Source organism: Microbacterium hydrothermale (assembly GCF_004854025.1).
GTDB lineage: Bacteria > Actinomycetota > Actinomycetes > Actinomycetales > Microbacteriaceae > Microbacterium > Microbacterium hydrothermale.
On record NZ_STGM01000004.1, the window covers coordinates 1 to 111,784 of the forward strand.

A 111,784-nucleotide genomic window follows, 5' to 3' on the forward strand; every position below is an offset into this window, starting at 1 on the left:
TCGCCGTCAAGAAGTGCCGATTTCCGACAGACACCCCTCCGATCGCGGCGGGGTAGGTGGCCGAAGGGGAGGTCCCCAGCGCAAGAGTCGCCTGGGCCTTCCTGTTGACGGCGGCAGCGGCGCTCGCGGATGCAGCGGATGCGGCTACCGCGGTCAGTGTCACCACACCGCCGGTCGCCGGTGTGACGATGTCGGGAAGCGTCACGACACCGGACCCGTTGGTCACACCGCTGAAGGTCGTCGCCCCCGTCGGGTACACGAAGCCGTTCGGCAGGGTGACGGAAACGCTCACACCCGCAGCTGGTGCGTTGTTCCCCGTCGTCGTCGCCGTGATCTTCGCCCCCTTGATGCTCTGGCAGCCCACCGCCACGTACTGGTTCTGGTCGAACGCCAGGCGCAGTGACTCCGACGCCGCCGCATGAGCCGGAACCGCGGTGGCCATCATCACGACGGGGACGCTCCAAGCGGTCCCCGCGAGGATGGTACGGCGCGGCACCGACCAGTCGGCGCTGACGTCAGAGGCGACTTCGGGCACAGCACGGGAACGGTTTCTTGAGCTCTTAGACATCTCGGTTCTCTCCTCGGTACAACGCAGGGACTCCGAGGAGTAGAACAGCGATGCGTCGGACGGAGCGATGACGATGTCCGAATCCCGTTTCGACGTTCCGATTCCCGTGCGAGGGATTCGCGCAGGCGCAACCTCGCTCGAAGAGCACGGCCGGAGGCTGCGAGGAGGAGGTGATTCCCGCACATGGATTCTCGGGACTACGGGTGAATTGGCCACGCATTTGCGGCTCATCGACGGGCGGCAGCGCCGGGAGAACGAACCGAGAACGGCGATGATGACGCGTCCGGACAAGCAACGAAGGGATGCGCTCTGTGGTGGCTCTCAACAAAGCGACCCCCGACTTCGCGGACCCCCGCCCGTCCTCGATCGACCGTCGGGTGCACAGGCGGGGCACTCACGCGTACTCCTGGCTTCGGGACCATGGATGGCAGGCGGCCGGGTCGCAGCGCAGTGACGCCATGGTGTACGCCGACGAGATTCGAACCACCGGGATAATGGCACGTCGGCTGCATGCGAGCGTATTGACTCTTCGTCCCGTCGTGGAGCGAGGAACGACTCGCATGCTGTTTCTCCTCCAGGCCGAGGGCAGCACGCGAGTGGAGTTCAGCGATGGCAGCGCCACGACGGTCGAACCACTGGGTTACGTCGCCGCTCCCCTCACCGAGGTCGCGCTCGTAACCAGCGAGCGCCCGATAGCGCGCATCGAGATCGTGGCCGACCTCCCTCTCTTCCCCGCCGTCGGGATCCGTGTCGCTCCACCCGCCCACCGGATTGCGGTGGGTGCTCCCGCTTCGGCCGTGAACGCTCGGCCGTCACCGTCATCAGCCGCGTGGCATGTGATCAGCTCCGTCGTGAACGCCGTTCTCAACTCCGACCTGTCACCCGATAGCGCCGCTCTGCCACCGCTCGAGGTGTCTCTGCTGCACGCCCTCGTCTCGCTCGTTCTGGAATCTCGCGGAGCGGATGTTCCCGCCCGGCACGCCAGTCATCTTTCACACGCGCAACAGATCATCCAACGCAACGCCCACCACCCCGACTTCTCCGTGGAGAATCTCGCGGCGGCGATGAACATCTCCACGCGGTACCTGGCGCGGATCTTCCGCGAGGTGGGAACGTCGCCGGGGAAGGCGTTGCGGGCAGCTCGGATTTCTCGAGCTCAACTCGCACTGCAGGGAGGAGGAGCGCAAACCATTGGCGAAGCCGCCCATGCATCGGGCTTCTCCTCCGTCCGGGCGATGAAGGAAGCCTTCCGCCTCAGCGGTCTCTCTCTGGAGAGATGACCGTCGCGACGACCAAGGGAGATCGGCTCAGCCGCACGAGCCGTTCGCCTGCAGAGCAGGGTCGTTGAGCACTCCCCCGGCGATGTCGAAACCGGCCACCAGCGTCTGCCCCTGAACCGTCGCGGAGGTCAGGGTGAGAGCGGCGGGCAGCCGATCGGCGATGCAGAGCGATCGGGTTCCGAGGACGGCATCCGCGACCCCGCCGAACTGGGCACGGAGGGTGTCGGCGTCGATGGTGTTCCCGGCGAGATCGAACGACGCCGGAGTCAGGGTGATGTCGCCCTGACTCGCTCCCGGGGTGACGGCGACGCCCACGGGAACGCCGACGCCGAACAGCGAGAGCTCGCTCTGGAACGTGACCTCGGGGGCGGCGAGACCGACGGTTCCGGACGGGAAGTCGGGGATCTGCGCCAGGAGCGTGCGCAACTGGCCCTCGTCGAGTCGCACGGAAGCCGATCCGCCCGTCGCCGCGGCACCGCCGGACACGGGCACGCCCTGCATCTCGACGAGCACGTCGCCGGTGAGCGGGCCGAGCGTGACGTCGTCCGATCGCACCGACACGTCGTCGAGGCGACCGCTCAACAGCTGGGGCAGCACGATGCCGGCCACCGACACGTCGACCTCTTGACCGTCCGGGATGCCGACGTTCTTCACCACGAGGGATCGCACGGTGTTCGTGACGACCGATCTCGCGATGAACTCAGCCGCCACGACCGCTCCCGCCACCAGGACGACGAGCACGATGAGCACCGCGATCCAGCGACCTGAACGGCGGCGCGGGGCCACGGCCTCCGTCATCCGACTTACATCCGCTCCGGCGCGGAGACGCCCAGCAGGGTGAGACCGTTGCGGAGCACCTGACCCGTCGCGTCATTCAGCCACAGGCGCGTGCGGTGCACCGGCTCGACCGGGGCGTCGCCCTGCGGGATGACGCGGCAGTTGTCGTACCACCGGTGGTACAGCCCGGCGAGCTCCTCGAGGTAGCGGGCGACACGGTGCGGCTCGCGCACCTCGGCCGCGTAGGCCACGATGCGCGGGTACTCCTGAAGGGCGCCCAACAGCGCGGACTCGGTCTCGTGGTCGAGCAGCTCGGGGGCGAACTCCGACCGGTCGACCCCGGAATCAGCGGCGTTGCGGGCCACGTTGTGCGTGCGCGCGTGGGCGTACTGCACGTAGAACACCGGGTTGTCGTTCGTGCGCTTCTGCAGCACGTCGAGGTCGATGTCGAGGTTCGAGTCGGCGGAGCTGCGCGTGAGGGCGTAGCGAGCGGCATCCACCCCCACGATCTCGACGAGGTCCTCGAGGGTCACCACGGTTCCGGCGCGCTTCGACATGCGCATCGGCTGGCCGTCGCGCACGAGGTTGACCATCTGGCCGATGAGCACCTGCAGGTTGACGTTCGGCTCGTCGCCGAAGGCGGCGCACATCGCCATGAGGCGCTGCACATAGCCGTGGTGGTCGGCACCGAGCATGATGATGCAGCGGTTGAAGCCGCGCTCGCGCTTGTCGAGGTAGTACGCCAGGTCGCCCGAGATGTAGGCGGGCTGCCCGTCGGACTTGATGATGACGCGATCCTTGTCGTCGCCGAACTCGGTCGAGCGCAGCCAGGTGGCGCCGTCGGCCTCGAAGATGTGGCCGAGGTCGCGAAGCCGCGTGACGGCACGCTCGACCGCACCGGAGTTGTGTAGGTCGTTCTCGTGGAAGTACACGTCGAAGTCGACGCCGAACTCGTGCAGCGACTGCTTGATCTCGTCGAACATGAAGTTCACGCCGAGCTCGCGGAAGGCCTCCTGCTTCGCCGCCGCGTCGAGCGCGTCGATGTCGCCGTCGTACGCCGCGGCGACGCGCTTCGCGATGTCGCCGATGTAGGCGCCGCCGTAGCCGTCTTCGGGAGTCGGGTCGCCCTGGTGGGCGGCGACGAGGCTGCGGGCGAAGCGGTCGATCTGCGCGCCGTGGTCGTTGAAGTAGTACTCGCGGGTGACCTGGGCGCCCTGCGACGACAGGATGCGCGCGAGGGCGTCGCCGAGCGCCGCCCAGCGCGTGCCGCCGAGGTGGATCGGGCCGGTGGGGTTGGCGCTGACGAACTCGAGGTTGATGACCTCGTCGGCGCGCGAGTCGTTCGTTCCGAACGCCGCTCCCTGCTCGACGATCGTCTTCGCCAGGGCGCCGGCGGCCGCGGCATCCAGCCGGATGTTGATGAAACCGGGCCCGGCGACCTCGACGCTCGCGATGCCGTCGACGGACTCGAGACGCGCGGCGATCTCGCCCGCGAACTCCCGCGGGTTCGCACCGACCACCTTCGACAGCTTCAGCGCGGCGTTCGAGGCCCAGTCGCCGTGGTCGCGGTTTTTCGGACGCTCCAGCGAAAGGTCGGCCGCGGTCAGCCCCGCCGAGGAACCCTCTCGTCGAGCCTCGGCGAGCGGGGCGATGACGGCGAGAAGGGCTTTGGAGAGGGCTGCGGGATCCATAACCCCTCAAGTCTAGGCGGAGCAGGGTCATCCGCCGTCTGCGGGCATGACGCAGGAGAAACGGCGTCATCGACGTGTGTGGGACGCGTGGGCGCCGGGTCAGGGCCGGAACTCCTGCGTCGTGCACGCGTCACGGTGCGCGGGGGCCTTCGCGGCGCACGCCGACGGGCGGCAGCGCGGCGGGGCGAGGACCTCAGCCGATCTGAACCAGGGCTTCGTGATCGTCGGGGGTCGCGGCATCCGGGGCGTCCGCGTCGAGAACCGCGTCGACGTGCATGCGCTCGAGGCCGACGTACCCGCCGTGGTAGCTGAGGAAAGCGCAGTCGGCCGCGTCGCGTCCGGTGGCGATGCGCACGAGCGATCGGCGGTCGGCCAAGCGGGTGGCGTCGACGACGTACCAGGCGCCGTCGATGTACGCCTCGGCGACGGCGTGGAAGTCCATCGGCTCGAGCCCGGGCGCGTAACACGCGGCGTAGCGCGCGGGCATGTCCATCGCACGCAGGAGCGCGATCACGACATGGGCGTAGTCGCGGCAGACGCCCTGACCGGTCATGAGGGTCGTCACCGCACTGTCGGTGCCGAGGCTCAGGCCCGGCGTGTACGTCACCGTCGAGGCGACGAACGACGAGACGGCGGCCAGGAGTTCTTCGCCCGCGAGCCCGCGGAACTGCCGGCGCGCCTGGGCGAACACCTCGTCGGACTGGCAGTAGCGGCTGGGACGCAGATAGGTGATGGTCTCGAGGTCGCTCGTGCGGGGGGTCTGAGCGGCGCCGGACACGACGGCTTCGTAGCGCACCGTGAGCGGCCCGGGCTCACCGGTGACCCGGTGCAGACGCGAGCCGGACTGGTCGACGATCTCGGTCGGCGTGTACACGCGATCGCCCTGCGCGAAGGTCAGATCCTCGCTCAGCAGGGGCACGCCCTGGGCGGCCGTGATCTGGAAGATGAGGTCGACGGACGCCCCCAGGTCGAGGTCGAGTTCGGCGGTCACGCGGCGCGGCACCGGGCAATCCTCGCACGCGCAGAACGCCCTCGGCGCGCACCGCGCGAACCCGTTCCCGACGGATGCCGTCAGCCCGCGCGACACGACCCGAACGGCCCGACGACCGTGAGTGCCGCCGAGCCGCTGCGGCCCCCGACGACGGCGGTCACGGTCACCGTCGACCCCGGCGCAGCGGAGGGCTGCTGCAGGTCGAAGACCGTGGAGAACGACCCGGCCGCATCGGTCGTCCCTCCCACTCCACGCCCGCCGAGCGTCGCGGCGGCGACGTCTCGCCGGGATACCGGTCGCGGACGATGGCGAGATCACCCGCCCCGGCGCTCAGCCGTCTTTCTTGCCCGGACCCTGGCCCGAACCGGGACCGGTTCCGTCCTTGCCGCCGCCCTTGTCCTTCCCGCCACGATCGTCGGGCGCGCCCGGCGCGGGCTGCGACGGACCGCTCTGATCATCGTCGCCGGAGGTGTCGGCCGGCACGGTCGACTCGTCCTGCGGCTCCGGGTCGGTCGTCGGCGTCGGCGTCGGGGTGGGCGTCGGGACGAGGGCGGTGAGGTCCGCGCGGACCGTCGCGACGCGCGTCAGGATGCCGTCGGCCTCCTCCGCCGTGAGCTCACCGGCATCACGCCGCGCGGTGACATCGGCCTCGAGGGTGTCGAGGCCCGCCAGCGCCGAGGCGTAGTCGTCGGCCGCGGCCTGCTCGGCGATGGTCTGCACGTTCTGCTGCCACCCGTTCGGCGTCGCCGCCGGCGGCGTGCAGGCGGCGAACGCGAGCGTCGCGGCCAGGAGCAGCGCCGTCGCGGCACCGGTGCGTCGGATCACGGCCCGACCTCCTTCCACAGGTCTTCGACGTGCTGGTCGAGCGGCTGCGGGAGCGACGGGAGCGCGGGCTCCGCCGCCCCGCCTCCCCTTCCGGCGGCCACCGCCGCGGAGATGCCTCCCACCACCAGAACGGCGGCGACCACGGCGGCTGCGATCACGGCCTTGCGCGAGAAGCGGGGCCGCCGGGACTCCCCCGCGGCGGTGTAGACGCGTGTCGGCCCGGTCGCCTCCGTCCCCTCGGGGACGCGCGCGGAGGGTGCGACGACCTCGACGTGCGAGAGGGTGCGCAGCGCGACGATGACACCCGCGGCATCCGGTCTCTCGGCGGGATCGATCGCGGTCATGTGCGCGAGCACCTCGCGCCACGGCGCCGGGATCGACGCGGGGATGTCGGGGGGTGACACGAGACGAGCGGCGAGCGCCTCGTGCGGGGTGCGGGATCCGAACGGTCGCGACCCGGTGAGGGACTCCAGCAGCACCAGACCGAGGGAGTAGACGTCGCTCGCGGGTGCCGCCGGCATCCCTCGCGCCTGCTCCGGGCTCAGATAGGCGGCGGTTCCGATCACCGTGTCGGCGCGGGTCACCCGCGTCGCGCCGACGAGAGAGGCGATGCCGAAGTCGGCGAGGGTCGCCCGCGGCGTCTCCCCCGTGTGTGCGGCGGGTCGCATGAGGATGTTGGAGGGCTTCACGTCGCGATGCACGATGCCCCGGCCGTGGATCACGGCGAACGCCTCCGCGACCTCCCGGCCGATACGGGCTACCTCGGGACCGCGGAGGGGGCCACGGGCGATGAGGTCGGCGACGGTCGGACCGGCGATGAGCTCCATCGCGAGGTACGCGGGCGTCGCGTTCAGGCGCGCGTCGTAGAGGGTCACGAGCGAGGGATGCGACAGCGAAGCGAGCAGACGGGTCTCGGATCGCACACGCGCCACGTCGGACGGGTCGGCTCCCTCTCCGTCGATGATCTTGATCGCGAGGGTGCGCTCGAGGGCGGTGTCCACCGCCTCGTAGACACGCGCGTAACCACCCCGGCCGAGGAGCCGGCCGAGGCGGTAGCGGTCGTCGAACAGACCGTCGTCGGCCGGGTCGTAAGCGACGGTGGGTGTCGGTTCGGTCATGGATGCACCTCCGGGGTGACGACCCCGGCGGGGTTCAGACGAGGTCGTCGTTGGACGAGCGCGTGGTCGATCGGGTGACCTGAGCGCCCCCCACTCCTTCGGTGCGGGTGACCGTGTCGGTTTGCCGACGGCGCGCGAGCAGCACGACGCCGATCAGGAAGACGACGACGCCGGCTCCCATCATGATGTAGCCGATCATGCTCAAGCTGACATAGTCGTTGGGCAGGTTGACGGCGAAGGCGAGGATGGCGCCGATGACGAACAGCGCGATGCCGGCTCCGATGCTCATGGCAGGTCCTTTCGAAGGGAGGCCTCCAGCATCCCAACCCCGGGTCGGATACCGGCATGGTCTTGACAAGGGCATTCGCACACGCGCGGGACCCCTGCGCGGTCGAACGGACCGCTTTCACCCGCCCGTCGAAGCGATGCACGGAATCGATCGTGTCCCCGAACCGGCAGACTCTCCGCGATGACTCGCGAACGCCCCCCGCTCACGCGCGACCCGGACCACCTCGACCTCGACGCGCTCGGGGCGTCCATACGCGTCGATCTGAGCGCGTCGGCGCCGGGCGACCGCGAACGGATCGCCCGCGCGTGGTCCGGCGCGACGCGCGAGGATGATTCCTCCCCCGTCGCCGTCGTGCGTCCGGACCCCTCTCTCCCCTTCGACGAGGCCGCCGCCGCGCTCTCGACGCGAGTGACGCTCGCGGCTCTCGCCGCCCGGCGCGGGGACCTGTGGATGGTGCACGCGGCCGCCGTCGCGGACGACGAGGGGCGGGTCGTGCTGTTCTCGGGACGCTCGGGGATGGGCAAGACGACCCTCATGTCGCACCTGGCGCGCGACTACGCCTACGTGAGTGACGAGAGCGTCGGCGTCGCCGCGGATGGTCGCGTCCTGCCCTACCGGAAGCCGTTGTCGATCATCGATCGCACCGACAGTGCGAAACGTCAGGCCTCGCCGCGCAGTCTGGGGCTGCGCGACCTGCCGACGACCGCCTCGCTCCGTCTGCACGCGATCGTCGTTCTCGACCGGGATCCGCTGTGCACGGCCCCTCGCGTCGAGGAGCTCGAGATCACGGACGCGATCAGCGCGATCGCACCGCAGTGCAGCTACCTCGCGGAGCTCGCTCACCCGCTCGCGACGTTGACCGGACACGTGAGCGCGGTGGGCGGAGCTCTGCGACTGCGCTACCGCGAGGCCAGCGAGGTCGTTCCGCTCGTCGCCGGCCTGCTGGCGTCGCACCGCCCGCGGTCGCCCCTGCCGGTCGCGGCGCAGCACGTGGGTTCACCCCGCGATCCGGCCGGTTACGTCCGCACTCCGGTCGTGGATGCCGTGACCATCGGGGGCGATCGTCTCGCTCTGCTGCGGCGCGGCCCGCACGACGAGACCGCCATCCACCTGGTCGACGGCATCGGTCCCGCTCTCTGGCGCGCCGCGGACGGCGCGTCGTTCGACGAACTGCTGTCGGCGGTGATCGAGGAGCACGGCCGACCGCCGCACAGCGACGCGCGCGCCGCCGTGCGCACCGCGGTGACAGCCCTCTGCGATGCCGGGCTGATGACGGCGCCCGCGCCTGAGACCCCGTCGCGCGCCGAGCCGTGACGATCGCGGCGTCGATCGTCGCGTCGATGGTCACGTCGACGACGCGCCCGACCGCGGGGTGAACCGGCGGGTGAAGCAATGGGCGCGCCGCCGACGGTCCGGCGCGTCGCCGTGTCAACCCGATGCCTCCTCGGGGGGAGTCGGTGTGTCCTGGTGCCATGAGCCAGAACGACGTGACGACCAGATCGAACCGCGGCCAGTGGGAGAACGCGGTCGAAGGGCGACCGGAGCTGTCCGCCAGCTTCTCGAGCCGTGAGGAGGCGATCGACCAGGGCCGCGCGACCGCCGACGAGCTCGGGTCGCGGCACATCGTCGAGGACGCGGAACCGACCGGGGCGCCGACCGACGAGGGCTGATCGCCGGATCACACGACAGAGGCCGCGGTCACCGACCGCGGCCTCTGTCACACGCGTGCCCCCGACAGGAATCGAACCTGCGACCTTTGGTACCGGAAACCAACGCTCTATCCCCTGAGCTACGGAGGCGGACGGGTCCAGGCTATCACCGCGTCGGAGGCCGACCCGACGGGCCGAGCCGGCGCCGCGGAGCCGATGCCGCGGAGCGATCGGCCCGCGTGGGGGCGCCGGTCCGCGGCATCCGGATCATTCGCCGCCGATGACGCCGATGCCGCTCGCCTGGTGGTCGGCGTTCGGGTCGTCGGCGGACGGTGCCTTCGAGGCCTCGTCGACGTCGTTCTCCTGGCTCGGCTTGACCGTGGGGTCGTCGGCCAGGTCGGAGCCCTCGTCGGGCGAGGTGTTCTGCGGGTCGCTCATGGTGTTCCCTTCGTCGAGGGGTCCAGCCTCGCAACCGCGGGCCGCCGGGCGCACCGGGTTGACCGGTTCCGCGAGCGGCCCTAGGGGCGGAAGATGCCGCGGACGCGTCGCGTGAGAGGCAGGTGCAGCAGAACCTCGCGGCCGTCGACGTCGACGGTGACGACGGAGCCTCCGAGACCCCGCCCCGGCGACGGCCCGACGTCGGAGCGGACGTAGGCCTCGGCGACGTCGACGTAGACCGCGAGCAGGCGAGCACTTTGATCCTTGGACGACGAGGCGTCCACCAGCTGCATCCGGTGCCCCGTGTCGGTCTCGACCGAGAACCACCGGGATCCCGGCGTGGAGACGAGCGCCCACCGCGAGCCCCGCGAGAAGCGCGCCCACGCCGCACCGTCGCGCAGCTCGGTCACGACGTCGAGATCGGCCTGGGCGACCACGAGCACCTCGAGCATCGCGAGGGCCTCGGCCGCCGTGACGTAGTCGGCGCGGTCGGCGCTCAGCCCACCCCACTCGAACCTGCGCTCGCCCATGTCGCCGCCTTCCTGGCACCGAGCGTAACCCCGCCCGCCGCCGGTCCGTACCGCCGCGAACGAACCTGAAAGCGGGCTGGGAGAAGCCCTACGATGAGCGCATGCTGACCTCATCGCCGTCGTCGATCACCGACCAGACCTCGATCTTCGCGCTCAGCGCGTCCAACTCGCTCATCGCCCTCGCGATCTACGTGCTGATGGTCGTCGCGCTCTGGCGCGTCTTCCGAAAGGCCGGGCACGCGGGCTGGCTCGCGATCATCCCGATCGTCAACCTCGTCGTCATGGTGCGCATCGCCGGTTTCTCCGGCTGGCTGACGCTGCTGTACCTCGTGCCGATCGTGAACGTCGTCTTCCACGTGATCGTGCACCTTCGCGTGGGCCGGGCGTTCGGCCACGGCTGGGTGTTCTCGCTGTTCCTGCTCGTGATCTTCTACGTGATCGGCTACCTCGTGCTCGGATTCAGCGACGACAGATACCGCCCCGAGCGCCTGGCCTGACTCCGCAGCGACCCTCAGGCGAGGCGCAGCCGATCGTCGGGGTGCAGGGTGCGCAACGGCACCGACCCGTCGACGATCGCGCGCAGGGCGCGGGGGCTGACCTCGAGCTCCGCCGAGACGCGCTCCACCTCCGCGCCGGAGGAGAGAGCGCCGCGCAACGCCGCCTCCGCGGCATGGGCGGCCTCGGCCACATCGTCGGCGGAGCTGCGTACGAAAGCGGCGAGCTTCGCCTGCGCGTGACGGATGCTCCGGCGCTGGCGCTCACGGCGGTCGGCGAGGTCGAGGGCGGGGGCGTTTCGCGGCTGGTCGGGCGACATGATCTCCACTCCGGGGGAAGCGTCCGGCTCGCGCGGCTGCGAGCTCCCCTCCAGCCTCTCCGACCCGCGGGCGCGGCACATCATCCCTGAGGACGATATTGCGACCGGGGACGACGGATGCCACGACCGCGCGTTCGCGATCGTGGCATCCGTTCTCAGTCGCCCTTCACGTTGACGATCTGCCGCAGCGTGTGCCGCACGGTCACCAGGTCGGCGGCATCCGCCATCACCCGGTCGATCGGCTTGTACGCCTGCGGGATCTCGTCGATGAAGGCGTCGGTGTCGCGGTACTCGATCCCCGCCATGGCCTCACGCAACTGCTCGTGCGTGAAGGTCTTGCGCGCGGCCGACCGCGAGTACTCCCGGCCGGCGCCGTGCGGAGACGAGTTCAAGGCCATCGCGTTGCCCCGCCCCTCGACGACGTACGACGCGGTGCCCATCGACCCCGGGATGAGGCCCGGGCGACCGGCGTCGGCCATGATCGCGCCCTTGCGCGACACCCACACCTGCTTGCCGAAGTGCCTCTCGGACTCGGTGAAGTTGTGGTGGCAGTTGATCCGCTCGCGCTCTTCGACCGGGGCGTCGAGGAAGCGACCGAGCTGGTTCGCGACGCGGTCCATCATCTCCTCGCGATTGAGCAGGGCGAAGTGCTGCGCCCACCGCAGCTCGCGGATGTACCGGGTGAACTCGGGCGTCCCCTCGACCAGGTAAGCCAGGTCGGGGTGCGGAAGCTCGATCCACCACTGCTTCGCGAGGCGCTGCGCGACCTTGATGTGGTGCTGCGCGATGCGGTTGCCGACCCCGCGGGAACCGGAGTGCAGGAACATCCACACGTCGTCGTTCTCGTCGAGCGAGATTTCGATGAAGTGGTTGCCGCTGCCCAACGATCCGAGCTGCTGCCGCCAATGGCCGGCGTACGACGCGGGGTCGAACTCCGCCTTCTCGGCGAGGGCCTCGAGCTCCGCGACGCGCGGCTCGGCGGTCGCGACGATCTTGCGGTTGTCGCGACCGGCCGAGAGCGGGATGGCGCGCTCGATCTGCTGCCGCAGCTCCGCGAGCTCGCGCCCGTCGAGGTCGGAGGCGTGGAACTGCGTCCTGACGGCGATCATGCCGCAGCCGATGTCGACCCCGACGGCGGCCGGCATGATCGCGCCGAGCGTCGGGATAACCGAACCGACCGTCGCGCCCAGGCCCAGGTGGGCGTCGGGCATGAGGGCCAGGTGGGGGTGGATGAACGGCATGGTCGCCGAGGTACGGGCCTGCTCGATGGTCTTGTCATCGATCAGGCTCGCCCACGACACCAGTCGTTCGGTGAGCTTCTGCATGGATCCTTTCCTTCGTGTGGTGCGATGACGCGCGATGAGTGAGCCTCCGTCGGGGCACACTCCCCCACTCGCGTGGAAAGAGGAACGCCCTGACCTGACGGTGCGGGGCGTGAGAAGACGGGTGTCTAGACGACCGGCGCCGGAGGGTACGACGAGAGGAGGAACGGCAGGTACTGCTCCTGCTTCCCCTGCTGCTCAGCGCGGCGATCGCGGTTCGCGGTCATCGTCTCGTCTTTCCTCGGCTCCCGTGCCGATCGGCACAGGCTTGCGAACATAACGGATGCCGCGAGCTCGTCGCAAGAGCCGCGGCATCCGATCACTACCGAAGGACCGGGATTCACCCGGACCGGCGCCTCACGCCTGGGTGGGCTGGTCGAAATCCCAATCGATGGGCTCGTCGTCCTCGTCGTGCGGGTCGGTCTCGACCGCACGGAGGTGCGGGCGGGGGAAGAGCCGGTGGTTCTTGAGGTCATCGGCCGCGTGGGAGAAATCCGGTTCCTCCTCGTTCCACTCCATCGGGGCGGAGAGCACGTCGTTGCCCACTCCGATGACGAGTTCGGCCTGCGCCACCTTCTTGTCGTCCGTGACGATGGGGATGCTGACCGCCTCCGCCTGACCCTCTTTGGCCACGGCCGCCGTCAGCTCGATGAGCGACGCGGCGACGTCGTCGGTGGTCATCACGGTCTCGCCGGCATAGGTCACGCATCGCATGAGTCCACCCTGACGATGATCGGCGCACGCGGGGGGCGGGTTGCCACGGCATCCCCGGTGGGATACGGCTCAGTCCCGCCGCTGGGCGGAGCGGAACATCGCTTCGTCGAGTTCGAACCAGACGGCGCGCACGGTGTCGAACTCCGCGAACCGCTCCGGCTGCGGGTCGGTGAGGGAGAGGCGGTAACCGCGAGGGAGATCATCCACGTGCTGTCCGTCGCGCGGGCCGCCGACGAGCACGTAGATCACGGGGAATCGACCGCCGGCTTGTCGACGGCGACACCGTCGACGGCGTCGCTCATGCGGTGCAGGAACGCGACGACGGCCGCCGATTCTTCGGGCGTCATGTCGATCACCGCCGCCAGCATGCGGTCGTGCATGTTGCCGAGCGTCTGCCGCACTTCGGCGTGGGCGCGCGGCGTGGCACGGATGAAGATGCTGCGGCGGTCGTCGGGGTTCGCGGTGCGCGTGACGTGTCCGGAGCGCTCGAGGCGGTCGAGGATCGCCGTCGTCGACGCGGTGGACAGGCCGAGATACCGGGTCAGCTCCCCCGGCCGCACCTGCCGCGAGGCGTCGCGCAGCAGATAACGCAGCACGAGCAGTTCGTTCTCGCCCATCGACATGGAATCGCGCGTACGACGGCGCATGGCCACCTCGGCCGCGCGGTAGATGCGCAGCGCTTCGAGCACGGCTTTGCTGCGTCGCCGACGGTCGGACGGCTCGTCGCCGTACCAGTAAGTGACCTCTTCGGTGGATCCCGTGGGCGTGAGTCCGCGGGACGTGGTTTCGACGTCTGTCATGACACACTCCTCCCCGCTCTTCCGCCTGACTATACAACGGAAATAATAGTTAGACAAACTAGTTACTAAGCGAGTATGTTCTACACACAGCTAATCGCTAACGAAGGGAGTTCCCATGGGCCAGTTGTTCTACGGCACGTCCACCGAAGCCGTCGTCATCCCCGACCGCCTTCTCTCTCACCTCAAGGTGGTCACGACCACCAAGCTCCGCCGCAGCGAGAGCTTCACCCTCACCTGGACCCACGTCGACGGCACCCCCGGCCGCTCCACCCTCTGGCTGCAGCCGGCGATCCCGCTGCGCTTCGTCTTCGACTCGGCTGAGCCCGAGAGCCTCGACGCGGCGACGCTGAGGAACATGGCCGACATGGCCAACTCCTCGGCCGGCCTGATCGTCGACCTCACCGCCGAGATCCCCACCGCAAGCGCGTCCGCGCCGCGCGTCGCCCCCGCCCGCACCGCGACCTCGTCGCGCCCGCGCTCGCTGTCGGTGGCCGCCTGACATGAGTGCACCCACGCTCCCCCACTCCGCCCCGGTGGTCACCGCCCGCGTCCTGTGGGCGAAGGTCGACACCGGCTTCTGGGTCGCTCACCGCGGCGGCGAGTACGACGGCTGCGTCGACGCGGTCGCGGGAGGATACGTCTCACGCGACGCTCACGGCGTGCCGATCGGCCGGTACGACAGCCTCGACGCCGCCAAGGCGTCGCTGCGCTCGACGACCCACCCCGCCAACGAATCGCGTCGCCGCCGCCTCGAGCGCGCCTCGCTCCTCGCCGCGACCGCCGTCGGCGGGACCGCCCTGGCTTTCGCGCTCACCGCGGGCGCCCTGGCGCCGTACCTGTGAACGACATGCCCGAGCTGGAGCTGCGCGACGACGCGGACGACTTCGAGGATGCCGCGAGCGCGGAGTTCACGGCCCGTTACGGCGTCACCCCGCTCTGATCGTCCACCCCCTGGACGCGCCGCATCCCTCGTGACACGGTCGGCGGACCACAGACGGACGGAGACCCCGATGAGCAACGACCACGACCGCAGCGCCGACGCCCCCGACGAGACGTCGAACGGCGCGGGCAGCGAATCGCCCGACGAAGGCGCCGCGGCCCAGCAGGACGCCGACGAGGCGGCCACGACCGACGACTCGCCCGCGGGCGACATCGGCTGACCAGACGAAGACGAAGGCCGGCGCCGGATCACGGCGCCGGTCTTCTCGGTGGGATCAGAACGCGTACCGCACGCGGCAATAGGGCAGCTTCTGCGCGATCAGGTCGGTGAGGGCCGCCACGCTCTGGGCTTTAAGCGGATGCCGGTACCGGACATTCACCGCACCGTTCTGCGATCGCTTCTCTTCTTGCACCGTCGGCGTCCACAGGAGTTCTTCGCCCCTCGGATGCCAGCCGAGATTCACCTCGTGCAGCGCCTCGTTGTGCGTGAGGAAGATCACCTCGCAGGCCAGTTGCGCCTTGGCCCGGGCGTGCAGTGCCGCGTCGAGCTGCTCGAAGAGCTCGGCCCAGTCCGCGAGCCACGTCGGCGTGAGGATGACCGGGGAGAAGTTGACGTGGACCTCGTAACCCGCGTCGACGAAGTCGTTGATGGCGGCGATGCGCTCCGCCATCGGGGAGGTGCGCAGGTCGGTGACCCGTGCCGTGCCCGCCGGCATGAGCGAGAAGCGGATGCGCGTGCGCCCCGCCGGGTCCCACTCGAGGAGGTCGCGGTTGACGAACTTCGTCGCGAACGAGGCCTTCGCGGTCGGAATCATTCGGAACAGGTCGCACACGTCACGGACGTTGTCGCTCAGCAGTGCGTCGACCGAGCAGTCGCCGTTCTCGCCGATGTCGTACACCCACGCGTCGGGATCGCACTGGTTGGGCTCGGTCTTCGCCCCTCGGGCGGCGACGTGACGCGCCAGGTGGCGACTGATCTGATCGATGTTGGCGAACAGCGTGATGGGGTTGCTGTAGCCCTTGCGCCGCGGCACGTAGCAGTACGCGCACGCCATGGCGCACCCGTTCGACAACGACGGCGCGATGAAGTCGGCGGAGCGCCCGTTGACGCGGGTGACGACGCTCTTCTTCACACCCAGCACGAGGGCTTCGGTCTTGATGCGCACCCACCGGGCGACGTTGGTCTCGTCGCCGTGCACCTCGGGGATCTGCCAGTGCGAGGCGATCGGCACGATGTCGGCCTCGGGCCAGCGCGCCACGATCTCCCGCCCGCGCTCCAGCTCGAGCGCGGCGTCCTCCGCGTAGATGCGCGTGACGCGCAGCAGATTCTCTCGATCGACGGCCATCGTCCCGTTCTACTCCGGGGGTCCGACATCGGCGCCGGCGGGAACCGGCTGACACCGGGGGCACCACCACGTGCGCCGCTGCTCCGGGTCGTTCGCGACCTCGTCGCGCACCCGAACCCGCGTTCCGCAGCGCAGGCAGGCGCGACCCGCGCGACCGACGACCCAGTGCGACGCCCCGCGACGACGATCGCCCGTGGTCACCTGATACATGCCCGGCACGGTCGCCGACACCCGCAGGCACCGCGCGGCGAGCGCCACGAGCGCGTCGAGATCGGTCGCCCCGATCGGCGCGAAGGGATGGATGCCGCGCAGGAACGCGAGTTCGTTCACCCACAGGTTGCCGAGCCCGGCCATGCCGCGCTGATCGAGCAGCGCCGCGACGACGGGTCGGTCGGGCCGGGCGGCGAGCCGGCGCACCGCCTCCGCGGCATCCCAGTCGTCACGCAGCGGGTCGGGACCGAGATGGCCGATGACGTCGCGCTCGTGCGTCGTGGGCACCAGCTCGACGACGGGGAGATCGAGACCCCAGACCTCCCGCCCGTCGTCGAGACGCATCCGGACGCGTGCCTTCTCGCGCGCGGCGGTCGGGAGCGCGCGGCCGGGCATCGTGATCGTCCACGACCCCTGCATGCGGAGGTGCGTGTGCAGGGTTTCGCCGCCGTCCAACCGCGTGAGCAGGTGCTTGCCGTGCGTGTCGTAGCCCAGGATCGTGCGACCGCCCAGCGCACGGCCGGCCGCGTTGCCCGCGCGCAGCTCGCCGTCGCGCACACGGGCGCCCGTCGTCGCGGCATCCAGACGTCGACGGAGGCGGTAGACGCTGTCTCCCTCCGGCACGTCTAGCGCGCCGCGGAGAAGAGCTGATCGTCGCGCGGAGCGAGGTCGGGGCGCAGACGCGTGCCGAACTCGTGCCGCAGCGCGCTCAGCGCCGCCTGCCACCCGGCCAGTCCGTGCACCCCGGGGCCCGGGCTCGTCGACGACGAGCAGAGGTAGACGCCCTTCATCGGCGTCCGCCACGGATCGGGGCGGTAGACCGGGCGACCGAGCAACTGGGTGAAGGTGGGCGCTCCGGCCGAGATGTCGCCCCCGGGGAAGTTGGGGTTCCACGCCGCGATGTCGACCGCCGTGCGCGAGGTCGAGGCGAGGATCGTGTCGCGGAAGCCGGGGGCGAAGCGCTCGATCTGCCGCACGACCGCCTCTTCGCGGTCGGCCGGACTCCCCGACGGCACGTGGGTGTAGGCCCACAGGACGTGCTTGCCGGTCGGCGCGCGGGTGGGATCGAACAGCGTCGGCTGCGCCGCCAGCACGTACGGGGCGTCGGGGAGCTCGTCGCGCGCGACGGCGTTCTCGGCCGCGGCGATCTCGGCGCGCGTCCCGCCCACGTGGATGGTCCCCGTCAGGCCGATCTCGGGGGTGGTCCACGGCACCGGCTCGGACAGCGCGAAGTCGACCTTCGCCACACCCCCGCCGTACCGGAACCGCTGGAGCGCCCGGCGGTAGGCCGCCGGCACCCGCTCCCCCGCGAGGCGGAGGAGCGCGCGCGGAGTGGTGTCGAGCAGCACCGCCCGGGCCGGTGGCAGCTCGGCGAGAGAGGTCACCTCGACGCCGGCGTGCAGAACCCCGCCGTGCGCGCGGATGTCGGCGACCATCGCGTCGGCGATCGCCTGACTGCCCCCGACCGGGATGGGCCACCCGCGCCCGTGCCCGTAGGTCGCCAGCACGAGGCCGGCCCCTCCGGCGGCGAGGCTCGGCTGGTGCAGGATCGTGTGCGCAGAGACGCCCGTGATGAGGCTCGGGACGACCTCCTCGCGGAACCGGGCGTTCCACCACGGGCCGCCCTGCTCGAGCGCCCGGACGCCGAAGAAGAACGCCGCGAGCGGGTCCCCCGGCACCCGCAGCAGCGCGTTGCCCGTGAAGTCGGCGACACCGCGCAGGTGATCGACGAGGGGGCGCATGAGCCGCTCGTACGCGCGGCCGTCGACCCCCAGCCCCTCGGCCGCCCGCGCGAGGTCGCGGAAGGCCAGGCCCGCGCGCCCGCCGTCGAGCGGGTGCGCGTACGAGACCTCGGGGACCACGAACGGCACCCGACGCTCGAGCCCGAACTCGCGGAAGAACCACGACTCGAGCGCGAGGGGGTGCACCGCCGACCCCACGTCGTGGTGGAAGCCCGGCAGGGTCAGTTCCGCGGTGGATGCCGCTCCGCCGAAGGTCGACGACTTCTCGTAGACCGCCACGGACAGACCGGCCCGCGCCAGGGTGACCGCGGCGGCCAGGCCGTTGGGACCGGAACCGACGATCACGGCGTCGTAGTGCTCGCTCATCGCTGGATCGGTTCTCCCTCGGCGGTCGATTCGCGCCCGATCGCCTCGGCGCCGCCGTCGGTGCCGGGGGCGCCGCCCTCGGCGAGGTAGGCGAGGCGGTGCAGGGTCTCGGCGTTGCGCCAGCGGGTGATGGCGTCGAAGACGGTGTCGGGGAGCAGCCGGGTGGGACCGGTGACGGGCTCCTCCTGGATGCGCACGACGCACCCCGCGCCGCGCGCTTTCACGTCGATCGCGACGCGCGCGATCCCGATCGGGCCGCCGTGGGGCTCGAGCACGGCCCGCCGTGGCGGGTCCCACACGCGCATCACCGTGGTGTCGTCGACGACCATCGGCCAGGATCCGAACGAATGGTGCAGCGTCGCCCCCTCCGCGGGCCAGGAGGCGCCCACGTCGCGCATGCGCGAGGTGCCGACGACCCACAGCGGATAGAGCCAGCCGTTCGCGAGGACGCGGAAGACGTCCTCCGGAGGGCAGTGCAGCAGACGGACGTTGCGGGCCACGGGTCGCTCCTCGTCGTCGTCTCGGTACAGGCGGATGCCGGGGCATCACCCCCGACAGCGCTTACGCTACGGTCCACCCCCGACACCGGTCGCGGTGGTTGCGCCCCGGCTCCGCGGCCGGTAACGGCCGGGTCAGGCGGCCGCGGGGAGGACGAACCACGCCCTCGTCCCGCCCGCCGGGGAGTCGTCGAGGCCGATCGTCCCGCCGTGGGCCTCGACGATGCGACGGCAGGTCGCGAGGCCGATGCCGATGCCCTGCACGTCGGCGCCGTGTCCGCGCTGCATGGGCTCGAAGACGCGCTCGCGCAGCTCCGTCGGCACCGCGTCGCCGTTGTCGTCGACGCTGATCCGCCATCCGTCGGGCAGCGTCTCGACGCTCACGCGCACGTCGGGCACCTTCTCGGCCGCGACGGTGAACTTCACGGCGTTGGCGATGAGGTTCTGCAGCAGCACGCGCAGCAGCGTGTCGTCGCCCCGCACGAACGTCGAGGCGTCGACGGTCACCTCGGCCCCCGTGCGCACGAGCGCGCCGTCGAGGTCTTCGAGGACCGCATCCACGGTCTCGGCCACGTCCACCTGCGTCATGTGGGGGCGGGCGCCGCCCATCCGGGCGAAGTCGAGCAGGTCGGTGACCATCGACGTCATCCGGCCGGCCGCCGCCTCGGCGCGGGCGAGGGACTGCGCCGCACGCGGGGCGTCGGCCATCTCGGGGCTGTCGGCGGCGAGCTCGAGGAAGCCCGTCAGCGCGGTGAGCGGATTGCGCAGGTCGTGGCTGACCTGGGTCGCGAAGCTCTCCAGCTGCTGGTTGGACGCCACCAGGTCGCGCTGCACGCGCCGCAGCTCGAGGACGTCGATCACCTGATGAGCGAGCAGGTCGAGCGCTCGGCTGCTGGCATCCGACAACTCCCCGACCTCGTCGTCGAAGACGCAGAGCGTTCCGATCGCGACCCCCGACGGGGTGATGAGCGGGCTCGAGGCGTAGAAGCGCACGTTCGCGATCTCGCCGGTGACGAACGCGTTCGCCGCGAAACGCGCGTCGAGCCGTGCGTCGGAGACGACCACGCGCCCGGGGTTCGAGATGACCGCCGCGCACATCGAATCCTCGCGCTCGCAGGTCGCCGCCTGGATGCCGACGGCGGCGATCTGATGCTGCATCCGGTCGTCGATGATGTTGATGACGGCGGTCGAGACGCCGCAGACGGTCGCCGCGAGTTCCACCAGGCCCTGCAAATCGGGCTCGGACGGCTCACCCACCAGGTGATACTGCGCGATCGCATCTCGTCTGGTCACATCGTGCGCGGTCGACACGGCATCCCCCCTGCTCTCATCCGCCGAAAGCCTATCGGCTGCCGATTACACCGCAACGGCCGGATCGGGAAGGGCCTCGCCCGCGTCGTCCTCTTCGCGCAGAGTCGCGGCATGAGCACTCCCACGCTTCCCCCGACCCCGTCCGAGCCCACCACCCCGACGCCCGCGGAACCCTCCACCCCGGCACCGTCGGAACCGACGGTGCCGCTCCCGCCCGAACCCGGCACCGCTCCGGCCGGCGACGCGGATGCCGGAGTCGACGAGGGTGCCGAGGCGCCGGGCGCGGATGCCGCGGGCGCCTTCGCCGAAGAGGACGACGACACGATCGGCACGGCCGAGACCGTCGCCGACAACGAGGTCGAGGAGGCCGTCGTCGACGCGGTGGACCCCGGCGGGCGCCCCGACTGACCCGGCCGGGAACGCGAGAGGGGACGACGCCGACCGGCATCGTCCCCTCCGTCGTTCAGAACGGGATCAAGGGTTTCCGCGCGTCCAGAGCAGGAGGATCGCGACGGCCTGCAGCACCAGGCATCCCACGAGGATCGCCGTGCGGCGCCGCGGCGTCGACGACCACCGGTCGTCGCCCAGGAGGGGCGCCATGGGCATGAGCAGCCGGAAGGTGCTCTGCTGCGGGAGGAAGACCGCGAAGATGTACACGCCGTAGCTGAAGACGTAGGCGACCACCATGAGACCGAGGCGACGGACGGGTCGCGACCACATCAGCGCCAGGAAGGCGACGATCAGGGCGATCACGAGCACGATGCCCACGACGCCGAGGTGCGTCCCCGCCTGCCGGAACCAGGGCGTGAAGGGCGTGAACTCGTCGTTGCCGACGTAGTCGAGCCACCAGCCGAGCTCCGTGCGGATATAGGCGTTGTGCGTTCCCGTGACGAACTGCGCGATGTGATTCCACGACAGGCCCGCCACGGCGATCACGAGACCGGATGCCATGAGCGAGGCCCACTGACGCACGGGGAACGGATCCACCCGACGGCGGAAGAACCGCACGAGGAAGACGATGCCCAGGGCCAGTCCGAGGGCGAGCACTCCGGGACGCGTGTACGCGGTGATCAGGCCGATCGGCAGGATCCAGAGGTAGCGGCGCTTGATGGCCAGCAGCATGCCGGCGAACATCAGCAGCATGAACAGGCCCTCGCTGTAGCCGATCACGAAGAGGAACGACATCGGCGCGAAGGAGAAGAACACCACCGCCCACCAGGCCGGCTGCGGCTTGGTGACGGTGCGCATCAGCACGAAGAGCAGCCACGTGGCGCCGAGGCTCGCCCCCAGGCTCAGCAGCACCGCGACCGGCTGCCAGCCGAGCCCGGTCGCCCCCGAGACCACGCGCACCATCGTGGGGAACACCGGCAGGAATGCCCAGTTGTTGGGGAGGATGTCGCCCGACACGTTCATCGGCAGCGACATCGGGTAGCCCTGCGCCGCGATCTGGCCGTAACGGTCGGCGTCCCACCCGGTGAGGTAGTCGAAGAACGTGCCGAGGCGCTCGCTGTCGGGACCGAAGCCCCAGCGCGCGGCCTTCGCGATCGAGTAGAAGCCCCAGAGCAGGCCGAAGTTGACGGTGCGGGCGATCGCCCACAGGAGCAGGACGCGGGCGAACGCCCCGCGCTCGACGGGCACGATGCCCTCGGGCGTGCGGAGGACGTCGCGGCCGTACTGGCGCAGGGCGCGGCCCACGCGCGAGTCGCGCAGGCGATCCAGCCGTCGGGACGGACGACCGATGACCCTCGACGGTTGCGTCGGGGTGACAAGCTCGCTCGGCGGTGCGCTCACTCGGAACCTTTCACAGGGGAAGACATGGGCGAGTGACGACGGTGTCTGGCCCGGAGAAGTGCAGTGACGCCAGATGGTACCGGATGAAACTGACCGTTCCCTACGGTTGACTTCCGTCGAAATCCCCTGGTCAGTGGGCGTCGCCCACGAGCTTCAGGCCGATCACGCAGCCCACCAGGCCCAGCACCAGCAGCACTTTCACCACCGAGATCGCCTCGGCGCCGCTGATCATTGCGACCACGACCGTGAGGGCCGCTCCGATCCCCACCCACACGGCGTAGGCCGTGCCGGTCGGGATCTCGCGCATGGCGACGGCGAGTCCCCCCATGGATGCCACCAGGGCCACGCCGAAGATCAGGCTCGGCCAGAGCTTGGTGAAGCCCTCCGACCGACCGAGGGCGGTGGCCCAGACGGCCTCGAAGACACCGGAGACGATGAGGATGACCCACGACATGACAGCACAGCTCCTTGGCCAGTCTTGTCGCAGTCCGGGTACTGATCCCTCGTCCGGGGACGCGGTGGGCGTCCGGTGTCCAGGGTAGCGAGCGCACCTGGGCAGAACCCGGGCACCGCGGCATCCGCGATCCGGGAGCCCGGATCCGGGGTCAGAGGAGGAAGATCGAGGCCGCGCCGGGGTTGTGCGCGTGCACGAGCACGCCGAAGACGACCGCGTCGAAGAGCAGGTGCACCGTCACGACGTACCAGAGCGAGCGCGTCTTGAGGAAGAGGAAGCCCTGCACGATCGCGAACGGCACCGTCAGGAACGGACCCCACGCCTGATAGCCGAGCTCCCACAGGAACGACACGAACACGACCGCCTGCAGCAGGTTGGCGGTGAGGTCGGGGAAGTGCCGGCGGAGCAGCACGAAGACCGTGCAGATGAAGAACAGCTCGTCCCAGATGCCCACCGCACCGACCCCCACGAAGAGGCGGGCGATGAGGTCGGGAGTGGTCACCTCGGGCCAGTTCGTGTAGACGCCGGAGGTGATGAAGTAGAACGGCAGGATCAGGTAGCCGAGCACGATGACGCCGGCCAGCCAGGCCCACTGCCACCAGGTCCAGCGTCCGCCGCCGCGCCAGGGGAACGAGATCGCGCGATCCCGGTAGACGAAGCGCGAGATCACGTACGGCACGACGACCGCCCCGCCGAGGGCGAGTGTGAACCGCACGAAGGCCGCGTTGTCGAGCTCGGCGTGCAGCGGGATGAGACTGACGATGAACTGCCCCGCAGCGACGAGCGAGATGTCGCGGGCGATGCTCGGTTCGTCGGAGCGAGCGAGGGCGACGCCGTTGCGGCGATCGACGAGAACGGCGGATGCCACGGCGAGGGCGAGAAGGACCCACCCGAGCCAGACGATCTGGACGACGAACAGAGCGGGGGCGGCGAGGCACACCGCGAGCGCCGGGATCAGCTTGGGCGTCCACGTGGAACGCTCGCGGACCGGCACCGCGGTGTGGGCGGTCACGGTGAGACCCGGGTGTAGGTCAGGTCGCGGATGTCGCGGCCGACGCGCAGCCCCTTGCGCTCGAACGCGGTGAGCACGCGCCCCTCGAAGCGCTCGGCCCACTCCCCCGCGAACGCCCGCTCGAAGCCGATGGCGGCGTCGAAGACGTCGCGCATCTGATCGGCGTAGTCCTGCCAGTCGGTCGCGAGCCGCAGGGTGCCGCCGGGGCGGAGCGCCTGGGCCGCGATGCGCGCGAAGTCGGGGGCGACGAGACGGCGTTTGGTGTGCTTGTTCTTGTGCCAGGGGTCGGGGAAGAAGACCCAGAGCTCATCGACGGATGCCGCGGGCAGCAGGTGCTCGAGCGCCTCCGGCGCGTTCGCCTCGACCAGGCGCAGGTTCTTCACGCCTTCGCGATCGGCGTCGAGCATCGTGCGGGCCAGACCCGCGGTGAACACCTCGACCGCGAGGAAGTCGGTCTCGGGCGCGGCCTGGGCGGCCGACACGATCTGGTGACCCTGACCGGAGCCGATCTCCACGACGAGCCGGGCCGAGCGGCCGTACACGGCCGCGGGGTCGATCGCGGTTCCGGCCTTCACGCTCGTGGCGGCCGCGGCGCGCTCGACCGGCAGCAGGTAGAACGGCGACAGCTCGGCCCAGGCGCGGTCCTGCGCCTCGGACATGCGGCCGCTGCGCCGGACGAACGACACCGGCTTGTCGCGGAACACGGGGGCGGCGGCATCTTCCAGGCTATCCGCCGCGTGACTCGCCATTTCTTGTCGCTTCGCCGGTGCGGAAGCGACAGATTCTGGCGACTCGCGCGAGAGGGCGCGCTTGCGGCCGCTCACGGGACCGTCACGAAGTCGATGAGCTCCTCGACGCGGCCGAGAAGGGCCGGTTCGAGGTCGCGGAAGGTCGTGACCTTCGACAGGATGTGCTGCCACGCCCGCGCGGTGTCGGCCTGCTCCTCGGCGGGCCAGCCGAGGGCGCGGCAGACGCCGACCTTCCACTCGATGCCGCGGGGCACCTCGGGCCACGCGGCGATGCCGAGGGCGCGAGGGGTGACGCACTGCCACACGTCGACGAAGGGGTGGCCGACGATGCGGACGTGGGCGCCGTGCCGACCGCGCGCGATCTTCTCGGCGATGCGCGACTCCTTGGAGTTCGGCACGAGGTGGTCCACCAGCACGCCGTAGCGTCGCTCGGCGGTGGGGGGCTCGGCATCCAGCTTCTCTTCGAGCAGGTCGACGCCCTCGAGGAACTCTACGACGACGCCCTCGGCGCGCAGGTCGGCGCCCCAGACCTTCTCGACGAGCTCGGCGTCGTGCTTGCCCTCGACGAAGATGCGGCTCGCGCGGGCGGTGCGCGCGCGCTGGTCCTCGGCCGCGAACGAGCCGGACGCCGTGCGCGTACGGCCCTTCGATGCGGCCGCGGGGGCCTTGAGCACCGCGGGCTTCCCCTCGACGAGGAACCCGCCGCCGAGCGGGAACAGCCGGCGCTTGCCGAAGCGGTCCTCGAGCTCGACGTTCATGCCGTCGATGCGGATCACCGCGCCGACGTAGCCGTCGCCCGCGACCTCGACGACGAGATCGGCGGATGCCGCGACCTCGACGGGCGTGATGCGTCCGGCGTCGCGCCAGCCGCGCGCGAGCACGTCGGTGCCGTAACGGTCGTCCATGGTGCTGTACCTCCGAGCGTTCGAGCCTAGGCGGCCCGCGCGGACGCCGAGGGCGGACGCGCCGCTCCTACCCGGGTGTCGGGGGTCGTTTATAGGGTGGATCCGTCGGGCGCCGAAGGAGGATGCATGCGAATGCCGAGGGTGGCACAGGCGATCGGTGTCGTCGCGATCGCGGTCTTCGCGATCCTGGGGATGCCGCTGACCGCGGCCGCCGTTCCTCCGCCGTCGCTCGGCTCGAGCTACGTGGTCGACCGGATCGACGCCCTCACCGACGCCCAGGAGGCGGAGGTGCAGTCGACGCTCTCGGCCCTGTCCGCGCAGACGGGGCTCGACCTGTGGGTCGTCTACGTCGACGCGTTCACCGACCCGTCCGACGCGCAGGACTGGGCCAACGACACGGCCAACCAGAACCAGCTCAACGCGCGGCAGTACGTGCTCGCCATCGCCGTCGACGGCGACGCCTTCTCGTTCTACCTCTCGGGCGACGTCGACAGTGGGGAGCTGTCGGCCGCCCAGCTGTCGTCCATCGAGCAGGACCGCATCCAGCCGGCCCTCGAGGCCGGCGACGACGCGGGAGCGGCGATCGCCGCCGCCGACGGCATCCGCGCGGCGCACGCGCAGGCCGGCGGCAACCTCCCCGTCCCTCCGCCGACGCCCGCGACCGAGAGCGGCCCCGCCCTCGGTCCGATCGTGCTCGTGGCCGTCCTGCTGGTCGCGATCGCGGGCGTGCTGCTGTGGCTCTTCCTCCGCCGCCGTCGCGCGGGCGCGGCCGCGGCCCCCGCCCCGGCCGAGAGCATCGACGAGCTCGCGCGCCGCGCCGGCTCCGCGCTCGTCGCGACCGACGACGCCCTCAAGACCAGCGAGCAGGAGCTCGGTTTCGCCCGCGCCCAGTTCGGCGACGACGCGGCGGCGCCCTTCGCCGCGACCCTGACGCAGGCCAAGGCCGACCTCGACCGGGCCTTCACGCTGCAGCAGCAGCTCGACGACGACACCCCCGAGACGCCCGACCAGCAGCGCGCGGCCTACATCGAGATCCTGCGACTGTGCCAGTCCGCCGATGAGGCCCTGGATGCCAAGGCCGCGGCGTTCGACGAGCTGCGGGCCCTCGAAGCCGATGCGCCGGCGGCGCTTGAGGCGGCGCGCGCGCGTCGCGAGGCGGTCGCCGCCTCCCTCGGCGCGGCCGAGACCGATCTGCAGAGCCTCCGCGCGCGTTTCGCCGACGACGCCCTGAGCCCGATCGCCGACAACCCCGCCCAGGCGCGATCGCGTCTCGACCTCGCCGCGGCGCAGGAGGCGGAGGCCGCGGAGGCGCTCGCGGCCGGGAGGACCGGCGAGGCCGCCGTGGCCATCCGCGCGGCGCAGACCGCCGTCGCCCAGGCCGACACCCTCGAACAGGCCGTCGGCACCCTCGGCGGCGCGCTCGACGACGCCGCCCGGCGGGCGGGCGCCCTCGTCGCCGAGATCGAGGGAGATCTCGTCGCGGCGCAGAGCCTGGCGGATCCCGACGGCAGGGTCGCCGCGGCGTCGGCCTCGACCCGCGCCCAGCTCGAGGCCGCCCGGGCCCTGCTCGCGGCGGATCGGACGAGTCCCCTGCGCGCGGTCGAGCAGCTGCAACAGGCGAACGCGACGATCGACGGCGTCCTCGACGCCGCGCGAGACGAGGCGGAGCGCCGCCGACGCGCCGAGAGCCAGCTCGACACCGTGCTCGCCCAGGCCCACGCCCAGGTGAGCGCGACCGAGGACTTCATCGCGGCGCGACGCGGCGCCGTGGGACCCACCGCGCGCACCCGGCTGGCCGAGGCCGGGGCGGCTCTCGTGCAGGCCGAGCAGCTGCGCTCCACCGACCCCACCGCGGCACTGGCCACCGCCCAGCGCGCCGCGCAGCGCGCCGGAGAGGCCGCCTCGCTCGCTCAGAGCGACGTGGGCTCGTTCGGGGCCGGAGGCGGGGGCGGCGGAGACCTCATGGGCGCGATCCTCGGTGGGATCGCCATCAACGCCCTCTCCGGCGGGAGCCGGCGTCGCGGCGGGTTCGGGGGCGGCGGACTCGGCGGCCTGGGCGGCTTCGGAGGGATCGGCGGCCTCGGCGGCGGATTCGGCGGCGGCGGCGGATTCTCCGGCGGCCGGTCGCGCAGCGGCGGAGGCGGAGGCTTCTCGGGCGGCGGTCGCTCGCGCAGCGGAGGCGGCCGCGGCTTCTCGAGCGGCGGCGGTCGGAGCCGTTCCGGCGGGGGCGGAGGCCGTCGACGCTGACCCCCTCGCGGCGCAGCCCGCCATCACAGAGAATTCGTAGCATCCGACACCAGACTCGACATCGTCGCCCTCAGGAAGGAACACCCCGCATGGCCAAGCAGTCCATCTTCGGTCGCATCTCGACCCTCGTCCGCGCGAACATCAACGCGCTCCTCGATCAGGCCGAGGACCCGCAGAAGATGATCGACCAGCTCGTGCGCGATTACTCGAACTCGATCGCCGACGCCGAGTCGGCCATCGCCGAGACCATCGGCAACCTGCGCCTGCTCGAGCGCGACCACCAGGAAGACGTCCAGGCCGCGGCCGAGTGGGGCAACAAGGCCCTCGCCGCGAGCCGCAAGGGCGACGAGCTGCGCGCGGCGGGCAACGTCGGCGAGGCCGACAAGTTCGACAACCTCGCGAAGATCGCGCTGCAGCGTCAGATCACCGCCGAGGGCGAGGCCAAGGCCGCCGCCCCCACGATCGCCGCCCAGACCGAGGTCGTCGACAAGCTCAAAGACGGCCTCAACGGCATGAAGACCAAGCTCGAGCAGCTCAAGGCCAAGCGCAACGAGCTCACGGCGCGCGCGAAGGTCGCCGAGGCGCAGAACAAGGTGCACGACGCCGTCAAGTCGATCGACGTCCTCGACCCGACCAGCGAGCTCGGCCGCTTCGAAGACAAGATCCGCCGCGAGGAGGCCCTGGCCGCCGGGAAGCAGGAGCTCGCCGCCTCGAGCATCGACGCGCAGTTCAACGCCCTCGAGGACGTCGGAGAGCTCACCGAGGTCGAGGCGCGCCTGGCGGCGCTCAAGGTCGGCGGCCCGCAGCGGGCCGCGATCGACGCCCCCAGCCCCGACCAGGTCTGATCGATCCCCGGAGTGCGCCGTCCGATCCGTCGGGCGGCGCACTCCCCCTCTCGCGGTGAGGACACCCATGGCCCGATTCATCGTCGCCCCGCAGTGGCAGGGATCGTCGTCGTCCCGCGCGATGCAGCTCATCGACGGAGCCGAGGCGATCGCGGGAGACCTCCCCCGCGCCGCCACGACCGTGCTCGAGGCGCCCGCGGAAGCCGGTGACGCGCAGGGCACGCGCGTCCACCGCCTCAGCGCGCTGGTGCGCATGCGCGAACGCATCGAGGAGGCCGTGCGTTCCTCGCCCGAACCGGCCGTCGTCGTCGGCGGCGACTGCGGTGTCGCCCTCGGCGCCGTCTTGGCCGTCGCGGGCGACGATCTCGCGGTGGTCTGGATCGACGCCCACCCCGACCTGAACACCCCGGACTCCTCCCCCAGCGGAGCGTTCACGGGAATGGTGCTGCGCGCCATCGCCGGCGAGGGAGAGGATCTCCTGCGCCTCGAGCCCGGGATCGCCCCCTCGCGACTGGTGCTCGTGGCCACCCGCGCGTGGGACCCCGACGAGGAGGCGTTCGTCGCCGCGCACGGCATCACCGTCCTGCGCACCGAAGAGCTCTCCGCCCCCGAGGCCCTCGCTGACGCCGTCGCCGCCACGGGAGCGACCCGCGTTCACGTGCACGTCGACCTCGACGCCCTCGACCCGGCCGAGATGGGCGGCGTCGCCCACGCCGTGCCCTTCGGAGCGCGCACCGCCGACGTCGTGGCATCCATTCGCGCACTGCGCGCGCGCGTGCCGCTCGCGGGAGCGACCTTGACCGCGTTCTCGCCGTCGAGTCCCGCCGCGGCCGTCGACGACCTGGGCACGATCCTGCGGCTGATCGGCGCCCTCGCGTGAGCCCGATCCCCCGCCCGCCCGCCGACTGGCGGGAGCGCGCCGAGCGCGCCGTGGCGCGCGGTCGCCGTCTCGACCGCTTCATCCCCGGCATCCTCCTCGACTCCCCCGTCAGCCGCGTCGGCTACTGGTACGGCTGCACCGTGGGGTGGGTCTGGGGGTCGATCTGGAGCACCGGTCGCATCGAGAAGCGGCACGGGCTGTGGGTGTTCCGCGGCCTGCCGGCGTGGGCGTTCCCGCGCGGGGGCGTGTGCGTGGGCGGATGCTTCCTCACCGGCGACGACCGCCCCACCGACGTCGTGCTGGGCCACGAGGCCGTGCACAAGCGACAGTGGCAGCGCTACGGGTTCCTCATGCCCCTGCTGTACGCCCTCGCCGGGCGGAACCCCCTGCGCAACCGCTTCGAGATCGAGGCCGGTCTCGTCGAGGGCAATTACGTGCCCCGGGGCAGCTGAGCACTCCCGACGTCTCTCCGAGCGCGTCCGAGCCGCCGTCCGGCCCGGGGCGCGGGGGCCTCAGCCGTCAGCGCGCGGTCGCGAGACCGAAGCGCTCGGGCGTGTGGATCGCGAGCGGGTCGACGCCGTGCCGCGACACGAGCTCGTCGACGATCTCCGCGGTGCCGAGGTAGCCGCCGAGCAGGATGACGCGGGTCGCATCGTCGTCGCAGCAGAGCATCTCTCCGGCCCAGCCCGACACGGCGCGGGCGAGGGCCTGGCCGGGAGCGCAGGCACGGCCGGTGCCGGGGGCGCCGCCGCGGCGCGATCGATCGAGCCAGGCGATCGTCATGCGGGCGGGGGCCGCGACGCGTCCGATCCAGGACTCGTCGGGCACCTCGATGAACACGCGCCCGGTCGAGCAGATCGGCAGGGTCGCCAGCAGCGCCTCGAGCTCGGCGAGAGAGGTCTCGTCGGCGGTCACGAGGTGCTGCACGCGGGTGTGCCGCGACGCGCGGCAGGCGGCGTCGTTGTGCTCGGAGGAGGTGGCCATGATGAAACGAGTATACGCCCGATGAAGGGTTGCCTAACCTGTGTTCGGGCTGATGATCCACGCGTGGATCACTCCACCAGCACCTCGCGGAGACGGTGGATCTCGGCATCCGTCATCCCGTGGGCGCGCAGGTAGCCGGCCGCCGAACCGTAGGTCGCGTCGAGGTGCGCCAGCAGCGCACGCATCGCGCGCTCGGGCGACCGGGTCGCGAGATCCTCGGCGTGGACGTTCTCGGGGTGCAGGGCCCGGATGGCGGCGAGCACCTGGGCGTTGCGCCGCGCGGGCAGGAGGGCCTCGGTGCGCGCGTAGTCCGCCACGACCGCGTCCGGGTCGACGCCGGCGGCGGCGAGCGCGATGCCGATCGTCACACCCGTGCGGTCCTTTCCGATCGTGCAGTGCACGAGCACCGGTCGCTCGATCAGGATGCCGCGGATCGCCGACACCACGCGGTCCGCGGAGGCGTCGGCGATCTCGGCGTACAGCTGCTCGAGGCTCAGGTCCCGCGCGAAGAACGAGGCGACCGAGCCGAGGAAGAGTGGCTCGTGCTGCACCTCGACGGGAAGGTCGTCGAGCCGGCTGGGGTCATGGGCGCGTTCGCTCTGGTCGCGCAGGTCGACGATCCGCCGCAGCCCCATCCCGCGCAGCGCCTCGATGCCGTCGTCGTCCACCGCGGCGAGATTGCCGGAGCGGAACAGCACCCCCGACCGCGTGCGCCCTCCCCCCGCCGGCAGACCGCCGACGTCGCGGAAGTTGCTCGCCCCCGAGACCAGCGACCCGGTCACGCGGTGCCGTCCGCGTGCACGTGCGGCGTACGCGGCGCCGTCGTGGCGAGGGGTGCGGCGTCGGAGGCGACGACCCCGGCGGCACCGCGCGGCGGGACCGGATAGCGGCCGGCGATCGCGACGCGGTTGAAGGCGTTGATCGCCACGAGCACCCAGCTGATCGCGACGTACTCGGCTTCGCTCAGGATGCCGCCCGCCTGGTCGTACACCTCGTCGGAGATCCCGCCGTCCCTGTGGATGAAGGTGAACGACTCCGTCAGCTCCAGGGCCGCGCGCTCGCGCTCGTCGAACACCCCGGACTCCCGCCACGTCGCGATCTGCGCGATGACGTCGGCGTCGAGGCCGGCCTTCACCGCGCCGTCGACGTGGACGCGCACGCAATAGGCGCAGCCGTTGAGCTGGGACGCGTGGATCTGGACGATCTCGCGCAGCCGCGCGTCGATCCCGGCCTCGGCCGCGAGCCGGCCCACCGTCGTCGAGAACGCGCGCAGCGCCGCGTACGCCTCGGGAGCCGACCTCGACAGGTGCACACGCCGTTCCTCGCCCATGGCGACAGCCTAGGACCGCGGCCGGCGACGAGCGTGGGAACGCTCGGCGACGTCTCGGCCTCCCCGCCGCGATCCCCCGCGCGCAGGGCCCACCCGAGACGACCGTCGCGCGTGACGCCGCGCGGCGGCGGGCTGGCGGCATCCGGTCGGCGGGTGACAGGCTGAACCCCATGCCCGAGCTCGACGAGTTTTCGTTCCTCCCCGCCCAGGCGGCCGCCCTCGGCGCCGCCGTCCCCCCGGTCTCGCGCGTCGACCTCCCGCTCGCGGACGGGCGGCATCTGAGCGGGCTGCGATGGGGAGACGCTCCCCCGGCCGTCACGCTCCTGCACGGGGCCGGGCTGAACGCGCACACGTGGGACACGACCCTCCTGCACCTCGGGCTGCCCGCCCTCGCCCTCGACCTGCCGGGCCACGGCGACTCGTCGTGGCGCGACGACGCCGCCTACGTCGCCCGCGTGCTCGCTCCCGACGTCATCAGCGCCCTGGAACAGTGGGCGAGCACCCCCCAGGTGCTCGTGGGCCACTCGCTGGGCGGGCTCACGGCGGCCGCGGTCGCGGCATCCCGACCCGATCTGGTCTCTCGACTCGTGATCGTCGACATCACCCCCGGGGTCGATCCGAGCGCGGGTCCCGCGCAGATCCGCGCGTTCTTCGCCGGTCCGACCGACTGGGCCTCGCGTGACGAGCTCGTGGAGCGCGCGCTGTCGTTCGGACTCGGGGGCTCGCCGGAGGCGGCGGCACGCGGGGTCTTCCTCAACTCCCGCGTGCGCGCGGACGGCCGCGTGGAGTGGAAGCACCACTTCGCCCACCTGGCCGCGGCCGCGGCGAACGCCGGGGCCGATCCGACCACCCCGGATGCCGTTCGCGCGGTGCTCGCGAGCACGGGCTGGGACGATCTGGCCGAGGTCGCCGCTCCCGTCACCCTCGTGCGCGGGGAGCGCGGCTTCGTCACCGCGGCGGACGCCGACGACCTCGCGCGCCGGGTCGCCGGAGCCGACGTGCGAGTGCTCGGCACGGGCCACAACGCGCAGGAGGAGGATCCGGCCGGCCTCGCCGCCCTCATCCGCGAGGTGGCGGTCGACGACCCCGCGCGCTGAGCCGCACCCCCTCCGCGCGGCGCGTCACATACGGTCGCGCTCCGTCACGAACGGCGGTCGGGGAATGCCGGTGAAAGTAGGCTGATTGCACTCCTGCACGGCATCCACAGCACTCGGATGCCCTCGGCCTGCGAAAGGACACCCCCGCAATGCTGCGCCGCACCGCTCTCGCCACGAGCACGCTCCTGATCGGAGCCCTCCTGCTGACCTCGTGCACCGGGACCACCACCTCCCCCGGACCGACGGGCGACCCCGATCCCAACGCCACCCTCACGGTGCGCCTGTCGCTCGAGCCCTCGAACCTCGACATCCGTCACACGAGCGGCGCCGCTCTCGAGCAGGCGCTCATCGACAACGTCTACCAGGGCCTCGTGACGCGGGACGGCGACCAGAACAACGCCATCGTCCCCGCCCTCGCCTCCGCCTGGCAGATCTCCCCAGACGGCCTCACCTACACCTTCACCCTGCGCGACGGCGTCACCTTCCACGACGGCAGCGCCCTCACCGCCGACGACGTCGTGACCTCTCTGCAGACCGCGAAGGACGATGCGACCATCCAGAGCAGCGCGGATCTCGCGGGCGTCACCTCGATCGCCTCCCCCGACGCGACGACCGTGGTCGTCACGCTCGCGCAGCCGAACAGCGACTTCCTGTTCGCCCTCACCGGTCGCGCCGGTCTCGTCTTCAAGAACGGCGACACCACGAACCTTCAGACGGCCGCGAACGGCACCGGCCCGTTCCGCGTCGAGAACTGGAGCACGGGGCAGAGCCTGACCCTCTCGCGCTACGACGGCTACTGGGGCGAGAAGGCCGGGGTCGCCGAGGTCGTGCTCGACTACATCCCCGACCAGAGCGCCGCCACCAACGCCGCGGTCAGCGGCGACATCGACGTCGCGCTCGAGATCGACCCCGAGCTGCAGAGCCAGATCGAGGCGACGAACACCTTCACGATCGAGACCGGGCTGACCACCGACAAGGGCACGCTCGCGTTCAACAACGCCCGGGCACCGCTGAACGACCAGCGCATCCGCGAGGCCCTGCGCCTGGCCATCGACCACAACGCCCTCGCCGAGACGCTCGTCACCGCGCAGCCCCTGAACGGCCCGATCCCCCCTCTCGACCCGGGATACGAAGACCTCACGGGGAGCATCTCGTACAACCCCGACCGCGCGCGCGAACTCCTCGCCGAGGCCGGCGCCGAGAACCTGAACCTGACGCTCACCATCCCCAACGTCTACCCCGGGACGCTCGCGACCTTCCTGGTGTCGTCGTTCGCCGACGTGGGCGTGACCCTCAAGGTCGACCAGGTGGACTTCTCCACCTGGCTGACCGACGTGTACACGAACCACGACTACGACCTGAGCTTCGTGCGGCACGTCGAGGCCCGCGACTTCGGCAACTGGGCGAACCCCTCGTACTACTTCGGCTACGACAACCCCGAGGTGCAGGGTCTGTATGCGCAGGCGCTCGCCAGCACCGACGAGCAGCAGTCGTCCGACCTGCTCGCCGAGGCGGCCCGCATCGTGGACGACGAGGATGCCGCCGACTGGCTGTTCCTGTCGGCACCGCGCACCGCGGTGGCCACCGACGTCGCGAACTTTCCGAAGAACTCCCTCAACGTGCGCCTGCCGCTCGCGGGCGTGACGGTCGCGGCGGAGTGATCCGCTACACGCTGACACGGCTGGGCCTGCTCGTGGTGGGCCTGGCCGTGGCCAGCGTGCTGATCTTCCTCTCCCTGCGGGTGCTCCCCGGCGACGTCGCCCAGTTGGTCGGCGGCACGCAGGCCGGCCCCGAGCAGGTCGCCGCGATCCGCGAGAGCCTCGGACTGAACGTGCCCCTGTGGCAGCAGTACACGGCGTGGATCGGCGGGCTCTTCCGCGGCGACCTCGGCACGTCGCTGCTGACCGGCACCTCGGTGGTGGCGGAGCTCCTCGACAAGGCGCAGGTCAGCGTCCCCCTCGCGGCGATGTCGCTGGCAGTCGCGGTGGTGGTCGGCATCCCGTTCGGGGTGCTCTCCGCCCTCGGTCGGCGACGCGCGTGGGGGACGGCGTTCAGCGTCGGAGCGCAGGCCCTCGCCGCGGTGCCGGTCGTGTGGGCGGGAATGATGCTCGTCGTCGTCTTCGCCGTCTGGCTCGGATGGCTGCCGCCCCAGGGGTTCCCGCGCGCCGGCTGGGGCGATCCCGCGGCGGCGTTCCGCGCCCTGATCCTGCCCGCCGTGACCATCGGCGTGGTCGAGGGCGCGATGCTGCTGCGCTTCGTGCGCAGCGCCACGCTGCAGGCCCTCGGCCAGGACTACGTGCGCACCGCGGCCGCCAAGGGTCTGACCCGCACGCGCGCCCTGCTCAGCCACGGCCTGCCGAACGTGGGCCTCTCGGTCATCACGGTGCTCGGTCTGCAGATCGCCGGCATCATCGTGGGCGCGGTCGTCATCGAGCAGCTGTTCACCCTCCCCGGGGTCGGGCGCATGCTCGTCGCCGACGTCGCCGCGCGCGACCTCCCGAAGGTGCAGGGCGAGTTGCTCGCCCTGACCGGGATCGTGCTCATCGTGGGCTTCGTCGTCGACCTCGTGCACCGCCTCATCGACCCCCGACAGCGGGAGGCCGCGTGAGCACCCTGAGACGTCTGCTCGCGATGGGCACCGGCCGTTTCGGCATCCTGGTGGTGGGGCTGGTCCTGCTCACCGCCCTCGTCTCGCTCGTCTGGACGCCCTTCGACCCGGCCTCGGTCGACGTGCGATCGCGGTGGGCGGACCCCTCGTGGCCGCACGTGCTCGGCACCGACGACAGCGGCCGCGACATCGCGAGCCTGCTCATGGCCGGAGCCCGCACGACCGTCGTCGTGGCGGTGGGCGCCGGGGTGGTCGCCTCGATCCTGGGCATCGCCCTCGCCGCCCTCGGTGCGCTCACCGCCCGGTGGATCCGCGAGAGCGTCGCCGTGCTCGTCGACATCCTGGTGGCGTTCCCGGTGCTGATCATCGCGATGATGATCTCGGCGGTGTGGGGCGGGTCGCTCCTCGTCGTGATCTGGGCGGTGGGCATCGGCTTCGGCGTGAACGTCGCCCGCGTCACGCGTCCCGAGCTGCGTCGAGTGCTGCACAGCGACTTCGTGCTCGCGGGGCGCGCGAGCGGTCTGTCGACGTGGCAGAACCTCACGCGCCACCTGCTGCCCAACGTCGCTCCGGTGTTCATCGTGCAGCTGTCGTGGGGCATGGCCGTCGCCGTCCTGGCGGAGGCGGGACTGTCGTACCTCGGCTTCGGCGCGCCGGTCACCCAACCGTCGTGGGGCGTGCTGCTGAGCGATCTGCAGCGCTACATCGCCGTTCATCCCCTGACGGTCGTGTGGCCGGGGCTCGCGATCACCCTCACCGTGCTCGGACTGAACCTGCTCGGCGACGCGCTGCGCGAGGCCGCCGACCCGACGCTCGCCGAGCGGACCCCGTCCGCGCGCACCCCGGTCCCGGGGGTGGTCGCGTGAGCCTCGTCGTGAGAGACCTCCGTGTCGAGATCGGCGGCCGCACGGTCGTGGACGGGGTGTCGTTCGACGTACCCGACGGCGCCCGCGTGGGTCTGATCGGAGAGTCGGGCTCGGGCAAATCGCTGACCTCCCTGGCGATCCTCGGGCTCCTCCCCGAGGGCGCGCGCACGACGGGCAGCGTGCGGTGGAACGACCGCGAGATCCTCGGCCTGCCCGACGCGCAGCTCGCCGCGCTGCGCGGCGACGACATCGGCATCGTCTTCCAGGAGCCGCGAACGGCGCTGAACCCGATCCGCACCGTGGGCCGCCAGATCGGCGAGTCCGTGCGCATCCACGAGGGCGTCTCACGCCGCGAGGCCCTGCGCCGCGCCGTGGTCGAGGCGGAGCGCGTCGCCCTCCCCGATCCGCAGCGGCTCGTCTCGCGCTACCCGCACCAGCTCTCGGGAGGGCAGCGCCAGCGCGTCGCGATCGCCATGGCGCTCGCGTGCCGCCCGCGCCTTCTCATCGCCGACGAGCCCACGACGGCGCTCGACGTGACCATCCAGGCGGGCATCCTCGCGCTGCTGCGCGACCTCGTCCAGGATGCCGGGATGTCGCTCGTGTTCATCACGCACGATCTCGCCGTGCTGGCCCAGGTGGCGACCCATGCCGTCGTGCTCGAACACGGGCGGGTGGTCGAGCAGGGCGCGGTCGACGACCTGCTGCGCGCTCCGTCGTCGCCGGTCACGCGGGCGCTGCTGCGCGACGCGACCGCGACGCTGTGGCATCCGGAGCGATCGGGGCCGCCCTCCTCGACGCCGCTCCCGGATGCCGCGCCGTCGGCCGAGCCCGACGGGGAGGAGTCACCGTGACAGAGGCGCTGATCCGCGCGCGCGGACTCTCGCGCGACTACCTCGCCCCCCGCACGCGCGGCTTCGGCCGCGCCGAGCGCACCCCCGGACTCGTCGACGTCGACCTGATGGTCACCGCGGGGTCGGCCGTCGGCATCATCGGCGAGTCGGGCTCGGGCAAGTCGACGCTCGTGCGCCTGCTGCTCGGTCTCGACGTGCCTAGCGCCGGCACCGTCGAGGTCGACGGGCGCGCCGTCGACGGTCGCGGTTCGGCCCGCTCGCTGCACTGGCTGCGCCGGGCCACCGGCATCGTCTTCCAGGACCCCTACGCCTCGCTGGACCCGCGCATGAACGTCGAGCGGATCGTGGGCGAGCCGCTGTGGGCGCTCGGCATCGACGGCGACCGGCGGGCGCGCGTGCGCGAGGTGCTCGAACAGGTGGGCCTCGACGCGGACGCGGGGGCGCGGTTCCCGCACGAGTTCTCGGGCGGACAGCGTCAGCGCATCGCCCTCGCGCGGGCGATCGTGCACCGCCCGCGCATCCTCGTCGGGGACGAGCCGCTGTCGGCGCTCGACGTCACCGTCCGGGCGCAGATCCTGCGGCTGATCGCCCGCCTGCGCGCCGAGCAGCAGCTCACGCTCGTGCTCGTCTCGCACGACATCGGCGTGGTGCAGAACGTGTGCGACCAGGTCGTCGTCATGAAGGACGGCCGCATCGTCGAGCAGGGGCCGACCGAGAAGGTGTTGCTGCAGCCCCAGGCGGCGTACACGCGGCAGCTGCTGGCATCCATTCCGACGCTTCCGGGGTGAGGCTCATCCCGGGGAGACTCCCGCGCCCCCGACCTCGGGCTCGGCTCCTCCCCCGGCGCTCGACGACGGATCCCGTCCACCGGCCTCGGGCAAGGGATGCCGCGATGTCGGAGCTCGGCGCTACCCTCGGCGCATGACCCCCGGCATCGTCCCCCCGTTCCTGCTCGACCGTCTCGCGCAGACCGATGACCCCCGCCTCGCTCGGGCGGCCGCGGCGGCGCGGAAGACCCTCGCCCTGCCCCGCCCGCCGCGGCCCACGCGCACGCGACTGCGACTGTCGATCGAGGGCGACGCCCTGGTCGCCGAGACCGGCCCCGCCCCCGACCGCATCATCTCCGATGCGGCGAACACCGAGAACCTGCCCGGCCGACGCGTGCGCAGCGAAGACGACGCCCCCACCGGCGACGGGGCCGTCGACGAGGCGTACGACGGTCTGGGCGAGACGTACGACTTCTTCTGGGACGCCTTCGGTCGCGACGGCATCGACGCCGCGGGCGGATCGCTGCTGGCCACGGTGCACTACGGCGACGACTACGACAACGCGTTCTGGAACGGCGAGCGCATGGTGTTCGGCGACGGCGACGGCGACGTGTTCGTCGGGTTCACCCGGTCGCTGAGCGTCATCGCCCACGAGCTCGGCCACGGGGTGACCGAGGCCTCCGGTGGCCTGGAATACCAGGGGCAGTCAGGGGCGCTCAACGAGTCCCTCTCCGACGTCTTCGGGGCCCTCGCCGAACAGCACCACGGCCGGCAGCGCGCCGACGAGGCGACGTGGCTGATCGGTGCGGGCATCTTCGCTCCCGCCGTGCAGGGTGAGGCGCTGCGGTCCATGAAGGCGCCGGGCACGGCGTACGACGACGACGTGCTGGGTAAAGACCCCCAGCCGGGGCACATGCGCGACTACGTCGAAACCTCCGACGACAACGGGGGCGTGCACATCAACTCCGGTATCCCCAACCGAGCGTTCTACCTCGCGGCGACGGCCCTGGGCGGTTTCGCGTGGGAGCGCGCCGGGCTCATCTGGTACCGCACCCTCACCGCGGGCACGCTCGAGCCGACCGCCGACTTCCGCGCGTTCGCCGCCGCCACCCTGGCCGCGGCGGCCACCGAGTACGGTGAGGAGTCGGAGGAGGTCGCCGCCGTCCGCGCCGCATGGGCCGGGGTCGGCGTCGAGGAGGATGCCGCAGCCTGACAGCCCGTCGCCCGAGCGCTTCGTCGTGATCGTGGTGCGTTCGGGCGGGATCGCGGGCCTGTCGAAGCAGTGGCGGGCCGAGCCCGATCCGGAGCGCGCCCCCCGCTGGCGCGAACTCGTGGAGAGCTGCCCGTGGGATGCCGCTACGACGGCCTCGCCCGGCGCGGACCGCTACCAATGGCGCATCGAGGTGCACCGCGGCGACACCGCCGTGCACCGGGCCCGCCTCGGCGACGCGCAGATCGAGGGTCCGTGGCGCACGCTCGTCGACGAGGTGCGTCACGCCGCGTCGCCCTCGCCGCGCGAGCGCTGAGCGCGCGGCGTCGCCCGGGGGGCGGATGTCCGGCCGACCGTGCCCGAAACTCCTGAGAAACCGGACGCCGAACCCCGCCGGACGCCCGCGAAGGGCGCTCGGGACCTGACACTCAGGAGTTTCGCCCGCCGCCCGTGGCATCCGGAGGGGAGCCCGGCTCCCCGGCGCTCAACCGAACAGCTTGCGCCGCTTCTTCTTGGACGGGATGCTCTTCTGCAGGTAGACGACGCCGAGCCACCGTCCGAACTTGAAGCCGACGCGGCCCATGCGGCCCACCTCGGTAAAGCCCAGCTTCTCGTGCAGGGCGATCGAGGCGTCGGCGCCCTTGTCGCTGATCGCGGCGACCATCTCGCGGATGCCGAGATCCTGGCACGCGGCGATGAGCGCCTCGAGCAGCGCACGACCGAGGCCCTTGCCCGCGGCCGCCTGTCCGAGGTAGATCGAGTTCTCGACCGTGTAGCGGTACGCCGACTTCGACTGCCACGGCTGCACGAGCGCGTACCCGAGGATCTGGCCGCTCGGAGACTGGGCGACGAGGAAGGGCAGGCCGAGCTTGTGGAGCGTGGAGAACTTGTCGCGCCACTTCGCGATCGACCAGGCCTTCTCGTCGAAGGTCACCACCGAGTTGCGCACGTAGTAGTTGTAGATCTCGCGGATGTCGGGGATGTCGGCCTCGGTCGCCGGCCGGATCTCGAACGAGAAGGGCCGTTCCGGCTCCGGCGCGCGCCGCAGGTGGGCGGGCAGACGCCGACGGCTCTTCTCGTACTCCTCTTCCAGCACCCCGCCACTCTACGGGCGCGGTGGTTTCGCGCGTGTGTCCCGGCCCCGGCGTCGCCGGTGGCGTGCCCGATGCAGCGAGGGGCCGCGTGCCCCGTCGGGGCGTCGGGTCACGCGGCGGCGGGCGCCACGCCTCCTCGTGGCGGCGGCGGGCGCAGGATCGAGCGCGGCGACGGGTCACGCGGCGACGGATCCCCGACGTCCTCGTGGCGACGGCGGGCGCGGCGACGACGACCGTGCGGAACCGGGTCAGGCGGGGATGCGCCAGTCCACGGCATCCGCCCCCTGCTCTTCGAGCAGGGCGTTGACGCGCGAGAACGGCCGCGAACCGAAGAACCCGCGACGCGCCGACAGCGGCGACGGATGCGCCGACGACACGATCGCCGTCTCGCCGAGCAGGGGGCCGAGGTTTCCGGCATCCTTGCCCCACAGCACCGCGACGAGCGGGCGGTCGCGCTCGACGAGCACCTGGATCGCGTGCGCGGTCACCCGCTCCCAGCCCCACCCGCGATGGGATGCCGGCTGCCCGGGCGCCACCGTCAGCACCGTGTTCAACAGCATCACGCCCTGCGCCGCCCAGGCCGACAGGTCGCCGTGCGGAGCCGGAGCGATGCCGAGGTCGTCGTTCAGCTCGCGGTAGATGTTCGCGAGGCTCCGCGGAAGCGGCCGCACGTGCGCGTCGACGGCGAACGACAGACCAATCGGGTGCCCGGGAGTCGGGTAGGGATCCTGGCCGACGATCAGCACGCGCACCTCATCGACGGGCGTGCGGAACGCCCGCAGCACGAGATCGCCGGCGGGGAGATAGGGCTGCCCCTCGGCGCGCAGGCGCTCGCCCACCGCGGCGATGTCGTCGGCGACGGGGGCGAGGGGCTCGACCCACGACGGGTCGATGAGGCCGGCGTCCGCGAGTTCGGCGAGCGACTTCGCCGTCACGCCGCGTCTTCTTCGTGGACCGAGCCCTGGTGCGACCAGGGGAAGTCGATCCACAGGTCGGTGTTCTTCCACGAGTAGTCCGGCGTGATGATCGTCGACGGCTTCGTGTAGATCACCGCCGAGCGGGCCTCGGCGCCGTGCCGGTACAGGAGCTTCACGGCGAGATCGAGAGTGCGTCCACTGTCGGCGACGTCGTCGACGAGCAGCACCCTGCGTCCGCTCAGGTACGACAGGTCGAGGGCGGGAGGGAGCACCTCGGGGGCATCGAGCACAGTCCCCACGCCGGTGTAGAACTCCACGTTCAGCGCGCCGCAGTTCTTCACGCCGAGGCCGTACGCGATCGCACCGCCGGGCAGCAGCCCGCCGCGCGCGATGGCCACGACGACCTCGGGGTGGAATCCGTCGGCCACGATCGCCCGCGCGATGTCGCGGGTCGCCGCACCGAAATCGTCCCAGCTCAACCGCTCGCGCTCGTCCGTCACACCGGACTCCTCTCTCGACTGCTTCAACCCTAGGGCGTCGCCGCCCCGCTCCCCCGCGCGCTCGCGACCGTCGCGAGGGCGCGGGCCGGATGCCGGATGCGCCCTTCCCTCGTCGCTTTCCCGCGGTGCTATGGTCACGCCATGTCGCGCGTCTCCGGCGCGGTCGGTCGGGTGCGTGCGTCGGCGCTCGGGGTGACCGCGGGTCTCATCGGCTGGTTCGTCGTGGTGGAGCTCGCCAGCGGCATCCTGCAGGGCTACTACGTGCCCCTCCTCCCGGACATCGTCAGGCATCTCGGCATCCGCGACGCCGACGTCAACTGGTTCGAGGCCGCCCAGCTGCTGTTGTCGGCGCTCGTGCTGCCGGTGCTGGCGAAGCTCGGCGACATGTTCGGGCACAAGCGCATCCTGCTCGCGTCCGCGATCGCGACGGCCGGAGCCAGTTGGTGGCTCGTCTTCGCCGACTCGTTCACCTCGTTCCTGCTCGCGTGGGCGCTGCAGGGCTTCTACGTCGTGTGGCTGCCGCTCGAGATCGCCCTCATCTTCGACCGGGGCCGACGCCTGCAGCGGGGCGTCTCGCGCACCCGCAGCGCCGCGGGCCTGCTCGTCGTGGGCCTGCAGGCGGGAGCCATCGTCGGCGCCCTCGCCGCCGGCCGCCTCTTCGCCGCGACGGGCGGAGACCTCCGGCTCGCCCTCGCCGTCCCCGCGGTCGTGGTCACCCTCGTGAGCCTCGTGATCTGGCTGGGCGTGCCCGAATCGGAGCGCTCGCCCGACCCGCGGCGGCTCGACGTCGGCGGATTCGCGATCCTCGCCGGGGCCCTCCTGTGCGTCACGGGCGCGCTCTCGTTCGTCCGGCTGCCGGAGGGGCCCGGGCCCGTCGCGATCGGCGCCCTGCTCGTCGCGGGTGTCGCTCTCGGTGCCGTCTTCGTGTGGTTCGAGCTGCGTCAGCCCGATCCGGCGGTCGACATCCGCGTGCTCCGTCGCCCCGAGATGTGGCCGGTGCAGACGACCGCGTTCCTCGTCGGCATCAGCCTGCTGGGCGCTCAAGGTCCGCTCGCCACGTACGCCGGGACCGACCGCTCGCTCGGATACGGACTGGGTCTGGATGCCACGGACCGCTCGAACGTGATCGGCGTGTACCTCGTCTCGCTCATCGCGGGAGCGGTGCTGTTCGCCGTGACCTCGCGCCGCGCGAGTCCCCGCGCCGTGCTGATCGCCGCGGCGGTGCTCGTGGGCGCGGGGTACGCGCTCCTGATCCCCCTCCACGTCGAGCTGTGGCAGGTGCTCCTGTGCCTCGCGATCGCCGGTCTCGGCTCGGGGGCGCTCGTCGCGGCGATGCCCGCGGCAGCGGCCGCCGCCGCTCCGCGCGGGCAGACGGGTGTGGCATCCGCGCTCACGAACACCACGAAGACCGTGGGCGGCACGATGTCGTCGGCGGTGTTCGGGGTGGTGCTGGCCGCGGGCGCAGGGTCGGCGGTGGCGGCGACGGCCGCACCGCTGGCCGGCTATCTGACCGTCTGGTCGATCTGCGCGGCGGGTGGATTCGCGGTGGCCGTGCTGCTGCTGTTCGTGCCGAAGGTCGCCTTCGCGGATCGCGCCGAGGTCGAGGTCGACGCGCACGCGGCGCGCGGCGAGGTGAGCTGACTCGCCCCCGCTGCCGATCGACGTAGCGGCGCTCAGCGGGAGGTCATCGCCGCGACGAGAAGCCCGACGAAGACCGCCGCGACCGCACCGAACGAGACCCACGCGGCGAGTCCCCACGACGTCCGCAGACGACGACCGCCGGGAGCCACCTCGGCGGCGTCGTATCGGGCGGCACCCCCGTCCGGGTCGTCGCGCAGCTGGTCTTCGCGCCATCGCTCCCACTGCTCGAGCCTCGTCACGAAGGCGTCGGCCGTGCGCATGACCTCGTCCCACCGCGCGGGATCCGTCGTGACGACGTCACGCGGGTGCACGAGGAGGAGCAGGTCGTCGACGATCTCGATGTCCCATCCACCGGCGTCGTCGATCGCCCGCGCCATGACGTCGGGGGTGAACAGGTAGAGGGCATCGGCCTCGTACCCCTCGGGGCAGTAGAGGTCGAAATACTGATCGAAATCGCCCTCGAGCGAGAGACGCTGCGCCGAATCGGGCACGGCCGACACGGAGAACGCGCGCGTCCCGCGTCCGGTCGCGCGAACGACGATGTGCGGGAGAGTGCGGCGCAGGCCGATCGCGATCCACCCTCCGACCGGCGGGTAGGTGAACCTGCGCGTGGCGTTGCGGATCTCGTAGTCCGCCCACTCCACCGTCCGCCCGTCGGCGTTCCGGCGCGTCATCGCGCGGGCGACGGTGTGCCCCGTGATGCTCCACCACGCGCGCATCGTGCCCGAGCGCGGGCCCGGGGTGTAGACGAGCTCGTTGTCTTGCGCGAAGTGCGCGAGTGCCCAGTGCGTACGCGGCCGGGTACGCCGTCTCTCGTTGCGCCAGAGGAGCGATGCGCACATCACCAGGACCACGAACATCAGAGACGCGATCGCGACGATCGGCGGAACCTGGTCGCCCCGGCCCCGCCCGACCTCGTTCGCGAGGGTCACCAGAAGTCCCAGCTCGACGACGGTCAGGCCGACCACGTTGAAGGCGAGGACGATGCGTCGCCCTCGCCTCTCCGGATCGCGGACCCGCGGATGCTCTTCACGGAACCGCGCCCAGAACGCCCGGAGCTCCGCGCGGCGGGGACGCGCTCGGAGCGCCCGGACGTCGAGGACCGAGGAGCGCGTCATACCACCTCCGACGTCTCGGCGCTCGTCATCACCGGGTGCGCAGGGGTCCCCGGGCCAGCAGATGCTGAGCCGACTGCGCGACGGGGCGCATCGTGACCAGATCGAGGTTCACGTGCCCGGGCGCATCGAGCGCGTACGCGATGACGTCGGCGACATCATCGGCGACGAGCGGCGCCTCGACCCCCTCGTAGAGCTTGTCGGCGGCATCCTGGTCTCCACCCAGCCGGTTGAGCGTGAACTCCTCGGTGCGCACCATGCCCGGCGCGACCTCGATGACGCGCAGCGGTTCTCCGTTGAGCTCCTGCCGCAGCGCGTGCACGAGCATGGCCTCGCCGGCCTTCGCGGCGTTGTAGCCCCCACCGCCCGGGTAGGCGGTCTGCGCGGCGGTCGAGGTGACGAAGAGCAGGTCGGCGTGCCCCGCGGCGTCGGCCGCGCGGCGCAGCGCCGGAAGAAGGGATGCCACGAGCCGCTGCCCCGACAGCACGTTCGCCTCGAACATCCAGCGCCAGTCCTCCGGGTCGCCGTCTTCGACGCGGTCGCTGCCCCGCGCCCCACCCGCGACGTGCACGAGGGCGTCGACGCCGCCGGTGCTCTCGAGCCACGCGGCGAGCGCGGTCACGGCGTCGGCGTCGGTGAGGTCGGCGGCGTGCGCCACGACGCCCGTCTCGGCCTCGAGGGCCGCGAGACGCTCGGCGCGACGCGCGACGCCCACGACGTCCCACCCCCGCGCGCGGAGCAGGCGTGCGGTCGCCTCTCCGATCCCCGAACTGGCCCCGGTTACAACTGCGCGTCGCGTCATGGCATCCACGCTATTACGGTCCGTGTCCGCACCGGTTGTCCGCGTCGCGGGTCGTCCCTACGCTCGCAGCAGGCCCGGGCGACCGCCCGGCCCCCAGAACCTGAGGAGCAGCCATGTCGGCACCCGAGAACTGGCGTTTCGAGACCAAGCAGATCCACACGGGCGCGCAGCCCGATCCGGTCACCAAGGCGCGCGCCACGCCGATCTACCAGACGACCTCCTACGTCTTCGACAACGCCGACCACGCCGCGAACCTGTTCGCGCTGGCCGAGTTCGGCAACATCTACACCCGCATCCAGAACCCCACGCAGGACGTCGTCGAGCAGCGCGTCGCGGGCCTCGAGGGCGGCACCGGCGCCCTCCTCGTCGCCAGCGGCCAGGCGGCCGAGACGTTCGCGGTGCTCAACATCGCCCAGGCCGGCGACCACATCGTGTCGTCGAGCTCGATCTACGGCGGCACCTACAACCTCTTCAAGTACACCCTCGCCAAGCTCGGCATCGAGACGACGTTCGTCGAGAACCAGGACGACCCCGAGGAGTGGCGCGCGGCGGTGCGCCCGAACACCAAGCTGTTCTTCGCCGAGACCATCGGCAACCCCAAGATCAACGTGCTCGACATCCGCTCCGTCTCCGACGTCGCGCACGAGGCGGGCGTCCCGCTGATCGTCGACAACACGATCGCGACGCCGTACCTCATCCGTCCCTTCGAGCACGGCGCCGACATCATCGTGCACTCGGCCACGAAGTTCCTCGGCGGTCACGGCACCACCATCGGCGGCGTCATCGTCGACGGCGGCACCTTCGCCTGGTCGGAGCACTCCGAGCGCTTCCCCGGCCTGACCACGCCCGACCCCTCGTACCACGGCGCCGTCTACACCCAGGCGGTCGGCGACGGCCTGGCCTACATCATCAAGGCGCGCGTGCAGCTGCTGCGCGACCTCGGTGCCTCGATCTCGCCGCAGAGCGCGTGGCAGCTCATCCAGGGCATCGAGACCCTGTCGCTGCGCGTCGAGCGCCACGTGCAGAATGCACAGGAGATCGCGGAGTGGCTCGAGGCGCATCCCGACGTCGCGAGCGTCAACTACTCGGGCCTTCCGACCTCGCCCTGGTACGCCGCGGCCAACAACTACGCCCCGAAGGGCGTGGGAGCGGTGCTGTCGTTCGAGCTCAAGGGCGGCGTCGAAGCGGGCCGCGAGTTCGTCAACGCGCTCGACCTGTTCAGCCACCTGGCCAACATCGGCGACGTGCGCTCGCTCGTCATCCACCCGGCATCCACCACGCACTCGCAGCTCACGCCGGAGCAGCAGTTGACCGCGGGCGTGACCCCCGGTCTGGTGCGCCTGTCGGTCGGTCTCGAGAACATCGACGACCTCAAGGCCGATCTCGACCAGGCCCTCGCCGCCGCGCGCCGCCTGTCGGAGGCCGCGCGCGCCTGACCCGCGCGCGCACGGACGCCCCGCCCCGGTTCCTCCGGCGCGGGGCGTCCGTGCGCGTCGCCAGGATTCGTCGCCTCGGGCCCCCCGGAAGCGACGACTCCCGGCGAGTCGCGCGGGAGGCGGTCAGATCTTCTGCCGCGGACGGAGGCTCCCCAGTCCCCCGTCGACGCCCAGTACCTGGCCCGTCATCCACGCGTTCTCGGGCGCGAGCAGGAACTCCACGGCCCGGGCGACATCGTCGGGCTCGCCGAGCCGTCCGAGCGGGTGCATCGCCTCCGACACCTTGCGCGACATGTCGCTCGAGGTGAGCTTCTCGGTGAGACGCGTCTGCACGAGCCCCGGCGCCACCGCGTTCACGCGCAGGCCGTGCGCGGCGTAGCTCGCCGCCGCCGAGAGGGTCAGGCCGATCACCCCGGCCTTGGCCGCCGCGATGCCGTCGTGGTTGGGCAGGCCCGCGAGGGCCGCCGCCGACGACACCAGCACCACCGCTCCCCCGTCGCGCATGTGGGCGCCGGCGGCGCGCACCGCCGCGAACGCCGTGGTCAGCGAGGCGGCGATGAGCCCGTCGTACTGCTCGCGCGAGGTCAGGTGCGCGGGCTTGAGCAGCATCGAGCCCGCGAACACCGCGATCCCGTCGAGCGGACCGGCTTCACCGACGACGCGATCGACCGCGTCGAAGTCGGTGGCGTCGAGGATGTGGTCGGGGTCGATGCGCGAGGAGTCCCGCGCGGTGGTGACGACGCGGTGTCCCGCGTCGCGCAGTCGTGTCGCCGTCGCCTGGCCGATGTCGCTCGAGGCGGCGATGAGAAGGAAGGTCGCCATGCCGGGATCATGACGACCCCACCCGGGAGTCAGCGGGGGCTGGACAAGCGGCATCCGAGTCGTCCCGACGCGTAACAGACCGTTGCCGACCGCGGCCACCGGAGAGAATGGATGCCATGGACTGGCAGATCTCCGAAGACACCGTGCCCTCGGCGCCGGTGACGGAGGCCGACGCGCGGTCTCTGCTCGGTCGCCCCCCGGCGACGGGCGCGTGGCGCGACGGCGACCCGATCGGCGACCGCCGGTTCGCCACGTTCGGCGCGTTCACGACCGAGAACGGGGCGTCGCTCCCCCACGTGCGCCTCGCCTACGAGACGTGGGGCGAACTCTCCCCCACGCGCGACAACGCGGTGCTGATCCTGCACGCCCTCACCGGCGACAGCCACGTGCGCGGCGCCGCCGGGCCCGGTCACGCCACGGCCGGCTGGTGGAGCGATCTGGTGGGACCCGGGGCCGCGATCGACACCGACCGGTGGTTCGTCGTCGCCCCGAACATGCTGGGCGGATGCCAGGGCTCGACCGGACCGGCCAGCATCGCCCCCGACGGGTACGAGTGGGCCGCACGCTTCCCGTATCTCACCATCCGCGATCAGGTGTCCGCGCAGGCGGCGCTCGCCGACACCCTCGGGATCGAGCGCTGGTTCGCGGTCGTCGGCGGCTCGATGGGCGGGATGCACGCCCTCGAGTGGGCCGTCGGTCATCCCGACCGCGTCGCCCGGGCGGCGATCCTGTCGGCCCCGCCGATCACGACCGCCGACCAGATCGCGCTGAACTCCGTGCAGCTCGACACCGTCCGCATGGATCCGCGCTTCGCCGGCGGCGAGTACTACGACGCGGGCGACGGTGACGGCCCCCACCGCGGTCTCGCCCTCGCGCGCCGCATGGCGCTGCTGAACTACCGCAGTCCGACCGAGTTGAACTCGCGCTTCCAACGGTCGTGGCAGTCCGGGGTGAGCCCGCTGGGCCGCGGCGGCCGGTTCGCGGTGGAGTCGTACCTCGACTTCCACGGCAACAAGTTCACGCGCCGCTTCGACGCCAACAGCTACCTGACCCTCGTCGAGGCCATGAACTCGCACGACGTCGGGCGCGACCGCGACGGCGTCGAGGACGCCCTGGGCCGGGTCAGCGCGACGACCCTCGTGCTGGGCATCGACAGCGACCGCCTCTTCCCCATCGACGGGCAGCACCGCATCGCCCGCGGCATCCCGAACACGCTCGACGGCGACCAGTCGGTCGTGCTCGCGAGCGACTTCGGCCACGACGGCTTCCTCATCGAGACCGCCGCCGTCGCCACGCACCTGCGCCGCCTCTTCGCGACCTGAGGGATTCCGGATGCCGCGCCCGCGGCATCCGTCCCGCGTGGGCGCCCTTCCGGTCGGGGCCGCGCCGTCCCGCGTTCGGAACCTGTCATGGCGCGCCGAGGGGCGCCGCGCGTCCAGGACACCCGGAGCCGGTGCGATCGGGTCCGGGTGTCCTGGACGATCGACACTCGCGCGCGGGCGCGGGGCGCAGCGCGCGGGGCGGGGCTCAGCGCTGCGTCGGGATCGAACCGGTGATCGCCGTCTGCGCGGCCTCGGCTGCCGGCATCCGGTGCGCGGGGTGCCGACCGGAACGGTCCTCGACCCGGTACGACGCGATCGCCACCGCGAGCCCGCCGAGGGCGAGCAGCGCACCGACCCACGCCGGGGCGACGAGTCCGAGACCGGCCGCGATCGCCAGGCCGCCGAGGAAGGCGCCGAGGCTGTTGCCGATGTTCAGCGCCGAGTGGTTCAGGGCCGCGGCGATGGACTGATTGTCTTCGGCCACGTCCATCAGGCGCGTCTGGATCGCGGGGCTCAGCGCCGCTCCGCAGAACGCCACGAGGAAGGCGAAGAGCACCAGACTCACGATCCACGCGGCGGTGAGGGCAAGACCGACGGATGCCACCCCCAGAGCCACGAGCCCGACGTACAGCCAGAAGCGCAGGTCTATGTCGGCGAGGGCGCCGCCGACGATGTTGCCGACCGTCATCCCCACCCCCACCGTCACCAGCACGAGCGAGACCGCCCACTCGGGCTGACCCGCGACGTCGGTGATCATGGGGGCGATGTAGCTGTACATCGCGAAGAATCCGCCGAAGCCGACCGCGCCGATACCCAGCGCGAACCAGACCTGACCGATCCGGAACACGCGCAGCTCGTCGCGCAGACGCCGTCCGGGAGAGCCCGAATGCGACGGCACGAACAGGGCGATGCAGACGGCCGCGAGCGCGAAGATCGCGGTCACCACGGCGAACGCCGCTCGCCAGCCGACCTGCTGGCCGAGGAGCGTGCCCAGCGGCACTCCGACGACGTTGGCGATCGTGAGCCCCGTGAGCACGAAGGCGACGCCCTTCGCGCGATTGCCGGGTCCGAGCGCATCCGCCGCCACCAGCGCGCCGATGCCGAAGTACGCGCCATGCGGAAGACCGGCGAGGAAACGGGATGCCGCGACCAGCTCGAACGTCGGGGCGATGACCGTCAGCAGCGTGAAGAACGCCAGCGCCGCCGCCAGGACGATCATCACGCGGTGCCGCGGGAAGCGCGCGACCGATCCGGCGATGGTGGGCGCACCCACGACCACGCCGAGGGCGTAGAGCGAGATGAGCCATCCGGCCTGCGCGAGGGCGTCGTCCGGGGACGACGCCCAGACACCGGGCACGAGTTCGCGGGCGATGTTGGGCAGCAGGCCCATCACGACGAACTCGGTCATGCCGATGCCGAAGCTGCCGATGGCGAGAGAAAGGAGCGCCCGCATCGCCGCACCTCTCGAGGGAGTCGAAGAGGTCACCCGTCGATGCTAGCCGGGTTGCCGCGCCCGGTCGAATCGTTTCGAGACGACGACGCCGCAGTCCTTCACGCGATTCGCTCTCGAGCTCACTCCTCCTCCCCAGGCGGTCGATCGGCGGGCTCCTCCCCCGTCACGCCGATCCACGGATTTCACCCGCTCCCCCCGTGGCACTCTCGAACCCTGCCCCGCACAATGAAAGGATGCCGGAGATGACCGAACCCCAGGTCTGGGTCCTGATCGGGACGTTCGCCGCCGCCGTCCTGGGCGGCATTACCTTCAGCACGAACCTCATCATGGGCTCGCTCACGAAGGTGATCACCGCGAACACCGATCGTCTGGAGGCGCGCATCGACTCCCTGCGTGCAGAGACGATGGCCGAGAGTCGCGTCACGCGCTTGGAGCTCAACGCCAAGATCGACAGCGTCGAAGCCGGACTCAACGCCAAGATCGACAGCGTCGAGAGCCGTCTGCGTGGCGACCTCGCACGCATCGACGCCGACGTCTCCGCCCTCACCAAGCGTGTCTGGACCGACCCGCCCGCGATCTGATCCGACCTCAGTCGATGCGGTCCTCTCGACGCTCCAGCGCCTGCTCGAGCCGCTCGACCTTGCCGTCGATCTCTCCCGTGCGCCCGGGACGGATGTCGGCCTTCAGCACCAGCGAGACGCGCGATCCGTAGGGCATCACGGCATCCGTCGCCGCTTTGACGACGGCGAACACCTCGTCCCACTCCCCCTCGACCTCGGTGAACATCGAGGTCGTGCGGTGCGGCAGGCCGGACGCGCGGACGACGGCGACCGCCGCGGCCACGGCGTCGTGCACCGACGCGTCGGGGTTCTCGGCCGCGGCGGTGCCGACGCCGGAGGGGGCGACGGAGAAGGCGATGAGCATGCCTCGAGACTACGGCGCGGCAGCCCGCGGCGGGGCGGGGCGACGCCCGCGCCGCACGAACCGGCGCCCCCCGAGGACAGCGCGTCGAGGTCAATGCGCCCAGGTCAGTGCGTCGAGGGCACCCGCGGCGGGGCGGGCCGACGCCCCGTGACGATCTCGCGCAGGCCCGCGGGCGGGCGCACCCGGCCGACGGGCGCCCGCACGACCCGCACGATCGCCCACACCAGCAGCACCAGACCGAGGACGTTGCGCACCTCGAGCACGACGACCGGGAAGGGGTTCGGGTGCGTGGCCATGAGCCCGTCGTACAGCAGCGGGTACATCCACTGCGTCAGAGCGGCGATGACCAGCGTGAGGGCGGCGAAGCCGTACCAGCGACGCCGGTCGAGCAGCAGGCCGAGCACGACCGGGGCGAACAGCCACACGTAGTACTGCGGCGAGCCCACTTTGTTCAGCGCGATGAACGCCGTGACCAGGGCGAGCGACAGCGGGGGGAAGAGCGAGAGGAACGTCGCGCCGTGCCGGAGCTTCCACACGCCGACGGCAGCCACGCCGACCATCGTCAGGAGCATGATCGGCGTCATGGCGGCGATGACCGCATCCGCTCCCGGTCCCGTGACCTGGAAGGTCAGCACGTCGCCGTCGTAGTAGACCTCGCTGCCGGGTACGTAGAACGCCGCCAGGAACATGTACAGGCCCCCGACCGGCGCCTCCATCTGGATGCCGCGCGAGGTCTGGTCGCCGACGAACCCGAAGACGAAGGGCGCTCCGCCCAGGGCGACCACCGGGATGATGGTCGCGAGCGAGACGGCCACCGCTCCCCAGACGAGGGCGAGACGGCGACGCACCGCCACGAGCCCGGCCGCGAGGATCGCCGCAGGCCACACCTTCATCCACACCGACACCGACAGCAGGACGGATGCCAGGAACGGGCGCCGCAGCATCCAGATGCCGCCGAGGATTGCGAACGGCACGGTGATGCCGTCGATGCGGTAGATCCCCACCGGACCGATGAGCAGGATCGCGGCGAGCCAGAACCAGGCGGCGATGACGCGGCCGCGCGAACGTCCGGAGCCCACGAGCACGACGAAGGCGATCAGGTTGAAGAGGGCGACGGTGATGGCCCACGCCGGCGTGTATCCGACGGCCCAGGCGAACAGCCAGGCGAAGGTCATGGGCAGGAACGCCAGCTGCGGGTAGATCCACTTCTCGGTGATCCCGGGCCACTGCCAGGTGTCGCTGCGCGTGCACGAGGTCACGTCGATGCCGCCGAAGAGCGCGCAGCGCGACCACGGTTCGTACACCAGATACACGTCGCCCATGGGCTCGTTCGGCTGCTGGTAGCCGAGGACCCCCACCACGACGTGCACGGCGACGAACGCGATCAACAGGGGAACGACACGCCTCAACACCCCCCGATCCTAAGCGGGCCGCCCCGTCGGCCCCGGACGCGCTCCCCCGCCCGCCCGGGACGGACCGGTCAACCGTTATGCGATCGAGTCCGTCGGCAGCTCCGCGATCACGCGCGGAACGGCCTCCGCGACGTCGAGCGCGGTGATCGGACCGCCCGCGCCGCCCGCCGCGAGAGAGGCCACCGCCCCCGCGCGTCCGTGCACCCAGGCCGCGGTCGCGGCGCACGCGGCCAGATCGTCGATCCCGGTGCGTCCCGCCGCGACCGCGCCGGCCGCGAGGGCGCCGAGCACGCCGCCCAGCACGTCGCCCGTGCCCGCGGTCGCGAGCCACGGGGTCCCCGCCGACACCCGGCGGACCCACCCTCCCGCGGCCGCCACGACGGTCACCGCGCCCTTGGACAGCACCACTCCGCCGAAGGCGTCCGCCGTCTCGCGGGCGATGCGCTCGCGATCATCGACCGCGGCCTCCGGCAGCCCGAGCACCGCGCGCAAGCGGTCGAGCTCGCGCGCGTGCGGCGTCACGATCACGGGAGCGGTCGCCCCGGCGACCAGGTCGAGGGCGCCCGCGTCGACGACGACGGGCAGATCGCCGCTCAGGATGCCGCGCAGCGCGGCGGTCTCGGCGGCGTCGCGCTCGGCGGCATCCGTCCCCGATCCCACCAGCCATGCCTGCACGCGACCGTCGGCGGTGACCGTCTCGGGCCGGCGCTGCAGCACGAGGTCCTGCGCCCGGGCGGGTCCGAGGTAGCGCACCATCCCGGTCCCGGTGCGCCAAGCCGCCTCGACCCCGAGCACCGCCGCGCCGGGGTAGCGGGCCGACCCGGTGCGCACGCCGATGACGCCCCGGGAATACTTGTCGTCGTCCGCCGTTGGCCTTCGCAGTACGCGGGCGGCATCCTGTGCGCCCCAGTCCGTCGCCGTCATGGCGTCACCCTAGAACGCGAAGGTCCCCATGAGCGCCCTCTTCTCTCCCCTGTCCATCCGCGATATCGCGATCCGCAACCGCCTGTGGGTCTCGCCGATGTGCCAGTACAGCGCCGTGGACGGCGTGGTGAACGACTGGCATCACGTCCACCTCGCCCAGTTCGCGGCGGGAGGAGCGGGGCTGGTGATCGCCGAGGCCACCGCCGTCTCACCCGAGGGGCGCATCTCCCCGCAGGATGCCGGTATCTGGACCGACGCCCAGGCCGAGGCGTGGCGGCCCATCGTCGCCGCCATCCGCGCCCGCGGCGCCGTCGCGGGCGTGCAGCTCGGCCACGCCGGCCGCAAGGCGTCGACGTCGGCCCCGTTCGCCGGCTCGCGCGGCACGGTCGCCCCCGCCGACGGCGGCTGGAGCACCGTCGCCCCCTCGGCCCTCGCCTACGCCGACTTCGCCGAGCCCGTCGCCCTCGACGCGGCGGGCATCGAGAAGGTCGTCGCCGATTTCGCGGATGCCGCCCGTCGGGCCGTCGACGCCGGATTCCAGGTGCTCGAGCTGCACGCGGCCCACGGCTACCTGCTGCACCAGTTCCTCTCGCCCCTGACCAACCATCGCGACGACGAGTACGGCGGCTCGTTCGAGAACCGCGTGCGCCTGCTCGTGCGAGTGACGCGGGCCGTGCGCGACGCCGCTCCCGCGGCGGCGGTGTTCGTGCGCTTCTCCGCGACCGACGCGGCCGAGGGCGGGTGGAGCGTCGACGAGACCGTCGCCGCGTCGCGCCTCGTCGCCGCGGCCGGCGCCGACCTGATCGACCTGTCGAGCGGCGGACTGGTTCCGCAGCAGCACATCGTGCCCGGTCCGGGCTATCAGGTCGCGTACGCGGACACCGTGCGCCGGGAGACGGGACTGCTCGTGAGCGCCGTCGGGATGATCGACGAGCCCGCGCTCGCCGAGAACGTCGTCGCCGACGGTCGGGCCGATGCCGTCATGTCGGCCCGGGAGTGGCTGCGCGACCCGCACTACGCCCTGCGCGCCGCCGCGCAGCTGGGCGCCGACTCCCCCGCCCCCGCGCAGTACCTGCGGGCGTACTGACCCGCGCCCCGGCGGCGCTCCGCGACGCCCCGCTCGCCCGGCGACGCCCCACCCGGCCGTGAGATCACCCGATCGGCGCGAGGTCACACGGACGGAGCGGCGCGGAACGGGTGATCTCGCGCCGATCGGGTGATCTCGCCGACCGTCGACGGCGAGAACGAGAACACCGGATGCCGCGGGGCCCAGGGCCCGCGGCATCCGGCGTTCTTCTGCGGCGGCGTCAGACGAAACGTCGACGCTCGGTGGCGTCCTGCACCTCGCCGACGAGTTCTTCGATGACGTCCTCGAGAAACAGCACCGCGCGCACGTCGCCGTCCTGATCGCGCACCTGCGCGAGGTGGCGGCCCGAGCGGCGCATGAGCGCCAGCGCGTCCTCGAGATCGGTGGTCTCGAGCACCGACACCATGTGGTGAACGCGCTTGCCCGGGATGGGGCGGGCCATGTCGGCATCCGACCCCTCCGCCGCGCGCAGCACGTCCTTCAGGTGCACGTACCCGGTCGGGGTGCCCTCCGCGTCGACGATCACGTAGCGCGAGTACCCGTGCTGGGCGACGGCCCGCTCGATCTCGGCCGGGGTGGTCGTCTCGGGCAGCGTCACGAGCTCCGACATCGGCACGGCGATGTCGGCGGCCTTCTTCTCGGTGAACTCCACCACCGCGGTGACCGTTCCGGACGCGTCGTCGAGCACCCCCTCGCGCCGCGACTGCGTCACGATCGTGGCGACCTCGTCGAGCGTGTAGGTCGAGGCGGCCTCGTCCTTCGGCTCCACGCGGAACAGCCGCAGCACGTGGTTCGCGGTCCAGTTCAGGGCCACGATGATCGGGTGGAACGCCTTCGATACCGCCACCAGCGGCGGGGCGAGCATGAGCACGGCCCGGTCGGGCAGAGAGAACGCCAGGTTCTTCGGAACCATCTCGCCGAACACGACGTGCAGGTACGACACCAGCAGCAGGGCGACGACGAACCCGATCACGCCGACCGCCGCCTCGGGAAGTCCCGTGAGACCGAGAGGCCCCTCGAGCAGGTGGTGGATCGCCGGTTCGGACACGTTCAGGATCAGCAGCGAGCAGATCGTGATGCCGAGCTGGCACGTCGCCAGCATCATCGTGGCGTGCTCCATCGCGTACAGCGCGGTCTTGGCCGCGCGCGATCCGCGGTCGGCGTGCGGTTCGATCTGCGACCGCCGCGCCGAGATGACGGCGAATTCCGCGCCGACGAAGAAGGCGTTGGCGGCCAGCAGGACGACCAGCCACGCGATTCCAGCCCAGTCGCTCATCACTGATCACCGCCCTTCGCCGCGCGCACGAGGTCGTCGACGTCCTGCTCCTCGGGTTTCGGGGTGAACTGCACCCGGTCGACGCGCCGGCCGTCCATGCGCTGCACCGCGAGCACGCCGTCGTCGATCTCGACGGTGTCGCCGACGACGGGGATGCGCTCGAGGGCGGCCATGATGTATCCGCCCACGGTGTCGTAGACCTCGCCCTCGGGAACCCTCACTCCGGCACGATCGAGCACCTCGTCGGGGCGCAGGTCGCCGGGGAACGTGACCGACGCGGCCGAGCGGACCACGCCCGCCCGCGAGCGGTCGTGCTCGTCGAGCACTTCGCCGACGATCTCCTCGACCAGGTCTTCGAGGGTGACGACCCCGGCCGTCCCTCCGTACTCGTCGACCACGATCGCCATCTGGTAGCCGCGCGAGCGCAGCTCCGACACGAGGGTGTCGAGGTGCACGGTCTCGGGTACGCGCAGGGGCTCGGTGGAGAGGGCGGCGACCGGGACGTCGCCGCGGCGGTCGCGCGGGACGCCGATCGCGGCCTTGAGGTGCACCACGCCGACGATGTCGTCCATCGACTCGCCGTAGACCGGGAACCGGCTGTGGCCGGTGCGCCGCGCGAGCTGCACGACGTCGTCCGCGGGATCTCCGGCGGCGAGCGCGTGCACGCTCGGGCGCGGGGTCATGACGTCGGCGGCGCTCAGGCGCGAGAAGGTGAGGCTCCGATCCAGCAGCGACGCGGTGTCCTTCTCGAGCATGCCCGCGCTGGCCGAGCGCTTGACGAGGCTCGACAGCTCCTCCGCCGAGCGGGCCCCGGACAGCTCCTCCTTGGGTTCGACGCCGAGGGCGCGCAGCACTCCGTTCGCGCTGCCGTTGAGCACGAGGATCGCGGGCTTGAAGACCGCGGTGAACGCGACCTGGAAGGGGATGACGAGCTTGGCCGTCTGCCGCGGGATCGCGAGGGCGAAGTTCTTCGGCACGAGCTCACCCAGGATCATTGACAGCACGGTCGCGAACCCGACGCCGATCACCGCGGCGAGGCCCACGGTGAGCGCCTCGGGCACTCCCCACGCCTCGAAGGCGGGGCGGAGCAGGTTCGAGATCGCCGGCTCCATCGTGTAACCGGTGAGGAGAGTGGTCAGCGTGATGCCGAGCTGCGCACTCGACAGGTGCGTCGAGGTGATGCGCAGGGCGTCGATCGTGAGCGAGAGCCGGGTCTCCCCGGCGGCGCGGCGCGCCTCGAGGTCGGCGCGGTCGAGATTGACGAGGGCGAACTCGCTCGCGACGAAGAGTCCGGTTCCCACGGTGAGCAGCAGCCCCACGGCCAGCATGACGTAATCCATCAGGCATCACCCCCGCTCGGATGCGCGGCGGGAGAGGGTCGTCGGGGCCTGGGTCTACAACTGGGAGGGTCGTCCATCGTGCCGTCGATTCTATGGCAGCGCGAGGCTCGCGGGCCGTGTCTGCGCGAGACAGCCGACCTGGGGAGGATGGGGGCATGGATGCCACGTCCCCGGCGCAGACGCGCGCCATGGCGGCCGAGTCGGCCGTCGTCCGCCGCTACGTCCACCGCTACGGTCCGCTCGCCTGGGCGCACGCGGCGACGCCGGGGGCTCCCGGCGCACGCACCTGGCACTACTGGTGGCACGCGCACCTGCTGCACGTGCTCCGCGACGCCGAGGAGCACCGCCCCGACCCGCGGCGCGCGCGGTTGCTGCGGGCGCTGCACCGCGGCATCACCGTGCGCACGCTCGGTCGGTGGACGACCCGGTTTCACGACGACGTGGCGTGGATGACCCTGGCCCTCCAGCGCTACGACGTGCACGACCGGCGTATCGACCGCCTCACGCGGCGGCTGCACGACGCGATCGACCCCGCGGTGGGGGCGCTGCCGTGGGCGATCGACAGCTCCCTCTACAACGCCCCCGCGAACGGGCCCGCGGCGATCGCCCTGGCGTGGTCCGCCCATCGCGGCGCGGCGGTCGACCTCGACGCGTGGGTCGCGGTGACGCTCGACGACCCCGCGACGGGGCTGGTGCGCGACGGCGTCGAGCACGGCGTCGTCCGGTCCGAGCTGTGGACGTACAACCAGGGCGTCGCGATCGGCTCCGCCCTCGCGCTGGCCGAGGGCGCCCCCGACGCCGACGCGCGGGACGCCCACGAGGCGCGCGCGGCCGCGATCGTGCGGGCCGTGGCCCACTGGTGCGCCTCCGACGACGGGCTGTTCCCCGCCGCCGGAGGCGGAGACGGAGGCCTCTTCGCCGGCATCCTGGCCCGCTATCTGGCGGAGGCGGCGGTGTGGTTCCGGGCGCATGCGGCCGACGACGGCCACCTCGAGGTGGCCGCCACCGCGGCCGGGCTCGTGCGCCGAAATGCGGACGCGCTCTGGGACGGGCGCGCGGACGGCCTGTTCCCGGCCGATCCCCGCCGCCCCGCGAGGGCGACGGGCGACGACCTCGACCTCTCGGTGCAGCTCGGCGCGTGGATCACGCTCGAGGCCGCGGTCGACGTCGAGCGCGCCGTCACCAGCTGACCGGCAGCGCCTTGCCCTCCTCGTATCCCGCCGCCGACTGCAGGCCGACGCGGGCGCGCTCGTGGAACTCCGCGACCGAGGCCGCACCGGCGTAGGTGAACGAGGAGCGCACGCCCGAGGTGATCATGTCGAGGAGGTCCTCGAGTCCCGGCCGCTGGGGGTCGAGGTAGATGCGCGACGACGAGATGCCCTCGGCGAAGAGCTCCTTGCGCGCGCGCTCGAAGGGATCCAGACGCCCGAAGCGCCCCTGCACCGCTTTGGTGGAGGCCATCCCCCACGATTCCTTGTAGAGCAGACCCGCGTCATCGGTGCGCAGGAGCCCGGGCGCCTCGATCGTGCCCGCGAACCACGAGCCGATCATGACGGATGCCGCGCCCGCGGCCAGGGCGAGGGCCACGTCGCGCGGGTAGCGCACGCCGCCGTCCGCCCAGACGTGCGCGCCGGCGGCGCGGGCCGCCTCCGCGGTCTCGAGCACCGCCGAGAACTGGGGCCGCCCGACCGCGGTCATCATGCGGGTCGTGCACATCGCGCCCGGCCCCACGCCGACCTTGAGGATCGACGCCCCGGCGTCGGTCAGATCCTGCACGCCCTCGGCGGTGACGACGTTGCCCGCGGCGATCGGGATGCCGAGATCCAGGGAAGCGACCTCGCGCAGCGCGCGCAGCATCTGCGCCTGGTGGCCGTGCGCGGTGTCGACGACGAGCACGTCCACGCCGGCGGCCGCGAGGGCCGACGCCTTCCCTGCCACATCGCCGTTGACGCCCACCGCGGCGGCGACGATCAGGCGCCCGTGGGCGTCCGTCGCGGGACGGTAGACCGAGTCGCGCAAGGCGCTGCGCCCCGACAGGGTGCCGACGACGCGGTCGCCGTCCACGACCGCGACGATGTCGACCCCCGCCTCCTCGATGAGGGCGAAGACGGCGCGGGGGTCTCCGATGCGCTCGACCTCGACGACGGGGCCGTCGCCGCGCGCGATGTCGCCGAGCGTGGCGTCGGGGAGGGCGGTCGCCAGGCGGCGGGCCGGCACGATGCCGCGGTACGCCGCGAGGTCGAGGACACCGTCGTCGCGGATGTCGGCCACGACGATGCCGCGGCCCGCGACGGGAGGAAGCACCTGTCGGGCGTCGGCGACGGTCGCGGTCGGCGGCAGCACGAGCGGTGCGTCCCACGCGACCGGCTGCGACTTGACCCACTCGACGGCCTCGATCAGCTGCGGCAGCGCCAGGTCCTGCGGGAGCACGCCCAGGCCTCCGCGCCGGGCGAGCGTCGCGGCCAGCCGGGTACCGGTGACCGAGTTCATGTTCGCGGACACGAGGGGGATCGTCGCGCCGCTGCCGTCGCCGGGGGCGAGGTCGACGTCGAGACGACTGCGCACCTCCGAGTGGCGCGGGACGAGGAACACGTCCGAGTACGTCAGATCGACATCGGGTTGAGCGCCGGAGAACTCCATGGGATCCACTCCATCACACACGTGAATGGCAAGTCCCCGAAGCCGCCCAGAAACCTCGGCTAGGCTGGCAGACGCGTTGGACGCTCGTCGTCTTCGACGGCGACGTCGGCGCATCCACAGGAATCTTCATCGAGGAAAGCAGGCGATCGACTGTGTCGAGCCAGGTGACGGGCGTCGGTACTTCGAGCGAGGGCGAGTTCGGCGCGAACGAGTGGCTCGTAGACGAACTCTACGAACAGTTCAAAGCCGACAAGCACTCCGTAGACAAGGCCTGGTGGCCGATCCTGGAGGCGTACCACCCGGTCGTCGACGGATCCTCGGCCGCCGCTCCCCCGCCCGCCGCGCCGACTTCGGCGCCGGCGTCCGAGCCCAAGCCGGTGACGGCGCCGATCCCGGTCGTCGGTCAGGCCCCCGTGGCCCGCACGACCGCCAAGCCCGCGAAGCCGCAGCCCATCCCGGCGCAGGCGCCGAACGCGGTCCCCTCGGCCGGCTCGGAGAGCACCGAAGAAGACCGCGTGACGGTTCTGAAGGGGATGCCGAAGGCCCTGGCATCCAACATGGACGACTCGCTCACGGTGCCCACCGCGACCAGCGTGCGCACCATCCCGGCGAAGCTGATGATCGACAACCGCATCGTCATCAACAACCACATGTCGCGCACGCGCGGCGGCAAGGTCAGCTTCACGCACCTCATCGGGTGGGCGCTGATCCAGGCGCTCAAGGAGTTCCCGAGCCAGAACGTCTACTACGCCGAGATCGACGGCAAGCCCTCGGTCGTGGCCCCCGCGCACGTGAACCTGGGCATCGCGATCGACATGCCCAAGCCCGACGGCTCGCGCGCCCTCCTCGTGCCCAGCATCAAGCGCGCCGACACGCTGTCGTTCGGCGAGTTCCTCGCCTCCTACGAAGACCTCGTGCGCCGGGCTCGCGGCAACAAGCTGACCCCGGCCGACTTCCAGGGCACGACGGTGTCGCTGACCAACCCCGGCGGCATCGGAACGGTCCACTCCGTCCCGCGCCTCATGCGCGGACAGGGCGCGATCATCGGAGCCGGTGCGCTCGACTACCCCGCCGAGTTCATGGGTGCGAGCGAGAAGACGCTCAACGAGCTGGCCATCGGCAAGACGATCACCCTCACCAGCACCTACGACCACCGCGTCATCCAGGGTGCCGGCTCGGGCGAGTTCCTCAAGAAGGTCCACGAGCTGCTCATCGGGCAGCGCGGCTTCTACGACGACATCTTCGCCGCCCTGCGCATCCCCTATGCGCCCATCCACTGGGCCGCCGACATCAGCGTCGACGTCTCCGAGCGCATCGACAAGAGCGCGCGCGTGCAGGAGCTCATCAACTCGTTCCGCGTGCGCGGCCACCTCATGGCCGACATCGACCCGCTCGAGTACGTGCAGCGAACGCACCCCGACCTCGAGATCGAACAGCACGGGCTCACCTTCTGGGACCTCGACCGCGAGTTCGTCACCAACGGCCTGGGCGGCAAGCGCGTCGCCAAGCTCCGCGACATCCTGGGTGTGCTGCGCGACTCGTACTGCCGCACGATGGGCATCGAGTACATGCACATCCAGGACCCGGCCCAGCGCCAGTGGTTCCAGCGCAACGTCGAGGTCAAGTACACCAAGCCCGGCCACGACGAGCAGCTGCGCATCCTGTCGAAGCTCAACCAGGCCGAGGCGTTCGAGACGTTCCTGCAGACGAAGTACGTCGGTCAGAAGCGCTTCAGCCTCGAGGGCGGCGAGTCGCTCATCCCGCTCCTCGACCAGATCCTGCAGGGTGCCGCCTCGGCCGGCCTCGACGGGGCCGCGATCGGCATGGCCCACCGCGGTCGCCTGAACGTGCTGACCAACATCGCGGGCAAGACCTACGGTCACGTGTTCCGCGAGTTCGAGGGTGCCGTGGCCGTGGGCAGCAAGCGCGGCTCCGGCGATGTGAAGTACCACCTCGGCACCGAGGGCACGTTCGTCGGCGACGCCGGCGACGAGCTCCCCGTCTACCTGGCCGCCAACCCCTCGCACCTCGAGACGGTCGACGGCGTGCTCGAGGGCATCGTCCGCGCCAAGCAGGACCGCAAGCCCATCGGCACCTTCTCGTGGCTGCCCATCCTCGTGCACGGCGACGCCGCGTTCGCCGGTCAGGGCGTGGTCGTCGAGACGCTGCAGATGTCGCAGCTGCGCGGGTACCGCACCGGCGGCACGATCCACGTCGTGGTCAACAACCAGGTCGGCTTCACCACGACGCCGACCGACGCCCGCACCTCGGTCTACGCGACCGACGTCGCCAAGACGATCCAGGCTCCGATCCTGCACGTCAACGGCGACGACCCCGAGGCCGTCGTGCGCGCCGCGGAGCTGGCGTTCCAGTACCGCGAGGAGTTCCACCGCGACATCGTGATCGACCTCGTCTGCTACCGCCGTCGCGGTCACAACGAGGGCGACGACCCGTCGATGACGCAGCCGCTCATGACCAACCTCATCGAGGCGAAGCGGTCGGTGCGTCGTCTGTACACCGAGTCCCTCGTCGGTCGCGGAGACATCACCGAAGACGAGTACGAGCAGGCGAAGCAGGACTTCCAGAACCGCCTGGAGGTCGCCTTCGCCGACACGCACGAGGCCGAGACCGGCACCAACCCGGTCGTGACCACCGACGCGGCCGACGAGCCCGCCGTCGGCGCTCCCGAGACCACCGGCGTCTCGCGCGAGGTCGTCCAGCACATCGGCGACGCGTTCGTGAACAAGCCCGACGGCTTCACGGTGCACACCAAGCTCCAGCAGCTGCTCGACAAGCGCCTCGACATGAGCCGCAACGGCAACATCGACTGGGCCTTCGGCGAGCTCCTCGCCTTCGGTTCGGTGCTGATGGAGGGCACCCCGGTCCGTCTCGCGGGTCAGGACTCGCGCCGCGGCACCTTCGTGCAGCGCCACGCGGTGCTGCACGACCGCGACAACGGCCAGGAGTGGCTGCCGCTGGCCAACCTCAGCGAGAACCAGGGCCGTTTCTGGGTCTACGACTCGCTGCTGAGCGAGTACGCCGCGATGGCGTTCGAGTACGGCTACTCGGTCGAGCGCTCCGACGCGCTCGTGCTGTGGGAAGCCCAGTTCGGCGACTTCGCCAACGGCGCCCAGTCGGTCATCGACGAGTTCATCTCGTCGGCCGACCAGAAGTGGGCGCAGCAGTCGAGCGTCGTGCTGCTGCTCCCCCACGGCTACGAGGGCCAGGGACCCGACCACTCGTCGGCCCGCATCGAGCGGTACCTGCAGATGTGCGCGCAAGACAACATGATCGTCGCGCGCCCGTCGACCCCCGCGTCGTACTTCCACCTGCTGCGTCGTCAGGCGTACCAGCGTCCGCGCCGCCCGCTCGTGGTCTTCACCCCGAAGGCCATGCTGCGTCTGCGCGGAGCCACCAGCCCGGTCGAGGACTTCCTCGAGGGCCGCTTCGAGCCCGTGCTGGCCGACGACCGCGGTCTCGACGGCGCCGCTGTGAAGCGCGTCCTGCTGCACGCCGGCAAGATCCACTGGGACCTGCGGGCGGAGCTCGACAAGAACCCCAACCCCGAGATCGCCCTCGTGCGCCTGGAGCAGTACTACCCGGCGCCGATCGAGGAGCTCACGCGAGTGCTGGCGCAGTACCCGAACGCTGAGCTGGTCTGGGTGCAGGACGAGCCCGAGAACCAGGGTGCGTGGCCGTTCATCGCGCTCGAGGTGGCCGACCAGCTCGACCGTCCCGTGCGACGCATCAGCCGCGCTGCGGCGGCGTCGACGGCGACCGGCTCGCCGAAGGTCCACGCCAACGAGCACGCGGCGATCATGAAAGAAGCGCTCGCGCGCTGATCTCCCGCGTTCCGAGGGGCTCGGTCGACGATAGTCGGCCGGGCCCTTCGGCGTTCAGGGCGGGGCAGGAGCAGCGAGCCTCGGCCGGACCCGGGCGACGATCCTCCGCGTGCGCGGCGGGGCAGGAACGCGCCCTGACCGAGCACGCCCGGGCCCGCGGCACTCGGGGCGGGGCAGGAACTCCGCACGATCAGGCCCGGGCCGCAGCGCGGCGGGGCAGGAGAGCCCTTCTACCGGCCCCGGGCAGCGCCCCTCGCCCCCGTCTCAGGACGTCGGCGCCGCGAGCCCCAGAACGGATGCCAGGGCGGGTATCGCGTACGCCAGACTGCCGTCGAGCGCCTCCCCGGTGTGGCCCGCCCCCTCGACGATGTGCGTCAGCACCGTGAACCCGGCGGCCTTCGCGGCATCCGCGTTCGCCTGCTGACCGGGACCGTAGGTGGTGTCGGCGCTGCCCCACGTGAAGATGGCGAGGTGATCGGTGTAGGTCCCGGGGGCCGCCGCGGCCATGATCACGGAGGGCTTGTTCGCCTGGAAGGCGTTGGCGTCTCCGTTGTAGACGTCGGCCACGGTCTGGGCGACGTGCTCCGACCCGGGGAACTCGTTGCCCATGACGTCGAGCATCTGCCCCCAGGTGTCGGGGTGCTTCGTCCCGTACAGCGCCGCGCACGAGCCTCCGTTCGAGAAGCCCCCGATCGTCCAGTACCGGTGATCCTTCACGATGTTGAGGTTCGCTTCGGCCCACTGCGGCACGAGCTGGTTGATGTAGGTGGAGACGGCCCCGTACTTCGCGGAGTCCACGCACGCGGGGTCGCGATCCGGCGCCGTCAACTGGTCCACCACGATCGCGATCGGGGCGAGTCCCTTGTTCGCGGCGGCGAACGTGTCGAGCGCTTTCGCGAGGGCGGTCGGATCGGGTGAGCCCGGCTGCCCCATCATGAACACCAGCAGCGGCAGAGCCGGCGGGTTCGCGACCTGCGCCGCGGGCGGCAGGTAGAGCGAGGCGTCGCGCGCGGCGTACTGACCGGTGGGGATCTTGCTTCCCCCCGTCAGTGCACTCACGGACCCCTTCGACGGCATCCCGGCCGGCGGCTCCCACGTCTGATACAGCGTCGACGGGTCGCCCGCGGTGTCACCGCGTTGCGGGAGCGACGCCGGGTCGAGAGCCTGCACCCCGAGGATCGCGGCCAGGTTGTGGGTGACGCCGTACGACGCGTTGACCCCCAGCGCCCCGGCCAGGAGAGCCGCGACGACCGTGATCGCGCCGATCACGCGCCGGGGCCAGGGGCGGCGGCAGATGCCGACCACGCCGATGCCGACCGCGGCCGCCGCCCCCGTCGCCCACCAGATCGCGCCCGACGGGAGCGGCCCCTGGAACGTGTCCATCGCCTCGAGGATCTTCGCCACGACGAACATGACGACGACGGAGGCCACGGCGACCACCGCCGTGCGGATGAGTCGGCGGGGCGCCCACAGGAAGACGGCGACGACACCGAGACCGGCGATCACCGCCGCCACCGGGAGCAGGGGCGAATCGATCAGCTCGAACGACAGCACGAACTTGTTCATCGACGCCCCTCCCACGCGGTCCTCGCCAGAGCGACCATCTCACGGCGTGACGCGTCGGGAAGGTAGGCACGGCCGACGGCGGCGCCGATCGCGGGCAGCTGCAGCGGGTCGCGGTAGGCGAGGGCCAGGGGACGGTACCTCGGGCGGAACTTGCCCTTGAAACGGAACAGCGACGCGAAGCCGTACGCCGGTTCGAGCACCTCCGCGAGCCAGCGCAGCAGAGACCGCAGCGGACCGGGATCCCCGTCGACGGGCTCGTCGGGGTCGTCGGCCAGCGGTGCACCCGAGAGGCTGAGGACGACGGCGCCCTCTTCCTGCAGCTCGAGGGCCGCCTTGGCGATGAGGAACTCCATCATGCCGTTGGGGCCGTCGGTGCGCCGACGCATGAAGTCCAGGGTCCACCCGGTGATCTCCCCGTCGGTCCAGCTGGGCATCCAGCTGGTGACCGCCTCGATGCGCTCGTCAGGGCCGACGGCCAGCAAGAGGCGCACGTCGCGGTCGCGGAGTTCGTCGAGCGAGCCGAGGGTAAAGCCCATCTCGGGCAGGGCGCGGTCCGCGACCCATTCCTCGTCGATGGCCACGACCTGCGACGCCTGGGCGACGGTGAGCTCGTGCCAGCGCGACCACACCGCGGTGTAGCCCTCCCTCTCGGCGCGGGTGAGCGGCTGACGCACCTTCTGCCAGCTCTTGCCCGCGAAGGTGAGGCCCGGCAGGTCCATTACGGTCTCCACCCCCACGGGAACGTGGCGCCACCCCAGCTCCACCAGGTCGTCGAGGGTCTCGGTGTGCACGCTGTAGAACGCCGGCGTCCATCCGTGCTCGACGCAGTAGTCGGTGAAACCCCGCAGCGCCTCGGGCCGACGCCCCTCCGGAGCGAGAGGATCGGCGACCGCGAGGGCGACGTCACCCGCGAGACGGTAGGCCACGGCGCACTGGCGGTCGTCGGAGTACCAGTGCCGATTGCCCTCCCACGTGCCGAGGAAGCCGAGGGTGTCGCTGCCGCGACGCAGGAGGTCGCGATAGAGCGCCTCGCCCCCGGCATCCGGCCGCCGCGCCCGACGGTAGAGCCAGAGGATCGCGGCGACCACGATCGCCCAGAACAGCACGCCGATCCACTGGTAGGCGAACAGCGCGGGACCGTGGTGGGGGAACGCGGTCCCTCCCCCGGGGTTGGTGAAGGCGGGCGGGAAGAAGCGGCGCAGGGTCAGTCCGAGCAGATCGAGCACCGACAGCTCTCGATCGAAGCTGCGCCTTCCGACGGACTCCACGACGAAAAGCGTCGTCGCGCACGCCAGGAAGGCGAGCCCGACAACCGCGGCGACCGTCCGGGCCGCCGCGCGCGTGGCCCGCACCGTGAAGCGCGCCCGCGCCACCACGAGGGCGGCGGCCAGGGCGAGGGGGATGACGATGGATGCCAGGGCCCAGAGCACGTATTCCGCACCGCTGCCGTCGACCCAGGGGTCGATGCGCAGGCGCCCGTCGAGAAGGGAGACGATGGGGAGGATCGCCGAGGACACGAGCACGAACAGCGCGACGATCCAGGCCGAGCGACGCCCCTGGCGCAGGCCCCAAGCGGCGACGAGCAGCAGCACGAGGGGCGTGATCGCGAGGAGCGCGGGTCCGGCGCCGCGGGTCATCAGCAGCGCGACCTGCTCGTCGCAGACCGACTGCGCCACGGAGCCGCACTTGCTGAGCAGCTCGTCGTCGTACTGCGTGTAGGCGTCGACCACGAGCGACAGCGGTCCTCGACCGCCGCCGCTGACGAGGGCGACGATCGGTCCGCTCCCCACGACGGCGACGAGCAGGGCGAGCAGGGTGCGCGTCTCGCGCGTCGAACTGCGGTGCCAGGAGCGGCGCTCCCGACCGCGCGCCAGGATCGCGCCGACCCCGAGTCCGATCACCGCGGCGGTCAGGCGGTACCAGGAGTCCGCGTCGCCCGCGTACAGGGCGAACAGCGCCAGCAGGGCGAAACCGACGAGTCGGAGACGGCGCCGCCACAGGGTCGGAGCGAGGGCCGAGGCGGCCATCACCGCACCCGCGATGGGCGTCGTGGGATCGAGGACGGGAACCTCCGCGGCCACGACGGGCCGAAGGTCGGTGAGCGTCCACGCCGCCGCGTGCAGGCCGATGCCCACCGACAGTCCGGCCACGCCCAGCAGCAGCAGGAGGAGCGCCGTCCGCCGCGATCCCAGCAGCCGTTCCGCGTAGGCCAGCACGGTCAGCGCCAGCAGCACCGACGACGCGGCGTCCACCGGGGAGTCGGGGATCGCGAGGGCCGTCAGCAGCGTCCACCACCGCCCGCTCGCGAACGTCGCGAGGGGTCCGGCCCCCCACACCGATGCGTCCTCTCCCCAGAGCGCCCCCGTTGCGGCAGCGGCGGCGATCACGACCACGGCCGTGGCGAGCGCGACGGGGTTCTCGCGCGTGTAGCGGCGCAGGATCGAGAGCAGCGCGTCGAGGCGCGTCGGCTCGGACCGAACCGGGGAGGTGGGGGGTGCGTCGGACATCGGCGGAATCGTACGGCGGGATCCTATGAACGACGGTCAGTACCAGATGTCGAGCAACGGCGTCATCGCCGGGGCGAACGCCGCGTCGATCGCCGCGATCGCACCGGCGTCGCCGCGGACGAGTCCGGCCGCGGCCAGCTCGGAGGCCCGGACCCCGCCCAGCAGAAGCGAGCCGAGGGCGCCGACCGTGAGCTGCACATCGACCGGCGCGTCCGCGTCCGCCGGGGAGACGGCCGCTTCTCGCGCCTCGTCGATGCGCACGGCCCACGTGCCGTCGGCGAATCCGAGCGGGTCCTCGACGCGGACGATCGCGTCGAGGGGGGCCGCGTAGGTCCGTGACGATAGGGCGCCGGCCACGTCGAGCACGCGCAGCCAGTGGTGGTCGGTGAGCGTGGCGGTCACCGCGCGGCGGTCGGAGACCATCCACTGCACCGGCGGCACCGGTGCCTGCAACCAGGCCTTCACCGTGCCCACCAGGTCGTGCTCGATCGCGAAGCGCCACAGCGCCGCATAGGCGTCGTCGCCGTCGGCGAAGAGGCTCCGCACGTTCAGGACGTGGGAGGAGTAGTCGTCGTTCTCGTCGAGGGTGTAGATCAGGATGCCGCGCTCGACCCCGTTCACGTCGCGGTAGACGACCGCGCGCACCTTCTCGGCTTCCTTGTCGCCGGGCGCCGCACCGGCGATCGCGCGCCACCGCCCGTCCCACCCGGGGACCGCCCCGGGCCGTGAGACCCGCACGCGCTCGTGGATCGCGCGCACGTGCGCCACGACCGCGTCGCGGGGGACGAAGTCGAGCCGACCGGGCGTCGCCGGACCCGTCCACCGCGCACGACGGGTGTCGACCACCACGTCCGACGCCCACGCGGCCGGGGAGAAGCCCCAGCGACCGTAGATCGTCGCCTCGGTGACGGTCAGACCCGCCAGCGCGAAACCGGCGTCGGCAGCCGTGCGCAGCTCTCCCCCGATCATCGCCCGGGCGATGCCGCGGCGACGATGGGTGGGGGCGACGGTGACGGCGCTGATCGACCAGAGATCCGCCGTGCGACCGGGCGACGTCGTCAGCGTCGACGCCCACGAGTCGATCGTGCCCACGGGCACCTCCGGCTCGCTCCCCGCCGCGTCGAAGACCCCGGTCAGCCGTCGCGTCCGCAGCGTCTTGCGCGCGTGGGCGGCCTCGTCGTCGCTCGACTCCCCGCCCAGGAAGCCCCGAGCGACGGCGCGCTGGAAGGGGCGGAAGCCCTCGCCGTCGGCATCGATCCGGCGGTACTCCAGGCCGACGGCCGCCAGGTCGGCGGAGGAGGTCTGGTCGAGGGGCAGCGTCAGGGTGTCGAGGGATGCCATGACCCCAGCCTAGGGATCACCCCCGACACGCGTCAGGGGCAGCCGGCGGCGGCGGTCAGTGGGTCGACTGGATCGCGCGCAACCGCGAGAGCACCTGGTCGCGGAGCTCCTCGGGCGCCGTCTCCTTGCACGCACGCGCGACCACCTCGGTCAGCGTGCGGGCGACGTGCGCCTCGTCCTGGCATCCGGGGCAGTTCTCCAGGTGCTCGCGGATGTCCTTCGCCTCGGTCTTGCAGACCTCGTTGCGCAGGTACTCCTCGAGGTCACGTCGCGCCTTGTCGCAGCCGCAGTCGCTCATTTCGTCTCTCCCGTCGCGGCCTGGATGCCGCGCTCTCTGGCGTAGTCCGACAGCAGGTCACGCAGAAGGCGGCGTCCGCGGTGCAGACGGCTCATGACCGTGCCGATCGGGGTTTTCATGATGTCGGCGATCTCCTGGTAGGCGAAGCCCTCGACGTCGGCGAGGTACACCGCCATCCGGAAATCCTCGGGGATCGACTGCAGCGCGTCCTTGACGACGGATGCCGGCATGTGATCGATCGCCTCGGCCTCGGCCGAACGCGCACTGCTGGCGGTGGTGGACTCGGCTCCGCCGAGCTGCCAGTCCTCCAAGTCGTCGATCGCACTCTGATAGGGCTCGCGCTGCTTCTTGCGATACGTGTTGATGTACGTGTTCGTCAGGATGCGGTACAGCCACGCCTTGAGGTTGGTCCCCTGCGTGAACGTCGCCCACGAGCCGAAGGCCTTCACGAAGGTCTCCTGCACGAGGTCGGCGGCGTCGGCGGGGTTGCGCGTCATGCGCATGGCCGCCGCGTACAGCTGATCCATGAAGGGCAGGGCCTGCTCTTCGAACTGTGCGCGGGGCTCCACCTCGAGCGGGCCGGCGTCTGCGGTGTCGTTCATCGCGCGCCAGTCTACGTCGCGTGTCCCGACGGCCACCGGGATGGCCGTCGCGGCGCGGTCGCGCTCCAGAAGTGCGGTCACGTGTCGTCCCCTTTCAGTAGAGTTGGAACCCATGACTCCGCTCGGGTATTCCCCTTCCGCCGCCACCCCCCGCGGTGCGTGGGACGCGCCCGTCGCGACCCGTCCCGTGGATGCCACGGTCACGGTGCCGGGATCGAAGTCGCTCACCAACCGCGAGCTCATCCTGGCGGCGATCGCCGACGGCCCCGGAACGCTGCACGCTCCGCTGCACTCCGACGACTCCGCCCGCATGATCGACGCGCTGCGGGCGCTCGGGGTCGACATCGAAGAGGTCGACACGGGCTCCGCGTTCGGACCCGATCTGCGCGTGACCCCGCCCGCCACCTTCCGCGGCGACACCGAGATCGACTGCGGACAGGCGGGCACCGTCATGCGCTTCATCGCGCCGCTGGCCGGTCTCGCCCGCGGAGACGTGCACGTCACCGCTCACGAGAGCGCGCTGCACCGTCCGATGGGGGCGATGATCCACGCCCTGCGCGACGTCGGCGTCGACATCGACGACGGGGGTCACTGGGCCCTGCCGTTCTCGGTGCGCGGCCACGGACACGTCCGCGGCGGCGAGGTCGAGATCGACGCCAGCCAGTCGAGTCAGTTCGTGTCGGGCCTGCTGCTCGCGGCGGCGCGGTTCGACGTCGGTCTGCACCTCCGTCACGTCGGCTCGCGCCTTCCGAGCATCCCCCACATCGACATGACCGTCGAGTCGCTCGCCCACCGGGCCGTGCACGTCGAGCGCCCCGCGGCCGGGGAGTGGATCGTGCCCGCGGGCCCCGTGCGCGCCAAAGACATCGCGATCGAGCCCGATCTGTCCAACGCCTCGCCGTTCCTCGCGGCGGCCATGGTCACCGGCGGCTCCGTCACGGTCACGGGCTGGCCGCTGCACAGCACCCAGCCCGGCGCGCTGCTGGTCGACATCCTCGCCGAGATGGGCGCGCGCGTCAGTCGGCGCGGCGGTGCCCTCACCGTGGCGGCGGGAGACGACGGCATCCTGGGCGTCGACCTCGACCTCTCGGCCGCCGGAGAGCTGGCCCCCACGCTCTTCGGTCTCGCGGCTTTCGCCGACGGTCCCACCACGCTGCACGGCATCGGCCACATCCGCGGTCACGAGACCGACCGCATCGCCGCCCTCGTGGGCGATCTGCGATCCCTCGGCGGCGAGGCGCACGAGCTCGACGACGGCATACGCATCGTGCCGCGTCCGCTGCACGGCGGCGAGTGGAAGGCGCACCACGATCACCGCCTCGCCACCACCGGGGCCCTGATCGGCCTGCGCGTGCCCGGCGTGCGGATCGACGACATCGGCACGACGGCGAAGACCCTCCCACAGTTCGCGGCCCTCTGGCACGCGATGCTGGGCACGGACGCGGATGCCGCGGACTGACCCGTGAGCTGGCTCGACGACCCCGACGACGACGACCTCGAGTTCGACGAGTCGTCGATCAGGGTGCGCCCCAACCCCAAGGCGAACCGGCCGCGCACCAAGCGCCGTCCCGCTCACGCCGACGCGCGCATCGCGCGGGTGCTGGGCGTGGACCGCGGGCGCTACACGGTACTGATCGACGAGGACGGGCCGGACGAGCGCCGCGTCCTCGCCACCCGCGCGCGAGAGCTGCGCAAACAGCCGATCGTCAACGGCGACCGCGCGCGCGTCGTCGGAGATCTGTCGGGTGACGAAGGCACGCTGGGCCGCATCGTCGGCATCGAGGAGCGCACCTCCCTCCTGCGCCGCAGCGCCGACGACACCGATCAGGTCGAGCGCGTGATCGTCGCCAACGCCGATCAGATGCTGATCGTGGTGGCGGCGGCCGATCCCGAACCGCGCGAGCGTCTCGTCGACCGGTACCTGGTCGCGGCGCTCGATGCCGGCATCCGCCCCCTCCTCGTCGTCACGAAGACCGACCTCGCCGACCCGACGGAGTTCCTGTCGCACTTCGCCGGGATCGACCTGAGCGTGTTCACCAGTGCGCAGGGCGACATGCCCCTCGACGCGATCGGCGAGGCGCTCGCCGGTCACGCGACAGTGTTCGTCGGGCACTCCGGCGTCGGCAAGTCGACTCTCGTGAACGCGCTCACCGGATCCGAGCGCGCGACCGGGCACGTCAACACCGTGACGGGACGCGGACGCCACACGTCCTCCTCGGCCGTGTCGTTGCGCTACCGCGGCCCGGCGGGGTCGGGATGGGTCATCGACACCCCGGGCGTCCGGTCGTTCGGTCTGGGCCACATCGATCCGGCGCACGTGCTCGGCGCGTTCACCGACCTGGCCGAGGTCGCCGAGGAGTGCCCGCGCGGGTGCACCCATCTCCCCGACGCCCCCGATTGCGCCATCATCGAGGCCGTCGAATCCGGTCGGCTCGGCCCGGGTGCCGCCGCACGCCTGGACTCGCTGCAGCGCCTGCTCACGACGTTCCAGGGCATCGAGCGTTCTAGGCTGGAGGGGTGACCAACCTCGACAAGGGCGACACCGCGCCCGATTTCACCCTTCTCGACCAGGATGAACACCCCGTCTCGCTGAGCGACTTCCGCGGACGCCGCGTGATCCTGTACTTCTACCCGGCCGCGCAGACGCCCGGCTGCACGACGCAGGCGTGCGACTTCCGCGACAGCCTCGCGTCGCTCCAGGGAGCCGGCTACACGGTGCTCGGCATCTCGCGCGACGCCCCCGAGAAGCTCCGCGCGTTCCGCGACAGCGACGGCCTCACCTTCCCGCTGCTGAGCGACCCCGATCACTCCGTCCACGAGGCGTACGGCGCGTGGGGCGAGAAGCAGAACTACGGCAAGACCGTCACGGGCGTGCTGCGTTCGACGTTCGTCGTCGACGAGGACGGTTCGATCGTCGAGGCGCTGTACAACGTCAAGGCGACCGGACACGTCGCGCGGCTTCGCAAGACGCTCGGTCTCGCCGCCGCCTGACCCCCGCGTCCCCCGGCCCCGCTGCGCACTGCCCGTGCCGGCGGGGCCTTCATCGTGCGCCTCAGTCGTCGTCGCGACGTCGCGGAGCCGCGGCGCGCACCGCGAGCACGAGCAGCACGAGGCCGATCACGGCGGGGACGGCGATGAGGATCGCGATCCCCGGCGACGCCCACTCCCCCGTCACGGCGCCGATCGCCACCGACAGGATGAGCAGCTGCGTCACGATCCCGCCGGAGCGTCCGGCCGAGACGTCGCGTGCCGTCGCCACCCCGAAGGCGGCGACGATCGCCGCGCCGATCACGGTCAGCACGATGAGGGCGATCGAGCTGACCGCCGAGTCGGTGTCACCCCCGACGAGGGCGACGACCTGCCAGCCCGCGAGGGCCAGGATGCCGAGGGCCTCGAGGCCGAGAAGAGCGGCGGCGGCCAGCCGAATGGGCATCCGAGAGCCTCCCGACGGGCGCTGCCGCGCCGTTACGATCCGGAAACCTGCCGGTTACCTCTTGATCAGGCGGAATCGCTATGGGAGCATGGAACAAGCCGTGTGCTCCCACAGCGAAGTGGGGCGAGCGTTCGCTCGCGTTCCCACCAGGGTACCGGACCCGAATCCCGGTGCCGAATCGTCGAAATTTCTGTTACAAGGAGCACCCCTATGGATTGGCGCGACAAAGCAGCCTGCCTGACCGTCGACCCCGAACTGTTCTTCCCCGTCGGCAACACCGGCCCCGCGGTCGACCAGATCGAGAAGGCCAAGTCGGTCTGCGCACGCTGCACCGTCACCGAGGTCTGCCTGCAGTACGCCCTCGAGTCCGGTCAGGATTCGGGCGTGTGGGGCGGCCTGAGCGAAGACGAGCGCCGCGCGCTCAAGCGCCGCGCCGCTCGCGCCCGCCGCGCGTCCTGACGCCGGATTCCGCGAAGACGCCCGCCCCCTCGGGGCGGGCGTCTTCGCGTTGAGGGCACCGGGTCCCGTTCACCCGGAGGATCGCACTCCGCGCCGCGGCCGCGCGACGCCCGGAACGACACCGGATGCCGCGCCCCCGCGCCTCAGGAGGCGGAGCCGCCGATGTAGCGCAGCGGGATCTCGATCGTGACCTCGGTTCCGCTGCCCATGAGCGTGTGCCAGTCGATGGTGCCGCCGAGCTCGCCCTGGATGAGCGTGCGCACGATCTGGGTGCCCAGACCGCGGCCGACCTGCCCCTCGGGCAGTCCCACGCCGGTGTCGCGCACGCTGACCTCGAGCATCTCCCCCGACCGTTCGGCGGCGATCTCGACGTCGCCCTCCTGGCCGGCGAGTCCGTGCTCGACGGCGTTGGTGACGAGTTCGGTGAGGGCGAGGGCGAGGGGCGTCGCGAACTGGCTCGGGAGCGTGCCGAACTGTCCGGTCGTCCGCGTGCGCGCGCGGGTGTTCGGCGCGGCGGCGACCTCGGCGACGAGCTTGAGCACGCGGGCGAAGACGTCGTCGAAGTCGACGTTCTGCGCGAGCCCCTCCGACAGCGTGTCGTGCACGACGGCGATCGCCGAGACCCGTCGCATGGCCTGCGTGAGCGCGTCGCGCGCCTCGTCGGAGTGCGTGCGCCGCGCCTGGATGCGCAGGAGCGATGCCACCGTCTGCAGGTTGTTCTTCACCCGGTGGTGGATCTCGCGGATCGTCGCATCCTTGGTGATGAGCTCCTGCTCCTGGTGGCGGATCTCGGTGACGTCGCGGCTGAGGACGATCGCCCCGATCCGGGTGCCGCGATCGCGCAGCGGGATCGTGCGGAGCGAGACCTGCACTCCCCGGGCCTCCATGTCGGCGCGCCAGGGCGCGCGCCCGCTCACCACGACGGGGAGCGACTCGTCGACGTCCTGTCGCTTGGCGGGGAGGATGCGGGCCGTCACTTCGGCCAGGGACTCGCCCTCGAGCTCGTCGTCGAACCCCATGCGGTTGAACGCCGAGAGCGCGTTGGGGCTCGCGAAGGTGGTGATGCCGTCGACGTCGAGGCGGATGAGCCCGTCGGAGGCTCGCGGCGCTCCGCGGCGCGGAGCGGTGGGGGCAGCGAGATCGGGGAACTCGGCCGATGAGATCATGCCGAACAGGTCATCGGCGCAGTCGTTGAAGGTGATCTGCTGGCGCGAGGGCGTCCGCGTCTCGCCGAGGTTGGTGTGCCGGGTCAGCACGCCGACGGTCGTGACCGCGGCGCCCTCGCGCGACAACTCGCGCACGATCGGCACCGCGCGCACGCGCGTGGGCGTCTCCTCGAACCAGTCGGGGGATGCCGAGTCGACGATGCGACCGCTCTGGAAGGCCTCGCGCACCTGGGTGCGCCACTGCGGGCGGACGCGATCGCCGACGATGTCGCGGTAGAACAGCGTCGCCGCTCCGCCGGGTCGGGTGTGCGCGACGGCGACGAACGAGTCGTCGGGGGTCGGGACCCAGATGACGATGTCGGCGAAGGCGAGGTCGGCCAGCAGCTGTCCATCACCCGCGAGCCGGTGCAGCCACTCGACGTCGGCCTCGCTGGAGCGGCCCTGGGCGTAGACGAGTTCGCTGAGTGTCGACACCCTCCCACCCTAGAGCCCGCCCCACCGCCTCCGTGCGCCCGGCGCCTCCTCACCCAGCTGTCGGGTGAATCAGCGGGTGAAGATCAGCGACGCCCGGTCCAGGTGCGGGCGAAAGCAGAGCGTCCGAAACTCCCCGTCGGAGCGGTCACCGGAACCGCCAGAGAAAAATCCGCGGTCCGCGGGTGAACTCCACCCACCCCCGGAAGGGGGGACATAATGACCGGATGACCGACGATTCTTCACCCCTGGAGAGATTCGCCGAGCTGGACGATGTCGCCGCCGCCCTCGCCCTCCCGCGCGAAGAGGTTCTCGATCTCGTTCACGAGGGACATCTCCGCGGCATGCGGGTCGGCTCACCCGGTCACTGGCGCATCGACCTCGACAGCGTTGATGCGCATGTGGACGCGCGGGTGGAAGACGCGCGACGTGCCGCGCTATGGAGACAATCGCAGGCCGCGAGCTTCCCCGAGCTGTGGGGGCGCGGCGAGATCCGGCACGACGACTGAGACGGGTCCTCCCCATCTCACCCCGACCTCACGCCTTCCACAGCTTCCCCATAATCGCCGTGGCGTAAGGATGCGCTCCCCTACTGTCGGCCGCACGTTGATCCGCACGATTCGATGCCGCCGGCCGGAGGGACCCCATGTCATTCGCAGCACCCGACCCCGACTCTCACCCGCCGCGTTCGCGCCCGCGCGGCGAGGAGTACTTCGCCCGGCAGAAGACATCGACGGCGGAGCTTCCTCCACCGGAGGTCTTCGTCCGCAACATCGTCCGCGGCATCCTCGAGGTGCTCGCCGGGGTGCGTGAGATCGAGCAGCTCGCTCGGTGGCTGTCGGAGGAGGTCTACCGCTCGCTCGTGACGCGCGCCAATCTCGCCGCCCGCGCCCGGAGCGCCCGCCGGGTGCCCGCCCGCCGCGACGTGCACGAGATCCGCGGCGTGCACATCTCCTCCCCCGCCGACGGGGTGATCGAGGCCACCGTCACCGCATCCGCCCGGGTGCGGACACGGGCCGTCGCGGTGCGCCTGGAGGGCATGGACGGCCGCTGGCGTGTGACGGCCCTGGGGCTGCTGTGACCTCCGGGCCCGCGTGGGCGCGGCACCCGCACAATACGCGGCGGATGGTTCGTCAGGGACGCCAGGACGCCAGGAAGTTGCCGAGCCTCTCGATCGCGTCGCTGATGACGCGCGCCTCGGGCAGCGTCACGATGCGCACGTGATCGGTCGCCGGCCAGTTGAAGCCCGAGCCCTGCACGAGCAGCACGTGCTCAGCGAGCAGGAAGTCGCGCACGAACTGCGCGTCGTCGGGGATCTCGTAGACCTCGGGGTCGAAGCGAGGGAACGCGTAGAGCGCCCCCCGGGGCATGACGCACGACACCCCGGGAATGGCCTCCAGCCCCTGCCAGGCGGCATCCCTCTGCTCGTGCAGGCGACCCGTGGGGGCGATGAGCGCGTCGATCGACTGCACTCCCGACAGCGCTGCCTGCACCGCGAATTGGGCCGGCACGTTGGGGCACAGGCGGGTGGATGCCAGCAGGTTGATGCCGTGCAGGAAGCCCTGCGCGTGCTCCTTCGGGCCGGTGATCGCGAGCCATCCCGAGCGGTACCCGGCGACGCGGTACGTCTTCGACAGCCCGTTGAAGGTCAGCACCAGCAGGTCGGGCGCGACCGTGGCCATGGGGATGTGGACGGCGTCGTCGAAGAGGATGCGGTCGTAGATCTCGTCGGCGAGGACGAGCAGCGAGTTCTCGCGCGCGATCTCGGCGATCCCCTCGAGCACCTCTCGCGAGTACACCGCGCCGGTGGGGTTGTTGGGGTTGATGACGACGATCGCCTTCGTGCGGGGGGTGACCTTCGACCGGATGTCGTCGAGGTCGGGCTGCCACTCGCGCTGCTCGTCGCAGAGGTAGTGCACGGGCGTGCCACCGCCGAGGCTGGTCATCGCCGTCCACAGCGGGTAGTCGGGGGCGGGGATGAGCACCTCGTCGCCCTCGTCGAGCAGGGCCTGCATCGTCATCGTGATCAGCTCGGACACCCCGTTGCCGAGGAAGACGTGATCGGGGTCGAGGTGCGGGAACCCGGGCTCCTGCTCGTATCGTGAGACCACGGCGCGACGGGCCGACAGGATGCCGCGGCTGTCGCTGTAGCCGTGGGCGTTCGGCACCGACGCGATCATGTCGCGCACGATCTGGTGCGGCGCCTCGAACCCGAAGATCGCCGGGTTACCGGTGTTCAGCTTGAGGATCGCATGCCCCTCGGCCTCGAGTCGATCGGCCTCGACGAGGGCCTCCCCGCGGATCTCGTAGAGGACGTCTTTCAGCTTGGACGACTGGTCGAGAGGGCGAAGCGGGCTCATCGGTTCAGGATATCCCCGGGCCGATCCGGCCAATCGACACCCGGTGGACCGCATCCCTCCGGCCCCGGGTGGCGCCGTCGTGCGGATGGCGCCGTCGACACGCCGCCATCGGGAGGCCCGGTCCGGCCTCTCGCGGCCGACCTCCGCACGACGGCCCGGCACGACGGCGCGGCCTGACCCCGGGTGCAGACGACGGATGCCGTGCCCCCACGCGGGGACACGGCATCCGGTATCTGTCGCTCTTACTTCTTCTTCGCGGCGCGACGGTCGGCGCGGTTGGACGCCTCGGGCTGCGCGGCGGCGTCGGTGCGCTGTCCGAAGGCACCGCGCGCGCCGGCCGGAGCGGCGTCGGCGGCGGGAGCCGACGGCTGCGCCTGACGGAGGCGGTTCGTCGCCGCCTGCTGCACCTGACCGCGGTCGTTGCGCACCTCGACCTCGCCGGCGTCGTTCGCCGCGGAGTACTCCAGACGCTGCGTCTCGACCGGGGTGGGCGTCAGGCCCTTCGCCTCGACCTGCGCCGCGGGCTCGCCCTCGACGCTGCGCACCTCGACCTCGAGGTTGTAGAGGAAGCCGACCGACTCCTCCTTGATCTGCCCCATCATCGACTGGAACATCTGGTAGCCCTCGCGCTGGTACTCGATCAGCGGGTCGCGCTGAGCCATCGCGCGCAGGCCGATGCCGTCCTTGAGGTAGTCCATCTCGTAGAGGTGCTCACGCCAGCGGCGGTCGAGCACCTGGAGCACCACACGACGCTCGAGCTCGCGCAGCGCCTGCTCGCCGAGGGCCTTCTCGCGGTTCTCGTAGGCGATCCGGGCGTCCGAGATGATCTCGCGCTTGAGACCGTCGGGGGTGATGCGGCCCTTGTTGCCGCCGGCCTCGGCCACGACCTCGTCGATCGTGACGCTCACCGGGTAGAGGGTCTTCAGCTCGGTCCACAGGGCGTCGAAGTCCCACGACTCGGTGTGGCCCGAGCCGGTGTGGTCGTCGATCACGGCGGTGATGGCGTCCTCGATGAAGTGCTGCACGCGGTCGGCGATGTCGTCGCCCTGGAGCATGTGACGACGGTCGGCGTAGATGGCCTCGCGCTGGCGGTTGAGCACGTCGTCGTACTTGAGAACGTTTTTGCGCATCTCGGCGTTGCGGGCCTCGACCTGCGACTGCGCGCTCTTGATCGCCCGGGAGACCAGACCCGACTCGATCGCGACGTCGTCGGGGAAGTTGGTGCGCGCGAGGATCGCCTCGGCCGCGCCCGACTGGAACAGACGCATGAGGTCGTCGGTCAGCGACAGGTAGAAGCGGCTCTCGCCCGGGTCGCCCTGACGGCCGGAGCGACCGCGCAGCTGGTTGTCGATGCGGCGCGACTCGTGGCGCTCGGTGCCGAGCACGTAGAGCCCCCCGGCCTCGGTGACCTTCGCCGCCTCTTCGGCGACGGTGTCGCGCATCGCCTGGTAGACCGAGTCCCACTCGGCCTCGTACGCCTCGGGCGTTTCGACCGGGTCGAGGTTCTTCGCCTTCATCTCCTGCACGGCGAGGAACTCCGCGTTGCCGCCGAGCATGATGTCGGTACCGCGACCGGCCATGTTGGTGGCGACCGTGACCGCGCCGAGGCGACCGGCGCGGGCGACGATCTCGGCCTCGCGCGCGTGGTTCTTCGCGTTGAGGACCTCGTGGCGCACGCCCTTCTTGGCGAGCAGGCGCGAGAGGTACTCGCTCTTCTCGACGCTCGTGGTGCCGACGAGGACCGGCTGGCCCTTCTCGTGGCGCTCCACGATGTCTTCGACGACCTGCGCGAACTTCGCGGTCTCGTTCTTGTAGACGAGGTCGGCCTGGTCCTTGCGGATCATCGGCTTGTTCGTCGGGATCGGGACGACGCCGAGCTTGTAGGTCGACATGAACTCGGCCGCCTCGGTCTCGGCGGTACCGGTCATGCCCGAGAGCTTGTCGTACAGGCGGAAGTAGTTCTGCAGTGTGACGGTGGCGAGCGTCTGGTTCTCGGCCTTGACCGGCACGTTCTCCTTGGCCTCGATGGCCTGGTGGATGCCCTCGTTGTAGCGGCGACCGACCAGGATGCGGCCGGTGTGCTCGTCGACGATCATCACCTCGTCGTTCATCACGACGTAGTCGGTGTCGCGCTTGAAGAGCGCGATCGCCTTGATCGAGTTGTTCAGGAACGAGATCAGCGGGGTGTTCGCCGACTCGTAGAGGTTGTCGATGCCGAGGTAGTCCTCGACCTTCTCGATGCCGGGCTCGAGCACGCCGATGGTGCGCTTCTTCTCGTCGACCTCGTAGTCGACCCCGGCCTCGAGGGTGCGGGCGAGCTTGGCGAACTCGGCGAACCAGCGGTTGGCCTCGCCCGACGCCGGACCCGAGATGATCAGCGGGGTGCGGGCCTCGTCGATGAGGATCGAGTCGACCTCGTCGACGATCGCGAAGAAGTGTCCGCGCTGCACGAGGTCTTCTTTGCGCCAGGCCATGTTGTCGCGCAGGTAGTCGAAGCCGAACTCGTTGTTCGTGCCGTAGCTGATGTCGGCCTCGTACTGCTCGCGGCGCACCTCGGGGGTCTGCCCCGCGACGACGGTGCCCGTCGTCATGCCGAGAGCGCGGTAGACGCGCCCCATCAGCTCGGACTGGTAGCTGGCGAGGAAGTCGTTCACCGTGATGACGTGAACGCCCTTGCCCGCGATCGCGTTGAGGTACGCCGGAAGAGCCGCGGTCAGGGTCTTGCCCTCACCGGTCTTCATCTCGGCGATGTTGCCCAGGTGCAGGGCGGCGCCGCCCATGATCTGCACGTCGTAGGGGCGCTGGCCGAGGGTGCGCTTGGCCGCCTCGCGGACGGCGGCGAAGGCCTCGGGCATGAGCTGGTCGAGCGTCTCGCCGGCGTCGTAGCGGGCACGCAGCTCGATGGTCTCGTTGCGCAGTTCGTCGTCGGTGAGCTGCTCGTAGTCCTCTTCGAGGGCGCCGGTCGCCTTCACGACGCCCTGCAGGCGGCGCAGGATGCGGCCTTCGCCGGCGCGCAGCAGTTTCTCGAGCGGATTTGCCACGAAGAATCTCCATCTGTCGGGTGCGGCGCCCGCGCGGACGCCGGCCTGCGAACAGGCATACGACCCTCATGCTATCCGTGTTACCCGTTCGTGACCTGCGAGGAGGCCGCAATCCGAAAGTCACCGCGCGCGTCCGCAGCGAACACACGGCGACGCCCGCGAAACCGCGGCCTAGGATCGGTCCATGGCCGGTTTCTGGGGCAAGAGGAAGCGCGAAGAGCAGGATGCGGCGGACGCCGACCTGGCGCGGCGGGCGGAGCTCGCGATCGTCGCCGCCGACGAGCGGGTGCGACTCACCTCCGATGAGCTCGATTTCGCCCGCGCCGAGCTCGGCGACAAGGCGACGGAAGACCTCGCGGCGGCGCTCGACTCCGTCCGCACGCATCTCGCCGAGGCGTTCCAGTTGCACCAGCTGAACCACGACGAGATCCCCGACACCAAAGAAGAGCTGCGCACGCGCAACGCGCGCATCATCCAGCTGTCGGAGTGGGCCGAAGACCTCCTCGAAGAACGCACCCAGGTGCTGCAGCCGAAGATCGACGCCGTGCGCCGCGCGCCCGAGACCCTGGCGCGCGTGCGCGCCGACCGTGAGCGTCTCGCCGCGCGGATCCCCGGCGCCCGAGAGGTCGTCGACCGCCTCTCCCGCCGCTACAGCGAGTCCGCTCTCGCGCAGATCGGCGGCAATCCCGACGAGATCGAGCAGCTCCTCGACTTCGCGGTGCACACCGCGGGCGTCTCGGAGCGTCGCCGCGAGGCCGGCCAGCGCGAGCAGGCCTCCGTCGCCCTGGAGGCCGCGACCGAAGCGGTGCGTCGCGCCGAGTCCCTCCTCGATGCGGTCGACACGTTCGAGATCGAGGCGCTGCGCGCCGAATCCACGCTGGCCGCCGTCGTCGACGACTCGCGCAACGACCTGGTCGAGGCGCGGCAGGGCGCGCAGACGCCCGCCGTGACAACCGCGATGGCCGAGCTGCAACAGGCCCTGACCGCCCTGCCCGCCTCGGGGACGCGCAGCGACCCCTTCGCCGCGCTGTCGTCGCTGCGCCAGGCCAACGCCGCGCTCGACCTCGCGCGCGAGCGCGCCGCGCGTCCGGTGCCGTCGCAGGAGCAGGTCGAGCACGCCATCGACGACGCCGACCGACAGCTCGCCGTCGCACGCGGACTGATCACCGGTCACCGCGGCTGGATCGGCGCCGATGCCCGTACCCGCTTCGTCGAGGCCGAGCGCCTGCGCGCCGGCCTCCCGCTCGGACCGGTCCCGGAAGACCAGCGCGAAACGGCCCTCGCCACCGCGCGGCGCGCCGGGTCGTTGGCATCCGAGGCTCTGCAGATCGCCCAGCGCGACATCGAGCAGTCCCGCCCGAACGACTGGGGCGGCGACGGCTACGGCCGCGGAGGCGGCTACGGCCGCGGGGGCGGCATGGGCGGCGGCAACATGGTCGGCGGAATGCTCGGCGGTCTCGTCATCGGTTCGCTGCTCGGCGACATCTTCGACGGCTGAACCGCTCCCCCGTCACGACGACGCCCCCGGCCCATCGGCCGGGGGCGTCGCTTCATGCGTGCGTCAGGACGCCACCGAGACCATCGGCGACGCCTGCGTCGTCAACTCGATCACGCCGTAGTCCCAGCCCTTGCGGCGGTACACGACGCTCGGGTGGTCGGTGCGGGCGTCGATGAACAGGAAGAAGTCGTGGCCGACGAGCTCCATGCGGTCGACGGCGTCTTCGACGGTCATCCACTCGGCCTCGAACTCCTTCTGGCGGATGACGACGGGGCAGTAGTCCTCTTCTTCGGCGACGTCGGCCTGCACCGGCACGGAACCGGTGGCGACGGCGCGGAGCACATCGACGGAGGCGGGCTCGACGTCGATGCCGGCGAGCTCGCCGGTCCCCTTCTCGAACTTCGCGCCGCGCGGGTGGTTGCGGGCGTCGACGCGCTTGTCCTTCGCGCGACGGACCTGCTCCGAGATCTTGTCGACCGCGAGGTCGAGAGCCGCGAACTTGTCGGCATCGGTGGCCTCCGCGCGAACGACGGGACCCTTGCCGTCGAGCGTGAGTTCGACCGTGTCGTCCTCCATTCGACCGTTGCGATAGGAGCGATGCGTGACCTTGACCTCGAGGGTGTTCGCCCGGGGAGCCAGGTGCTCGATGCGGCTGACCTTCTCTTCGACCACCGAGCGGAAACGATCGGTGATCCCGACTCCCACGCCGACGATGTTGGTGTCCATCCGTGACCTCCTTGTTCCGGGTTCCGCCCGGTCTAAGGGCGGAACGTCCGTCGCCTTCAGTCATCCTTACGCTAGTGCCGCGACACGGCCGTGTCACGTGTCAATCACCTCCGGTTCACCTCCGAATCCGCCACGACGCGGCGTGTGCGCCAGGGTGACCGCGATGACCCGGGTCGCGCCCGCCTCCGTCAGCACTCGCGCGACCTCGCGGAGGGTGGCCCCGGTCGTGACCACGTCGTCGACGAGGACCACGGGGCGCCCGTCGACGGCGCGGGCGAAGAACGCACCCCCGACGTTGCGCCGACGGGCGTCGCGGTCGAGACCGCGCTGATCCCGCGGGGTCCGACGCAGCCGGACGAGCCGGCGATCGCGGTGTCCGGCACGCCGCAGGATGAGTTCGACGGGTCGGAACCCCCGCCGCCGCATCGCGGCGCGCGTCGAGGGGACGGTCGTGACGAGGGCGTCGGCCGGTATCCCGCTCAGGAGCGCTCGCAGGGCCGGGGCGAGGGCGCGGGCGAGCGGGGTGCGTCCCTCTTCTTTCAGCGCCCGGATCACGCGGGCGGCCGCGCCCTCGAACGCGATCGCGCTCGTGACCGACAACCCCGGCGCGAGCGGGCGACGGACGGGGACGGGAACGAGGGCGCCGCGGCATCCGTCGCACAGCTCGACATCGAGCGCCCCGCACCCCGCGCACGCGACGGGGAGCCAGAACGTGAGCGCGTCGCGCAGGGACGCGGCGACGATCGGGCGCAGGTGCATGACCCGAGCCTCGCGCCCGCGCCGGCCCCGCGGGATGCGGATCGCCCTCCCGTGGAGGGGAACGGCGCTGGGGAGGAGGGGTCGACTCAGTTGGTGGTGCCCTGCTGCGCCGCCAGCACGCGGATGCCCGAGGCCACGAGCGTCCACGAGCTGCCGCGCCGGCTGTACAGACGTCCCTGATCGTCGAGGACGCGGACGCTCGTGCTCCCCGCCGCGAGGGTGCGCGCCCCATCGGGGGCGGTCGCCTCGGTGCCGCGGCCGCCGACGTTGAGCTCCCGCAGCCGACTGACGCCGTCGGCGCTCACGAGCACGCCGATCGTGGTGTCGTCGAGCCAGGCCAGGTCGAACGCGCCCTGCTGGCTGAACGACAGCACGTGGGGAGGGCCGAGGTTGACCTCGCTCCCCTCGCGCTCGATACCGGCGACCCACACTTCGCGCACCCCGGAGACGGTGACGATCGCCGCCACGCGGGTGCCGTCTCGCGACACCTGCATCGAGACGATCTCGGAGGCATCGGGCCACGCGTTGCCGACCTCTCGCGGCACGCCCTCGGGCGTGATCGCTCGCACCTGCGTGGGGGCGTTGGCCGGGACGCTCCAGATCTCGCCCTCCCCGTCGATCGAGGGCGCGATGAGACCGGGTCTGTCGTCGAGCAGGAAGGTGCGCCCGTCGCTCAGGGCGCTCGCGACCGTGCCCTGCTGCGTGCGGACGGCGGCCAGGCTCCGATCGGCTTCGAGTTCGACCGCGGAGGGGGTCAGCGACTCCACGGCGTCGGAGAGGCCGTCGATCGGTTCCACCGTGTCACCGGCCAGTGCGCCGAAGACGCCGAGCGAGGTGAGCACGGCGGGCGAGGGATCCACGCGCGTCACGCGCACGGGAACCTCCGAGGCGGTGATCGGCGTTCCCTCCACCGTCATCTGCACGTCGTTGATCCCTGCGGTGGACAGGCTGCGCACGAGCTGGGTTTGCATGCGGTCGAGCGTCGTCCGATCAAGGCTGAGGGCGGCGCGGGGCAGCTGCACCTGGGCGATCCCGTCGGACGACAGCGTCACCGAGCGCCCCACGAGCGACAGCTCGTCGGGGAAGGCGCTGCGCACGGCGTTGGCGAGCCAAGCGCTGGGTTGACCGTCGACGAGGGCGGTCGCGACGCGGCTCGCGACGAGGGGCCGCGGGAACCACCGCACGTCGGGGACGATGAAGCTGTACGTGGGATCGAAGTACGCCACGGATGCCGACTGGTAGACGGTCGGGAAGACCTCCTCGTACAGCACGACGCCGTCGGGGGCGGAGGTGATGCGCCACTGGTCGTCGACGCGGGCGAGGGTGAAACTCAGGGTCTCGGCCGAGCCCGCCGCCGTCGGCGTGTACGCGCCGTCGGCGTCGACCGACGCCACGGTGGTCACGGCGACGGCGACCGAGGTGCCGTCGGCATTCGCGGTCGCGCGCCGGTCGGCGAGGCGGTCGATCGTCACGCGCGAGCGGGGATCCCACTGCGTCCCGGAAGCCAGGAAGAGCTTGGCCGTTGCCCAGTCGTCGGCGGGACCGGAACCGGCGCGCAGGAACCCCTCCACGATCTCGGCCGGGCTCGCGTCGTCCTGGGGGCCGTCGGGCACGAAGGCGAACGCCTGCGTGTCGTCGGCCTGCGGGCCGCGGCCCGGGTTGACGTAGCCCGAGGTCGGCAGGCCCGTGCACGCGGCGAGCGCGAGCACGAGGGCCAGGCTCACGAGGGAGAGGGCGCGTCTCATGTCGTCCTCCGAACGCCGGGTCGGGTGGAGATGGGCTGCGTGAGACCGAGGGCCTCGAGCGCCCCGCCCTGCTCGTCGTCGGGGACGAGGGGAAGGGGCGAGCCGGTCACGGGTCGTCCGTCGCGCGGCAGCGTGAGCACGAAGTTCGATCCGCGCCCCGGCTCCGACCACACCGCGAGGGTGCCCCCGTGCAGGCGGGCGTCACCGAGCGCGATCGACAGTCCCAGACCGGTGCCGCCGATCGTGCGCACGCGGGAGGGGTCGGCCCGCCAGAAGCGGTCGAACACGCGATCGACGTCCTCCGCCTTCATGCCCATGCCGAAGTCGCGCACCCCGAGGGAGACGGTGTCGCGGTCGCTGTCGACCGAGACGACGATCGGGCGGCCCTCGCCGTGCTCGATCGCGTTGCCCAGGAGGTTGCGCACGATGCGGCGGATGCGCCGCGCGTCCATGTCGACCGGCGTGTAGCCGCCGGGGGCGACGAGGCGCACGTCGGAGCCGTGCCCCTCGGCCAGTTGCTCCATCGACTCGATCACGTCTTCGGCGAGGTGCGCGAGGCTGGTCGCCTCGCGCTCCAGCTGCACGGAGCCCGCGTCGTAGCGGCTGATCTCCAGCAGATCGGTCAGCAGCACCTCGAAGCGCTGCACCTGCGTGTGCAGCAGCTCGGCGGCGCGACCGGTGACCGGGTCGAACTCCTCGCGCTGGTCGTTGATCATGTCGGCGGCGAGCTTGATGGTCGTCAGCGGCGTGCGCAGTTCGTGCGAGACGTCGGAGACGAAGCGCTGCTGCACGAGCGAGAGGTCGGCGAGCTCCTTGATCTGCGACTCGATGCTGTCGGCCATGGCGTTGAACGAACGGTTCAGCGTCGCCAGTTCGTCTTCGCCGCGGACGGGGAGGCGCACCCCCAGGTCGCCCGCCGCGAGCTTCGCGCTGGTCTCGGCGGCATCCGCGATCGGGGTGGTGACCGACCTCAGCACGAACCAGGCGATCGCCCCGATCAGCACCACGAGCACGAGCCCGACCACCCACAGCAGCACCTGCACGAAGGCGAGCGTCTGCGAGGCGCTCGACAGGTCGTACCCCATGTAGAGCTCGTAGGAATCCACGCCGTCCTCGGCGGGGAAGCGCAGTTGATGACCCACCAGGATGCCGGGAACCTCGCGCCCGTTGTCGGAGGGCAGCGCGACCGACTGCCACCACTGCAGGTCGGGGCTCGACTGCACCTGGGTGCGCAGCGCGTCGGTGACGAGGCGGGACTCGAACGCGGGAGAGATGAACGGCTGGGGGGCCAGGGGCGACGGCGGGCCGATGCGGTAGAGGGCGATCAGGTCGCTCGAGGACTGCTGCGACAGGCGCGTGGCGATGCCGTTCATGAGCGTCTGCGCGGCGGCCGGATCCGTCGAATCCACGGCGGCGTCGAGCGTGGCCTGCGCCGCCGCGGTGGCCCGCTGCGCTTCGAGCAGCACCTGGTCTTTGCGGGCGGTGAAGAGCTCGTTCTGGATGACGAGGGCCATCGCGACGCAGGTGACCAGGATGGTCACGGCGGTGAGGGTCACCGTGATGAGGATCGTGCGGAAGCGCAGCGACCGCCGCCAGAGGGTCGCGAGACGATCGCGGGTGCGGCGCCAGTCGCGCCAGCCGCCCACCCGCGGGGAGGGGGCGGTGCGCACCGCGCCCGTCATGAGGGCCTCAGGCCACCGCGCCGGCGCGGTAGCCCACGCCGCGCACGGTGGTGACGATCCGCGGGTTGTCGGGGTCGGCCTCGATCTTGGCGCGCAGACGCTGCACGTGCACGTTCACCAGTCGGGTGTCGGCCTTGTAGTGGTAGCCCCACACCTGTTCGAGGAGCATCTCGCGCGAGAAGACCTGCTGCGGCTTCTCGGCGAGGGCGACGAGCAGCTCGAACTCGAGCGGGGTGAGCGCGATGGGCGCATCGCCGCGGCGCACCTCGTGCGCGGCGACGTCGACGACGAGATCGCCGATGCGGAGGGTCTCGTCGACCGGCGCCTGCACCGGTCGCAGTCGCGTGCGGATGCGGGCGACGAGCTCCTTCGGATTGAAGGGCTTCATGATGTAGTCGTCGGCGCCCGACTCCAGGCCCTTGACCACGTCGGCGGTGTCGGTGCGCGCGGTCAGCATGATGATGGGAACGCCGGACTCGGCGCGCACGCGCGTGCAGATCTCGATGCCGTCGACCCCGGGGAGCATGAGATCGAGCAGGATGAGGTCGGGACGCTCGGTGCGCCAGGCGTCGACGGCCTGCGCGCCGTCGGCGCAGAACACGGTGTCGAATCCCTCGGTGCGCAGCACGATGCCGATCATCTCGGCCAACGCGGTGTCGTCGTCGACAACCAGGATCCGTGAAGTCATTCGGGTGTACGTCTTCCGTCTCGAACCCGCTCGGGGACGGGTATGACGCCCCGGGTGGGGGCACGTCGTATCGAGAGTAGTCGACCTCCCTGCACGCCAGGCGTGCGTGTCGGAGGTGTGTGACACGATGAGGGCACCGTCACGTGAGGAGAGGGGCCCCACCATGACCGCGTCCGCGAGCTGGCGACCGGCGTCGCGTCCGGGCATCGTCCCCCTGCATCCGTACGGCTTCGGCACGATCCTGGGCCGCTCGTTCGTGGCCCTGCGGCACAACCCGAAGGTGCTGCTCGGGTTCGCCCTCATCGTGCAGGCCGTCGCCTACGTCGTGCTCACCGCGGCGGTCGGCGGCGTCGCGATCGCGAGCTTCTCGCGCCTCGACACCGTGCCCCCGGGCAGCGACGACTACGACGCGATCCTGGCCGGCTCCGCCGTCATCACCGCCGTCACCGCCTTCGTCCTCGGCATCGCCACCGGGGCGCTGAGCGTGATCGTGCAGGGAGTGGTGGTCGCCGAGGTGGCGCACGCGGTCGTCGCCGAGAAGCCCACGCTCAAGGCCGTGTGGGCGCGCGTCAAGCCGGTCGTCTGGCGTCTGATCGGCTACAGCGCCCTCTATCTGCTGGCCACGCTGCTCGTGATCGGCGTGCTCGCGGGCATCGTCACGCTCCTCGTGATCAGCGTCCTCTGGGTGGGCGTCGTCGTGGGCGTGCTCGTCGTGCTGGCGCTCATCCCCCTGTACCTCTGGCTCACGCCGAAGCTGTTCCTCGTGCCGTCGGTGATCATCCTCGAGCGCGCCCCCCTCTTCCGGGCGATCGCGCGATCGTGGCGGCTGACGCGCGGTCGCTTCTGGTCGACGCTGGGCGTGGTCGTCATCATCTCCGTCGCCTTCAGCATCGTCGCGCAGGTCATCTCCGTGCCGTTCAGCCTCGTCGCGGGCATCATCCCCGGCATCCTCGCCCCCACCGGCGAAGATCCGACGGGGGCTCTCGTGGGCGTCATCGGTCTGCAGGTGGTGGGCCAGTTCGGCATCCTCCTGGTGCAGTGCATCGCCCTGGTGGTGCAGTCGACCTCGGCGGTGCTGGTGTACGTCGACGCGCGCATGCGCGTCGAGGCGCTCGACCACGACCTCACCGCCTACGTCGAACAGCGCGACGCGGGCGCCGCCGACCTCGCCGATCCGTACCTCGTGGGCGTGGGGCGAGTGGTGGAGCGTCCTGCTCCGACGCCCGTCGGCGCTCCCCCCGCCTTCGCGGGCTACGCCACCGGGCCCGGCGCGGGTGCGCCGGCGTACGGCGCGCCGCCGTACGCGACGCAGCCTCCTTACGGGACGCAGCCGTACGGGACGCCGCAGTACGGGGCACAGCAATACGGGGCTCAGCCGTATGGGACGCCGCCGAGCGGGACGCCGCAGTACGGGGCTCAGCCGTTCGGGACGCAGCCGGCTGCCGCGGCAGCGCCGGGCGCGCCCGCGCCGGGTGCCCCCGCTCCCGGGGAGACGACCCCGCCGCCCGCCGCGCCGACATCGACCCCCGTTTCCCCCACCGGAGCCGCCCCCGGCGGCACCCCGGATGCCGCGACCGCCGACCCCGCGACCGCTCCGGCCCCGGGTAGCGCGTCGCCGTCCTCGCCGACGACCTGGGCGGCACCGGGATCGAACGGAGACGCGTGAACCTCGCCGCGCCGGCCGCCGCGTTCTCCCCCCTGCTGCCGGATCCCGATCAGGCGCGGGAGTGGGCCGAGAAGGAGCTCGCCGACCCCGCGTATCAGGCGGCGGAGCCCACCCTCATCGACCGCGCGTCCCGGGCCGTCGCCCGCTTCTTGAACGACCTCCTCAAGGTTCCTCAGACGGACGGGTGGGGTCCCGCCGTCCTCGTCGTGCTCGGCGTCCTGGTGGTCGCGGCGATCGTGGTCGGCATCCTGATCTGGGGACGCCCGCGGGCGAGCGTGCGTGCCGCGCCCGCCGCGCGCGCCCTGTTCGACGATGACGACACCCGGTCGGCCGACGAGCTGCGCGCCGAGGCCGAGGCGGCGGCGCAGCGCGACGCCTGGGATGACGCCGTGGTGCTGCGCTTCCGCGCCGTCGCGCGCGGACTGGCGGAACGCGGCCTGGTCGACCCGCCCCCCGGGGCGACGGTGCGCGCGTTCGCGCGCGCGGCCTCGGACGCCCTCCCCGCCCTGTCGGCGGGCCTCGAGACGGCCGCGACGACCTTCGACGACGTGCGCTACCTGCGTCGGCCGGGAACACGCGAGCGCTACGCGCTCATCGTCGACCTCGACGACGCCGCCGTCCGCGCACGCCCCGCGCCGGTGGGAACGACGTGAGCACCGTCGCCGTCGCCCGGCCCGCGTCGCGCGGCCGAGCGGCCCTCGGATGGGTCGTCCTCGTCGTGGGACTGCTGCTGGTCGCGCTCGTGGGCGGTCTGTTCGTCTACGCCGGCTACACCCAGCGCGCCGTGCTCGATCCGGAGTCGGCCGGGCCGGACGGAACCCGTGCCGTCGTGCGGATCCTCGAGCAGCAGGGCGTGCGCGTGGTCGTCGCGCGCGACCGCGACGCGGCGGAGCGCGCGCTGACCGGCTCCGACGCCACCCTCGTGATGCGCGACGCGCCCATGCTCTCCGACGACACGCTGCGCGGGATCGCGTCGACGGCCCGGCACGTCGTGCTCGTCGAGCCGCGCTCGCGTGCCCTCGACGTCCTCGTGAACGGATCGTCGCTGGGCGGCTTCGCCGACGACACGGGCGTGGCCGCCGTCTGCGAACTGCCCGCCGCCGCGAACGCCCGGACGGCGCGGGTGGGCGAGTTGATGGTGCCCGGAGACGGGGTGACCGGGTGCTTCCCCGTGAACGGGGAGTTCGGCCTGCTCTCCCTGAGCGACGGCGACCGCACCGTCACCGCCCTCGACGGCCTGAGCACGCTGACCAACGAGACCCTGCCCGACGACGGGGATGCCGCTCTGGCGCTGGGCGTGCTCGGCTCGTCCGAGACGCTCGTCTGGTACGTGCCGTCGCCCGCCGACGCCGATCCCGGCAGCGCGCCGCCCACGCTGAGCGAGCTCACTCCACCGTGGGTGACCCCCTCGATCGTGCTCCTGCTGCTCGCCGCCCTCACCGCCGCCGTCTGGAGGGGCAGACGCTTCGGCCCCCTGGTGACCGAACGACTCCCGGTGACCGTGCGGGCGAACGAGACCACGGAGGGCCGCGCGCGCCTGTACGCCGACGCACGCGACGCCCCGTACGCCCTCGACGAGCTCCGCCGCGCCGCCCGGGTGCGACTCGTGCGGCTCCTGGGCCTCGCGGGCCGCACCTCCCCCGCCGACGTCGCCGACGCCGTCGCCGAACGCCTGGGCGCCGATCGCGCCCGCGTGCGCGGCATCCTCGTCGACGACGTCCCCCGCACCGATCGCGACCTCGTCGCCGCCGCCGACCGTCTGCGCGACCTCGAAGAGAGCGTGCGCGTCGCCGTCCGAACCGAAGGGACACCCCGATGACCGAGAATCCCGAGACCCCCGGCACCGCTCCCGCGCCCGGCTCGCCCCCGGCTCCGGCTCCGGCTCCTGGCCCGACGACACCCGCGGACGCCGCGACATCGTCGACGCCCGACGCCTCGAACGCCGCGCGCACGGCCACCGGCACCGGCACCGGCCCGGACGAGCACGCTCGCCTGCGCGAGGCCATGCACCGCGTGCGCCTCGAGGTCGGCAAGGCCGTCGTGGGGCAGGACGGCACGGTGACCGGCCTGCTCATCGCCCTCCTCTCGCGCGGACACGTGCTGCTCGAGGGCGTCCCCGGCGTCGCCAAGACCCTGCTCGTGCGCTCGTTCAGCCGCGCCCTCGGCCTCGACACGCACCGCGTGCAGTTCACGCCCGACCTCATGCCGGGCGACGTGACCGGATCCCTCGTCTACGACGCCCGCGCCGGCGGGTTCGAGTTCCGCGCCGGGCCCGTGTTCACCCATGTCCTTCTCGCCGACGAGATCAACCGCACGCCCCCGAAGACGCAGGCGGCGCTGCTCGAGGCGATGGAGGAGCGACAGGTCTCGTCCGACGGCGTGAGCCGACCGCTCCCCGACCCCTTCCTCGTCGCCGCGACGCAGAACCCCATAGAGCACGAGGGCACGTACACGCTGCCCGAGGCCCAGCTCGACCGCTTCCTGCTCAAGCTCGTGGTCGACCTTCCGGGGCGCGACGCCGAGGTCGACGTCCTCCGCCGCCACGCGCAGGGCTTCGATCCGCGCCGCCTCGACGACGCCGGCGTCACCCCGGCCGTCACCGCGGCCGAGATCCTCGCCGCGCAGCGCGCCGCGGCATCCGTCGCCGTCGCCGACGACGTGCTCGGTTACGTCGTCGATCTCGCCCGGGCGACGCGCCAGAGCCCCTCGGTGCTGCTCGGGGTGAGCCCGCGCGCGACGACGGGTCTGCTCGCCGCGGCGAAGGCATGGGCCTGGCTCGGCGGATACCCGGCCATCACCCCCGACCACGTGCAGACGATGCTCGTCCCGGTCTGGCGTCACCGCATCCGGCTGCGCCCCGAGGCCGAGATCGAGGGCGTCTCGGTGGATGCCATCCTCACCTCGGTCCTGCAGCAGACGCGCGTCCCGATCTGATGGTCGTCACCGGCCGCCTCGCGCTCTTCGTCGCCCTCGGCGTCGCCCCCGTCGTGCTGTTGAGCACCGCGGGCCTGCCGGCGTGGGCCGCGGTGGGCGGGTGGGTGCTGCTCGCGGCTGCGCTCCTGTCGGTCGACGTCGCCCTCGCCGCCGACCCGCGGCGGGTCGAGATCACCCGCGTCCTGCCCGAGCGCGCCCTGCGCGACGAACCCGTCGCGGGCGAGTTGCGCGTGCGCAACCTCGGCTCCCGGCTGCTGCGCGCCGTCGTGCGCGACGCCTGGCAGCCGACCGCGGGGGCGCCCGCCGACCGCGCCCGGGTGACGGTGCCGCCGGGCGAGCGCCGGGGAACCCCGCTGCCGCTCCTCCCCCGCCGGCGCGGCGAACTGCGCAGCGCATTCGTCGTCGTGCGCTCCCTCGGACCGCTCGGACTGGCCGGCCGCCAGGCCGTGATCGACGCCCCGGGGCGCCTGCGCGTGCTTCCGCCGTTCACCTCGCGACGTCACCTCCCCTCGCGCCTCGCCCGTCTGCGGGAGCTCGACGGCAACACGACGCTGCAGGTGCGCGGGCAGGGCACCGAGTTCGACAGCCTGCGCGAGTACGTGCGCGGCGACGACGTGCGCTCAATCGATTGGCGCGCGACCGCGCGCGCGGGCACGACCATGCTGCGCACCTGGCGCCCCGAGCGCGATCGGCACGTCGTCATCGTGATCGACACCGGCCGCACCGCCGCGGCGCGCGTCGGCGACGGCGTGAGGCTCGACGCGGCGATGGAGGCCGCCCTGCTGCTGTCAGTGCTCGCGGCGCGCGCGGGAGACCACGTGCACCTGCTCATGTTCGACCGCGTGACGCGCGCGCGGGTCACGCGCGTCGACGGCACCCAGCTGCTGCCGACGCTCGTGGACGCCATGACCCCCGTCGACCCGCAGCTGATCGACACCGACTGGGATGCCGCCTTCGCCCAGGTGCGCGGACTGTCGGTGCGTCCCGCCCTTGTCGTGCTGCTGACGGCCGCCGACGATCCCGAGGCCGCGCGCGCGTTCCTCGCCGCGCTCCCCGCGGTGGCCGCGCGCTCGCGTCTGCTCGTGGCGACGGCGACCGACGGCCCCGGGGCCGTCCCCACCCACCGCGACGCCGCCGACGTCTACGCGGCCGCCGCGATCGAGCGCGCGCGTCACGACGCCGCCCGGGTGCGCGACGCCGTCGTGCGGGCGGGCGGCGACGCCGTGTCGGCCTCGGCCGACGACCTGCCGCCCCTCGTGGCCGACCGGTATCTCGCGCTGAAAGCCGCGGGACGGCTCTAGCACACCCAGCCCTCATGCAGCCCGAGACATACGTCGCGGCTTATCCTGGGGGGTACCCTTCCGGTCGTCAGCGTGTCCCCTCCGCGCGCGGCCTCGCCGTCTACGCACAGGATGCGGGAGCTCTCTTGCCAGGTAACGCCACCACGCACTTCGACGATGTGGCCCTCGTGTCGGTGGCGAGCGTCTTGCCCAGCCGCGTCACGACGTCGGATGACATCGAGGAGCGTCTGGCCCCGGCGCTGAAGCGCCTGAAGCTCAAGCCCGGCCTGCTGCGCCGCGTGGCGGGGGTCAACGAGCGCCGCAACTGGGCCGAGGGCGAATCGTCCGACGAGGCGACGATCGCCGCCGGCAAGCAGGCCCTGGCGGAGGCCGGCGTCGACGCGAGCGAGATCGGGCTCATCATCAACACCTCGGTGACCCGCAAGCACCTGGAGCCGTCAGTGGCGGTGCGCCTGCACCACGGACTCGGCCTGCCGAGCTCCGCCATCAACTTCGACGTCGCGAACGCGTGCCTGGGGTTCATCAACGGCATGAGTCTGGCCGCCGGCATGATCCAGTCGGGGCAGGTGAAGTACGCCCTGATCGTCAACGGCGAGGACGCCGACGAGATCCAGGTCAACACCATTAACCGGCTCGTGCGCGAAGACCTCGATCGCGACGCGTTCATGCAGGAGTTCGCCTCGCTCACCCTCGGCTCCGGAGCCGCTGCGGCCGTGCTGGGCCGGGCGAGCGACCACCCGGAGGGCCACCGCATCGTGGGTGGGGTGACGCGCGCGGCCACGCAGTTCTACGACCTGTGCGTGGGCAGCGTCGACGGCATGTTCACCGACGCCAAGGCGCTGCTCAAGGGCGGACTCGACCTCGTCGTCTCGGCCTGGAAAGAGGCCAAGGGCGAGTTCGACTGGACGGGAATGGACCGGTACGTCACGCACCAGGTCTCCTCGGTGCACACCAACGCGATCGTGCGCGCCGCCAAACTCGACCGCGACCGGGTCCCGGTCACCTACCCCGAGCTGGGCAACGTCGGTCCGGCATCCATCCCCATCACCCTGGCCGCCGAGCAGAAGACGCTGCGGCGGGGTGATCGCGTGCTGCTGATGGGAGTGGGCTCCGGCTTGAACACCGGCATGCTGGAGCTGGCCTGGTGAGCCACCCCCGCGTGACCGGAGCCCAGGCGACCCTCCCCCCGGCCGGGCTCCCCGGCCTCGACCCGTCGCTGTCGCGACTGGTGTGCGTCGACGGCGTCCTCGCCGACCGCGGAGCGTCGCGCCTGTGGCACGTGCTCGACACCGGCGACGCCCTCGCCGAGCGCGGCATCGAGCCGATCGGGACGATCGTCGCGGTCCACGGCAATCCCACGTGGTCGTATCTGTGGCGGGCGCTCGTGAACGCCTCGATCGTGCGCGCCGACGCGGGACGTGCCGCCTGGCGCGTCGTCGCGGTCGATCAGCTCGAGATGGGCTTCTCGGAGCGCTCCGCGCTGCGCCGCACCCTGGCCCAGCGCATCGCCGACCTCGACGCCCTTGTGTCGGAGCTCGGCATCCGCGGTCCGATCGTGACCATCGGTCACGACTGGGGCGGACCCGTCTCGCTCGGCTGGGCGGTCGAGAACCGTGATCGCCTGGCCGCCGTGATCGCGCTGAACACCGCGGTGCATCATCCCGAGGGCGCCGATCTTCCGTTCGCGCTGCGCGTGGCCACCGCCCGCGGCATGCTCGCCGCCGGGACCACCGGCACGACCGCCTTCCTCGACGTCACCCTCGCTCTCGCCGACCTCGATCCCGCGGTGCGAGCCGCCTTCCGCGCGCCCTACGCGACCGTGGCCCGTCGCCGCGGCATCGGCGGGTTCGTCGCCGACATCCCCGCGACGCCCGACCACGAGAGCACGCCCGCCCTGCATCGCCTGTCGGCGGGGCTGCGCGAGCTCGATGTGCCCGCCCTGCTGCTGCGCGGTCCGAAAGACCCCGTCTTCGGCGAGGACCACCTCGACGACCTCACCGAGCGCCTCCCCCACGCAGACGTGCACCGCTTCGAGGGCGCCGGCCACCTCATCGCCGAGGAACGCCCCTACGCCGACGTGGTGCTCGACTGGCTCGACGAGAAGGTCGTGGATGCCGCGGCGGCACCCGCGCGCTCGCGTCGCTCGTCCGCGAAGAAACGCACCGGCACCGGCACCAGCACCGACGCCGCCCCCGCGGGACGCCTCTGGGACGCGCTCGACGCCCGCCGCGACGACGACGACACCGCGATGATCGACATGACCACGACCTCCCGCGCGGGCGAGCCGCTGCGGGTGAGCTGGCGGGAGCTCTCGACGCGCGTCGACGAGATCGCCGCGGGCCTCGACGCCTTCGGCGTGCGCGCCGGCGACCGCGTCTCGCTGCTCGTGCAGCCGGGACCCACGCTGACGGCCGCGCTGTACGCGTGCCTTCGCATCGGCGCCGTGGTCGTCGTGGCCGACCGGGGTCTCGGCATCCGGGGTCTGTCGCGCGCGGTGCGCGGCGCCGTCCCCGACGTCGTCATCGGAGAAGTTGCCGGTCTCGCCGCGGCGCGCGCGCTCGGCTGGCCCGGCCGCCGCATCTCGTCGGCGGCGCTCCCCGCCGCGACCTCTCGCGCGCTGGGCGTCGAAGCGAGTCTGTCCGACCTCGCCCGCGCCGGTCGCGGGCGCGCGCTCCCCGAGCCCCCGTTCGCCGACGCCGACGCGGCGGTGCTGTTCACCTCGGGCTCGACGGGCCCCGCGAAGGGCGTCGTGTACACGCACGCGCAGCTCACCGCGCTGCGCGACACCCTCGCCGCCCACTTCTCGGTGACCGCCGACACGGGCCTGGTCACCGGGTTCGCGCCCTTCGCCCTGCTCGGCCCCGCCCTCGGCACGCGCTCGGCGACGCCCGACATGGACGTCTCCGCGCCGCGCACGCTGACCGCCGCCGCGGTCGCCGCGGCCGTGCGGGCGTCCGACGCGAGGATCGTCTTCCTCTCCCCCGCCGCGGTCGCCAACGTCGTGGCCACGGCCGACCGGCTGACGGATGCCGACCGCTCGGCGCTCGCGCGGGTGCGGACGTTCCTGTCGACCGGGGCTCCGGTGGGCGTCGAGCTCCTGCGCGCGGCCCAGGCCCTCATGCCGAACGCCGTCGCGCACACGCCCTACGGCATGACCGAGTGCCTGCTCGTCGCCGATGTCACGCTCCCCGAGATCGAAGCCGCCGCGGGAGCGGGAGGCGATGGCGTGTGCGTCGGCCGCCCCCTCGGAACCGGCGAGGTGCGCATCTCCCCCCTCGACGCGCGGGGCCGCTCCGCCGACGAGACGACGACGGAGGCCGGAGTGACCGGCGAGATCGTGATCTCGGCGCCGCATCTCAAGCGCGGATACTTCCGTCTGCACCTGACCGACCGCGAGGCCCGCCGTGGTCTCCCCGCGCGCTGGCACCGCACGGGCGATGTCGGACACCTCGACGCCGAGGGACGCCTCTGGGTCGAGGGACGCCTCCCCCACGTCATCACCACCGCCGAGCGCCCGGTCACCCCGGTGGGGGTCGAGCAGGACGTCGAGACCGTCCCCGCCGTCGAGCGCGCCGCCGCCGTGGGCGTGGGACCGGTCGGACGACAGGTCGTCGTCGCCGTCGTCGAAACCGACGTCCGGCGCCCCGCCCTGGCATCCCCCGATCTCACCGACGCCGTCCGCGCGGCCACCGCTCAGCCCCTGGCCGCCGTACTCGCCGTGCCGGCGCTGCCGACCGACATCCGCCACAACTCCAAGATCGACCGCTCCCGCGTCGCGGCGTGGGCCGAGCGGGTGCTCGCGGGCGAGAAGACCTCGGCGCTGTGAAGGTCCTCGCCACCGGCGCCTCGGGCTTCCTCGGTCGCGCCGTCGTCCGCGCCCTGCAGCAGGGCGGGCACGAGGTGCGCACCCTGCAACGCCGCCCGTCGGGCGTCGACGGCGCCGAGGACCGCCTCGGTTCGGTGACGGATGCCGATGCCGTCGCATCCGCCCTCGACGGAGTCGACGGGGTCGTGCACCTCGCCGCGAAGGTCTCCCTCGCGGGGGATCCCGCGCAGTTCCGCGCGGTGAACGTCGAGGGCACGCGGACGCTCCTCGACGCGGCGGCCGCGCGGGGCGTCTCGCGGATCGTGCACGTGTCGTCGCCGTCGGTCGCGCACGCCGGACACGCCCTCGCGGGCGTCGGTGCCGAACCCGCCGACCCGCAGGCCGCGCACGGCGAATACGCCCGCACCAAGGCCGAGGCCGAGTTGCTCGCGCTCTCGCGCGCCGGCGGGGCGACCGCGCTGGTCGCGATCCGCCCGCACCTGGTCTGGGGGCCGGGCGACACGCAGCTGATCGCGCGCGTCGTCGACCGCGCTCGGCGCGGCACCCTGCCGCTGCTCGACGGCGGTACGGCGCTCATCGACTCCACGTACGTCGACAACGCGGCATCCGGGATCGTCGCCGCGCTCGACCGGGTCGACGACGTCAGCGGCCGGGCGTACGTGCTGACCAACGGCGAGCCGCGTCCCGTGGGCGACCTGCTCGCCGGGATCTGCCGGGCGTCGGGCGTGACGCCGCCGCGGTTCAGCGTGCCGGCGGGGCTCGCGAAGGCCGCGGGATCGCTCATCGAGCGGGTCTGGGCCGTGCGCCCGGGGCAGGACGAACCGCCCATGACGCGCTTCCTCGCCGAGCAGCTGTCGACGGCGCACTGGTTCGACCAGACCGAGATCCGCCGCGACCTGCGCTGGCGTCCCGCGGTGTCGATCGACGAGGGCCTGCGCCGCCTGTCGCGCGCCTGAGCGGGCTGCGCGGGGTGCTCGTCCCGGTTCTGGCGGTGTATGTCCCACAAATGGTCAGTGAAGGCAGCCCCAACCGACCACAAGTGGGACAACGCCGGCCCCGACCGACCACGACGGGGACAAGGCCCCTCGCACCCCCTCGTCCCACTTCTGGCGGTGCATGTCCCACAAATGGTCAGTGGAGGCAGCCCCAACCGACCATAAGTGGGACAAGGTCCGCCCCCAAGCGACCGCCACGGGGACAAGGCCCCTCGCGGCGCCTCGTCCCACTTCTGGCGGTGCATGTCCCAAAAATGGTCAGTGAAGGCAACCCCAACCCGCCATAAGTGGGACAAGGTCCGCGCCAACCGGCCATAACCGGGACAAGGCCCACCCCCAACCGACCACAAGTGGGACGAGGCCCCCGCCCCCACAGCAGAAGGCCCGCCCCCACTGAGGGGACGGGCCTTCCGGATGCCGCGACGACCGAGCCGCAGCGAACCTCGCTCAGACCAGGTCGAACCGGTCGAGCTCGGTGACCTTGCGCCAGGCGGCGACGAAGTCGCGCACGAACTTCTCCTTCGCGTCGTCGGAGGCGTAGACCTCGGCGAGCGCGCGCAGCTCGGAGTTCGACGAGAACACCAGGTCGACGCGCGTTCCGATGCCGACCTTCTCGCCCGAGCCGTCCTTCGTCCCCTCGAAGGCGTGCTTGCCGCTGTCGAGCGGCTTCCACGTGGTGCCGAGGTCGAGGAGGTTCGCGAAGACGTCGTTCGTGAGGGCCCCGGGGGTGTCGGTGAACACGCCCCAGTCGCTGCCGTCCCAGTTGGCGCCGATCGCGCGGAGGCCGCCGATGAGCACGGTCATCTCGGGAGCGGTGAGCGTGAGCAGATTCGCCTTGTCGAGCAGCAGGAACTCCCCGGGAAGCCGCGCTTCGCGCGAGGCGTAGTTGCGGAAGCCGTCGGCGATCGGCTCGAGCCAGCGGAACGACTCGATCTCGGTCTGCTCCTGCGACGCGTCGGTGCGGCCGGGGGTGAAGGGCACCTCCACCTCGACACCGCCGGCGAGGGCGGCCTGCTCGACACCGGCGTTGCCCGCGAGGACGAGCAGGTCGGCGATCGAGACCTTCTTGTCGCCCTGGGCGTCGAAGTCGGCCTTGACCCCCTCGAGCACCTCGAGAACGGATGCCAACTGCTCGGGGTTGTTGACCGTCCAGCTCTTCTGCGGCTCGAGGCGGATGCGCGCGCCGTTCACGCCGCCGCGCTTGTCGCTCCCGCGGAACGTGGATGCCGCGGCCCAGGTCGTCGTGACGAGCTGCTGCACCGTGAGGCCGCTGTCGAGGATGCGCTGCTTGAGGGCGGCGGCATCCGCCTGATCGATCAGCGGGTGGTCGACGGCCGGAACGGGATCCTGCCACACGAGCACCTCGGCGGGCACCTCGGAGCCGAGGTAGCGCTCACGCGGGCCCATGTCGCGGTGGGTCAGCTTGAACCACGCGCGGGCGAAAGCGTCCTGGAACGCGGCCGGGTCCTCCGCGAAGCGGCGCGAGATCTTCTCGTAGGCCGGGTCGACGCGCAGCGCCAGGTCGCTCGTGAGCATGCGGGGCTCGCGGCGTCCGGCCGAGTGCGCCTCGGGGACCATGTCGGCTCCCCCGCCGTTCTTCGGACGCCACTGGTGCGCCCCCGCGGGGCTCTGGAAGAGCTCCCACTCGTAGGCGAAGAGGATGTGGAAGAACTCGTTGTCCCAGCGGGTCGGGTGGTAGGTCCAGGTGACCTCGAGCCCACTGGTGATGGTGTCGTCGCCCTTGCCGGTGCCGTGGCTGTTCTTCCAGCCCAGGCCCTGGTCGTTGATGTCGGCGGCCTCGGGGTTGACGCCCACGTGCGAGTCGCTGGCCGCACCGTGCGTCTTGCCGAAGGTGTGTCCACCGGCGATGAGCGCGACGGTCTCCTCGTCGTTCATGGCCATGCGGCCGAACGTCTCACGGATGTCGTTCGCCGACAGCTGGGGGTCGGGGTTGCCGTTGGGGCCCTCGGGGTTGACGTAGATGAGCCCCATCTGGACGGCGGCGAGGGGACGCTCCAGCTCGCGGTTGCCGCTGTAGCGCTCGTCGCCGAGCCACGTGGTCTCGGGGCCCCAGTACACGTCGTCGTCGGGCTCCCACACGTCGGTGCGTCCACCGGCGAAGCCGAAGGTCGGGAAGCCCATGTCCTCGAGCGCGACGTTTCCGGCGAGGATCATGAGGTCGGCCCACGAGATGGACTGGCCGTACTTCTTCTTGACGGGCCACAGCAGACGGCGCGCCTTGTCGAGGTTGACGTTGTCGGGCCAGCTGTTCAGCGGGGCGAAGCGCTGCATGCCCGCGCCCGAGCCGCCGCGACCGTCGGTCACGCGGTACGTGCCGGCGCTGTGCCAGGCCATGCGGATCATGAGGGGGCCGTAGTGTCCGAAGTCGGCGGGCCACCAGTCCTGCGAGGTCGTCATGACGGCCTGCAGGTCTTTCTTGACGGCGTCGAGGTCGAGAGCCTCGAAGGCCGCCTTGTAGTCGAAGCCCTCGTCGAGCGGGTCGCGCAGGGCGTTGTTCTTCGCGAGGATCTTCACGTTCAGGGACTCGGGCCACCACACGCGGTTGGCGGATCCCCGGGTCGGGTGCGGCAGGGCGCCGGCGGGCTCGCTGTCGGCGGGGGCTTCGCCCACCGGCAGTCGGTTGTCGTCGGGGGCGGCGCCGTCGTGGAAGACGGGGCATCCGTTCAGAGTGTCGCTCATCGGGATCCTCTCGGTTGTTCGGCTTCGGACTCGGCCCGACAGTCGGGGCAGACGCCCCAGAACGTCACCTCGGCGGTTTCGATGAGGAAACCGCTCCCCTCCGGCACGTGCAGACACGGAGCCGAGCCGACGACGCAGTCCACGTCGTCGATGCGGCCGCAGCGGGTGCACACCACGTGGTGGTGGTTGTCGCCGACGCGCAGCTCGAACGTGCCGGAGTGCCCGGCCGGTTCGATGCGGCGCGCGAGACCCGCGTCGGCGAAGTCGCCGAGCGCGTTGTACACGGATTGCTTGCTCGTGCCGGCGAGGGTGCCGCTGACGCGTGCGAACACGTCGTCGGCGGTGGCGTGGGGCCGGTCGCGCAGGGCCTCGAGCACGGCGACGCGCGTCGCCGTGACCCGCAGACCCGCACCGCGGATGAGCGCATCCGCGGGGGCGTCCGGCTGACTGTCGAGCATGCGTCGAGCCTACCCATTTTTGAATGAATCAAAAATGACACGCCGGTGAAGGATCGGATCGGCCGCCCTGCCCGAGACGCAACGCAGGAGATCCTCGGTGATCGAGCACCGCACGGGCCCGCGGGCGACGGAACGGGGCAGAACTCCTGCGTCATGGCGCCGCCGACGAAACCCCGCGGCCGCACCCGACTCCCGCGCCGCCCCGAAATCCCCGTGGCACCCCCGGACTCCCGCGCGGCACCGCCGGGCGCGGCACCGCCGGGCATGGCACCGCCGGAGCGGCATCCGGATGCCGTCAGCCCGCCGTCAGCGTCGGGGTTCCCGCCTCGTACTCGGTGAGGTCTCCGGTCTCCCCCGCGCGCGCGGCGCGGCGGCCGACCCACAGCATGTAGAAGAGGAAGACCCCGAGTGCGGCGGCGCCGATCGCGATCTTCACCTGCCACGGCCACTCGCGCGGGGTCACGAAGCCCTCCACGAGGCCTGACAGCGCGAGCGCGAAGACGAGACCGACCGCCACGGTCGCCAACGACCGACCCGCCGCGGCCAGCGCGGCCGCCCGCGTGCGTCGTCCGGGCGCGACCCAGGCCCAGAAGATCTGCAGTCCCGCCGCCCCCGCGACGAAGATCGCCGTGAGCTCCAGGAGGCCGTGCGGGAGGATGAACTGGAAGAAGACGTCGGCGCGGTCGAAGGCGATCATGATCGCCGCCGAGGTTCCGACCCCGACCGCGTTCTGCATGATGACCATGAGCGGCCAGAATCCCGTCACCCCGAACAGCACGCACTGCGCGGCGATCCAGGCATTGTTCGTCCAGACCGTGCCGGCGAAGATCGCGTTCGGATTCTCGCGGTAGTAGGAGACGAACTGGTCGTCGGCGTAGCGCTGCAGGTCGCTCTGCGCCCCGAGGGCCGCGACGGCCTGCGGGTCGCCCGAGATCCACAGCGCCACGAGGGTCGAGACGAGGAGGAAGAAGACGGTCACGGCGAGCGTCATCCACCGCACGCGGTACAGCGCGGCGGGCAGCTGCAGCAGGAAGAAGCGCGGCAGCTGCTTCAGCACGTTCTCGCGCACGCCGGTCAGGCGCAGCCGGGTGCGCGCGAGCAGGATCGAGACGTAGTCGCCCTGGGGGGTGCGTCCGGCCGAGGTCTTGATGTCGGCCAGATCGGCGGATGCCGCCCGGTAGCGCGTGACGAGCTCGTCGACCTCTTCGCCGCGCAGGCGCCGCCGGCGGCCGAGTTCGTCGAGCCGCTCCCACTCGCGGCGACGCGCGGCCGTGAGGGCGTCGAGGTCCATGTGGTCAACTGTACGCATGGCATCGCCTCCGGCATCTTCTCCCGCGGTCGCTCTCGTCTTCACCGACGCCGACGAGACGCTCACCGGCGAGGCCGTCGCCCTCGACGTGCAACCGGTCGGCTTCTTCCTGCGCGCGGTGGGCGCCCTCATCGATTTCGTGATCGGCGCGTTGCTGCTGCTCGGCGGCGGTCTGCTGATCGCGTTCCTCGCCGGACAGGGCTCCCTTCCGGAGTCGGCCCTGGGCATCGCCATCGTCACCCTGCTCGTGCTGGTGATGGTGGCCGTACCGACCACCGTCGAGACCCTGTCGCGCGGGCGCAGTCTCGGCCGCCTCGCCGTCGGCGCCCGCATCGTGCGCACCGACGGGGGCGCGGCCGGGTTCCGCCAGGCCCTGATCCGCGCCCTCGTCGGCGTGCTGGAGATCTGGTTCACCTTCGGGGCGATCGCCGCGGTGATCGGCATGTTCACCCCGCGCGCGCAGCGCCTGGGCGACCTGCTCGCGGGGACCGCGAGCGAGCGCACGCGCACTCCCCGCCTGCCCGCCGAAGCCCCCGGCATCCCCCTCGGCCTCGAAGCCTGGGCGCAGGTCGCCGACGTCTCGCGCCTGCCCGACCGTCTCGCCGCGCGTCTGTCGCAGTTCGTCCGCGGGGCCGACGCCCTCACCCCCGACGCTCGCGCGCGGGTCGCGGCCTCGCTCGCCGACGCGGTGCGCCCCTTCGTCTCGCCGCCGCCCGCCGTCGACGCCGAGAGTCTCCTGCGCGCGGTGTCGGCGGTGCGTCGCGACCGCGAGTACCGCGCGCTGATGCTCGAGAACGAGCGCGCCGCCGCGCTCACGGAGCGCGGCTGACCCGGATCCCCGCGCCGGGCGCCCCTCGAGCGCGATCCGGCCGTCGGCGCGCGCAGATCACGCCCCACCGCGCGGAACACGCCCCGAACCCGCCGCGTCGCCCTCGCCCCACGCTCGCACCCCGGGCCGACGCGGGCCGGCTGGACGCGGGGCTCAGGCGCGCAGCGTCTCGTGCCGCACGACGACCCAGCCCTTGGGGACGGACAGTCGATCGGCGTGGATCGCGCAGAGATCGTGCGCGTGCGGGTCGCCCGCGGGACCGAGGGGGCCGAGGGCCGCCATCTGGTCGCCGTAGTCGTAGGTGAGGGTGCTCATCGCCTCGCGGGCGCATCCCACCTTCGAGCAGAGTCTGTCGCGCATCGCGGTCAGCCTACTCAGCACCTCCGACACGGCGACGACGCCGCGCCGGGTCCCGCCCACGACACCCCGGATGCCGTACCCCCGCCGCCGCGGTCCGCCCGGCACCCGCCGCGCCCGGCCCCACGTCACCGCGCCGGACGCGGGCCCGACGGCGCGGCACCGGTCGGCGAACGTAGGATGGGCGGATGATGCGTCGTCGATCCCGCGAAGCGCGTCCGGTGGTCCGGCCGTCCCGCCACGGCCGACACGGTCGGGAGAATCGCAGCCCGGTCGTGCGCCCCCCTCTCCCGCCGATCGACACGCGGGTCGAGCGGTTCGACGTCGCCGTGGGCGCGGCGGCGGAGTTCCTGCGCTCTGCCTGGCCCGAGCTGCGCGAGGTCTCGTTCGAGATCGGCATCATGCCCCCGGCCGCGGCGGACGGCATCCCGCGCTGGACGGTGCTGCGCGAGGAGAAGCGCATCATCCTCTATCGCGTCCCCATCGAGCGCCTCGGCCACCCGCACCACGACGACGACCTCCACCGGCGCATGATGGTCGAGGGCGCCGTCTTCCGTGCGGCGGCCGAGTTCCTCGACCGCGACCCCTGGGACCTCGGGCCCGAGCGCTTCCGCTTCCTCTGAGCCCGCGTTCGCCGTCGAGCCGGACGCCGACGCGCGCATCATCGCTGTCCGCACGGCGGCACCCGCCCGCGACACCGCGGCGGCACCGCTCGAACGCCGGCTCACGCCCCGACGGCAGCGCCCGCCCGCCCCGCCGGTTCCGCTACGGAAGAACCGTGACCGCCGAGGCGGCGGCATCCGCCGGCCACAGCGGGTACGACGCGAGCGCCCCCGCGACCGTATACGACACCGCGGCGCGCACCGGGACGTCCGCCTCGAGCCGGTACACGCCCGCCGCGACCGGCGCGGCCGCGCTGGCTCCCGCCGCGACCGGGATCGAGAGGGCGTCCCCGCCGTCGACCGGGGTGAGGGTCACGGTCGCGTCGCTCGGGGCGCCGGCGATCACGACCTGCGCACCGACGCCGGGGGCCACGGCGATCACGCCGGGCGACGAGAACGCGGGAGCGGGGGCGTACCACGCGAAGTCCGCTCCCTCCCCGAAACCGGTGGTCGACCACGCCCCGCCCACGACGGGTGCGGTCGCCGAGATGTCGAGGGTGTAGGCCCCCGCGGCGACACCCGACAGATCGAGCGAGGTCGGCAGTCCCGCGGTGAGCGGCACCGAACGCGGCTCGGGCGCCGCGGCCGCGGCATCCAGGGGCACCATCGTCACGGTCGCCGTGGCGTCCGCCCCGGGGGCGAGGAGGCGCAGCACCGTTCCGGCCTGCCCCTCGCCCGTCGTCACCACCTGCACGCCGGGGATCACGAGGCGTTCGTCGGCCTGCGCCAGCGGAGCGACCTGATCGCTCCCCCCGGGCAGCAGCACGCGCGTGAGGCTCGTCTGCAGCGACGCGTGCACGGGAGCCCCGGATGCCACGACGCGCACGACGGGGCTCTCCTCGCCCAGCAGCAGCCCGGCCAGGGGCACGACGCGCCGCTCGCCCGGAGGGACGACGAGGTTGCTGCCGCCGGGCGGGTTCGACACGCCCTGCGCGCCGTAGACCGACAGCTGCACCGTGGCGGGCACCGTGCCGGGGTTGGCCAGCACGACGAGGTCGTTCGATCCCGTCGTCGACGCGCCGCCCACCAGCCACGACTCCGCGAGCGGAACACGGCAGGCGGAGGCGGCGAAGCCCGTGAGGTCGTCCGACACCGCTGTCGCCGAGCCGGCGGCGGCGAGGGGGGTCTGCGTCCCGTCCCGCGGGGCGGCGCGCAGGGCTTCGGCGGCGCCGTCGTCTCCGTCAGTGGCGCCGGTCAGCGACGAGGTCGACGCGGAGGCGTCGGCGGGCCCGCTCACGACCTGCTGCGCCGCGGCGGCGCTGAGACTGTTGGCGGCGTCGGCGCTGCGGCCGAGCGCGAGCAGCGGACCGTCGCACGCGAGCACGGTGTCGGACGGCGCCGGCGTGGCCTGCACCCGCACCGGCTCGGCGGTGTACGCGGGCCAGGGCGCGGCGATGCCGGCGACCGTGCCCACGACGGCCGCCGTGGCCACGGCCGCACCCGCGACGACGCGGGCGCTCGTGGCGGCGAAGCGGACGAGTCGACGATCGCTCATCGCGAACCTCCCGAGATCGGTCCGACGGTGCGGGGGGTGCGTCGGGCGACCCGGCGCGAGGCGGCGGTCGGCACCGCGAGCAGGAGCGCGACGAGCACGACCCCCAGCGAGGCGAGCATCACCAGGCGCTGCAGCCGCAGCTGGTGGTCGTCCATCGGGGTGCGGGCGGCGATGTCGGTGTTGACGCGCCACAGGTCGCCGCGGGAGGTCGCCCCCACCGGGTCGAGCAGGTCGCGCTGATCCAGCGAGGTCGCCGCCCCCAGGCGGGCGCCGCGGATGACGTCGTCCTCGCCCGCGGGAGCGGAGGCCAGCAGCACGAACCCGATCCCCCGTTGCGCGAGACGCGCGACCACGTCGTCGGCAGACGGGGTGACGAGGTCGGCGGCGAGGGCCGCGAGCTCGTCGTCGGCGGGCGACGCGGCGGTGCGCGTGGACTGCACGGTGCTCTGCCCCGAGAGGGTGGCGCTGTCTCCCCAGACGACGTCGACGCGCATGCCGTCGGCGCGCGGGTCGAGCACGATGGTGCCCACGTCGGTGGAGCCGCGCCCCTCCGCGGCGACGAAGGCCGGCAGGGTCGAGACGGGGCCGTTGGTCAGCACCGAGCGCCCGCTGTCGGCGGCGGCCGTCTGCGCGGTGAGGGCGGGGGCGACGGCGACGAGCAGGGCGGCGACCGCGACCAGGGCCGCGATCGGGCGCAGGACGCGCACCCGCTCGACGATCCCCGCGTCGAGGGCGATCACGGCGGAGCCGACGAGGCCGATCCACGCCAGGCTGAGGCCCGAACCCGCCCACACCGTCACGGGGATCGCGTCGCGGAACGACACGGCGATCCCCACCGCGGCGAAAGCCGTCGCGAGGCCGGTGACCGCGATGACGAGCAGGGCGGATGCCGTCACCCAGCGGGGGGTGAGAACGGCGAGCAGTGCGAGCACGGCGAGAGGGGCGACCAGCAGCCCCACCCACCAGACGGGGCCGTCGAACACGCGGGCCCATCCGCCGGGGTCAGAAGTGGGGAAGCCCGCGGCCAGGAGGGCCCGACCGAACGGATCGGCCGTGGCCTCGGCGCCCTGGTACGGCAGGCCCGGGTCGGCCAGCAGCGCCCACGGCGTGCCGCGTCGCACCTGGGTCCACACCAGCGGGGCGAAGATCACGGCCGACGGCACGAGGAGCCATACCACGCGGGCGACGCCGCGACCCGCGACGAGGGCGACGACGATGAGGGCCGCCGACCACAGCACGACCGCGGCGGGCGCGAGCGACGGCGCGCAGGCGAGCACCGCGACCAGCAGGAGGGATGCCGCTCCGGCCGGCGCCCAGGAACGGTGAGCGACGCTGGCGGCGAAGAACAGCCACGGCAGCAGCAGGTGCAGCAGCACGGCGGCGGGGCGCCCCTCCACGATCGCGGCGAGGAAGGTCGGCGCCAGTGCCCAGGCGACGGCGGCGACGATGCGCAGCAGCGACGACTCGGTCACCCGGGTGGCGGCGAACCAGCCGCCGAGAACGGCCAGGGGGAGGGCGAGCACCCACAGCACGACGAACGCGCGCGAGGGGTCGCCGGGCGAGAGGGTGCCGATCAGCGCGACCAGGGCCGAGAACGGATCGGCGGGACCGACCACGTCGAGGCCGAGGGGGCGGGAGCCCCACGCGGCGTCCTGCCAGAGTTGCGAGAGGTCGGCGCGCAGCGGCAGCAGCCCTCCCCCGCCCAGCACGGGCCACGCGAGCAGCGGGGCGAACAGGGCCGCCGACACGGCGAGGGCGCCGAGCACGGCCCACGCCCCACCGCCGACGAAGAAGCGCAGCTCGCTCCGCACGGGCGCATCGGGGTCGGCCCCGTCGGCGTCCAGGCGCAACCGCATCTGCGTGCGCGAGATGCGCAGCGGAGCGATGCGCGACCACCCCACGGTGCGCACCGCACGGATGCGACGGCGGGCGCGGGCCACCGCGGCCGGGCGGAACATCACCAGCAGCGTCGCGCCCCACTCGGGCAGGACGCGGTACGGCATCTTCGTCACCAGGTGCATGACCGTGCGCCACAGCGCCAGCGGCAGGAACGACAGCCAGTGCAGCAGCACGCTCGCGGTGGGCGCGTACGCCAGTCGTCGGTGCAGCTGAGCCGTCCGGGTCGCGAAGGCGCGGCGTCGCGCCCGGCGGCGGCCGCGGGCCATCGCGGCGACGCCGTCTCCGGCCACCGCGACGCGCGCCGCGGGGACGAGCGAGACCAGCGCACCGGCGAGTCGGGCGCGCACGCCCAGGTCGAGACCCTCGTCGGCGCCGCCGAGAGCGGGGTCGAGGCCGCCGAGAGCGGTCCACGCCTCCCGCCGCACGAGCATGCCGCGCACGTCGGCGCCCAGCACGTCGGCGTCGGCGTCGTGCTGACCCTGGTCGAGCTCTCCCGCGGCGAGCTCGACCGTGCCGCCGTAGCGGTTCATGCTCACGCCGAGCGAGACGATCTCGTCGCGGTCGTCCCACGACACCAGCTTCGGAGCCGCGATGACGAGGGTCGACGACAGCTCGAGCGCGCCGGCCAGCCGCACGAGCGCGTCGGGGTCGGGCGCGGTGTCCTGGGCGAGCAGCCACACGGCGTCGCCGGTCAGGCGCGGCGTGGCCAGCGCCGTCGCGACAGCGAAGGGCGTTCCGGCGGGGGCGGTGATGACGCCCTCGGCTCCGGAGGCAGCGGCGAGCTGGGTGAGGGCGGGGTCGGCGCCGCAGAGCACGATGGTCAGCGCGTCGACCGGACGGGTCTGGGCCGCGAGGGCTGCGAGCGTTCGCTGCAGATGGTTCGCGGCGGGGGTGCGTCCTTCGGGACGCACGACGAGGATGGCGTGTACACGGGCGGGCATGACCGGATCAGCCTAAGTCGGCTCCTCCGCGATCACGGACGCCGCGCCGTCGGGATGCCGATCGTTCGCCCGCGGGTCACCCGAGGGGAGACGGCGAGTGCGGGATCAGGCGCGGCGCTTGAGCTTGCGGCGCTCGCGCTCGCTGAGACCGCCCCAGATCCCGAATCGCTCGTCGTTCTGGAGGGCGTACTCGAGGCACTCGCTCTTGACGTCGCAGGAGGTGCAGATGCGCTTCGCGTCGCGCGTCGATCCGCCCTTCTCGGGGAAGAACGCCTCGGGGTCCGTCTGCGAGCACAACGCATCGGTCTGCCACGCGAGGGTGTTCTCTTCGGCGGCGTCGATGTCGCGGCGTACGCCGGGAACACCGAGGTCGACCGGGTCTACGAACCAGTTGTCCGGGACACCGGACCGGTACTGCGACGTCGCCATATCGTCCTCCGCCTCGTTCAAGCCCCCATGACGCGGTTCCGCGTAGACATAATTACACCCGTGTGATTCGGATTGGTCAAGTCGCGGATCGTAAACCCTCAAGGGCGACGTGAACCTTTACGATGCGCCTCGGCGTGTCGCGGTCAGGCCCCCGGCATCGCGACGAACACCTCGCCGCGACCGTCGCTCGTCAGCGGGGACTCGTCGGGCGTCACCAGCGCGGCCCGACCGGGAGCGACGCTCACGCGTGCACCCGAGGCACCGGTGACGGTCGCCTCGCCGGCGACGCCGAGCACGATCGCCAGGCCCCGCAGGTCGAGCGAGCCCGCCGCCCCGGCGGCCAGGTGACCGAGCGCGAAGTCGGCGATCCCCGGCGCGAAGACCTCGGCGCCCTCTCCCACCGCGGTCGGCCGCAGGAACGGAGGCTCGGCCGGGCGGAAGTCGACCAGCGAGAGCAGCTCGTCCACGTCGATGTGCTTGGGGGTCAGCCCCCCGCGAAGGACGTTGTCGCTCGCGGCCATGATCTCCACGCCCAGGCCCGCCACGTAGGCGTGCAGCACGCCCGCGGGCACGAAGACGGCCTCGCCGCGGCGCAGCTCGACGAGGTTCATCAGCAGCGCCACCACGATCCCCGGGTCGGCCGGATAGGCCGTGTGCAGCGAACGGGTCAGGGCGAGCTCCGACGCGAACTCCCCCGGATCGGCGGATGCCGCGGCATCCACGATCTGCGTGATCGACGCGGCGTCGGCCTCGCCGAGGAGCCAGCCGATGCTCGCGCGCAGCGCGTCGGCGGCGTCGGGCGCCGAGAGGTGGGCGCGCAGGGTCTGCACCGCCGGGGCGTCGCCGAGGCGGTCCACCAGGGCGCGCGTGCGCTCGATGTCGCGCAGACCTGCGAGCGCGGTGAAGGTCTCGCTGAGCGCGACGATGACCTCGGGCTTGTGGTTGTCGTCCTTGTAGTTGCGCTCGCCCGCGTCGCGCGGCACCCCCGAGGCCTCCTCGCGCGCGAAGCCCTCGACCGCCTGCGGCTTCGAGGGGTGCACCTGGATCGACAGCGGAGCGCCCGCGGCCAGCAGCTTCAGCAGGTACGGCAGCTTCGCCGGCACGCCCAGGTCGGCGGCCTCGGCGGGGAGCCACGCGTCGAGCGTGCGCTCTGTCCCGTCGTGGACCACGGCGGGCGAGCCCGGGTGATCGCCGAGCCACACCTCGGCCTCGGGCGCGCCGGTGGGTCGACGCCCCTCCAGGTCGGCGATGAGCGTGGGGCTCCCCCAGGCGTAGTCGCGGGGCGTGTTCGAGATCGGGATCAGCACGGCGTCAGCCTAGTGGTCGGCCCGGGCGGTTCCGGATGCCGCCCGGTAGCCTGAGACCACCATGGCGATGCACACGAACCACCCGGTGTCGGCGCTGCCGACCGCGCCCACGCGCGAGACGACCGGGCACCTGCTGCTGCGCGCCTGGTGCGTGTTCGTCCTCGTGCTCGCCCTGGGCGGCGTCGGCCTCGTCAACGCCGTCGGGCCGGTCGTCACGGCGGTCGTCGTCGTCGCGTCCGCCGTGGTCTCCGCGGTCGTCTGGCTCGTCACCCGCCCCCCGCTCGCGGTGCGACGCCTGCCGTGGCTGGCGTTCGGCTACCTCGCTTGGGCGACGGCGTCGATCGCGTGGAGCGCGTGGCCGGCGGCATCCGTGCTCACGGTGCTGCTGCTGCTGATCACGACGTTCCAGGGGCTGTTCGTCGGGGCGGTGCTCACCTGGCGCGACGTCGTGCGGGCCGTGGCGTCGGCCGCGAAATGGATCGTCGGACTGTCCCTGCTCTTCGAGCTCGTCGTGTCGGTGTTCGTGCGCGGCCCGATCCTCCCCGGGTTCGTGCTCCCCGACGAGCGCATGGACCCCATCGTCTACTGGTCGCGCGACAACCTCTTCGACGGGGGCCGCATCCAGGGGGTCTTCGGAAACGCCAACCTCCTGGCCGCGGTCATGCTCGTGGCGATCATCGTGTTCGCCGTGCGCCTGGCCGCCGGGGCTCCCCGCCGCATCCTGCTCGTGGTGTGGATCGCGGTCGCCGCGTTCCTCTTCGTGCGGGCGGGTTCGGCCACCGCGTTCATCTCGGCCGCGTTCGTGGCGCTCGTGCTCGGCACCGTGCTCGTGATGCGCACGGCGCGACGCCCCGGCGAGCGCACGCGCTGGTATCTGCTGTACGCCGCGATCGGCCTGGGCGGGGGCGCCGCCCTGTGGTTCGGCCGCGACACTTTCTTCGGCCTGCTGGGGCGCGGCGCGGATCTGACCGGCC

General features: G+C 72.0%; 108 protein-coding genes, 1 tRNA gene and 1 riboswitch (1 of these 110 cut by a window edge). Of the genes, 45 read left to right on the forward strand and 64 right to left on the reverse strand.

Features of this window, described 5'->3' with window-relative positions; all coding sequences use genetic code 11:
* Nucleotides 1-535: hypothetical protein (locus tag FB047_RS09230; protein ID WP_136586915.1), on the reverse strand; the 535-nt coding region annotated here is incomplete at its 3' end.
* A 593-nt stretch (nucleotides 536-1,128) separates the two neighbouring features.
* On the opposite strand from FB047_RS09230, the gene FB047_RS09235 reads away from it, so the two are divergent.
* Nucleotides 1,129-1,848, forward strand: coding sequence for an AraC family transcriptional regulator (locus FB047_RS09235; protein ID WP_167494198.1), 720 nt, complete (start codon nucleotides 1,129-1,131; stop codon nucleotides 1,846-1,848).
* A 27-nt stretch (nucleotides 1,849-1,875) separates the two neighbouring features.
* On the opposite strand, the gene FB047_RS09240 is transcribed toward FB047_RS09235, so the two are convergent.
* From FB047_RS09240 to FB047_RS09265, 7 genes are all read right to left on the reverse strand, one after another.
* Nucleotides 1,876-2,646 (reverse strand): LmeA family phospholipid-binding protein, encoded by a 771-nt coding sequence (locus tag FB047_RS09240; RefSeq protein WP_136586917.1) that lies wholly within the window; start codon nucleotides 2,644-2,646, stop codon nucleotides 1,876-1,878.
* Nucleotides 2,647-2,651: 5 nt separating this feature from the next.
* Nucleotides 2,652-4,316: an arginine--tRNA ligase gene (gene argS, locus FB047_RS09245; RefSeq protein ID WP_136586918.1), complete on the reverse strand. Its 1,665-nt coding sequence runs from the start codon at nucleotides 4,314-4,316 to the stop codon at nucleotides 2,652-2,654.
* Between the two features lie 193 nt (nucleotides 4,317-4,509).
* Nucleotides 4,510-5,319: a transglutaminase-like domain-containing protein gene (locus FB047_RS09250; protein ID WP_136586919.1), complete on the reverse strand. Its 810-nt coding sequence runs from the start codon at nucleotides 5,317-5,319 to the stop codon at nucleotides 4,510-4,512.
* A gap of 68 nt (nucleotides 5,320-5,387) precedes the next feature.
* Nucleotides 5,388-5,555 carry a hypothetical protein gene (locus tag FB047_RS16905; protein ID WP_167494199.1) on the reverse strand — a complete coding sequence of 56 codons (168 nt, stop codon included), beginning with the start codon at nucleotides 5,553-5,555 and terminating at the stop codon, nucleotides 5,388-5,390.
* A gap of 82 nt (nucleotides 5,556-5,637) precedes the next feature.
* Nucleotides 5,638-6,132, reverse strand: coding sequence for a hypothetical protein (locus FB047_RS09255; RefSeq protein ID WP_136586920.1), 495 nt, complete (start codon nucleotides 6,130-6,132; stop codon nucleotides 5,638-5,640).
* Complete coding sequence (locus tag FB047_RS09260) at nucleotides 6,129-7,250, reverse strand: serine/threonine-protein kinase (RefSeq protein WP_136586921.1); 1,122 nt, start codon at nucleotides 7,248-7,250, stop codon at nucleotides 6,129-6,131. The genes FB047_RS09255 and FB047_RS09260 overlap by 4 nt, the downstream gene beginning before the upstream one ends.
* 34 nt (nucleotides 7,251-7,284) lie before the next feature.
* Nucleotides 7,285-7,539: a DUF6458 family protein gene (locus FB047_RS09265; RefSeq protein WP_136586922.1), complete on the reverse strand. Its 255-nt coding sequence runs from the start codon at nucleotides 7,537-7,539 to the stop codon at nucleotides 7,285-7,287.
* 180 nt (nucleotides 7,540-7,719) lie between these two features.
* On the opposite strand from FB047_RS09265, the gene FB047_RS09270 reads away from it, so the two are divergent.
* Both FB047_RS09270 and FB047_RS09275 read left to right on the forward strand, forming a co-directional pair.
* On the forward strand, nucleotides 7,720-8,853 hold the full coding sequence (locus FB047_RS09270; RefSeq protein WP_136586923.1) for an ATP-binding protein: 1,134 nt from the start codon (nucleotides 7,720-7,722) through the stop codon (nucleotides 8,851-8,853).
* Nucleotides 8,854-9,011: 158 nt separating this feature from the next.
* Nucleotides 9,012-9,209, forward strand: a complete 198-nt coding sequence (locus FB047_RS09275; protein WP_136586924.1) for a DUF2188 domain-containing protein — start codon at nucleotides 9,012-9,014, stop codon at nucleotides 9,207-9,209.
* 56 nt (nucleotides 9,210-9,265) lie between these two features.
* Here the strand turns inward: FB047_RS09275 and FB047_RS09280 are convergent.
* The 3 genes from FB047_RS09280 to FB047_RS09285 form a co-directional block, all read right to left on the reverse strand.
* A tRNA-Arg gene (locus FB047_RS09280) sits at nucleotides 9,266-9,338 on the reverse strand.
* A 117-nt stretch (nucleotides 9,339-9,455) separates the two neighbouring features.
* Nucleotides 9,456-9,626 carry a hypothetical protein gene (locus tag FB047_RS16910; RefSeq protein ID WP_167494200.1) on the reverse strand — a complete coding sequence of 57 codons (171 nt, stop codon included), beginning with the start codon at nucleotides 9,624-9,626 and terminating at the stop codon, nucleotides 9,456-9,458.
* A gap of 80 nt (nucleotides 9,627-9,706) precedes the next feature.
* Entirely contained in the window at nucleotides 9,707-10,156 is a 450-nt protein-coding gene (locus FB047_RS09285) for a hypothetical protein (protein WP_136586925.1), read from the reverse strand.
* A 101-nt stretch (nucleotides 10,157-10,257) separates the two neighbouring features.
* Between FB047_RS09285 and FB047_RS09290 the strand changes: the two genes are divergently transcribed.
* On the forward strand, nucleotides 10,258-10,653 hold the full coding sequence (locus FB047_RS09290; RefSeq protein WP_205822865.1) for a DUF5684 domain-containing protein: 396 nt from the start codon (nucleotides 10,258-10,260) through the stop codon (nucleotides 10,651-10,653).
* Between the two features lie 14 nt (nucleotides 10,654-10,667).
* Here the strand turns inward: FB047_RS09290 and FB047_RS09295 are convergent, their stop codons facing one another.
* From FB047_RS09295 to FB047_RS09310, 5 genes are all read right to left on the reverse strand, one after another.
* Nucleotides 10,668-10,979, reverse strand: coding sequence for a hypothetical protein (locus FB047_RS09295; RefSeq protein WP_167494201.1), 312 nt, complete (start codon nucleotides 10,977-10,979; stop codon nucleotides 10,668-10,670).
* Nucleotides 10,980-11,125: 146 nt separating this feature from the next.
* Nucleotides 11,126-12,295: an RtcB family protein gene (locus FB047_RS09300; RefSeq protein ID WP_136586927.1), complete on the reverse strand. Its 1,170-nt coding sequence runs from the start codon at nucleotides 12,293-12,295 to the stop codon at nucleotides 11,126-11,128.
* Nucleotides 12,296-12,649: 354 nt separating this feature from the next.
* Nucleotides 12,650-13,006 carry a hypothetical protein gene (locus tag FB047_RS09305; protein WP_240752707.1) on the reverse strand — a complete coding sequence of 119 codons (357 nt, stop codon included), beginning with the start codon at nucleotides 13,004-13,006 and terminating at the stop codon, nucleotides 12,650-12,652.
* Nucleotides 13,007-13,075: 69 nt separating this feature from the next.
* Nucleotides 13,076-13,213, reverse strand: coding sequence for a hypothetical protein (locus tag FB047_RS16915; protein ID WP_167494202.1), 138 nt, complete (start codon nucleotides 13,211-13,213; stop codon nucleotides 13,076-13,078).
* Nucleotides 13,214-13,251: 38 nt separating this feature from the next.
* Entirely contained in the window at nucleotides 13,252-13,806 is a 555-nt protein-coding gene (locus FB047_RS09310; RefSeq protein WP_136586929.1) for a MarR family winged helix-turn-helix transcriptional regulator, read from the reverse strand.
* 115 nt (nucleotides 13,807-13,921) lie between these two features.
* Here FB047_RS09310 and FB047_RS09315 point away from each other — a divergent pair, with 115 nt between their 5' ends.
* From FB047_RS09315 to FB047_RS16920, 3 genes are all read left to right on the forward strand, one after another.
* Nucleotides 13,922-14,305 carry a DUF7882 family protein gene (locus FB047_RS09315; RefSeq protein WP_136586930.1) on the forward strand — a complete coding sequence of 128 codons (384 nt, stop codon included), beginning with the start codon at nucleotides 13,922-13,924 and terminating at the stop codon, nucleotides 14,303-14,305.
* 1 nt (nucleotide 14,306) lies between these two features.
* Nucleotides 14,307-14,648, forward strand: a complete 342-nt coding sequence (locus FB047_RS09320; RefSeq protein ID WP_136586931.1) for a hypothetical protein — start codon at nucleotides 14,307-14,309, stop codon at nucleotides 14,646-14,648.
* A gap of 168 nt (nucleotides 14,649-14,816) precedes the next feature.
* Nucleotides 14,817-14,966, forward strand: coding sequence for a hypothetical protein (locus FB047_RS16920; RefSeq protein WP_167494203.1), 150 nt, complete (start codon nucleotides 14,817-14,819; stop codon nucleotides 14,964-14,966).
* A 54-nt stretch (nucleotides 14,967-15,020) separates the two neighbouring features.
* Here the strand turns inward: FB047_RS16920 and FB047_RS09325 are convergent, their stop codons facing one another.
* From FB047_RS09325 to FB047_RS09345, 5 genes are all read right to left on the reverse strand, one after another.
* On the reverse strand, nucleotides 15,021-16,091 hold the full coding sequence (locus tag FB047_RS09325) for a spore photoproduct lyase family protein (protein ID WP_136586932.1): 1,071 nt from the start codon (nucleotides 16,089-16,091) through the stop codon (nucleotides 15,021-15,023).
* Nucleotides 16,092-16,100: 9 nt separating this feature from the next.
* Nucleotides 16,101-16,925, reverse strand: a complete 825-nt coding sequence (locus FB047_RS09330) for a DNA-formamidopyrimidine glycosylase family protein (RefSeq protein ID WP_136586933.1) — start codon at nucleotides 16,923-16,925, stop codon at nucleotides 16,101-16,103.
* Between the two features lie 2 nt (nucleotides 16,926-16,927).
* Complete coding sequence (locus FB047_RS09335) at nucleotides 16,928-18,409, reverse strand: phytoene desaturase family protein (RefSeq protein ID WP_136586934.1); 1,482 nt, start codon at nucleotides 18,407-18,409, stop codon at nucleotides 16,928-16,930.
* Complete coding sequence (locus FB047_RS09340) at nucleotides 18,406-18,909, reverse strand: SRPBCC family protein (RefSeq protein ID WP_136586935.1); 504 nt, start codon at nucleotides 18,907-18,909, stop codon at nucleotides 18,406-18,408. The genes FB047_RS09335 and FB047_RS09340 overlap by 4 nt, the downstream gene beginning before the upstream one ends.
* A 132-nt stretch (nucleotides 18,910-19,041) precedes the next feature.
* Nucleotides 19,042-20,199, reverse strand: a complete 1,158-nt coding sequence (locus FB047_RS09345) for a sensor histidine kinase (RefSeq protein ID WP_240752708.1) — start codon at nucleotides 20,197-20,199, stop codon at nucleotides 19,042-19,044.
* Nucleotides 20,200-20,328: 129 nt separating this feature from the next.
* Between FB047_RS09345 and FB047_RS09350 the strand changes: the two genes are divergently transcribed.
* On the forward strand, nucleotides 20,329-20,625 hold the full coding sequence (locus FB047_RS09350) for a hypothetical protein (RefSeq protein WP_136586937.1): 297 nt from the start codon (nucleotides 20,329-20,331) through the stop codon (nucleotides 20,623-20,625).
* 66 nt (nucleotides 20,626-20,691) lie between these two features.
* Here FB047_RS09350 and FB047_RS09355 read toward each other — a convergent pair whose 3' ends face one another.
* From FB047_RS09355 to FB047_RS09375, 5 genes are all read right to left on the reverse strand, one after another.
* Nucleotides 20,692-22,008 carry a hypothetical protein gene (locus FB047_RS09355; RefSeq protein WP_136586938.1) on the reverse strand — a complete coding sequence of 439 codons (1,317 nt, stop codon included), beginning with the start codon at nucleotides 22,006-22,008 and terminating at the stop codon, nucleotides 20,692-20,694.
* Nucleotides 22,009-22,138: 130 nt separating this feature from the next.
* Nucleotides 22,139-22,462, reverse strand: a complete 324-nt coding sequence (locus FB047_RS09360; RefSeq protein ID WP_136586939.1) for a DMT family transporter — start codon at nucleotides 22,460-22,462, stop codon at nucleotides 22,139-22,141.
* A gap of 13 nt (nucleotides 22,463-22,475) precedes the next feature.
* Nucleotides 22,476-22,540, reverse strand: a riboswitch (guanidine-III (ykkC-III) riboswitch).
* 73 nt (nucleotides 22,541-22,613) lie between these two features.
* Nucleotides 22,614-23,474, reverse strand: coding sequence for a CPBP family intramembrane glutamic endopeptidase (locus FB047_RS09365; RefSeq protein ID WP_205822868.1), 861 nt, complete (start codon nucleotides 23,472-23,474; stop codon nucleotides 22,614-22,616).
* Entirely contained in the window at nucleotides 23,471-24,223 is a 753-nt protein-coding gene (gene trmB / locus FB047_RS09370) for a tRNA (guanosine(46)-N7)-methyltransferase TrmB (protein WP_136586940.1), read from the reverse strand. The genes FB047_RS09365 and trmB overlap by 4 nt, the downstream gene beginning before the upstream one ends.
* Before the next feature lie 71 nt (nucleotides 24,224-24,294).
* A complete protein-coding gene (locus FB047_RS09375) occupies nucleotides 24,295-25,128 on the reverse strand; it encodes a DUF3097 domain-containing protein (RefSeq protein ID WP_136586941.1) in 834 nt (277 codons plus the stop codon).
* A gap of 132 nt (nucleotides 25,129-25,260) precedes the next feature.
* On the opposite strand from FB047_RS09375, the gene FB047_RS09380 reads away from it, so the two are divergent.
* The 4 genes from FB047_RS09380 (at nucleotide 25,261) to FB047_RS09395 (ending at nucleotide 29,552) form a co-directional block, all read left to right on the forward strand.
* Complete coding sequence (locus FB047_RS09380) at nucleotides 25,261-27,375, forward strand: TPM domain-containing protein (protein WP_136587199.1); 2,115 nt, start codon at nucleotides 25,261-25,263, stop codon at nucleotides 27,373-27,375.
* Nucleotides 27,376-27,464: 89 nt separating this feature from the next.
* A complete protein-coding gene (locus FB047_RS09385) occupies nucleotides 27,465-28,220 on the forward strand; it encodes a PspA/IM30 family protein (protein ID WP_136586942.1) in 756 nt (251 codons plus the stop codon).
* Between the two features lie 67 nt (nucleotides 28,221-28,287).
* Nucleotides 28,288-29,100 carry an arginase family protein gene (locus FB047_RS09390; RefSeq protein ID WP_136586943.1) on the forward strand — a complete coding sequence of 271 codons (813 nt, stop codon included), beginning with the start codon at nucleotides 28,288-28,290 and terminating at the stop codon, nucleotides 29,098-29,100.
* Nucleotides 29,097-29,552, forward strand: coding sequence for a Fe-S oxidoreductase (locus tag FB047_RS09395; RefSeq protein WP_136586944.1), 456 nt, complete (start codon nucleotides 29,097-29,099; stop codon nucleotides 29,550-29,552). Before FB047_RS09390 ends, FB047_RS09395 begins: the two co-directional genes overlap by 4 nt.
* A gap of 67 nt (nucleotides 29,553-29,619) precedes the next feature.
* On the opposite strand, the gene FB047_RS09400 is transcribed toward FB047_RS09395, so the two are convergent.
* The 3 genes from FB047_RS09400 to FB047_RS09410 form a co-directional block, all read right to left on the reverse strand.
* Nucleotides 29,620-30,084 carry an SIP domain-containing protein gene (locus FB047_RS09400; RefSeq protein WP_136586945.1) on the reverse strand — a complete coding sequence of 155 codons (465 nt, stop codon included), beginning with the start codon at nucleotides 30,082-30,084 and terminating at the stop codon, nucleotides 29,620-29,622.
* Between the two features lie 68 nt (nucleotides 30,085-30,152).
* On the reverse strand, nucleotides 30,153-30,866 hold the full coding sequence (locus FB047_RS09405) for a tyrosine-protein phosphatase (RefSeq protein ID WP_136586946.1): 714 nt from the start codon (nucleotides 30,864-30,866) through the stop codon (nucleotides 30,153-30,155).
* Nucleotides 30,863-31,414 carry a carboxymuconolactone decarboxylase family protein gene (locus FB047_RS09410; RefSeq protein ID WP_240752709.1) on the reverse strand — a complete coding sequence of 184 codons (552 nt, stop codon included), beginning with the start codon at nucleotides 31,412-31,414 and terminating at the stop codon, nucleotides 30,863-30,865. The genes FB047_RS09405 and FB047_RS09410 overlap by 4 nt, the downstream gene beginning before the upstream one ends.
* Nucleotides 31,415-31,584: 170 nt before the next feature.
* On the opposite strand from FB047_RS09410, the gene FB047_RS09415 reads away from it, so the two are divergent.
* From FB047_RS09415 to FB047_RS09450, 8 genes are all read left to right on the forward strand, one after another.
* The gene (locus FB047_RS09415; RefSeq protein ID WP_136586947.1) at nucleotides 31,585-32,511 is read left to right on the forward strand and encodes an alpha/beta fold hydrolase; all 927 of its coding nucleotides are present in this window, start codon (nucleotides 31,585-31,587) and stop codon (nucleotides 32,509-32,511) included.
* Between the two features lie 149 nt (nucleotides 32,512-32,660).
* Nucleotides 32,661-34,172, forward strand: coding sequence for an ABC transporter substrate-binding protein (locus FB047_RS09420; RefSeq protein ID WP_136586948.1), 1,512 nt, complete (start codon nucleotides 32,661-32,663; stop codon nucleotides 34,170-34,172).
* Complete coding sequence (locus FB047_RS09425; protein ID WP_136586949.1) at nucleotides 34,169-35,119, forward strand: ABC transporter permease; 951 nt, start codon at nucleotides 34,169-34,171, stop codon at nucleotides 35,117-35,119. Before FB047_RS09420 ends, FB047_RS09425 begins: the two co-directional genes overlap by 4 nt.
* A gap of 23 nt (nucleotides 35,120-35,142) precedes the next feature.
* Complete coding sequence (locus tag FB047_RS09430; protein WP_136587200.1) at nucleotides 35,143-35,985, forward strand: ABC transporter permease; 843 nt, start codon at nucleotides 35,143-35,145, stop codon at nucleotides 35,983-35,985.
* Nucleotides 35,982-36,836, forward strand: coding sequence for an ATP-binding cassette domain-containing protein (locus FB047_RS09435; RefSeq protein WP_136586950.1), 855 nt, complete (start codon nucleotides 35,982-35,984; stop codon nucleotides 36,834-36,836). The genes FB047_RS09430 and FB047_RS09435 overlap by 4 nt, the downstream gene beginning before the upstream one ends.
* Nucleotides 36,833-37,624, forward strand: a complete 792-nt coding sequence (locus FB047_RS09440; protein ID WP_136586951.1) for an ABC transporter ATP-binding protein — start codon at nucleotides 36,833-36,835, stop codon at nucleotides 37,622-37,624. The genes FB047_RS09435 and FB047_RS09440 overlap by 4 nt, the downstream gene beginning before the upstream one ends.
* 133 nt (nucleotides 37,625-37,757) lie before the next feature.
* A complete protein-coding gene (locus tag FB047_RS09445) occupies nucleotides 37,758-38,816 on the forward strand; it encodes a M4 family metallopeptidase (protein WP_136586952.1) in 1,059 nt (352 codons plus the stop codon).
* Nucleotides 38,803-39,129, forward strand: coding sequence for a protealysin inhibitor emfourin (locus tag FB047_RS09450; protein ID WP_136586953.1), 327 nt, complete (start codon nucleotides 38,803-38,805; stop codon nucleotides 39,127-39,129). The genes FB047_RS09445 and FB047_RS09450 overlap by 14 nt, the downstream gene beginning before the upstream one ends.
* Before the next feature lie 168 nt (nucleotides 39,130-39,297).
* On the opposite strand, the gene FB047_RS09455 is transcribed toward FB047_RS09450, so the two are convergent.
* The 3 genes from FB047_RS09455 to FB047_RS09465 form a co-directional block, all read right to left on the reverse strand.
* Nucleotides 39,298-39,909 carry a GNAT family N-acetyltransferase gene (locus FB047_RS09455; protein WP_136586954.1) on the reverse strand — a complete coding sequence of 204 codons (612 nt, stop codon included), beginning with the start codon at nucleotides 39,907-39,909 and terminating at the stop codon, nucleotides 39,298-39,300.
* 246 nt (nucleotides 39,910-40,155) lie between these two features.
* On the reverse strand, nucleotides 40,156-40,842 hold the full coding sequence (locus FB047_RS09460; protein ID WP_136586955.1) for a uracil-DNA glycosylase: 687 nt from the start codon (nucleotides 40,840-40,842) through the stop codon (nucleotides 40,156-40,158).
* Nucleotides 40,839-41,324, reverse strand: a complete 486-nt coding sequence (locus FB047_RS09465) for a phosphoribosyltransferase (protein ID WP_136586956.1) — start codon at nucleotides 41,322-41,324, stop codon at nucleotides 40,839-40,841. Before FB047_RS09465 ends, FB047_RS09460 begins: the two co-directional genes overlap by 4 nt.
* Before the next feature lie 141 nt (nucleotides 41,325-41,465).
* Between FB047_RS09465 and FB047_RS09470 the strand changes: the two genes are divergently transcribed.
* A complete protein-coding gene (locus FB047_RS09470; protein WP_205822870.1) occupies nucleotides 41,466-42,965 on the forward strand; it encodes an MFS transporter in 1,500 nt (499 codons plus the stop codon).
* A 32-nt stretch (nucleotides 42,966-42,997) separates the two neighbouring features.
* On the opposite strand, the gene FB047_RS09475 is transcribed toward FB047_RS09470, so the two are convergent.
* Both FB047_RS09475 and FB047_RS09480 read right to left on the reverse strand, forming a co-directional pair.
* Nucleotides 42,998-44,083, reverse strand: coding sequence for a hypothetical protein (locus tag FB047_RS09475; RefSeq protein WP_136586957.1), 1,086 nt, complete (start codon nucleotides 44,081-44,083; stop codon nucleotides 42,998-43,000).
* Between the two features lie 28 nt (nucleotides 44,084-44,111).
* Nucleotides 44,112-44,882, reverse strand: coding sequence for an SDR family oxidoreductase (locus FB047_RS09480; RefSeq protein WP_136586958.1), 771 nt, complete (start codon nucleotides 44,880-44,882; stop codon nucleotides 44,112-44,114).
* A gap of 113 nt (nucleotides 44,883-44,995) precedes the next feature.
* Between FB047_RS09480 and FB047_RS09485 the strand changes: the two genes are divergently transcribed.
* Nucleotides 44,996-46,318, forward strand: a complete 1,323-nt coding sequence (locus FB047_RS09485; protein WP_136586959.1) for a bifunctional o-acetylhomoserine/o-acetylserine sulfhydrylase — start codon at nucleotides 44,996-44,998, stop codon at nucleotides 46,316-46,318.
* 123 nt (nucleotides 46,319-46,441) lie between these two features.
* Here FB047_RS09485 and FB047_RS09490 read toward each other — a convergent pair whose 3' ends face one another.
* Nucleotides 46,442-47,140, reverse strand: coding sequence for an SDR family NAD(P)-dependent oxidoreductase (locus FB047_RS09490; protein WP_136586960.1), 699 nt, complete (start codon nucleotides 47,138-47,140; stop codon nucleotides 46,442-46,444).
* A 116-nt stretch (nucleotides 47,141-47,256) separates the two neighbouring features.
* Here FB047_RS09490 and metX point away from each other — a divergent pair, with 116 nt between their 5' ends.
* A complete protein-coding gene (metX, locus tag FB047_RS09495) occupies nucleotides 47,257-48,462 on the forward strand; it encodes a homoserine O-acetyltransferase MetX (RefSeq protein ID WP_136586961.1) in 1,206 nt (401 codons plus the stop codon).
* Nucleotides 48,463-48,667: 205 nt separating this feature from the next.
* On the opposite strand, the gene FB047_RS09500 is transcribed toward metX, so the two are convergent.
* Nucleotides 48,668-49,915, reverse strand: a complete 1,248-nt coding sequence (locus FB047_RS09500) for an MFS transporter (RefSeq protein ID WP_136587202.1) — start codon at nucleotides 49,913-49,915, stop codon at nucleotides 48,668-48,670.
* A gap of 242 nt (nucleotides 49,916-50,157) precedes the next feature.
* Between FB047_RS09500 and FB047_RS09505 the strand changes: the two genes are divergently transcribed.
* Nucleotides 50,158-50,496, forward strand: a complete 339-nt coding sequence (locus tag FB047_RS09505; protein WP_136586962.1) for a hypothetical protein — start codon at nucleotides 50,158-50,160, stop codon at nucleotides 50,494-50,496.
* A gap of 7 nt (nucleotides 50,497-50,503) precedes the next feature.
* Here FB047_RS09505 and FB047_RS09510 read toward each other — a convergent pair whose 3' ends face one another.
* The 3 genes from FB047_RS09510 to FB047_RS09520 form a co-directional block, all read right to left on the reverse strand.
* Entirely contained in the window at nucleotides 50,504-50,839 is a 336-nt protein-coding gene (locus FB047_RS09510; protein WP_136586963.1) for a thiamine-binding protein, read from the reverse strand.
* Between the two features lie 104 nt (nucleotides 50,840-50,943).
* Complete coding sequence (locus tag FB047_RS09515; RefSeq protein ID WP_136586964.1) at nucleotides 50,944-52,251, reverse strand: glycosyltransferase family 87 protein; 1,308 nt, start codon at nucleotides 52,249-52,251, stop codon at nucleotides 50,944-50,946.
* Between the two features lie 75 nt (nucleotides 52,252-52,326).
* Nucleotides 52,327-53,175, reverse strand: coding sequence for an ADP-dependent NAD(P)H-hydrate dehydratase (locus FB047_RS09520; protein WP_136586965.1), 849 nt, complete (start codon nucleotides 53,173-53,175; stop codon nucleotides 52,327-52,329).
* 28 nt (nucleotides 53,176-53,203) lie between these two features.
* On the opposite strand from FB047_RS09520, the gene FB047_RS09525 reads away from it, so the two are divergent.
* A complete protein-coding gene (locus tag FB047_RS09525; protein ID WP_136586966.1) occupies nucleotides 53,204-54,262 on the forward strand; it encodes an NADH:flavin oxidoreductase/NADH oxidase in 1,059 nt (352 codons plus the stop codon).
* A 220-nt stretch (nucleotides 54,263-54,482) separates the two neighbouring features.
* On the opposite strand, the gene FB047_RS09530 is transcribed toward FB047_RS09525, so the two are convergent.
* Both FB047_RS09530 and FB047_RS09535 read right to left on the reverse strand, forming a co-directional pair.
* Nucleotides 54,483-55,538 carry a hemolysin family protein gene (locus FB047_RS09530; protein WP_136586967.1) on the reverse strand — a complete coding sequence of 352 codons (1,056 nt, stop codon included), beginning with the start codon at nucleotides 55,536-55,538 and terminating at the stop codon, nucleotides 54,483-54,485.
* Nucleotides 55,538-56,878, reverse strand: a complete 1,341-nt coding sequence (locus FB047_RS09535) for a hemolysin family protein (RefSeq protein WP_136586968.1) — start codon at nucleotides 56,876-56,878, stop codon at nucleotides 55,538-55,540. The genes FB047_RS09530 and FB047_RS09535 overlap by 1 nt, the downstream gene beginning before the upstream one ends.
* Nucleotides 56,879-57,033: 155 nt before the next feature.
* Here FB047_RS09535 and FB047_RS09540 point away from each other — a divergent pair, with 155 nt between their 5' ends.
* Complete coding sequence (locus FB047_RS09540; protein WP_167494204.1) at nucleotides 57,034-58,068, forward strand: glycoside hydrolase family 76 protein; 1,035 nt, start codon at nucleotides 57,034-57,036, stop codon at nucleotides 58,066-58,068.
* On the opposite strand, the gene guaB1 is transcribed toward FB047_RS09540, so the two are convergent.
* The gene (guaB1, locus tag FB047_RS09545) at nucleotides 58,058-59,518 is read right to left on the reverse strand and encodes a GMP reductase (protein WP_136586970.1); all 1,461 of its coding nucleotides are present in this window, start codon (nucleotides 59,516-59,518) and stop codon (nucleotides 58,058-58,060) included. The two genes, FB047_RS09540 and guaB1, sit on opposite strands and share 11 nt — an antisense overlap.
* A gap of 152 nt (nucleotides 59,519-59,670) precedes the next feature.
* Here guaB1 and FB047_RS09550 point away from each other — a divergent pair, with 152 nt between their 5' ends.
* On the forward strand, nucleotides 59,671-63,360 hold the full coding sequence (locus FB047_RS09550) for a multifunctional oxoglutarate decarboxylase/oxoglutarate dehydrogenase thiamine pyrophosphate-binding subunit/dihydrolipoyllysine-residue succinyltransferase subunit (RefSeq protein WP_136586971.1): 3,690 nt from the start codon (nucleotides 59,671-59,673) through the stop codon (nucleotides 63,358-63,360).
* 264 nt (nucleotides 63,361-63,624) lie between these two features.
* Here the strand turns inward: FB047_RS09550 and FB047_RS09555 are convergent, their stop codons facing one another.
* From FB047_RS09555 to FB047_RS09575, 5 genes are read right to left on the reverse strand one after another with little or no spacing between them, the layout of a single operon-like run.
* Nucleotides 63,625-64,926, reverse strand: a complete 1,302-nt coding sequence (locus FB047_RS09555; RefSeq protein ID WP_136586972.1) for an alpha/beta hydrolase — start codon at nucleotides 64,924-64,926, stop codon at nucleotides 63,625-63,627.
* On the reverse strand, nucleotides 64,923-67,433 hold the full coding sequence (locus FB047_RS09560; protein ID WP_136586973.1) for a bifunctional lysylphosphatidylglycerol flippase/synthetase MprF: 2,511 nt from the start codon (nucleotides 67,431-67,433) through the stop codon (nucleotides 64,923-64,925). The genes FB047_RS09555 and FB047_RS09560 overlap by 4 nt, the downstream gene beginning before the upstream one ends.
* 36 nt (nucleotides 67,434-67,469) lie before the next feature.
* Nucleotides 67,470-68,774: a GNAT family N-acetyltransferase gene (locus tag FB047_RS09565; RefSeq protein WP_136586974.1), complete on the reverse strand. Its 1,305-nt coding sequence runs from the start codon at nucleotides 68,772-68,774 to the stop codon at nucleotides 67,470-67,472.
* A 55-nt stretch (nucleotides 68,775-68,829) separates the two neighbouring features.
* A complete protein-coding gene (locus FB047_RS09570; protein WP_136586975.1) occupies nucleotides 68,830-69,072 on the reverse strand; it encodes a zf-HC2 domain-containing protein in 243 nt (80 codons plus the stop codon).
* Nucleotides 69,069-69,674: a sigma-70 family RNA polymerase sigma factor gene (locus FB047_RS09575; RefSeq protein WP_136587203.1), complete on the reverse strand. Its 606-nt coding sequence runs from the start codon at nucleotides 69,672-69,674 to the stop codon at nucleotides 69,069-69,071. The genes FB047_RS09570 and FB047_RS09575 overlap by 4 nt, the downstream gene beginning before the upstream one ends.
* Nucleotides 69,675-69,786: 112 nt before the next feature.
* Here FB047_RS09575 and aroA point away from each other — a divergent pair, with 112 nt between their 5' ends.
* From aroA to bcp, 3 genes are read left to right on the forward strand one after another with little or no spacing between them, the layout of a single operon-like run.
* Complete coding sequence (aroA, locus tag FB047_RS09580; RefSeq protein ID WP_136586976.1) at nucleotides 69,787-71,133, forward strand: 3-phosphoshikimate 1-carboxyvinyltransferase; 1,347 nt, start codon at nucleotides 69,787-69,789, stop codon at nucleotides 71,131-71,133.
* 3 nt (nucleotides 71,134-71,136) lie between these two features.
* Entirely contained in the window at nucleotides 71,137-72,195 is a 1,059-nt protein-coding gene (gene rsgA, locus FB047_RS09585; RefSeq protein WP_136586977.1) for a ribosome small subunit-dependent GTPase A, read from the forward strand.
* The gene (gene bcp, locus FB047_RS09590; protein WP_136586978.1) at nucleotides 72,192-72,665 is read left to right on the forward strand and encodes a thioredoxin-dependent thiol peroxidase; all 474 of its coding nucleotides are present in this window, start codon (nucleotides 72,192-72,194) and stop codon (nucleotides 72,663-72,665) included. Before rsgA ends, bcp begins: the two co-directional genes overlap by 4 nt.
* Nucleotides 72,666-72,726: 61 nt before the next feature.
* On the opposite strand, the gene FB047_RS09595 is transcribed toward bcp, so the two are convergent.
* On the reverse strand, nucleotides 72,727-73,107 hold the full coding sequence (locus FB047_RS09595) for a histidine kinase (protein ID WP_136586979.1): 381 nt from the start codon (nucleotides 73,105-73,107) through the stop codon (nucleotides 72,727-72,729).
* A gap of 210 nt (nucleotides 73,108-73,317) precedes the next feature.
* On the opposite strand from FB047_RS09595, the gene FB047_RS09600 reads away from it, so the two are divergent.
* Nucleotides 73,318-73,566 (forward strand): WhiB family transcriptional regulator, encoded by a 249-nt coding sequence (locus FB047_RS09600; protein WP_013583608.1) that lies wholly within the window; start codon nucleotides 73,318-73,320, stop codon nucleotides 73,564-73,566.
* Nucleotides 73,567-73,709: 143 nt separating this feature from the next.
* Here the strand turns inward: FB047_RS09600 and FB047_RS09605 are convergent, their stop codons facing one another.
* Nucleotides 73,710-75,206 (reverse strand): sensor histidine kinase, encoded by a 1,497-nt coding sequence (locus FB047_RS09605; RefSeq protein ID WP_136586980.1) that lies wholly within the window; start codon nucleotides 75,204-75,206, stop codon nucleotides 73,710-73,712.
* A 224-nt stretch (nucleotides 75,207-75,430) separates the two neighbouring features.
* Here FB047_RS09605 and FB047_RS09610 point away from each other — a divergent pair, with 224 nt between their 5' ends.
* Together FB047_RS09610 and FB047_RS09615 are read left to right on the forward strand one after the other, a co-directional pair.
* A complete protein-coding gene (locus FB047_RS09610; protein WP_136586981.1) occupies nucleotides 75,431-75,712 on the forward strand; it encodes an excisionase family DNA-binding protein in 282 nt (93 codons plus the stop codon).
* 137 nt (nucleotides 75,713-75,849) lie between these two features.
* Nucleotides 75,850-76,284 (forward strand): Rv3235 family protein, encoded by a 435-nt coding sequence (locus tag FB047_RS09615; RefSeq protein ID WP_136586982.1) that lies wholly within the window; start codon nucleotides 75,850-75,852, stop codon nucleotides 76,282-76,284.
* Nucleotides 76,285-76,336: 52 nt separating this feature from the next.
* Here the strand turns inward: FB047_RS09615 and FB047_RS09620 are convergent, their stop codons facing one another.
* Both FB047_RS09620 and secA read right to left on the reverse strand, forming a co-directional pair.
* Nucleotides 76,337-77,563 (reverse strand): pyridoxal phosphate-dependent aminotransferase, encoded by a 1,227-nt coding sequence (locus FB047_RS09620; protein WP_136586983.1) that lies wholly within the window; start codon nucleotides 77,561-77,563, stop codon nucleotides 76,337-76,339.
* Between the two features lie 242 nt (nucleotides 77,564-77,805).
* Nucleotides 77,806-80,604, reverse strand: coding sequence for a preprotein translocase subunit SecA (secA, locus tag FB047_RS09625; protein ID WP_136586984.1), 2,799 nt, complete (start codon nucleotides 80,602-80,604; stop codon nucleotides 77,806-77,808).
* A gap of 184 nt (nucleotides 80,605-80,788) precedes the next feature.
* Here secA and FB047_RS09630 point away from each other — a divergent pair, with 184 nt between their 5' ends.
* On the forward strand, nucleotides 80,789-82,102 hold the full coding sequence (locus FB047_RS09630) for a coiled-coil domain-containing protein (protein WP_136586985.1): 1,314 nt from the start codon (nucleotides 80,789-80,791) through the stop codon (nucleotides 82,100-82,102).
* A 63-nt stretch (nucleotides 82,103-82,165) separates the two neighbouring features.
* Here the strand turns inward: FB047_RS09630 and hpf are convergent, their stop codons facing one another.
* The 5 genes from hpf to mtrA form a co-directional block, all read right to left on the reverse strand.
* Nucleotides 82,166-82,828: a ribosome hibernation-promoting factor, HPF/YfiA family gene (gene hpf, locus FB047_RS09635; RefSeq protein ID WP_136586986.1), complete on the reverse strand. Its 663-nt coding sequence runs from the start codon at nucleotides 82,826-82,828 to the stop codon at nucleotides 82,166-82,168.
* Nucleotides 82,829-82,921: 93 nt separating this feature from the next.
* A complete protein-coding gene (locus tag FB047_RS09640) occupies nucleotides 82,922-83,587 on the reverse strand; it encodes a ComF family protein (RefSeq protein ID WP_136586987.1) in 666 nt (221 codons plus the stop codon).
* An 86-nt stretch (nucleotides 83,588-83,673) separates the two neighbouring features.
* Nucleotides 83,674-85,332, reverse strand: a complete 1,659-nt coding sequence (locus FB047_RS09645; RefSeq protein WP_136586988.1) for an LpqB family beta-propeller domain-containing protein — start codon at nucleotides 85,330-85,332, stop codon at nucleotides 83,674-83,676.
* The gene (gene mtrB / locus FB047_RS09650) at nucleotides 85,329-87,014 is read right to left on the reverse strand and encodes an MtrAB system histidine kinase MtrB (RefSeq protein WP_136586989.1); all 1,686 of its coding nucleotides are present in this window, start codon (nucleotides 87,012-87,014) and stop codon (nucleotides 85,329-85,331) included. The genes FB047_RS09645 and mtrB overlap by 4 nt, the downstream gene beginning before the upstream one ends.
* Before the next feature lie 7 nt (nucleotides 87,015-87,021).
* Complete coding sequence (gene mtrA / locus FB047_RS09655; RefSeq protein ID WP_136586990.1) at nucleotides 87,022-87,702, reverse strand: MtrAB system response regulator MtrA; 681 nt, start codon at nucleotides 87,700-87,702, stop codon at nucleotides 87,022-87,024.
* A 163-nt stretch (nucleotides 87,703-87,865) separates the two neighbouring features.
* Between mtrA and FB047_RS16925 the strand changes: the two genes are divergently transcribed.
* The 8 genes from FB047_RS16925 (at nucleotide 87,866) to FB047_RS09695 (ending at nucleotide 98,385) form a co-directional block, all read left to right on the forward strand.
* On the forward strand, nucleotides 87,866-89,368 hold the full coding sequence (locus FB047_RS16925) for a DUF7847 domain-containing protein (protein ID WP_167494205.1): 1,503 nt from the start codon (nucleotides 87,866-87,868) through the stop codon (nucleotides 89,366-89,368).
* The gene (locus tag FB047_RS09665; RefSeq protein WP_167494206.1) at nucleotides 89,365-90,021 is read left to right on the forward strand and encodes a DUF4129 domain-containing protein; all 657 of its coding nucleotides are present in this window, start codon (nucleotides 89,365-89,367) and stop codon (nucleotides 90,019-90,021) included. The genes FB047_RS16925 and FB047_RS09665 overlap by 4 nt, the downstream gene beginning before the upstream one ends.
* Nucleotides 90,018-91,187, forward strand: a complete 1,170-nt coding sequence (locus FB047_RS09670) for a DUF4350 domain-containing protein (RefSeq protein ID WP_136586992.1) — start codon at nucleotides 90,018-90,020, stop codon at nucleotides 91,185-91,187. Before FB047_RS09665 ends, FB047_RS09670 begins: the two co-directional genes overlap by 4 nt.
* A 185-nt stretch (nucleotides 91,188-91,372) precedes the next feature.
* Complete coding sequence (locus FB047_RS09675; RefSeq protein WP_136587204.1) at nucleotides 91,373-92,302, forward strand: AAA family ATPase; 930 nt, start codon at nucleotides 91,373-91,375, stop codon at nucleotides 92,300-92,302.
* Complete coding sequence (locus FB047_RS09680) at nucleotides 92,302-93,603, forward strand: DUF58 domain-containing protein (protein WP_136586993.1); 1,302 nt, start codon at nucleotides 92,302-92,304, stop codon at nucleotides 93,601-93,603. The genes FB047_RS09675 and FB047_RS09680 overlap by 1 nt, the downstream gene beginning before the upstream one ends.
* 125 nt (nucleotides 93,604-93,728) lie before the next feature.
* The gene (locus FB047_RS09685; protein WP_136586994.1) at nucleotides 93,729-94,751 is read left to right on the forward strand and encodes a 3-oxoacyl-ACP synthase III; all 1,023 of its coding nucleotides are present in this window, start codon (nucleotides 93,729-93,731) and stop codon (nucleotides 94,749-94,751) included.
* Nucleotides 94,748-97,429, forward strand: coding sequence for an alpha/beta fold hydrolase (locus tag FB047_RS09690; protein ID WP_136586995.1), 2,682 nt, complete (start codon nucleotides 94,748-94,750; stop codon nucleotides 97,427-97,429). The genes FB047_RS09685 and FB047_RS09690 overlap by 4 nt, the downstream gene beginning before the upstream one ends.
* Nucleotides 97,426-98,385 carry an NAD-dependent epimerase/dehydratase family protein gene (locus FB047_RS09695; protein WP_136586996.1) on the forward strand — a complete coding sequence of 320 codons (960 nt, stop codon included), beginning with the start codon at nucleotides 97,426-97,428 and terminating at the stop codon, nucleotides 98,383-98,385. The genes FB047_RS09690 and FB047_RS09695 overlap by 4 nt, the downstream gene beginning before the upstream one ends.
* 486 nt (nucleotides 98,386-98,871) lie before the next feature.
* On the opposite strand, the gene katG is transcribed toward FB047_RS09695, so the two are convergent.
* The 3 genes from katG to FB047_RS09710 form a co-directional block, all read right to left on the reverse strand.
* The gene (gene katG, locus FB047_RS09700; RefSeq protein WP_136586997.1) at nucleotides 98,872-101,124 is read right to left on the reverse strand and encodes a catalase/peroxidase HPI; all 2,253 of its coding nucleotides are present in this window, start codon (nucleotides 101,122-101,124) and stop codon (nucleotides 98,872-98,874) included.
* Entirely contained in the window at nucleotides 101,121-101,582 is a 462-nt protein-coding gene (locus tag FB047_RS09705) for a Fur family transcriptional regulator (protein ID WP_136586998.1), read from the reverse strand. Before FB047_RS09705 ends, katG begins: the two co-directional genes overlap by 4 nt.
* Nucleotides 101,583-101,877: 295 nt before the next feature.
* The gene (locus tag FB047_RS09710; protein WP_136586999.1) at nucleotides 101,878-102,873 is read right to left on the reverse strand and encodes a stage II sporulation protein M; all 996 of its coding nucleotides are present in this window, start codon (nucleotides 102,871-102,873) and stop codon (nucleotides 101,878-101,880) included.
* A 16-nt stretch (nucleotides 102,874-102,889) separates the two neighbouring features.
* Here FB047_RS09710 and FB047_RS09715 point away from each other — a divergent pair, with 16 nt between their 5' ends.
* Nucleotides 102,890-103,720 (forward strand): RDD family protein, encoded by an 831-nt coding sequence (locus tag FB047_RS09715; RefSeq protein ID WP_136587000.1) that lies wholly within the window; start codon nucleotides 102,890-102,892, stop codon nucleotides 103,718-103,720.
* A 153-nt stretch (nucleotides 103,721-103,873) separates the two neighbouring features.
* On the opposite strand, the gene FB047_RS09720 is transcribed toward FB047_RS09715, so the two are convergent.
* A complete protein-coding gene (locus tag FB047_RS09720) occupies nucleotides 103,874-104,080 on the reverse strand; it encodes a DUF3499 family protein (RefSeq protein ID WP_136587001.1) in 207 nt (68 codons plus the stop codon).
* A 272-nt stretch (nucleotides 104,081-104,352) separates the two neighbouring features.
* Between FB047_RS09720 and FB047_RS09725 the strand changes: the two genes are divergently transcribed.
* A complete protein-coding gene (locus FB047_RS09725; protein ID WP_136587002.1) occupies nucleotides 104,353-104,700 on the forward strand; it encodes a hypothetical protein in 348 nt (115 codons plus the stop codon).
* Nucleotides 104,701-104,842: 142 nt separating this feature from the next.
* Here the strand turns inward: FB047_RS09725 and FB047_RS09730 are convergent, their stop codons facing one another.
* The 4 genes from FB047_RS09730 to manA all read right to left on the reverse strand — a co-directional run bounded on the left by FB047_RS09730 (nucleotide 104,843) and on the right by manA (nucleotide 110,810).
* Complete coding sequence (locus FB047_RS09730) at nucleotides 104,843-106,234, reverse strand: DUF5719 family protein (RefSeq protein ID WP_136587003.1); 1,392 nt, start codon at nucleotides 106,232-106,234, stop codon at nucleotides 104,843-104,845.
* On the reverse strand, nucleotides 106,231-109,074 hold the full coding sequence (locus FB047_RS09735; RefSeq protein WP_136587004.1) for a glycosyltransferase: 2,844 nt from the start codon (nucleotides 109,072-109,074) through the stop codon (nucleotides 106,231-106,233). Before FB047_RS09735 ends, FB047_RS09730 begins: the two co-directional genes overlap by 4 nt.
* A 105-nt stretch (nucleotides 109,075-109,179) precedes the next feature.
* A complete protein-coding gene (locus FB047_RS09740) occupies nucleotides 109,180-109,503 on the reverse strand; it encodes a WhiB family transcriptional regulator (RefSeq protein WP_136587005.1) in 324 nt (107 codons plus the stop codon).
* Nucleotides 109,504-109,646: 143 nt separating this feature from the next.
* Nucleotides 109,647-110,810: a mannose-6-phosphate isomerase, class I gene (gene manA / locus FB047_RS09745; protein WP_136587006.1), complete on the reverse strand. Its 1,164-nt coding sequence runs from the start codon at nucleotides 110,808-110,810 to the stop codon at nucleotides 109,647-109,649.
* 61 nt (nucleotides 110,811-110,871) lie between these two features.
* Here manA and FB047_RS09750 point away from each other — a divergent pair, with 61 nt between their 5' ends.
* Nucleotides 110,872-111,784, forward strand: the 5' portion of a protein-coding gene (locus FB047_RS09750) for an O-antigen ligase family protein (protein ID WP_136587007.1). The gene runs 488 nt beyond the window's last position; 913 of the gene's 1,401 nt are visible here — the first part of the coding sequence; it begins with the start codon at nucleotides 110,872-110,874; the stop codon falls past the right edge of the window.

What these genes read in the sequence shown, in the direction of transcription:
- FB047_RS09235 (WP_167494198.1), top strand. Translation starts at nt 1,129, where the DNA reads ATGCTGTTTCTCCTCCAGGCCGAGGGCAGCACGCGAGTGGAGTTCAGC.
- FB047_RS09240 (WP_136586917.1), bottom strand. Translation starts at nt 2,646, where the DNA reads ATGACGGAGGCCGTGGCCCCGCGCCGCCGTTCAGGTCGCTGGATCGCG.
- argS (WP_136586918.1), bottom strand. Translation starts at nt 4,316, where the DNA reads ATGGATCCCGCAGCCCTCTCCAAAGCCCTTCTCGCCGTCATCGCCCCG.
- FB047_RS09260 (WP_136586921.1), bottom strand. Translation starts at nt 7,250, where the DNA reads ATGACCGAACCGACACCCACCGTCGCTTACGACCCGGCCGACGACGGT.
- FB047_RS09265 (WP_136586922.1), bottom strand. Translation starts at nt 7,539, where the DNA reads ATGAGCATCGGAGCCGGCATCGCGCTGTTCGTCATCGGCGCCATCCTC.
- FB047_RS09270 (WP_136586923.1), top strand. Translation starts at nt 7,720, where the DNA reads ATGACTCGCGAACGCCCCCCGCTCACGCGCGACCCGGACCACCTCGAC.
- FB047_RS09275 (WP_136586924.1), top strand. Translation starts at nt 9,012, where the DNA reads ATGAGCCAGAACGACGTGACGACCAGATCGAACCGCGGCCAGTGGGAG.
- FB047_RS16910 (WP_167494200.1), bottom strand. Translation starts at nt 9,626, where the DNA reads ATGAGCGACCCGCAGAACACCTCGCCCGACGAGGGCTCCGACCTGGCC.
- FB047_RS09285 (WP_136586925.1), bottom strand. Translation starts at nt 10,156, where the DNA reads ATGGGCGAGCGCAGGTTCGAGTGGGGTGGGCTGAGCGCCGACCGCGCC.
- FB047_RS09290 (WP_205822865.1), top strand. Translation starts at nt 10,258, where the DNA reads ATGCTGACCTCATCGCCGTCGTCGATCACCGACCAGACCTCGATCTTC.
- FB047_RS09300 (WP_136586927.1), bottom strand. Translation starts at nt 12,295, where the DNA reads ATGCAGAAGCTCACCGAACGACTGGTGTCGTGGGCGAGCCTGATCGAT.
- FB047_RS09305 (WP_240752707.1), bottom strand. Translation starts at nt 13,006, where the DNA reads ATGCGATGCGTGACCTATGCCGGCGAGACCGTGATGACCACCGACGAC.
- FB047_RS09310 (WP_136586929.1), bottom strand. Translation starts at nt 13,806, where the DNA reads ATGACAGACGTCGAAACCACGTCCCGCGGACTCACGCCCACGGGATCC.
- FB047_RS09315 (WP_136586930.1), top strand. Translation starts at nt 13,922, where the DNA reads ATGGGCCAGTTGTTCTACGGCACGTCCACCGAAGCCGTCGTCATCCCC.
- FB047_RS09320 (WP_136586931.1), top strand. Translation starts at nt 14,307, where the DNA reads ATGAGTGCACCCACGCTCCCCCACTCCGCCCCGGTGGTCACCGCCCGC.
- FB047_RS16920 (WP_167494203.1), top strand. Translation starts at nt 14,817, where the DNA reads ATGAGCAACGACCACGACCGCAGCGCCGACGCCCCCGACGAGACGTCG.
- FB047_RS09325 (WP_136586932.1), bottom strand. Translation starts at nt 16,091, where the DNA reads ATGGCCGTCGATCGAGAGAATCTGCTGCGCGTCACGCGCATCTACGCG.
- FB047_RS09335 (WP_136586934.1), bottom strand. Translation starts at nt 18,409, where the DNA reads ATGAGCGAGCACTACGACGCCGTGATCGTCGGTTCCGGTCCCAACGGC.
- FB047_RS09350 (WP_136586937.1), top strand. Translation starts at nt 20,329, where the DNA reads ATGAGCACTCCCACGCTTCCCCCGACCCCGTCCGAGCCCACCACCCCG.
- FB047_RS09360 (WP_136586939.1), bottom strand. Translation starts at nt 22,462, where the DNA reads ATGTCGTGGGTCATCCTCATCGTCTCCGGTGTCTTCGAGGCCGTCTGG.
- trmB (WP_136586940.1), bottom strand. Translation starts at nt 24,223, where the DNA reads ATGGCGAGTCACGCGGCGGATAGCCTGGAAGATGCCGCCGCCCCCGTG.
- FB047_RS09375 (WP_136586941.1), bottom strand. Translation starts at nt 25,128, where the DNA reads ATGGACGACCGTTACGGCACCGACGTGCTCGCGCGCGGCTGGCGCGAC.
- FB047_RS09380 (WP_136587199.1), top strand. Translation starts at nt 25,261, where the DNA reads ATGCCGAGGGTGGCACAGGCGATCGGTGTCGTCGCGATCGCGGTCTTC.
- FB047_RS09385 (WP_136586942.1), top strand. Translation starts at nt 27,465, where the DNA reads ATGGCCAAGCAGTCCATCTTCGGTCGCATCTCGACCCTCGTCCGCGCG.
- FB047_RS09390 (WP_136586943.1), top strand. Translation starts at nt 28,288, where the DNA reads ATGGCCCGATTCATCGTCGCCCCGCAGTGGCAGGGATCGTCGTCGTCC.
- FB047_RS09400 (WP_136586945.1), bottom strand. Translation starts at nt 30,084, where the DNA reads ATGGCCACCTCCTCCGAGCACAACGACGCCGCCTGCCGCGCGTCGCGG.
- FB047_RS09410 (WP_240752709.1), bottom strand. Translation starts at nt 31,414, where the DNA reads ATGGGCGAGGAACGGCGTGTGCACCTGTCGAGGTCGGCTCCCGAGGCG.
- FB047_RS09415 (WP_136586947.1), top strand. Translation starts at nt 31,585, where the DNA reads ATGCCCGAGCTCGACGAGTTTTCGTTCCTCCCCGCCCAGGCGGCCGCC.
- FB047_RS09420 (WP_136586948.1), top strand. Translation starts at nt 32,661, where the DNA reads ATGCTGCGCCGCACCGCTCTCGCCACGAGCACGCTCCTGATCGGAGCC.
- FB047_RS09430 (WP_136587200.1), top strand. Translation starts at nt 35,143, where the DNA reads ATGGGCACCGGCCGTTTCGGCATCCTGGTGGTGGGGCTGGTCCTGCTC.
- FB047_RS09445 (WP_136586952.1), top strand. Translation starts at nt 37,758, where the DNA reads ATGACCCCCGGCATCGTCCCCCCGTTCCTGCTCGACCGTCTCGCGCAG.
- FB047_RS09450 (WP_136586953.1), top strand. Translation starts at nt 38,803, where the DNA reads ATGCCGCAGCCTGACAGCCCGTCGCCCGAGCGCTTCGTCGTGATCGTG.
- FB047_RS09470 (WP_205822870.1), top strand. Translation starts at nt 41,466, where the DNA reads ATGTCGCGCGTCTCCGGCGCGGTCGGTCGGGTGCGTGCGTCGGCGCTC.
- FB047_RS09475 (WP_136586957.1), bottom strand. Translation starts at nt 44,083, where the DNA reads ATGACGCGCTCCTCGGTCCTCGACGTCCGGGCGCTCCGAGCGCGTCCC.
- FB047_RS09480 (WP_136586958.1), bottom strand. Translation starts at nt 44,882, where the DNA reads ATGACGCGACGCGCAGTTGTAACCGGGGCCAGTTCGGGGATCGGAGAG.
- FB047_RS09485 (WP_136586959.1), top strand. Translation starts at nt 44,996, where the DNA reads ATGTCGGCACCCGAGAACTGGCGTTTCGAGACCAAGCAGATCCACACG.
- FB047_RS09490 (WP_136586960.1), bottom strand. Translation starts at nt 47,140, where the DNA reads ATGGCGACCTTCCTTCTCATCGCCGCCTCGAGCGACATCGGCCAGGCG.
- metX (WP_136586961.1), top strand. Translation starts at nt 47,257, where the DNA reads ATGGACTGGCAGATCTCCGAAGACACCGTGCCCTCGGCGCCGGTGACG.
- FB047_RS09500 (WP_136587202.1), bottom strand. Translation starts at nt 49,915, where the DNA reads ATGCGGGCGCTCCTTTCTCTCGCCATCGGCAGCTTCGGCATCGGCATG.
- FB047_RS09505 (WP_136586962.1), top strand. Translation starts at nt 50,158, where the DNA reads ATGACCGAACCCCAGGTCTGGGTCCTGATCGGGACGTTCGCCGCCGCC.
- FB047_RS09510 (WP_136586963.1), bottom strand. Translation starts at nt 50,839, where the DNA reads ATGCTCATCGCCTTCTCCGTCGCCCCCTCCGGCGTCGGCACCGCCGCG.
- FB047_RS09520 (WP_136586965.1), bottom strand. Translation starts at nt 53,175, where the DNA reads ATGACGGCGACGGACTGGGGCGCACAGGATGCCGCCCGCGTACTGCGA.
- FB047_RS09525 (WP_136586966.1), top strand. Translation starts at nt 53,204, where the DNA reads ATGAGCGCCCTCTTCTCTCCCCTGTCCATCCGCGATATCGCGATCCGC.
- FB047_RS09530 (WP_136586967.1), bottom strand. Translation starts at nt 55,538, where the DNA reads ATGAGCGACTGGGCTGGAATCGCGTGGCTGGTCGTCCTGCTGGCCGCC.
- FB047_RS09535 (WP_136586968.1), bottom strand. Translation starts at nt 56,878, where the DNA reads ATGGATTACGTCATGCTGGCCGTGGGGCTGCTGCTCACCGTGGGAACC.
- FB047_RS09540 (WP_167494204.1), top strand. Translation starts at nt 57,034, where the DNA reads ATGGATGCCACGTCCCCGGCGCAGACGCGCGCCATGGCGGCCGAGTCG.
- guaB1 (WP_136586970.1), bottom strand. Translation starts at nt 59,518, where the DNA reads ATGGAGTTCTCCGGCGCTCAACCCGATGTCGATCTGACGTACTCGGAC.
- FB047_RS09555 (WP_136586972.1), bottom strand. Translation starts at nt 64,926, where the DNA reads ATGAACAAGTTCGTGCTGTCGTTCGAGCTGATCGATTCGCCCCTGCTC.
- FB047_RS09560 (WP_136586973.1), bottom strand. Translation starts at nt 67,433, where the DNA reads ATGTCCGACGCACCCCCCACCTCCCCGGTTCGGTCCGAGCCGACGCGC.
- FB047_RS09565 (WP_136586974.1), bottom strand. Translation starts at nt 68,774, where the DNA reads ATGGCATCCCTCGACACCCTGACGCTGCCCCTCGACCAGACCTCCTCC.
- FB047_RS09570 (WP_136586975.1), bottom strand. Translation starts at nt 69,072, where the DNA reads ATGAGCGACTGCGGCTGCGACAAGGCGCGACGTGACCTCGAGGAGTAC.
- FB047_RS09575 (WP_136587203.1), bottom strand. Translation starts at nt 69,674, where the DNA reads ATGAACGACACCGCAGACGCCGGCCCGCTCGAGGTGGAGCCCCGCGCA.
- aroA (WP_136586976.1), top strand. Translation starts at nt 69,787, where the DNA reads ATGACTCCGCTCGGGTATTCCCCTTCCGCCGCCACCCCCCGCGGTGCG.
- FB047_RS09595 (WP_136586979.1), bottom strand. Translation starts at nt 73,107, where the DNA reads ATGCCCATTCGGCTGGCCGCCGCCGCTCTTCTCGGCCTCGAGGCCCTC.
- FB047_RS09600 (WP_013583608.1), top strand. Translation starts at nt 73,318, where the DNA reads ATGGATTGGCGCGACAAAGCAGCCTGCCTGACCGTCGACCCCGAACTG.
- FB047_RS09610 (WP_136586981.1), top strand. Translation starts at nt 75,431, where the DNA reads ATGACCGACGATTCTTCACCCCTGGAGAGATTCGCCGAGCTGGACGAT.
- FB047_RS09615 (WP_136586982.1), top strand. Translation starts at nt 75,850, where the DNA reads ATGTCATTCGCAGCACCCGACCCCGACTCTCACCCGCCGCGTTCGCGC.
- FB047_RS09620 (WP_136586983.1), bottom strand. Translation starts at nt 77,563, where the DNA reads ATGAGCCCGCTTCGCCCTCTCGACCAGTCGTCCAAGCTGAAAGACGTC.
- FB047_RS09630 (WP_136586985.1), top strand. Translation starts at nt 80,789, where the DNA reads ATGGCCGGTTTCTGGGGCAAGAGGAAGCGCGAAGAGCAGGATGCGGCG.
- hpf (WP_136586986.1), bottom strand. Translation starts at nt 82,828, where the DNA reads ATGGACACCAACATCGTCGGCGTGGGAGTCGGGATCACCGATCGTTTC.
- FB047_RS09640 (WP_136586987.1), bottom strand. Translation starts at nt 83,587, where the DNA reads ATGCACCTGCGCCCGATCGTCGCCGCGTCCCTGCGCGACGCGCTCACG.
- FB047_RS09645 (WP_136586988.1), bottom strand. Translation starts at nt 85,332, where the DNA reads ATGAGACGCGCCCTCTCCCTCGTGAGCCTGGCCCTCGTGCTCGCGCTC.
- mtrB (WP_136586989.1), bottom strand. Translation starts at nt 87,014, where the DNA reads ATGACGGGCGCGGTGCGCACCGCCCCCTCCCCGCGGGTGGGCGGCTGG.
- mtrA (WP_136586990.1), bottom strand. Translation starts at nt 87,702, where the DNA reads ATGACTTCACGGATCCTGGTTGTCGACGACGACACCGCGTTGGCCGAG.
- FB047_RS16925 (WP_167494205.1), top strand. Translation starts at nt 87,866, where the DNA reads ATGACCGCGTCCGCGAGCTGGCGACCGGCGTCGCGTCCGGGCATCGTC.
- FB047_RS09675 (WP_136587204.1), top strand. Translation starts at nt 91,373, where the DNA reads ATGCACCGCGTGCGCCTCGAGGTCGGCAAGGCCGTCGTGGGGCAGGAC.
- FB047_RS09680 (WP_136586993.1), top strand. Translation starts at nt 92,302, where the DNA reads ATGGTCGTCACCGGCCGCCTCGCGCTCTTCGTCGCCCTCGGCGTCGCC.
- katG (WP_136586997.1), bottom strand. Translation starts at nt 101,124, where the DNA reads ATGAGCGACACTCTGAACGGATGCCCCGTCTTCCACGACGGCGCCGCC.
- FB047_RS09705 (WP_136586998.1), bottom strand. Translation starts at nt 101,582, where the DNA reads ATGCTCGACAGTCAGCCGGACGCCCCCGCGGATGCGCTCATCCGCGGT.
- FB047_RS09710 (WP_136586999.1), bottom strand. Translation starts at nt 102,873, where the DNA reads ATGGACCTCGACGCCCTCACGGCCGCGCGTCGCCGCGAGTGGGAGCGG.
- FB047_RS09715 (WP_136587000.1), top strand. Translation starts at nt 102,890, where the DNA reads ATGGCATCGCCTCCGGCATCTTCTCCCGCGGTCGCTCTCGTCTTCACC.
- FB047_RS09720 (WP_136587001.1), bottom strand. Translation starts at nt 104,080, where the DNA reads ATGCGCGACAGACTCTGCTCGAAGGTGGGATGCGCCCGCGAGGCGATG.
- FB047_RS09730 (WP_136587003.1), bottom strand. Translation starts at nt 106,234, where the DNA reads ATGAGCGATCGTCGACTCGTCCGCTTCGCCGCCACGAGCGCCCGCGTC.
- FB047_RS09735 (WP_136587004.1), bottom strand. Translation starts at nt 109,074, where the DNA reads ATGCCCGCCCGTGTACACGCCATCCTCGTCGTGCGTCCCGAAGGACGC.
- FB047_RS09740 (WP_136587005.1), bottom strand. Translation starts at nt 109,503, where the DNA reads ATGGCGACGTCGCAGTACCGGTCCGGTGTCCCGGACAACTGGTTCGTA.